The sequence below is a fragment of the Arthrobacter sp. Marseille-P9274 genome (assembly GCF_946892675.1).
GTDB lineage: Bacteria > Actinomycetota > Actinomycetes > Actinomycetales > Micrococcaceae > Crystallibacter.
In genome coordinates, this window is record NZ_CAMPOV010000003.1 from 285,186 (window position 1) to 400,528 (window position 115,343).

102 protein-coding genes and 3 pseudogenes (2 of these 105 cut by a window edge) are annotated in these 115,343 nt (G+C 64.5%); 57 read left to right on the top strand and 48 right to left on the bottom strand.

The annotated features are described in order from the left end of the window. The 7 genes in view from OC550_RS18660 to OC550_RS18690 are tightly spaced (at most 46 nt apart) and all read left to right on the top strand, a layout consistent with a single transcriptional unit that may run on beyond the window. A protein-coding gene (locus OC550_RS18660) for a sugar ABC transporter substrate-binding protein (protein WP_262107438.1) crosses the window boundary here: on the top strand, positions 1-99 show its end. 912 nt of this gene lie to the left of the window's left edge; only the last 99 of its 1,011 coding nucleotides appear in the window; the start codon falls outside the window, past its left edge; the stop codon is at positions 97-99. 13 nt (positions 100-112) lie between these two features. Continuing rightward, complete coding sequence (locus tag OC550_RS18665; protein WP_262107439.1) at positions 113-934, top strand: SDR family NAD(P)-dependent oxidoreductase; 822 nt, start codon at positions 113-115, stop codon at positions 932-934. 29 nt (positions 935-963) lie between these two features. Beyond that, a complete protein-coding gene (locus OC550_RS18670; RefSeq protein ID WP_262107440.1) occupies positions 964-1,764 on the top strand; it encodes an SDR family NAD(P)-dependent oxidoreductase in 801 nt (266 codons plus the stop codon). A 38-nt stretch (positions 1,765-1,802) separates the two neighbouring features. Then, positions 1,803-3,293, top strand: coding sequence for an iron-containing alcohol dehydrogenase (locus OC550_RS18675; RefSeq protein WP_262107441.1), 1,491 nt, complete (start codon positions 1,803-1,805; stop codon positions 3,291-3,293). A 46-nt stretch (positions 3,294-3,339) separates the two neighbouring features. Continuing rightward, entirely contained in the window at positions 3,340-4,413 is a 1,074-nt protein-coding gene (locus tag OC550_RS18680; protein ID WP_262107442.1) for a zinc-binding dehydrogenase, read from the top strand. A 27-nt stretch (positions 4,414-4,440) separates the two neighbouring features. Next, a complete protein-coding gene (locus tag OC550_RS18685) occupies positions 4,441-5,379 on the top strand; it encodes a sugar phosphate isomerase/epimerase (protein ID WP_262107443.1) in 939 nt (312 codons plus the stop codon). 8 nt (positions 5,380-5,387) lie between these two features. Then, entirely contained in the window at positions 5,388-6,320 is a 933-nt protein-coding gene (locus tag OC550_RS18690; RefSeq protein WP_262107444.1) for a dioxygenase, read from the top strand. Between the two features lie 269 nt (positions 6,321-6,589). Here OC550_RS18690 and OC550_RS18695 read toward each other — a convergent pair whose 3' ends face one another. Then, entirely contained in the window at positions 6,590-6,802 is a 213-nt protein-coding gene (locus OC550_RS18695; RefSeq protein WP_262107445.1) for a recombinase family protein, read from the bottom strand. Next, on the bottom strand, positions 6,799-7,020 hold the full coding sequence (locus OC550_RS18700; RefSeq protein ID WP_262107446.1) for a hypothetical protein: 222 nt from the start codon (positions 7,018-7,020) through the stop codon (positions 6,799-6,801). Before OC550_RS18700 ends, OC550_RS18695 begins: the two co-directional genes overlap by 4 nt. A gap of 209 nt (positions 7,021-7,229) precedes the next feature. On the opposite strand from OC550_RS18700, the gene OC550_RS18705 reads away from it, so the two are divergent. Genes OC550_RS18705 through OC550_RS18730 form a run of 6 tightly spaced genes read left to right on the top strand, consistent with a single transcriptional unit; the run spans position 7,230 to position 12,445 of the window. Next, positions 7,230-8,720 carry a GntP family permease gene (locus OC550_RS18705; RefSeq protein ID WP_262107447.1) on the top strand — a complete coding sequence of 497 codons (1,491 nt, stop codon included), beginning with the start codon at positions 7,230-7,232 and terminating at the stop codon, positions 8,718-8,720. Between the two features lie 17 nt (positions 8,721-8,737). After that, on the top strand, positions 8,738-9,136 hold the full coding sequence (locus OC550_RS18710) for a universal stress protein (protein ID WP_262107448.1): 399 nt from the start codon (positions 8,738-8,740) through the stop codon (positions 9,134-9,136). Between the two features lie 32 nt (positions 9,137-9,168). Continuing rightward, positions 9,169-9,693 (top strand): ribonuclease E activity regulator RraA, encoded by a 525-nt coding sequence (gene rraA, locus OC550_RS18715; RefSeq protein WP_262107449.1) that lies wholly within the window; start codon positions 9,169-9,171, stop codon positions 9,691-9,693. Between the two features lie 33 nt (positions 9,694-9,726). After that, entirely contained in the window at positions 9,727-10,410 is a 684-nt protein-coding gene (locus OC550_RS18720; RefSeq protein WP_262107450.1) for a GntR family transcriptional regulator, read from the top strand. Between the two features lie 60 nt (positions 10,411-10,470). Beyond that, complete coding sequence (locus OC550_RS18725; RefSeq protein ID WP_262107451.1) at positions 10,471-11,622, top strand: 2-methylaconitate cis-trans isomerase PrpF family protein; 1,152 nt, start codon at positions 10,471-10,473, stop codon at positions 11,620-11,622. 55 nt (positions 11,623-11,677) lie between these two features. Further along, a complete protein-coding gene (locus OC550_RS18730) occupies positions 11,678-12,445 on the top strand; it encodes an amidohydrolase (RefSeq protein WP_262107452.1) in 768 nt (255 codons plus the stop codon). A gap of 151 nt (positions 12,446-12,596) precedes the next feature. On the opposite strand, the gene OC550_RS18735 is transcribed toward OC550_RS18730, so the two are convergent. The 3 genes from OC550_RS18735 to OC550_RS18745 form a co-directional block, all read right to left on the bottom strand. Beyond that, positions 12,597-12,710 carry a helix-turn-helix domain-containing protein gene (locus OC550_RS18735; protein ID WP_262107453.1) on the bottom strand — a complete coding sequence of 38 codons (114 nt, stop codon included), beginning with the start codon at positions 12,708-12,710 and terminating at the stop codon, positions 12,597-12,599. A gap of 787 nt (positions 12,711-13,497) precedes the next feature. Then, positions 13,498-14,730, bottom strand: coding sequence for a trans-acting enoyl reductase family protein (locus OC550_RS18740; RefSeq protein ID WP_262107454.1), 1,233 nt, complete (start codon positions 14,728-14,730; stop codon positions 13,498-13,500). A gap of 387 nt (positions 14,731-15,117) precedes the next feature. Next, complete coding sequence (locus tag OC550_RS18745; RefSeq protein WP_262107455.1) at positions 15,118-16,164, bottom strand: carbon-nitrogen hydrolase family protein; 1,047 nt, start codon at positions 16,162-16,164, stop codon at positions 15,118-15,120. A gap of 163 nt (positions 16,165-16,327) precedes the next feature. Here OC550_RS18745 and OC550_RS18750 point away from each other — a divergent pair, with 163 nt between their 5' ends. From OC550_RS18750 to OC550_RS18760, 3 genes are all read left to right on the top strand, one after another. Continuing rightward, the gene (locus OC550_RS18750; RefSeq protein WP_262107456.1) at positions 16,328-17,257 is read left to right on the top strand and encodes an AraC family transcriptional regulator; all 930 of its coding nucleotides are present in this window, start codon (positions 16,328-16,330) and stop codon (positions 17,255-17,257) included. Positions 17,258-17,724: 467 nt separating this feature from the next. After that, positions 17,725-18,513, top strand: a complete 789-nt coding sequence (locus tag OC550_RS18755; RefSeq protein WP_262107457.1) for an MBL fold metallo-hydrolase — start codon at positions 17,725-17,727, stop codon at positions 18,511-18,513. A gap of 131 nt (positions 18,514-18,644) precedes the next feature. Next, positions 18,645-18,944, top strand: coding sequence for an ester cyclase (locus OC550_RS18760; protein WP_262107458.1), 300 nt, complete (start codon positions 18,645-18,647; stop codon positions 18,942-18,944). A gap of 422 nt (positions 18,945-19,366) precedes the next feature. On the opposite strand, the gene OC550_RS18765 is transcribed toward OC550_RS18760, so the two are convergent. The 4 genes from OC550_RS18765 to OC550_RS18780 form a co-directional block, all read right to left on the bottom strand. Beyond that, positions 19,367-19,489, bottom strand: coding sequence for a hypothetical protein (locus OC550_RS18765; RefSeq protein ID WP_262107459.1), 123 nt, complete (start codon positions 19,487-19,489; stop codon positions 19,367-19,369). Positions 19,490-19,618: 129 nt separating this feature from the next. Next, positions 19,619-21,076, bottom strand: a complete 1,458-nt coding sequence (locus OC550_RS18770; RefSeq protein WP_262107460.1) for a benzaldehyde dehydrogenase — start codon at positions 21,074-21,076, stop codon at positions 19,619-19,621. 246 nt (positions 21,077-21,322) lie between these two features. Continuing rightward, entirely contained in the window at positions 21,323-22,801 is a 1,479-nt protein-coding gene (locus tag OC550_RS18775) for an APC family permease (RefSeq protein WP_262107461.1), read from the bottom strand. A gap of 25 nt (positions 22,802-22,826) precedes the next feature. Beyond that, on the bottom strand, positions 22,827-24,182 hold the full coding sequence (locus OC550_RS18780; protein ID WP_262107462.1) for an aspartate aminotransferase family protein: 1,356 nt from the start codon (positions 24,180-24,182) through the stop codon (positions 22,827-22,829). A 142-nt stretch (positions 24,183-24,324) separates the two neighbouring features. On the opposite strand from OC550_RS18780, the gene OC550_RS18785 reads away from it, so the two are divergent. Then, entirely contained in the window at positions 24,325-25,272 is a 948-nt protein-coding gene (locus tag OC550_RS18785) for a LysR substrate-binding domain-containing protein (RefSeq protein WP_262107463.1), read from the top strand. Between the two features lie 62 nt (positions 25,273-25,334). Here the strand turns inward: OC550_RS18785 and OC550_RS18790 are convergent, their stop codons facing one another. From OC550_RS18790 to OC550_RS18800, 3 genes are all read right to left on the bottom strand, one after another. Next, positions 25,335-26,678: an aspartate aminotransferase family protein gene (locus tag OC550_RS18790; protein ID WP_262107464.1), complete on the bottom strand. Its 1,344-nt coding sequence runs from the start codon at positions 26,676-26,678 to the stop codon at positions 25,335-25,337. Positions 26,679-27,054: 376 nt separating this feature from the next. Further along, positions 27,055-28,122 (bottom strand): LLM class flavin-dependent oxidoreductase, encoded by a 1,068-nt coding sequence (locus OC550_RS18795; protein ID WP_262107465.1) that lies wholly within the window; start codon positions 28,120-28,122, stop codon positions 27,055-27,057. Between the two features lie 244 nt (positions 28,123-28,366). Next, entirely contained in the window at positions 28,367-29,008 is a 642-nt protein-coding gene (locus tag OC550_RS18800; RefSeq protein WP_262107466.1) for an isochorismatase family protein, read from the bottom strand. Positions 29,009-29,140: 132 nt separating this feature from the next. Here OC550_RS18800 and OC550_RS18805 point away from each other — a divergent pair, with 132 nt between their 5' ends. After that, on the top strand, positions 29,141-30,097 hold the full coding sequence (locus OC550_RS18805; RefSeq protein WP_262107467.1) for a GlxA family transcriptional regulator: 957 nt from the start codon (positions 29,141-29,143) through the stop codon (positions 30,095-30,097). Positions 30,098-30,278: 181 nt separating this feature from the next. On the opposite strand, the gene OC550_RS18810 is transcribed toward OC550_RS18805, so the two are convergent. Beyond that, a complete protein-coding gene (locus tag OC550_RS18810; RefSeq protein ID WP_262107468.1) occupies positions 30,279-30,776 on the bottom strand; it encodes an Lrp/AsnC family transcriptional regulator in 498 nt (165 codons plus the stop codon). A gap of 165 nt (positions 30,777-30,941) precedes the next feature. On the opposite strand from OC550_RS18810, the gene OC550_RS18815 reads away from it, so the two are divergent. Next, positions 30,942-32,204, top strand: a complete 1,263-nt coding sequence (locus OC550_RS18815; protein WP_262107469.1) for an MFS transporter — start codon at positions 30,942-30,944, stop codon at positions 32,202-32,204. Positions 32,205-32,290: 86 nt separating this feature from the next. Here the strand turns inward: OC550_RS18815 and OC550_RS18820 are convergent, their stop codons facing one another. Next, positions 32,291-33,814, bottom strand: a complete 1,524-nt coding sequence (locus tag OC550_RS18820) for an IclR family transcriptional regulator (RefSeq protein ID WP_262107470.1) — start codon at positions 33,812-33,814, stop codon at positions 32,291-32,293. 179 nt (positions 33,815-33,993) lie between these two features. On the opposite strand from OC550_RS18820, the gene OC550_RS18825 reads away from it, so the two are divergent. The 4 genes from OC550_RS18825 to OC550_RS18840 all read left to right on the top strand — a co-directional run bounded on the left by OC550_RS18825 (position 33,994) and on the right by OC550_RS18840 (position 37,341). After that, positions 33,994-35,316, top strand: a complete 1,323-nt coding sequence (locus OC550_RS18825) for an MFS transporter (RefSeq protein ID WP_262107471.1) — start codon at positions 33,994-33,996, stop codon at positions 35,314-35,316. An 8-nt stretch (positions 35,317-35,324) separates the two neighbouring features. Further along, positions 35,325-36,311, top strand: a complete 987-nt coding sequence (locus OC550_RS18830) for a hydroxyacid dehydrogenase (protein WP_262107472.1) — start codon at positions 35,325-35,327, stop codon at positions 36,309-36,311. A 19-nt stretch (positions 36,312-36,330) separates the two neighbouring features. Continuing rightward, complete coding sequence (locus OC550_RS18835) at positions 36,331-36,966, top strand: RraA family protein (RefSeq protein WP_262107473.1); 636 nt, start codon at positions 36,331-36,333, stop codon at positions 36,964-36,966. An 84-nt stretch (positions 36,967-37,050) separates the two neighbouring features. Next, a complete protein-coding gene (locus OC550_RS18840) occupies positions 37,051-37,341 on the top strand; it encodes a hypothetical protein (RefSeq protein ID WP_262107474.1) in 291 nt (96 codons plus the stop codon). A 105-nt stretch (positions 37,342-37,446) separates the two neighbouring features. Here the strand turns inward: OC550_RS18840 and OC550_RS18845 are convergent, their stop codons facing one another. The 8 genes from OC550_RS18845 to OC550_RS18875 form a co-directional block, all read right to left on the bottom strand. After that, the gene (locus OC550_RS18845; RefSeq protein WP_262107475.1) at positions 37,447-37,584 is read right to left on the bottom strand and encodes a hypothetical protein; all 138 of its coding nucleotides are present in this window, start codon (positions 37,582-37,584) and stop codon (positions 37,447-37,449) included. A 456-nt stretch (positions 37,585-38,040) separates the two neighbouring features. Beyond that, positions 38,041-39,477, bottom strand: coding sequence for an amino acid permease (locus OC550_RS18850; RefSeq protein ID WP_262107476.1), 1,437 nt, complete (start codon positions 39,475-39,477; stop codon positions 38,041-38,043). Between the two features lie 531 nt (positions 39,478-40,008). Continuing rightward, on the bottom strand, positions 40,009-40,749 hold the full coding sequence (locus OC550_RS18855) for a polysaccharide deacetylase family protein (protein ID WP_262107477.1): 741 nt from the start codon (positions 40,747-40,749) through the stop codon (positions 40,009-40,011). Between the two features lie 734 nt (positions 40,750-41,483). Continuing rightward, positions 41,484-42,068: an MBL fold metallo-hydrolase gene (locus OC550_RS18860; RefSeq protein WP_262107478.1), complete on the bottom strand. Its 585-nt coding sequence runs from the start codon at positions 42,066-42,068 to the stop codon at positions 41,484-41,486. Further along, positions 42,023-42,643, bottom strand: coding sequence for an MBL fold metallo-hydrolase (locus OC550_RS22405; RefSeq protein ID WP_368736948.1), 621 nt, complete (start codon positions 42,641-42,643; stop codon positions 42,023-42,025). Before OC550_RS22405 ends, OC550_RS18860 begins: the two co-directional genes overlap by 46 nt. A 152-nt stretch (positions 42,644-42,795) precedes the next feature. Continuing rightward, positions 42,796-43,221 (bottom strand): nuclear transport factor 2 family protein, encoded by a 426-nt coding sequence (locus OC550_RS18865; RefSeq protein WP_262107479.1) that lies wholly within the window; start codon positions 43,219-43,221, stop codon positions 42,796-42,798. A gap of 343 nt (positions 43,222-43,564) precedes the next feature. Next, on the bottom strand, positions 43,565-44,779 hold the full coding sequence (locus OC550_RS18870; RefSeq protein WP_262107480.1) for an MFS transporter: 1,215 nt from the start codon (positions 44,777-44,779) through the stop codon (positions 43,565-43,567). A 975-nt stretch (positions 44,780-45,754) separates the two neighbouring features. Then, positions 45,755-46,360 (bottom strand): TetR/AcrR family transcriptional regulator, encoded by a 606-nt coding sequence (locus tag OC550_RS18875; protein WP_262107481.1) that lies wholly within the window; start codon positions 46,358-46,360, stop codon positions 45,755-45,757. 97 nt (positions 46,361-46,457) lie between these two features. Between OC550_RS18875 and OC550_RS18880 the strand changes: the two genes are divergently transcribed. The 5 genes from OC550_RS18880 (at position 46,458) to OC550_RS18900 (ending at position 52,279) form a co-directional block, all read left to right on the top strand. Then, positions 46,458-47,399 (top strand): molybdenum cofactor biosynthesis F family protein, encoded by a 942-nt coding sequence (locus tag OC550_RS18880; RefSeq protein ID WP_262107482.1) that lies wholly within the window; start codon positions 46,458-46,460, stop codon positions 47,397-47,399. A gap of 99 nt (positions 47,400-47,498) precedes the next feature. Next, complete coding sequence (locus tag OC550_RS18885) at positions 47,499-48,929, top strand: aldehyde dehydrogenase family protein (RefSeq protein WP_262107483.1); 1,431 nt, start codon at positions 47,499-47,501, stop codon at positions 48,927-48,929. A 103-nt stretch (positions 48,930-49,032) separates the two neighbouring features. Then, positions 49,033-49,797, top strand: coding sequence for an SDR family NAD(P)-dependent oxidoreductase (locus OC550_RS18890; RefSeq protein ID WP_262107484.1), 765 nt, complete (start codon positions 49,033-49,035; stop codon positions 49,795-49,797). Positions 49,798-49,854: 57 nt separating this feature from the next. Then, the gene (locus OC550_RS18895; RefSeq protein WP_262107485.1) at positions 49,855-50,691 is read left to right on the top strand and encodes an SDR family NAD(P)-dependent oxidoreductase; all 837 of its coding nucleotides are present in this window, start codon (positions 49,855-49,857) and stop codon (positions 50,689-50,691) included. A gap of 127 nt (positions 50,692-50,818) precedes the next feature. Further along, positions 50,819-52,279: an APC family permease gene (locus OC550_RS18900; protein ID WP_262107486.1), complete on the top strand. Its 1,461-nt coding sequence runs from the start codon at positions 50,819-50,821 to the stop codon at positions 52,277-52,279. Positions 52,280-52,427: 148 nt separating this feature from the next. Here OC550_RS18900 and OC550_RS18905 read toward each other — a convergent pair whose 3' ends face one another. After that, positions 52,428-53,993 (bottom strand): amidohydrolase, encoded by a 1,566-nt coding sequence (locus OC550_RS18905; protein WP_262107487.1) that lies wholly within the window; start codon positions 53,991-53,993, stop codon positions 52,428-52,430. A gap of 63 nt (positions 53,994-54,056) precedes the next feature. Continuing rightward, a complete protein-coding gene (locus OC550_RS18910) occupies positions 54,057-54,857 on the bottom strand; it encodes an SDR family NAD(P)-dependent oxidoreductase (protein WP_262107488.1) in 801 nt (266 codons plus the stop codon). A gap of 268 nt (positions 54,858-55,125) precedes the next feature. Between OC550_RS18910 and OC550_RS18915 the strand changes: the two genes are divergently transcribed. Next, positions 55,126-55,725 (top strand): TetR/AcrR family transcriptional regulator, encoded by a 600-nt coding sequence (locus OC550_RS18915; protein ID WP_262107489.1) that lies wholly within the window; start codon positions 55,126-55,128, stop codon positions 55,723-55,725. On the opposite strand, the pseudogene OC550_RS18920 reads toward OC550_RS18915, so the two are convergent. The 4 genes and pseudogenes from OC550_RS18920 to OC550_RS18935 all read right to left on the bottom strand — a co-directional run. Then, positions 55,724-56,031 (bottom strand): annotated as a pseudogene (locus OC550_RS18920) (aldehyde dehydrogenase family protein); the annotation flags it as partial. The gene OC550_RS18915 and the pseudogene OC550_RS18920 overlap by 2 nt on opposite strands. Before the next feature lie 25 nt (positions 56,032-56,056). Then, entirely contained in the window at positions 56,057-57,397 is a 1,341-nt protein-coding gene (locus tag OC550_RS18925; protein WP_262107490.1) for an NAD(P)/FAD-dependent oxidoreductase, read from the bottom strand. A 14-nt stretch (positions 57,398-57,411) separates the two neighbouring features. Next, the gene (locus OC550_RS18930; RefSeq protein WP_262107491.1) at positions 57,412-57,744 is read right to left on the bottom strand and encodes a cupin domain-containing protein; all 333 of its coding nucleotides are present in this window, start codon (positions 57,742-57,744) and stop codon (positions 57,412-57,414) included. A gap of 69 nt (positions 57,745-57,813) precedes the next feature. Continuing rightward, the gene (locus OC550_RS18935) at positions 57,814-59,298 is read right to left on the bottom strand and encodes an APC family permease (RefSeq protein ID WP_262107492.1); all 1,485 of its coding nucleotides are present in this window, start codon (positions 59,296-59,298) and stop codon (positions 57,814-57,816) included. 141 nt (positions 59,299-59,439) lie between these two features. Here OC550_RS18935 and OC550_RS18940 point away from each other — a divergent pair, with 141 nt between their 5' ends. After that, positions 59,440-60,018 carry a TetR/AcrR family transcriptional regulator gene (locus tag OC550_RS18940; protein ID WP_262107493.1) on the top strand — a complete coding sequence of 193 codons (579 nt, stop codon included), beginning with the start codon at positions 59,440-59,442 and terminating at the stop codon, positions 60,016-60,018. Positions 60,019-60,547: 529 nt separating this feature from the next. Here the strand turns inward: OC550_RS18940 and OC550_RS18945 are convergent. The 4 genes from OC550_RS18945 to OC550_RS18960 form a co-directional block, all read right to left on the bottom strand. Further along, positions 60,548-60,844, bottom strand: a complete 297-nt coding sequence (locus tag OC550_RS18945) for an HNH endonuclease (RefSeq protein WP_262107494.1) — start codon at positions 60,842-60,844, stop codon at positions 60,548-60,550. After that, complete coding sequence (locus tag OC550_RS18950) at positions 60,841-61,551, bottom strand: hypothetical protein (protein WP_262107495.1); 711 nt, start codon at positions 61,549-61,551, stop codon at positions 60,841-60,843. The genes OC550_RS18945 and OC550_RS18950 overlap by 4 nt, the downstream gene beginning before the upstream one ends. Before the next feature lie 86 nt (positions 61,552-61,637). Next, entirely contained in the window at positions 61,638-62,255 is a 618-nt protein-coding gene (locus tag OC550_RS18955; RefSeq protein ID WP_262107496.1) for an HNH endonuclease family protein, read from the bottom strand. 221 nt (positions 62,256-62,476) lie between these two features. After that, positions 62,477-63,070 carry an excalibur calcium-binding domain-containing protein gene (locus OC550_RS18960; RefSeq protein ID WP_262107497.1) on the bottom strand — a complete coding sequence of 198 codons (594 nt, stop codon included), beginning with the start codon at positions 63,068-63,070 and terminating at the stop codon, positions 62,477-62,479. 33 nt (positions 63,071-63,103) lie between these two features. Here OC550_RS18960 and OC550_RS22410 point away from each other — a divergent pair, with 33 nt between their 5' ends. The 3 genes and pseudogenes from OC550_RS22410 to OC550_RS18970 form a co-directional block, all read left to right on the top strand. Further along, on the top strand, positions 63,104-63,295 hold the full coding sequence (locus OC550_RS22410) for a hypothetical protein (protein WP_368736949.1): 192 nt from the start codon (positions 63,104-63,106) through the stop codon (positions 63,293-63,295). A gap of 1,249 nt (positions 63,296-64,544) precedes the next feature. Next, positions 64,545-65,891, top strand: coding sequence for a Na+/H+ antiporter NhaA (gene nhaA / locus OC550_RS18965; protein WP_262107498.1), 1,347 nt, complete (start codon positions 64,545-64,547; stop codon positions 65,889-65,891). 60 nt (positions 65,892-65,951) lie between these two features. After that, positions 65,952-66,628: pseudogene (locus OC550_RS18970) on the top strand (fructose-bisphosphatase class II); the annotation flags it as partial. 218 nt (positions 66,629-66,846) lie between these two features. Here the strand turns inward: OC550_RS18970 and OC550_RS18975 are convergent. Then, positions 66,847-68,151: a sodium:proton antiporter gene (locus OC550_RS18975; protein ID WP_262107499.1), complete on the bottom strand. Its 1,305-nt coding sequence runs from the start codon at positions 68,149-68,151 to the stop codon at positions 66,847-66,849. A 988-nt stretch (positions 68,152-69,139) separates the two neighbouring features. On the opposite strand from OC550_RS18975, the gene OC550_RS18980 reads away from it, so the two are divergent. Then, entirely contained in the window at positions 69,140-70,150 is a 1,011-nt protein-coding gene (locus OC550_RS18980; protein WP_262107500.1) for a fatty acid desaturase, read from the top strand. Between the two features lie 135 nt (positions 70,151-70,285). Here OC550_RS18980 and OC550_RS18985 read toward each other — a convergent pair whose 3' ends face one another. The 5 genes from OC550_RS18985 to OC550_RS19005 all read right to left on the bottom strand — a co-directional run bounded on the left by OC550_RS18985 (position 70,286) and on the right by OC550_RS19005 (position 76,235). Continuing rightward, entirely contained in the window at positions 70,286-70,465 is a 180-nt protein-coding gene (locus OC550_RS18985; protein ID WP_262107501.1) for a hypothetical protein, read from the bottom strand. A gap of 549 nt (positions 70,466-71,014) precedes the next feature. Further along, positions 71,015-72,355 (bottom strand): nucleoside permease, encoded by a 1,341-nt coding sequence (locus OC550_RS18990; RefSeq protein WP_262107502.1) that lies wholly within the window; start codon positions 72,353-72,355, stop codon positions 71,015-71,017. Continuing rightward, positions 72,352-73,281 (bottom strand): sugar phosphate isomerase/epimerase, encoded by a 930-nt coding sequence (locus OC550_RS18995; protein WP_262107503.1) that lies wholly within the window; start codon positions 73,279-73,281, stop codon positions 72,352-72,354. Before OC550_RS18995 ends, OC550_RS18990 begins: the two co-directional genes overlap by 4 nt. Continuing rightward, complete coding sequence (locus tag OC550_RS19000) at positions 73,278-74,423, bottom strand: Gfo/Idh/MocA family protein (RefSeq protein ID WP_262107504.1); 1,146 nt, start codon at positions 74,421-74,423, stop codon at positions 73,278-73,280. The genes OC550_RS18995 and OC550_RS19000 overlap by 4 nt, the downstream gene beginning before the upstream one ends. 294 nt (positions 74,424-74,717) lie before the next feature. Further along, positions 74,718-76,235 (bottom strand): APC family permease, encoded by a 1,518-nt coding sequence (locus OC550_RS19005; protein ID WP_262107505.1) that lies wholly within the window; start codon positions 76,233-76,235, stop codon positions 74,718-74,720. 511 nt (positions 76,236-76,746) lie between these two features. Between OC550_RS19005 and OC550_RS19010 the strand changes: the two genes are divergently transcribed. Beyond that, complete coding sequence (locus tag OC550_RS19010) at positions 76,747-78,087, top strand: aldehyde dehydrogenase family protein (protein ID WP_262107506.1); 1,341 nt, start codon at positions 76,747-76,749, stop codon at positions 78,085-78,087. Positions 78,088-78,374: 287 nt separating this feature from the next. Here OC550_RS19010 and OC550_RS19015 read toward each other — a convergent pair whose 3' ends face one another. Then, positions 78,375-80,294 carry a primary-amine oxidase gene (locus OC550_RS19015; RefSeq protein WP_262107507.1) on the bottom strand — a complete coding sequence of 640 codons (1,920 nt, stop codon included), beginning with the start codon at positions 80,292-80,294 and terminating at the stop codon, positions 78,375-78,377. Positions 80,295-81,119: 825 nt separating this feature from the next. Further along, positions 81,120-83,276: a glycogen debranching N-terminal domain-containing protein gene (locus OC550_RS19020; protein WP_262107508.1), complete on the bottom strand. Its 2,157-nt coding sequence runs from the start codon at positions 83,274-83,276 to the stop codon at positions 81,120-81,122. A 369-nt stretch (positions 83,277-83,645) separates the two neighbouring features. Here OC550_RS19020 and OC550_RS19025 point away from each other — a divergent pair, with 369 nt between their 5' ends. The 3 genes from OC550_RS19025 (at position 83,646) to OC550_RS19035 (ending at position 87,368) form a co-directional block, all read left to right on the top strand. Further along, positions 83,646-83,930: a hypothetical protein gene (locus OC550_RS19025; protein WP_262107509.1), complete on the top strand. Its 285-nt coding sequence runs from the start codon at positions 83,646-83,648 to the stop codon at positions 83,928-83,930. Positions 83,931-84,276: 346 nt separating this feature from the next. Continuing rightward, complete coding sequence (locus OC550_RS19030; protein WP_262107510.1) at positions 84,277-84,675, top strand: hypothetical protein; 399 nt, start codon at positions 84,277-84,279, stop codon at positions 84,673-84,675. Between the two features lie 290 nt (positions 84,676-84,965). Then, positions 84,966-87,368 (top strand): multicopper oxidase domain-containing protein, encoded by a 2,403-nt coding sequence (locus OC550_RS19035; RefSeq protein ID WP_262107511.1) that lies wholly within the window; start codon positions 84,966-84,968, stop codon positions 87,366-87,368. A 488-nt stretch (positions 87,369-87,856) separates the two neighbouring features. Here the strand turns inward: OC550_RS19035 and OC550_RS19040 are convergent, their stop codons facing one another. Further along, positions 87,857-88,594, bottom strand: a complete 738-nt coding sequence (locus OC550_RS19040; RefSeq protein WP_262107512.1) for a DUF4352 domain-containing protein — start codon at positions 88,592-88,594, stop codon at positions 87,857-87,859. 703 nt (positions 88,595-89,297) lie between these two features. On the opposite strand from OC550_RS19040, the gene OC550_RS19045 reads away from it, so the two are divergent. From OC550_RS19045 to OC550_RS19080, 8 genes are all read left to right on the top strand, one after another. Beyond that, a complete protein-coding gene (locus OC550_RS19045) occupies positions 89,298-89,708 on the top strand; it encodes an MmcQ/YjbR family DNA-binding protein (protein WP_262107513.1) in 411 nt (136 codons plus the stop codon). Between the two features lie 380 nt (positions 89,709-90,088). Continuing rightward, positions 90,089-90,391 carry a hypothetical protein gene (locus OC550_RS19050; RefSeq protein ID WP_262107514.1) on the top strand — a complete coding sequence of 101 codons (303 nt, stop codon included), beginning with the start codon at positions 90,089-90,091 and terminating at the stop codon, positions 90,389-90,391. 314 nt (positions 90,392-90,705) lie between these two features. Continuing rightward, a complete protein-coding gene (locus tag OC550_RS19055) occupies positions 90,706-91,815 on the top strand; it encodes a fatty acid desaturase (protein WP_262107515.1) in 1,110 nt (369 codons plus the stop codon). A 172-nt stretch (positions 91,816-91,987) separates the two neighbouring features. Continuing rightward, positions 91,988-92,800, top strand: a complete 813-nt coding sequence (locus tag OC550_RS19060; protein WP_262107516.1) for a hypothetical protein — start codon at positions 91,988-91,990, stop codon at positions 92,798-92,800. A gap of 57 nt (positions 92,801-92,857) precedes the next feature. Beyond that, positions 92,858-93,307 carry a hypothetical protein gene (locus OC550_RS19065; protein ID WP_262107517.1) on the top strand — a complete coding sequence of 150 codons (450 nt, stop codon included), beginning with the start codon at positions 92,858-92,860 and terminating at the stop codon, positions 93,305-93,307. Between the two features lie 464 nt (positions 93,308-93,771). Continuing rightward, entirely contained in the window at positions 93,772-94,077 is a 306-nt protein-coding gene (locus OC550_RS19070) for a hypothetical protein (protein WP_262107518.1), read from the top strand. Positions 94,078-95,011: 934 nt separating this feature from the next. Then, the gene (locus tag OC550_RS19075; RefSeq protein WP_262107519.1) at positions 95,012-97,165 is read left to right on the top strand and encodes a glycogen debranching N-terminal domain-containing protein; all 2,154 of its coding nucleotides are present in this window, start codon (positions 95,012-95,014) and stop codon (positions 97,163-97,165) included. Positions 97,166-97,422: 257 nt separating this feature from the next. Further along, positions 97,423-98,274 (top strand): hypothetical protein, encoded by an 852-nt coding sequence (locus OC550_RS19080; RefSeq protein WP_262107520.1) that lies wholly within the window; start codon positions 97,423-97,425, stop codon positions 98,272-98,274. A 61-nt stretch (positions 98,275-98,335) separates the two neighbouring features. Here OC550_RS19080 and OC550_RS19085 read toward each other — a convergent pair whose 3' ends face one another. Then, positions 98,336-98,611, bottom strand: a complete 276-nt coding sequence (locus OC550_RS19085) for a DUF1540 domain-containing protein (protein WP_262107521.1) — start codon at positions 98,609-98,611, stop codon at positions 98,336-98,338. Positions 98,612-98,814: 203 nt separating this feature from the next. On the opposite strand from OC550_RS19085, the pseudogene OC550_RS19090 reads away from it, so the two are divergent. From OC550_RS19090 to OC550_RS19140, 11 genes and pseudogenes are all read left to right on the top strand, one after another. Continuing rightward, positions 98,815-98,992 (top strand): annotated as a pseudogene (locus OC550_RS19090) (Dyp-type peroxidase domain-containing protein); the annotation flags it as partial. 263 nt (positions 98,993-99,255) lie between these two features. Beyond that, positions 99,256-100,104 (top strand): iron uptake transporter permease EfeU, encoded by an 849-nt coding sequence (gene efeU, locus OC550_RS19095; RefSeq protein ID WP_262107522.1) that lies wholly within the window; start codon positions 99,256-99,258, stop codon positions 100,102-100,104. Further along, positions 100,101-101,285 (top strand): iron uptake system protein EfeO, encoded by a 1,185-nt coding sequence (gene efeO / locus OC550_RS19100; protein ID WP_262107523.1) that lies wholly within the window; start codon positions 100,101-100,103, stop codon positions 101,283-101,285. The genes efeU and efeO overlap by 4 nt, the downstream gene beginning before the upstream one ends. A gap of 2 nt (positions 101,286-101,287) precedes the next feature. Next, a complete protein-coding gene (gene efeB / locus OC550_RS19105) occupies positions 101,288-102,571 on the top strand; it encodes an iron uptake transporter deferrochelatase/peroxidase subunit (protein WP_262107524.1) in 1,284 nt (427 codons plus the stop codon). A gap of 348 nt (positions 102,572-102,919) precedes the next feature. Further along, entirely contained in the window at positions 102,920-103,705 is a 786-nt protein-coding gene (locus OC550_RS19110) for an IclR family transcriptional regulator (protein WP_262107525.1), read from the top strand. 101 nt (positions 103,706-103,806) lie between these two features. Beyond that, entirely contained in the window at positions 103,807-104,568 is a 762-nt protein-coding gene (locus OC550_RS19115) for an SDR family NAD(P)-dependent oxidoreductase (protein ID WP_262107526.1), read from the top strand. Positions 104,569-104,650: 82 nt separating this feature from the next. Next, positions 104,651-106,336: an FAD-dependent oxidoreductase gene (locus tag OC550_RS19120; RefSeq protein WP_262107527.1), complete on the top strand. Its 1,686-nt coding sequence runs from the start codon at positions 104,651-104,653 to the stop codon at positions 106,334-106,336. After that, positions 106,333-106,662 (top strand): Dabb family protein, encoded by a 330-nt coding sequence (locus tag OC550_RS19125; RefSeq protein ID WP_262107528.1) that lies wholly within the window; start codon positions 106,333-106,335, stop codon positions 106,660-106,662. Before OC550_RS19120 ends, OC550_RS19125 begins: the two co-directional genes overlap by 4 nt. Before the next feature lie 10 nt (positions 106,663-106,672). Continuing rightward, the gene (locus OC550_RS19130) at positions 106,673-108,031 is read left to right on the top strand and encodes an MFS transporter (RefSeq protein ID WP_262107529.1); all 1,359 of its coding nucleotides are present in this window, start codon (positions 106,673-106,675) and stop codon (positions 108,029-108,031) included. 91 nt (positions 108,032-108,122) lie between these two features. Beyond that, positions 108,123-109,871 carry an FAD-dependent oxidoreductase gene (locus OC550_RS19135; protein WP_262107530.1) on the top strand — a complete coding sequence of 583 codons (1,749 nt, stop codon included), beginning with the start codon at positions 108,123-108,125 and terminating at the stop codon, positions 109,869-109,871. Positions 109,872-109,977: 106 nt separating this feature from the next. Next, complete coding sequence (locus tag OC550_RS19140) at positions 109,978-110,721, top strand: SDR family NAD(P)-dependent oxidoreductase (protein WP_262107531.1); 744 nt, start codon at positions 109,978-109,980, stop codon at positions 110,719-110,721. Positions 110,722-110,825: 104 nt separating this feature from the next. Here OC550_RS19140 and OC550_RS19145 read toward each other — a convergent pair whose 3' ends face one another. The 6 genes from OC550_RS19145 to OC550_RS19170 form a co-directional block, all read right to left on the bottom strand. Then, positions 110,826-111,152 (bottom strand): 2Fe-2S iron-sulfur cluster-binding protein, encoded by a 327-nt coding sequence (locus tag OC550_RS19145; protein ID WP_262107532.1) that lies wholly within the window; start codon positions 111,150-111,152, stop codon positions 110,826-110,828. Positions 111,153-111,183: 31 nt separating this feature from the next. Next, positions 111,184-112,461 carry an NAD(P)/FAD-dependent oxidoreductase gene (locus OC550_RS19150; RefSeq protein ID WP_262107534.1) on the bottom strand — a complete coding sequence of 426 codons (1,278 nt, stop codon included), beginning with the start codon at positions 112,459-112,461 and terminating at the stop codon, positions 111,184-111,186. Beyond that, positions 112,454-113,722, bottom strand: coding sequence for a cytochrome P450 (locus tag OC550_RS19155; protein WP_262107535.1), 1,269 nt, complete (start codon positions 113,720-113,722; stop codon positions 112,454-112,456). The genes OC550_RS19150 and OC550_RS19155 overlap by 8 nt, the downstream gene beginning before the upstream one ends. Before the next feature lie 220 nt (positions 113,723-113,942). Further along, positions 113,943-114,695: an IclR family transcriptional regulator gene (locus OC550_RS19160; protein WP_262107536.1), complete on the bottom strand. Its 753-nt coding sequence runs from the start codon at positions 114,693-114,695 to the stop codon at positions 113,943-113,945. Positions 114,696-114,925: 230 nt separating this feature from the next. Further along, on the bottom strand, positions 114,926-115,234 hold the full coding sequence (locus tag OC550_RS19165) for a hypothetical protein (protein ID WP_262107537.1): 309 nt from the start codon (positions 115,232-115,234) through the stop codon (positions 114,926-114,928). Positions 115,235-115,280: 46 nt separating this feature from the next. Continuing rightward, positions 115,281-115,343, bottom strand: the 3' portion of a protein-coding gene (locus OC550_RS19170; protein ID WP_262107538.1) for an NADH:flavin oxidoreductase. The gene runs 1,041 nt beyond the window's last position; 63 of the gene's 1,104 nt are visible here — the last part of the coding sequence; the start codon falls outside the window, past its right edge; it ends in the stop codon at positions 115,281-115,283.

Sequence of the window (115,343 nt, forward strand, 5' to 3'; positions counted from 1 at the left end):
ATTCTGGAAGACAAGCCGGTGGAGAAGGACAACTTCCTGGTTCCCCGCAGCATCAACAAGACCAACCTTTCCGAGTGCGACGCCGCGGTCGGAAAGTAATAGGGAGGAATCCATGAGCACCTGGACCATTGATCTGCCCGACTGCGTGGTCGTGACCGGCACCGCCAGCGGACTCGGCCTGGAATGTGCCAAGTCCCTGCTGGCTGCCGGCAGCCGCGTGATCGGCGTCGATCTCGCCGCACCCGAAGCCGACCTGGCGGGACATCCGCTCTACCTGCACCTCGCGGGAAGCGTGACCGACCAGGCCCTCTGGGACCGTGTCGCCGAATCCGCATCCGTTTACGGAGGCGAATCCCTGGGTTACATCGGCTCGGCGGCCGTCCTGTCGGTGGACCTGCTGGAGAACGAGAGCATGGACTCCTGGCGCCGCACCTGGGAAATCAACGTGCTGGGAAACGTGCTCGGCCTCAAGACGCTGCTCCCGCAGCTCAAGGCCGCGCGGCATGCAAGCGTCGTGGTGGTGAGCAGCATCGACGCGGACTTCGGCGAGCAGCAGCTGGCGTCCTACGCGTCCTCCAAGGCAGCGCTGTCCGGCGCGGTCCGTGCCATCGCACTGGACTACGCCCGCCACACCATTAACATCAACCTGCTCGCACCGGGCCCGATGAGGGCCGGGCTGTTCAACCGCCACCTCGCCTCGGCGGAAGACCCACAGAAATTCCTCGCCACCCGGGAAGCCCGCCAGCCCAAGGGACGCATCACCGGAGCCGACGAAGTCGCCAACGCCGCCCTGTTCCTGCTGAGCAGCCGGGCATCTGCAGTCTTCGGCACTACGCTGGTCGCCGACGGGGGCCTCACCGCCGGATTCGACTTCCGCACCGGTGAGGAAGGCTCCACAGCCGCACCCGTGCCGGCTGCGCTCCCGGCCCCCTGACACATCCACTCCCCTCGGAAGGACACACCATGGAACTTTCCCTCAGCGGCAAGAAGGCTCTTATCACCGGTGCCGGCAGCGGCATCGGACGCGCCACCGCGCTCGAACTCGTCGCAGAAGGCTGCACCGTCGCCGCGCTGGACATCGACGAGGGTTTGCTCAAGCAGCTCAGCGCCGACGCGGCCGGAGGCCCGGGCACCGTGCTGACCCTGGCCGCCGACTTCAGCCGTGCCGACGACACCACTGCCAAGGTCCAGGCGGCCCTCGACGAGCTGGGCGGCCTCGACCTGCTCATCAACAACGTCGGGGCCGGTTCCGTGCGTGAATTCGCGGACCTGACCGACGAGGACTGGCAGAAGACGCTGGACCTGAACTTCATGAGCTACGTCCGCTCCATCCGCGCAGCGCTTCCCGCGCTGCGCCAGTCAAGCGCCCCGGTGATCATCAACAACGCATCGGACCTGGCCCGGCAACCCGAAGCCATGCCGGTGGACTACTCGGCCAGCAAAGCAGCCGTACTGGCACTGACCAAGTCCCTGGCCCGCGCCGAAGGACCCCGCATCCGGGTCAATGCCGTGGCTCCCGGCCCCATCTGGACGCCGTTCTGGACCAAGCCCGGAGGCTTCGCCGAAACCATGGCAGCGGCCTACAACATGGAACCGGAGGCCGCCGTTGCCCACGAAATGAAGCAACGGCAACTGCCGCTCGAACGGCTGGGGCAGCCGGAAGAGGTTGCCAAGGTCATCGTCTTCCTGTGCAGCCCGGCCGCCGGCTTCGTCACCGGATCCGTGTGGGGAGTCGACGGCGGCAGCATCCGCAGCATCATCTGAGTCCCGCAGCATTAACCCCGAACAAGGAGACCCTCCTCATGGCAGATCAAGACATCGCGCGAATCCTCGAGCTGGAAGACGAACGCTTCGACGCAGTGCTTGCCAAGGACTTCGACGCGTTCGCCCGGCTCTGCCACCCACGGCTGAGCTACACGCATTCAAACGGCCTGCGCGACACCCTGGAAAGCTACGTCGAACAATGCCGGGCCGGTGTCTATGACTACCAGAGGATCGACCACCCGGTTGAAGAGGTCATCCTCGTCGGAGACACCGCCCTGGTGGTCGGCCGCATGGAGGCCGACCTGCAGGTCAACGGCCGGTCCACCCGGCTGGACAACGGCTCCCTTGCGGTGTGGACGCGCGAGGGCGGCACGTGGAAGTTCCTCGCCTACCAGCCCAGCCCGCGGCCGAGCGGCATTCAGTCCAGCCGGCAGCCGACGGACAAGGAAAACGAAGAAAGCATGGTCAAAAAGGTGAACGAATTCCGCTACGAAGCCCTCCCGATGCGCGTAACCTTCGGCGCCGGAACCCTGGCCTCTCTCCCGGAGGAGGTGCGATCGCTTGGCCTCAAACGCGTCCTGGTTCTGGCCACCCCCTTCCAAAAGGATCTCGCCGAGCAGGTTTCCGAACAGTTGGGCGAGCTCAGCGCCGGCGTACACGCCGAGGCCGAGATGCACGTGCCGATCGAATCGGCGCACAAGGCCCGTGAACGTGCCGAATCCGCGCAAGCCGACGGATACGTGGCGGTCGGCGGGGGTTCGAGCACCGGGCTCGGAAAGGCCATTGCCCTCGAATTCGGGATGCCGATCATCGCAGTGCCCACCACATATGCCGGCTCGGAAATGACGCCTGTCTGGGGACTGACCGCGAACGGCGAAAAGAAAACAGGCCGGGACCCCAAGGTCCTGCCGACCAGCGTGATCTACGATCCCGAGCTGACCCTGACCCTGCCCGTGGGAATGTCCGTCACCAGCGGCTTCAACGCGATCGCCCATGCCGTCGAGGGCCTCTACGCGCCGGACGGATCCCCCATCATCTCATTGATGGCCGAAGAGGGCGTTCGCGCGCTCGTCCGTGCTCTGCCCAGCATCGTCGAGAACCCCGCCGACAAGGACGCCCGCTCCGACGCGCTTTACGGGGCATGGCTCTGTGGCGCGACGCTGGGTGCCACCACCATGTCGCTGCACCACAAGCTCTGCCACACCCTGGGCGGGACCTTCAACCTGCCCCACGCCGAAACACATACCGTCGTCCTGCCGTATGCGCTGGCCTATAACCAGGACCACGCGCCCCAGGCCATGCCTGCGTTGCGCCGTGCCACGGGAGCAGAAAACCCCGCTGCCTACCTGCGGGAGCTCAGTCTGAAGCTCGGGGCGCCGGGTTCCCTGCGTCAACTGGGCCTGGAAGAGGCAGACATCGAAAAAGCCGTCGCGATCGCGACCAAGAACCCCTACTCGAACCCGCGGGAAGTGACCGAAAAGGGCATCCGCGACCTGCTCACCAAGGCGCTCAACGGCGCAGACCTGTAGGGCGCCGGCCCCGGCCCTCCCTGTTGATCCTCCCGAAAGGCCCATCATGACCCATCCTGCACTCGACGAAACGACCGCACCGCCCAGCATCGGCGTACGCGCGGTCATTGTCGACCGCGGCCCGGACTCCTCCATCAGCGCCCGGGTCGGTACGGCCAAACTGGGACCGCTACCGCCGTTCGCGCTGCTCGTCCGCCCCGCTTACATCGGGATCTGCGGCACCGACCTGGAAATTCTGCACGGGCGGATGCCGGAGACCTTCCTGATTAACTATCCGCACATCATGGGCCACGAGTGGTCCGGCGTGGTGGAACAGGTCGGCGAATCCGTGACGGGGTTCAACGTCGGCGACAGGGTCCTGGGCCACGGCCATCTCGGCGGCAACGACTGGTTCGGCGTCACCCACGACGGTGCCGCAGCCGAGCTGTTCCACGTGCCGGCAGCCATGTGTTTCCCTGTCCCGGACAGCGTGGACATGCTCACCGCCGCGATGATCGAACCCTTCGCCTGCGTTCTTACCGGGGTGAAGAAAATCGGTGGAATCAGCGCAGCGGACACCGTTCACATCCACGGCCTGGGCGCTATCGGCCTGGCCGCCCTCGTCCAGGCCGTCACAGCCGGGGCGAAGACAGTGGTCTTCGATCCCAGTACACGCCGTCGTCAGGCCGCGCTGGAAATCGGCGCCGCAGCCGCGTTCAATCCGCTGGAGACCGCGGACATCAACACCGCGGCCGCCGACGCCATCGGGCACGGCTTCGCCGACGTCGTCATCGAAGCCTCCGGCAACCCGGCCGCCCAGGCCGCCGCGCTGGAAAGCGCCGATCACAACGGACGCGTACTCCTGATGGGCGTCTCCAAACCCAAATCAGCCCCCGCCCGGCTCGGGCTGCTCCAAGAGCGCAACCTCACGATTACCAGTTCCACCGGAGCACCTGTAGACGTATGGCCCGCGGCCATCCGCTACGTCGAACGCGCCAAGATCGATCTCGGTGCCATCGTTTCCTCGATCCATCCGTTCGCCGACGCAGAGGAAGCCATCCGCTGCGCCGAAGACTCCGAGGCCGAGATCAAAGTCATGCTCTCCCCGACACCGGTCTCCGGCGTCGGCGCCGCCAAATAAACCAAACACACTTCGAAGGGACTCCTGATGAGCGAGAACAACATCATCGAAAACCGCGACCTGCTGGCCTCCTGCTGGACCTGGGCCGGAGACGCCGCCCCGCTGCGTGGCGACGAAACCAGCCCGATCGACATCCGCACCCGTGTCGAGACCGTGGCGCGGGCCGGTTGGAAGGGCGTCGGGCTGATCCACGCCGACCTGCCCCGAATTGAAGCAACCATCGGCATCAAGGGACTCAAGCAACTGCTGGATGACAACGGCATCGTGCACGTGGAAATGGAATTCCTGGCCGACTGGTGGAAAACGGGCACTCTGCGCGCCGAGTCCGACCGCTGGCGCGGGATACTTCTGGACACCGCCGGCATCCTGGGCGTAGAAACCATCAAGATCGGTGCCGAACTCGCCGTTACCGGGGAACCCGCCCCTGTCGATGCCACGGCCTTCCACGAGGAATTCGACGCACTGGCAACGCAGGCAGGCAATGCGGGCACCCGGGTCGCGCTGGAGCCCATGCCGATGAACAACCTCAAAACCATCGAACTCGGAGCCAAGTTCGTCACGGAAGTCAACAACCCCTTCGGCGGACTGACCGTGGACACCTGGCACACCTACCGCGGCGGAACCAGCTACGCGGACCTGGCCAACATCCTTCCCATGGACAAAGTCTTCGTCGTCGAGATTGACGATGCCCGAGCCGAAGTTGTCGGCAGCCTCTGGGAAGACACCATCAACGAACGCCTCTACCCCGGCGAAGGAGAAATGGACACCGCAGGCTTTATCAAGGCCATGCATGAAGCAGGCTGGCGAGGCCACTGGGGCGTAGAAATCCTGGCAGAATCCCACCGTCGACTGCCGCTGGAAACCGCGGTCACCCGGGCCTACGCCGCAGCCGCTGCAAGCCTCGACGCCGCCGAACGGCTCATCGCCGAGGAACAAACAGTCTCCGGCACAGCAACCCAGCGCTAGGAAAGACCATGACCGAGCAGACCCCTACCATCGAAACCGGCATCCTCCCGGGGACACCCACCACCTCCGGCGAACAGCAAGCCGTCGAGGAACAACTGATCCGGAACGTGCTCCACTCATTCGATAACTGCCAGGATCCACGGCTGAAGCAGATCATGCAGTCACTGACCCGGCACATTCACTCCTTCATCCGCGATGTCCGCCTGACCGAGGCGGAATGGAACGCAGCTATCGAATTCCTCACCGCCGTCGGCCACATCACCGACGACAAGCGACAGGAATTCATCCTGCTTTCCGACGTCTTCGGCGCCTCCATGCAAACCATCGCCGTGAACAACGAGAAGATCGCCGATGCGACCGAGGCCACCGTTTTCGGGCCGTTCTTCGTCGAAGACGCCCCGCTGATCGAGAACGGCGGCGACATAGCCGGAGCAGCGCCCGGCCAGCCCTGCTGGGTCGAGGGCAGCGTCAAAGACACGAACGGCAACCCCCTCCCCGGTGCACGCATCGAGGTCTGGGAAGCCGATGAGGACGGGTTCTACGACGTGCAGTACACCGACCAACGCGTCTCAGGCCGCGCACACCTATTCGCCGACGCGGACGGAAACTACAGGTTCTGGGGGCTGACCCCCACACCGTACCCGATTCCCCACGACGGACCAGTCGGACAAATGCTGGAAGCAGTCGGACGCTCCCCCATGCGCGCCTCGCACCTGCATTTCATGGTCAGCGCCCCGCACATGCGCACCCTCGTGACCCACATATTCGTCCGTGGCGACGAGTTGCTGAAGTACGACACCGTCTTCGGGGTCAAGGAATCCCTCGTGAAAGACTTCGAGCAGCAACCCCCGGGAACCCCGACACCCGACGGACGCGACCTGGGCGACCGGTCATGGGCCCGAACCCGGTTCGACATCGTACTGGCTTCAACAAGCACGTAGATCAGGTTAAGCACCGGACGGCCTTCGTCGAGGAGGTCGTCCGGCCCGCGACAGATTGCCATCGATAGGTACTGCAAGAAGGCGAGTGCCGCAGTCACTTTGGCAAAACCTCGGTTCCAGCGCGGCAGACTAAATAAACCCCGGATTTCAGCCTCCTCAGTTAGTCTGCGTCCATGCCCAAATACCGGTAGACAGTGGCGCGACTTGCCCGACGATCTTGCTAATCTCCGACGGCCTGAGGCCCCTGGCCTTCAACTCAGGGGCGCGCTTCACCCTTGGGTCCTCGGCGGTACGCCGTCCCGCTCGCGCCCGTTGGCCGCAGCTGCAGCCATTCCGGCCTTGGTCCGCTCGACCAGCTGGTCACGTTCGAGCTGGGCGAACACGGACATGACCGCGAGCATGGCTTTGCCCATGGCACCGGTGGTGGTGATTCCGCCGGCCAGGGAAGTGTGTGGAAATTTTTTCCTTACAGCAATGTTCATCTCCAGGTGAAGGAACCATTGCGCCGCGGTTTGCGCGGGGCGGGTCTGAGCTTTAGGTCTTCGGCGGGTATCAGAATCCGCTGGAGATTATCGAGGTCCCATGCCCAGAGGACGCCGAGGTGAGGTGCCGCCGCTTCAACGACACAGCGGATGGTGCGTCCGTTCGGGTCGGTGGCTTCCACGGTTTCGCCTCGGCGAAGATTCGCGAGATCAGTCAAGGTTTTCATCCTTTCGGGGTTTAGTAGTGATGTCTTGGAGCGGGAACCGTCCCATCCATAGAGCTCGATCCGTCCGTGTAACAGCACCCCATCCAACAGTGGAGCAGTTGTCGTATACTTGTATACAAGTATTCAATATGGTTTCATGGTGTGGTCAGTCACAGTCGTATACGCGATCTGCGTAGCCTCTAACCACTAACGGAGATTCAATGGACGTCGAGTTCGAGCATCTATCGACAGGCCCCCTGCTCTTGATCTGCGCGGGCGCGATCGCAGTACTGCTGTTCTTGATCCTGAAGGTCAAGATGCACGCAGTGATCGCTCTGCTGATCGTGAGCGTTGGCACGGCCTTCGCTACTCGTATCCCTACCGGCTCGATCATGGATTTGCTGCTGGGCGGTCTGGGCGAAACCCTTGGGGACATCGCCTTCCTGATCGCCTTCGGCGTGATGTTCGCCAGGCTCATTGAGTTCAGCGGCGGCACAAAGGTTCTTGTTGACGCGTTGATCGACAAGCTTGGTGAGAAGCGCGCGCCGCTGGCACTTGGCATTGCTTCGCTGGTGTTCGGCATCCCGATCTTCTTCGATGCGGCCTTCCTGGTCATGCTTCCGCTGTATCTGGCCGTCGCCCGTCGCGTGGGTGGCAGCATCCTGCTTTATGTGCTCGGTCCGGCTGCTGCCCTGTCGATAATGCACATGCTGATGCCCCCGCACCCGGGAGTTACGACTGCCACCGTGCTGTTGGGCGCAGACATCGGCCTGGTGATGCTGTTCGGGCTGATCATTGCAGTACCGTCCTGGTACCTGGGCGGGCATCTGCTCGGGGCCCGGATGGGCCGTCGATTCATGATTCCGGTCCCCGAGGCCTTCTCCGGCGGCCCCCAGGTCGACTCGCCCTACACCTCACCCGGCCGCGCGGCGCCCGACAGCAAGGGTGGTGCCGACTCGCCAATGCCCGCGACATCCCGCACGACCACCGCCGTTCGCACCGACGCGGAGACGGCGGCCGCCCCGCCGAGCGTCCCGAAGCTCCTGTCTCTCATCTGCCTTCCGCTCGTGTTGATCCTGCTCAACACCGGGACGAGCATGCTGGCCAAACTCACACAAAATGAGGACGCACAGTGGGTACAGTTTCTCGAACTCATCGGGTCAGTCCCCATCGCCCTGCTCATCACGGTCGTCATCGCCAGCTACGTGCTGGGGACCCGCCGCGGCGTGGGCCAGGTGTTTCTCGAAGACATGCTGGACAACGCGCTCAAGCCCATCTGCTCTGTCCTCCTGGTCGTCGGTGCCGGTGGCATGTTCGCTGCCATTCTGGAAGCAAGTGGAATCGGTGATGCCATCGCCGGCGCCCTGGACGCCAGCGGACTCCCGCTCCCCGTGGCACTGTTCCTCATCTGCGGCATCATGAGTGCGGCAGTGGGCAGCACGACTGTCTCAATCACGACGGCTGCCGGCCTTATGGGCGCAACCATCGCCGCAGCCGACCTGAACCCGCTCCAACTCACGGCACTGGTTCTCGTGATGGCCGGCGGGTCCGGGATCCTGCCGCACGTCAACGACGCCGGCTTCTGGCTCATGAGCCGGCTCCTCGGTATGACCGTCTCGGAGACGCTCAAGACCTGGACCATCGTGAAGACGATGATCGGCGTCTTCGCAGCCCTGTTCGCAACCGTTCTCTACCTCATCGCCGGTCTGTAAACCGGAAGGAGCCCTCCATGCCAATCGTCATGATCCACCGTTCCTCGCGGGATGATGCACCCGCACTCACCGCTGCGCAGGAACTCAGCCGCGAGCGGGGCGAGGACCTCATCGTCATGGCCGCAGGATCGGGAAGCCGCGCCGACGGCGCAGCCGAACTCGAATACCAGGCCTTCCTCGACCAAGTGCGGCACCACCTCGACAGCCAGACCCAATGGCGCGCCGAACTGATCGCCCCCGGGGACGACCCCACGGAAGCGCTCGTCGAACACGTCGAAACCATCCGGCCCTCCGTGGTGGTCATCGGCACGCATCATCGATCGGCGGTCGGCAAACTGATCTTCGGCCACGACCTCCAACGCCTGCTCATGGACATAGAAGTCCCGATCCTGCTCATTAAGCCCCCGCGCAAATGACCCCCTCCACTGCCACCGCTCCGTTCACCCCAATGAAAGCGACACCGATGTTCACCCACAAGAAATTCCTTGCCGGATCCCACACCACCTCCGACCTTGCCGATCTGATCGGCGACGATGTCCGCTCATGCGATGATCAGATGAGGAACTACGGAGGCCGGACACGTTTCGCCGGGACCATCCGCACCCTGCGGAGCCCCGATGACAACGTGCTGCTCAAAGACGTGCTGTCCGAACCCGGCGAAAACCAGGTTCTGGTCGTCGACGGCGAAGGATCTACCCACACCGCGCTGATCGGAGACGTCATCGCAGCCATCGGCGCGCGCAACGGGTGGGCCGGCGTGATCATCAACGGCTCGGTCAGAGACCAGCATCTGCTCGGCCAGGTCACGATAGGAGTAAAAGCGATCGGCTCAAACCCCCGCCGCAGCGGCAAAGCCGGCTCCGGTGAAGCGGACGTCCCGGTCACCTTCGGTGGCGTGACCTTCACCCCCGGCGAGACCGTGTACAGCGACGAAGACGGCATTATTGTGGTGCCCTCACCCATCGAGGGCTGACATTTTGGAACAACAAGGACTCAGGGGGCCCGTGTGGCTACGTCGATCAGCAATGCAAGCACTCGTGTTTCAGCTGGAACCATCGTCTACCGACAGCTGAGGGACCAGATCGCTGGCCTCGAGCTGCAACCAGGGACGCGCCTGAACGAGAGCGAGCTGTCCGCTACCCTGCAGGTCAGCAGGACCCCGCTGCGCGAAGCCATCCGGATGCTCCTGACCGAAGGTCTCGTTGTCCAGCTGCCCACCGGGGGCGTCGTCGTCAGCGAGCTCAGCGAGCGTCACCTTCACGAGGTCTACTCGGCGCGCGCCGCGATCGAAGAGGTGATCGCGCGGCAGGCCTGCCGGAACGCAACTGCCGACGACGTCCGCCGGCTCCGCACACTGCTGGAGCGGCTCGAACGAAGCCTTGAGGACGCCGGCACGACCATGGAACTCGGCGGCGACTTTCATCGCGTCCTGGCGGACATCGCGGACCACTCGGTGTGCAACCGGCTGCTCGACCAGCTCAGCCCGCACACCCACAGGTATCGCACCCTCTCCAACGACACCCGGGAACGCCGCGAACAAGCCCTCGCTGAACACCGGGAAATCGTTCAGGCACTCGAGACCGGAGACAGCGACCTCGTCGGCCAACTGATGAGACGACACATCGAGACGGCCGCCGGCGCCGCGGCCGAATCCGACATTCTCGCACCCGCTGCATCGGCCATGACCTAAACATTTGATTTAAGGCGCCTCACCCGAATGACCTTCACGCACCACACCAGGAGACCGCTAATGCAATGGATTGATACCACCTTCATGCGGGGCGGGACCAGCAAGGGACTGTTCTTCCGAGACCAGGACCTACCGGCCCCGGGCCCCGATCGCGACCAGGTTTTCCTTCTCGCTCTCGGCTCACCCGATCCTTTCGGACGCCAGCTCGACGGCATGGGCGGCGGACTGTCCTCCCTATCGAAAGTCGTAAGCGTCGCGGTATCAAACCGTCCCGACACCGATCTCGAGTACACCTTCGGTCAGGTCGCAGTGGACGCCCCCCTGGTCGACTACTCCGGCAACTGCGGCAACCTCTCGTCCGCCGTCGTACCCTACGCGTTGGAGAGCGGCCTGCTCAGGCTGGCTGACGGACCCCAAACGGTCAGCGTCTTCAACACCAACACCGCCAAACAGATCCGCGTTCACCTGCAGGTACGCCAAGGGGTCGCTGCCGTGGCCGGCGACCTTATCGTGCCAGGCGTCGCAGCCACGGGCGCGCCCATCGAACTTGAGTACCTCCAACCAGGAGGCGCACGCACCGGCACCCTGCTGCCCACCGCCACCGTGCGGGAGACCCTCATCTGGGAAGGGCAAGGCTATGAAACATCCCTGATCGACGCAGCTAACCCGACGGTCTTCGTCCGGGCCAAGGACCTTGGCATCCTCGGCGACGAACTGCCCGACCAGCTTGACGCCGATGCCGCACTCCAGGCGCGCCTGGAAGGTATCCGCCGCGCCGGAGCAGTCGCCATGGGCATGGCCCACAACCCAGAGTCGGCACCCCAGGCCGTGCCTAAGATCGCCCTGGTCGCCGAACCCCGCATTAGCAAGCTGCTCGACGGGACGACCATCGACTCGGCCTCGTGCGATCTCACCATGCGCGTGATCTCCATGGGCCAAACCCACCGCGCCACCCCGGGCACCACGGCCCTCTGCGCCGCGGTCGCCGCGCAGATCCCCGACTCCATCGTCCACACCGTCCTGCCCGACGACATCAACCCTCAAGCCCTGCGAATCGCCACACCGTCCGGCGTAGTCACCGCGGGCGCCAACGTGAACCGATCCGCCGGGGGGCAGCCGACCGCCGAAAGTGCCTCCCTCTACCGAACCGCCCGACCGCTCATGCGCGGTCAAGTGGCCCTTCCAATGGAGATCAGCACCACCGCGGCATGATGAGTCACCGACACGGCAACCTCCTATCGCTGGCTAGACACGAACCCGGTTCAAAATGACACGGCCAATTTTCGACAGCCACTTCCACATCATCGATTCCCGCTTCCCGCTTGTGCCCAACAACGGGTACCTGCCGCCCGAATTCACGCCGGCGGATTACCTCCGCCGCGTCTCAGACCTGGGAGTAGCGGGCGGCACAGTAGTTTCGGGTTCATTCCAGGCCTTCGACCACAGCTACCTGACCGAGGCACTGGCCACACTTGGCCCCACATTCGTCGGTGTTGCCAACATTGCCGAGGACACAAGCGACGAAGAACTCAACCGCCTCGCTGTAGCCGGAGTCCGTGGTGTTCGGTTCAATCTCTACCGGGGCGGATCGGCAGAAACCGAAGACGTTTTGTCCCTAGGACTACGCGTCTGGGACGTTGCCGGCATGCATGCTGAGTTTTACCTGGACGCGAACGACCTGGCCGAACTGGAACCGATCATCACCAAACTTCCCAAGGCCAGCATCGACCACCTGGGCATGACCTCCAGCCACCGGGACATTCTGCTCCGGCTAGCCTCCCGCGGAGTACGCGTAAAGGCCTCAGGATTCGGCCGCGTCCAACTCGACGTCGCCTCCACCATCCAGGACATACACAACGAGAACCCCGAAGCCTTGATGTTCGGAACGGATCTGCCCAGCACAAGGGCGCGTGTGCCATTCCAGCAAGAAGATCTGGAACTCGTAGCCGACCTTCTGGCCGACGAGGCGAACCTCGCCCTACACGACAACGGAGCCCGGTTTTACGGCCTGAATAAACTACTCCCCGCCTCCTGAGCACGCGGTGCGGCAGCCATCTGCTATTTCAATACTCCACGGCTACCAGTCTTGGACCTGGCTCTGACGGGTGGAATCGCTGTCTTGGTTTGCCCGCCGCCTCTGCCTTGCAGGGACACCGAGCAAATGCAGGTACTAGCGGCAAACCTCGTCACTCGGCTTCCAAGCCGAGATAGCGGTAGACAGTCGCACGGCTGGCACCGATGATCTTGCCGATGTCCGACGGTTTGAGGCCCTGGACCTTTAGCTCCCGTGCGCGCTTCACCTTCCAATCCCCCGAGGTGACTTGCCGCCGCTCGGCCCGGCGCCCATTGGCGGCAGCGGCAGCCATGCCCGCCCTGGTTCGCTCGACTAGTTGGTCATGTTCAGCTGGGCGAATGCGGACATGACGGTGAGCATGGCCTTGCCCATGGCGCCCGTGGTGGTGATGCCCTCGGTCAGTCAACCGAAGTGGACACCGCGCCCCTCGAAGTCCCCAGTTTCGGCATGTCCAGTCCCATGAACCGTGTCCACGATCTATGGACCGGAAGCAGCGTTTGCGTTACATCGCTATGGGGCTTCAACTACTACTGCTCCCCCGGCACGCATCCCTACAAGCCTGAGTTGTTTCGAAAGCTGTACTCACCCGCACATGCGGAACAACTCTCGAGCAGAGAAAACTCGTCGCATAAGCCGGTCCCCCACCGCTCCACCAAGACTTGAGACTTTATGCATGCGGGTGGATGGCAGGCGCTCCTCCTACTGAGTGAGCATTGCGTTTACCCTGCTGCCCACGCATCAAGTTGTCATACTCCCGGTTATCGGCCCTGAAAAACGGGCAGAGGGAGTGGCTGCTCACGGGCTCCGCGACCTGGAGCAGAGTGCTGCTCTGGACTCAGGGCGTGAAGGTGCGCGCCGGGGCGGCCCAGGGTTAAAAGCCGATTTGGAAGCATCGCTGGTCGCGATCATTAGATGACCCTGGCATACTCCCTCGGCGAAATCCCATCAGGCCGCTAGTCGGACTGGTCCAGTCAATGATTGCCCCGTTATCAGGGGACCTGCAGGATCTGGGTTCAGGCGAGTTTGGTTACCTGGTAAGTGTGGCTGGCCGCACGGAGTCGCTGCATGAGCACGTTGCCGAGTGCAGTGGCCGGTGTTAGCGACCCTTTCGCAGTCGGCAGCCGGTCACCGTCGAGGGCAAGAGCGAGTGCACTCTCCCCTGCCATCACGGCGGTGGCGGCATAGCCGGGATCGCCGGGGCCAGCAGCAATCGCCTGGTATCGGTGCCCGTTCTCGGTGCGGGCGGTTACCTGGGAGTGGAACCAGCCCGCGCGCTGCGTGCTGGTGCTCGGACCCGAACCTGGTGACGGAAGACAGCGGTCGAGCCCTCCCCGGGTCGGCGGGAACGCCATCGCGCCCGTGAATGCCCGGAGCCCGAGTGCCAATGCCCTGGCGATGACTGCTCCTGCCGGGCCGCGGGCTACCCCCATCACCTCGCCGTACTGAAGGGAGCGGCCGTAGGCCCAACCCTGCAATGCGTTGCTGCGGCGCACTATCCGAGTGTTGACCGCGGCCATGATGAAAGGCGCGGTCCAGGTGCCGTCATCGGAACGGCGCACAGGACCGGCGTCGGGAGGCTGTTGTGTCGTCGGCTCCCGTGTGCGGTCGGGGCTCAGAGCGTAGGGGTCCGCGGCTAATGACCGCAGGGCGGTGCTCGATCGCATCGCGTCGAGCTGCCCACGCATCGACTCGAGCGTGCCTCCGCTGATGCCACCCTTGGCCGTAGCAACGAGTTGGACCTCGACCAAACCGCCAGCGCCATCGGCTTCTGCTGCCTGATGAAGCAGCAATACAGCGAGGTCGGACGGCACGGAGTCGTAGCCGCAGGAGTGCACGATCCGGGCCCCGCTCGTCCTGGCCAGAGCGTCGTAGCGATCGATCGCCTCCCGGACGAAGGACACCTCACCCGCGAGGTCGGCGTAGTGGGTACCGGCCCGTGCGCAGGCGTCGACGACAGGTAATCCGTGTTTCGTGTATGGACCGACGGTTGTGAGGAGCACGCGCGTGCCCGCGGCCAGGGCAGCGATCGAGTCCGCGTCCTCCGAGTCGGCTTCGATGAGGGCCCATCCGTGTGCCGCGACCGGCAACTGCGACCGAACCGCCTCGAGTCTGGACCTCGACCGGCCCGCGAGTCCGACTCGCATGCCGACCGGTGCGTGCTCCGCGACGTAGCCGGCGATCAGTCGGCCAACGAAACCCGTCGCTCCGTAGAGAACGAGGTCATGTTCCCGGGATGAGTTGTCCATAACTGCAGCCTTTCACAGCGGCAACTCCAAGCTGACACACGGCTCCTTGCTTTGGTCCTCGGGTACCGTGAGTGGTCCTGCTTGGGAGACTGGCTCGCGTTCCGTGTGTTTGCCAGTTAGGGTACACCCCTGCCTGACGTCAGATGAGTGGCCGGAATCCCGTCAGAATAGAGCCCATTTCCCATTTCTGACATCATGCGACTCGCGTTTTAGAGTTCACTCTGACAAGACGCAGCGCCCCTTGGCATGTTTCCTCTGGCGGCTTCGGTCTCAGCAGTGAGCCCCACAGCATCCTGGACATATTCACGATTAGCGGTGAGATAAGGATCTGCGACCCCACCCAGCGGTGCCCCGCCCGGAGTGCCGGAGCACCGTTGGGTTGCCGACTTAGGAGATCTTCTGCGTGCGGTCCGGGGCGTAGGACTGCGCATCCTCGTCCGCGCCGTCGGTATCGGGCAGCGGGACGAACAGTTCCCCGCCTAGTTCGCCGGGGCGGACCACGGGGGTGCGGGCACGGTCGTCGAGGAGGAGCCGGGTCACGTCCGGGCGGGAATAGTGCCCGGTCGGGTCCAGGATGTTCTTGGCCAGGTCGATCTGCGCCAGGTCCAGGTCCGCGTAGACGATGCCTTCGGTGGTGGGGTCCAGCGGCTCGGTGAGCAGGGCGGAGTCCGGCCCGTAGACGCGGGCGTATCCGCCGCCGCCGGTATAGACCGGGGTGGGGCCGCCGTCTGCGGTGGGGAACTTGCGGGCACCCTCCTCGGACATGACCTGGGTGGCGGCGATGACGAAGGCGCTGCCTTCGAAGGCATAGGTCCGCGAGGCGGCCATGATGGATTCCGGGCTCAGCGCCGGCACGTTGCCCAGCATGCCCAGGCAAGGCCAGCCGGCCACGTGGATCTGCTCGTTCTGCGCGTACATCGCGTACTTGCTCAGCGGCTGCAGGTGCTCGAAGCAGTTCAGCGCCCCGACCCGGCCCAGCGGTGTCTCTACCACCTTGAGCCCGGAACCGTCGCTTTCGCCGAACAGGGTCCGCTCCGCGTGAGTGGGCTTGAGCTTTCGCCGGTGCAGCAGGATGTTCCCGTCCGGGCCGATGATCGCCTGGGCCATGTACAGAGAGCCGCCGTCCTTTTCGCTGAAGCCGAGCACCACGGTGACCGCGTTGTCCCGGGCGGCCTCGCGGATCCGCCTCAGGTGCTCTCCGCCGATCGTGGGCGAGTTGGCATGGTAGCGGGCAACGAATTCCATCTGCTGGTAGACCGGATAGGACCATAGGAAGATCGGGTAGCCCGGGATCCACGTCTCCGGGAACGCCACCAGGTTAGCTCCGCCGGCGGCGGCTTCCCGAATCAGGTCCACGGTCTTGGCCGTGGTGCCCTCGATGTCCAGCCATGCGGGCTCGGCCTGTATGGCGGCCACGCGCACTGTCTGTGCCATTGGTACTCCTTTTTATCCGTGGGAATGGATTGCCTCCAAGATATGTTTCAGGTCACAGGCATGTCCTTGACTTTTTCTGCACACCGCAGGACGTTTCCTGCAGGCGTTGCTAAGATTCCGGCAACCGGCAGCCCGCGGGGCTGCCGTACCAAGGAGGCACACCGTGGCAGTTCTCTCCGCTGCCGACATCGGCACCTGGCAGGAGATTTCCGGCCGGCACTTCGTGCCGTTGCACTGCACCACGCCCGACCCGGCTTTCACAGCCACCATTTCACCTGTCCGGCTCGCGCCGGACGTCTCTGTCTGCCGGATCGGTTCCGGACCGGTACGCGTAGAGCGCACGGAACGCTTGGCGCACCGCAACGACGGCGACGACCTGCTGCTGACGCTGCAGCTGGGATCTTCCTGCATGGTCAGCCAGCACGGGCGGACTGCCCGGCTCACCCCTGGTGCCGCCGCTCTCTACGAAACCAACCGGCCCTACGTTTTGGACCATCCGCTGCCCGGGCAGGACTTGGTGGTCCTGCGTGTCGGGCGGGAGCGCCTAGATGTGAGGGACCGGCTGATTGCCGAGGCCTGCGGCCGGACCCTGGACCGTCTGGTGCCCGGGATGGGTGCTTTCACCGGCTATCTGCGCGGCATGCTGGCCGAAGATGCCGAGCTCGGAGACGGGACCCGGCAGGAGCTGGGCGGGACAGCAGCGGAGCTGCTGGCGATGGTGCTCCGCTCGTTCGCTGGTCTCGGGCACGCAGGCTGGGACAGCGACCAAGCACTGCTGACGGCGGTGAAGTCCCATATCCGGGAGCATCTGGCCGACCCCGGACTGTCCGTGGACGAACTGGCCCGCGCCCACCACGTGTCGGTGCGCAAAATCCATGCCCTCTTCTCGGCCACTGGGCAGACTCCGGCCGCCTTTGTCAGGACCCGGCGCTTGCAACTGGCCGCCGCCCTGCTGCCGGCCCGGGCGGCCACCGGCCAGACCATTGCTGCGGTCGGTGCCGCCTGCGGCTTCCCCGAACCTGCCACCTTCAACCGGGCCTTCACCCGTCAGTTCGGCTGCCCGCCGTCGACATGGGAGCCCGAGCCCAGGTAACAGACGCGTTCAGCCCATCGTTCGCGCCGGGGATTCCGTCTGGACCGGTGGCCTCCCGGAGGGCCTTTGTCTTGCTGACGGACCGGGCCCATGAGATGGGCGCCGCCCTGGTGCTCAAGTCGTACGATCCGTGCTGGAAGCTGGCCCCGCGATGTGCAGGCCTCCGGCGGCAGAGCTATACTGCCGGCCTCAAAGAGCCGTATGTGCGGGAGTTGCCTAATGTCCATCTGAGCCTCCTGGCAGGGAGACTCATCGTATTTTGCGAATAGCTGATCTCGGATTGCTTGTTGTGGGCAGGCAAGATCCCACGCATCCTGATTTGGACGCTCACCGGCCTGACGAGAAGGAACGCCGCGTGCTTGAGTTAGTGGAATACTGTCCTGCTAGCAAAGAGCCAGGTGCCGACCTTTGCACGCGGTCCGATGGGCGTAGTGAAACCAAAACGCTCACCGAAGGTTGTTAGAGGCATGACAGTTAACTTCACACTGGTAGGTGGACCGACGGCGGTCCTCGAACTCGACGGTGTCCGCATCATTCTGGACCCCACGTTCGATGCATCCCAAACCTACACGGGGGCCGGCACCGAAGGAACGAACGGCATTACTAAGACGACCGGGCCTGCGATCGCCGCAGACTCCATCGGTCGTCTTGACGTCGCACTGGTTTCGCACGACCACCACGTTGACAACCTGGACGTGTCCGGCCGCGAAGTCCTGCGAGGTGTTCCTACTGTATTCACCACGAAGGAGGGCGCAGAGCGCCTCGGTCAAGGGGCAATCGGCCTTGCGGACTACGAGGCCGGGACCGTCCGGCTCCCTGGGGGACGGGAAATTACAGTTACGGGCGTCCCGGCGCACCACGGGCCCGAAGGGGTGCACCAGATGGCGGGTCCGGTCGTGGGCTTCATCGTCTCGGGACAGAATCTGCCGACGGTTTATGTGAGCGGCGACAACTCGTCGCTCGATGTAGTGAGGGACATCAAGGCGCACTTCCCCGCCATTGACCTGGCTGTGCTATTCACTGGCGGTGCTAAGTTCGATGAGATCGCAGGCGGCGCCTTGCTCACGTTGTCCAACGAGGACGCCGTGGAGGCCACTAGGATCCTCGATCCGCGGCTTGTAGTTCCGGTTCATGCCGAGGGATGGGCACACTTCAGCCAAGACGCTCATCAGCTACGTGCGGCATTTGAGAAAGCCCGTCTAAACGCCCGCATCGTGGTCGTGGAACCCGGCCAGACCTGCGCGCTGGATGTTTAAGGACGGAGGCGTTCACATGTCGCTTAAAAACAATAAGGACCTCGTTCATCGCTTCTACGACCTGCTCGCACAGGGGGCATACGAACAGCTAACGGACGTGATTCACGACGACTTCACGTTCTATAGCCAGGTTGACACCCCCCCGGAAAGGAGCAGAGGGGTTCATCACCGCCGAAAGACAACACTTGGATGCCTTTGCAAACATCCGGTTAGTGACGGAAACAGTGGCCGAAGGAGACCGGGTCGTCGCCTATGTCGTTTTCGAAGGTGACCAGGTGAAGGAACTCTTCGGCATCTCCCCTGCCGGTGCCCATCTTCGAATGTCGATGTGCAACATTTTCCGCATCACTGATGGAAAAATTATTGAAAAGCGTGCGCACTACGACCGGCTCGATCATATGGAACAACTCAGGTCCAAGGCTAAGGGATGAATAGCACCACTTGAATGCCAAGCTGAAGCGGGGTCCGTTGTACTTGCCGCCGCTTGAATTAGGACGGACCCCGCGATGGTTATTGCGACGTACATTTGATCAGGACCGCGCACCCTACTGAGGGAACGCCTCACCGATGCGGTCTACCGCGCTGGACCAGCAGAGCGCGGTGGTACCGATATAAATGCGGCCGGGATCGTGCTGCCTAGACCCGCCGGACAGTTGCTGGCCCTGCGCCGGCAGCGCGACGAGATCGCCGCCCAGGTCGAGACCCCCCGTGGAGGCCCATTCTCAACACACCTAAGTCCTGAGCCCGGTGCCCAGCACCGGCGTCAGGACGTGCGCCAGGATCCTCACCGAAATCGTCGGCACGGACTTCAAGGACGCCGGCCGGGTTGAGAACACTGCAATGCTGCTGTGGGTTAGAGGCACTTATCCCAGATGGCGTGGGTGGTGATGAATGCGGCGAAGGCCCAGTCGCCGTTGTACCAGCTCAGCCCGGTGTTGCCTTCCCTGCGGAAGGCGACTCGGGCCTCGTTCTGCACTGGCGTCTCCTTTGAGATGCGCCATGCCGGCCTTATGCCCAGAATGACTCGTGGGCAGCTGCGCTCCATGCCGTGCTGGGCCTGGCAGGACCAAGACCACCAGGCCCAACACGCGCGTCGTGTTATTGGCTAGAAGGGGTAGGGGGCGATCTCGGGCCGCATGGTCAGCCACTGTATCTCGGTGAAGGACTCCAGGTTCGCCGCCGGGCCGCCAACGCGGGTGCCATTGCCGGAGTTCTTGGTGCCGCCGAACGGGGCATTGGCCTCATCCGAGACGGTCTGTTCGTTGATGTGGACCTTGCCCGAGTCGATCCGGTCGGCGATCTTCATGGCTTCTCCGACATCGCCCAGGATGCCCACGGAGAGGCCGTATTCGTTGTCGTTGGCCAGGGCGACGGCCTCGTCGATGGTGGAGAACTTGGCCACCGGGGCGACGGGGCCGAAGATCTCGTCTTTCCAGGCCGGGTTCTCCGGGGCCAGGTCTGTGAGCACGGTGGGCTGGTAGAACAGGCCCTCGCCGGTGCCGCCGGCGGCCAGCCGGGCACCGGCGGCGACCGCATCCTGCACGATGGCGTCTACCCGCTTGAACTGGCGTTCGTCGATGATCGGCCCGAGCGCCACCTGACCGGACGCCGGGTCGCCCACCGGCAGGTGCCTGGCCTTTTCGGCCAAGGCCGCCACGTATTCAACGTAGAGGGACTCGTGCACGATGTGCCGGCCGGTGGCCATGCAGATCTGGCCCTGGTGCAGGAACGAGCCGAAGGCCGCGGCACTTACGGCCTTGGCCACGTCCGCTCCGGGCAGCACGATCAGGGCGTTGTTCCCGCCTAGCTCCAGATGCGCCTTCTTCAGGTGCGCCGCGCACAACTCCCCGACCTTGCGCCCGGCCGCCGTGGACCCGGTGAAGGCCACCACGGACACCTCGGGGGCGGTGACGGTGGCCTCACCGGTTTCGGCGCCGCCGGGGAGCATATGCAGCAGCCCGGCTGGCAGGCCGGCTTCCTCGAAGATGCGGGCAAGTACGACGCCGCCGCAGACCGCGGTGCGCGGGTCCGGCTTGAGCAGGACCGCGTTGCCCAGGGCCAGGGCCGGGGCCACGGAGCGGATGGAGAGGATCAGCGGGAAGTTGAACGGGGCGATCACCGTGACCACCCCGACCGGCCGGCGGCGGGCAAAGGACCAGCGGTCCTCATTGGTGGAGAGCACCTCCCCCTGCGGCAGCGAGGGCAGCGCGGCGGCCTCGAAGCATTCGTTGGCCGCCACATGGATCTCCAGGCCCGCCTTGGCCGGGATGCCCCCGGACTCGCGAGCGATCCAGGACCCGATTTCCTCGGCATGGGCTTCGAACAGCTGTCCGGCCCGGCGCAGCACCGCGGCCCGTTCCTCCGGCTTGCGCGCCGCCCACTCCGCCTGGGCCACGGCGGCCGCCCGGGCGGCTTCAGCCACGTCGCCGGGAGTAGCGACACCGACACGGCCCAACACCGCACCGGTTGCCGGCTCGATGACCTCCTGCACTCCGCCGGCCCCCTCGGTCCAGCCGTCAGTGAAGATCTTTCCATCCCACATGTCTTTGGGGAGAAGCTCCATGATTTGTCCTTCCATCTGTCAATTCACAAACGTGCCAGGTTCTGGTGACCTGCGTTTATTGGCTCGGTATGCCTTGGATACTTGCTTCTTGGGACCTCGGCCGGAGAGCCGGCTCTGGCCTCGACGGGCATCTGGTGCCCGTGGACGCGCTGCCCGCGGCTGTGACCGGGACACGGAACTCGTGGTCATTCACTTCTTGGTACGGAAATGATGATTGCCTTTCAAAAGCGAGCAGGAACGGGGTGGTCATTCGTGCCTTTCCGGGGCGACAGCCCCGGAAATAACTGCTTGGGCCGCCGGGTGCTCGCCGGAGGCGATGGCCGGGGAGATGGTCTTTCCCTTGCTGGTGGCGGCCCAGACCACGCCTGCGATGACCGCCAGGACGACGAGCCAGGGCAGCAGGGTGGGGATTCCAGACGTGGCGCCGGTGAGCAGGTTCCAGTTCACGACGGCCAGATACGCCGCGCCCGCCAGTCCGATGCCGCCGAGGACCGGCGCGATCGCGCTGCTCCAGATTCGAAACTCACGGCGCTTTTTCCTGAGGAAGAAGGCCAGGACGGCGATGGAGGTAGCCCCCTGCATGACCAGGACGCCAAGGGTACCGAGTCCGATGAGCCAGGCATAAAGGTGCGCATAAGGGTCGGCGCCGGCGAGCATGAATGAACCGACCACGACGAGCGTGACGATGGTGACCACGATGCTTGCCCTGTGCGGGGACTGCCACCGGGCGTGGCTCCGGCCGATCGGGCGCGGCAGGACGCCGGAGCGGCCGAGTGCGTAGAGGTACCGGGAGAGGGTGTTGTGGAAGGCTACAAGCACCGCGAAGGAACTGGTGACGAGCAGGACGTTCATTGCCACGGTCGACCACTGTCCGACGTACTGGGTGTTCACTGCGAAGACGAAGTTACCAGGATCCGACGCGGCCGCTTCCTGGACGTTGCCGCTGCCGTGTGCCAGCCCGATTGACCAGGTTGACAGCGCGTAGAAGACCGCGATCAGGAGCACGGCTACGTACGTGGCCCGCGGGACCGTGCGCGCCGGGTCCTTGGCTTCCTCGCCATAGATGGCCGTTGCTTCGAATCCGACGAAGCAGCTGGCGGCGAAGAGCAGCGCCACGCCCAGTCCGTCCGTGAAGACGTTGCTCGGCTGGAAGGCATCGAGGTTCAGGCCGGTAGCTCCCCCCTGGCCGAGAACGGCGACGTCGAAGATCAGGAGGATGGCGACCTCACCGATCATCAACACGCCGAGCACCTTGGCGCTGAGGTTGATTTCCAGATAGCCGAGCACCGCAACCCCGGCCCAGGCGATCAGTGCCCAGACCTTCCAGTCGAGCTGCAGCCCGGTCAGGTCGGCGACGATGGCGCTCGTGAAGAAACCAAGAACTCCGTAGAGGGCCATGAGCATGCAGGTGTACGACAGCAGTGCCAGGGCCGCGCCGGCGAACCCGGCGACCCGGCCGAAACCCATCTCGAGGTAGGCGGCAAAACCCGCCGAGCTGGTGACGTGCCGGCTCATGGCCCCGTACCCGACGGCGAAGAGGATCAGGACGGCGCCGGCGATGACGTAGGCGGCCGGCGCTCCGGTACCCAGCGCCGTGAACGCTACCGGGGAGGCGCCCAGCGCCGCAGCCAGGGGCGCAGCCGCCGCAACGACGAAGAAGACGATACCGGCTACGCCAACGGCGTTGCGCTTCAGGTCGCCCGGGGCCGAGGAAGGATTGGACATGGGGAGTATGCCTTTCAGGAAAGGATCAGGCGACGGAGCCGTCGGGGCGGACGCGGCGCAGGACCGACGCGACGGCCGAGACCGCGGTCACGGCCTCATCCTCGGTCATAACGAGCGGAGGCGAGAGCACCAGGTTGGTGGGGCTGCTGACGCGGGCGATCACGCCGGTCTCGTCGCGGATGACGTCGGCGACCGACCGGCCGGGCTGAGGCAGGGGAGTCCGCGTTTCCTTGTCGGCCACCAGCTCGAGAGCCAGGCCCATGCCGGCGTGACGGACCTCGCCGACGATGTCGAGCTCGGCGGCGAGCGGGGCGGCCAGTTCGGAAAGCAGCGTCCCGGTTCGGCGGGAGGCGGTGAGCAGGTTCTCAGTCTCGATGATCTCCAGGTTCTTCAGCGCGACCGCGCACGCGACGGGGTGGCCGGAGTAGGTGTAGCCCACTGGGTAGCCGTGCCCACTGGTGACGACCTGCCCGATCTCTTCGGTCATGAGCACGGCGCCCAGCGGGATGTAGCCGCTGCTGATGCCCTTGGCAGTGACGATGATGTCCGGCCGCATGCCCAGGTCGGGTGAGGCGAACCAGGAGCCGGTGCGCCCGAACGCGGTCACGACTTCGTCCGAGATGAGAAGGATGTCGTGCCGGCGCAGCACCTCCTGCATGCGGGGCCAGTAGTCGGCGGGAGGGATGATGAACCCGGCCACACCCATGATCGGTTCGCCGATCATCGCGGCGATGTTCTCGGGGCCGATCTGCCGGATGCGCTGCTCGAGTTCCCGCACGCAGAAGTCCGTGACGTCCTCGCCATTGAACAGGTGGGAGCGGTAGGCGTGCGGCGGGGTCAGGTGGGTGACATTGGGCAGGTGGGGACCCTGGCCTTCGGCCATGTCCGCAAAACCGGTCGCGGTGCCGCCGCCGTAGGCCAGGCCGTGGTAGGCCATCTGGCGGGAGAGGATCCAGTTCTTCTGGGGACGGCCCTTGAGGTAGTGGTAGTAACGGGCGGTCTTGATGGCCGCGTCGTCGCCCTCGGATCCGCCGGAGGTGAAGAAGACCTTGGACATGTTCTCCGGTGCAAGCGAGATGAGCCGCTCGGACAATTCGATGGCCTGATCATTGCTGAAGTCCCAGAATGCGGTGAAGTATTCCAGCTTGCGCATCTGGGCGGCAGCGGCCTCAGCCATTTCGCTGCGGCCGTGGCCGATCTGGGCCAGCCACAGGCCGCCGGTGGCGTCGAGGTATTCCCGGCCCGAGGTGTCAATGAGGCGGCAGCCGTGGCCTTCGGTCATGATCACGCGCTGGGTCACCGATGACGGCAGGTGGGGATGGACGACGTGCTTGATGTCCGTTCGGACGAGATCAGTGGCCTCGCGGGACTGGATGGTCATCGTGTACGGGCCTTTCCGCTTGCGCTTATCCTTGGAAGAGGGGGTTAGAAAAAGCATGGCGCCCGTCACAACCAACGGACAATGAACAATCGGCGATCGCCCGATCTGCAAATACGATCAGGGGGTCCAGAAGGAGGTTTGCGTGGACATTCGGCAGTTTCAGTACGCAATCACGCTGGCCGAGACGTTGCATTTTGGGCGCGCCGCCGAGTCCTTGCATATCGCCCAGTCGGCGTTCAGCACCCAGATCGCGCGCCTTGAGCGCCAGATCGGTGCCCAGCTGTTCGACCGGTCGGCCAACCGCGTGACGATCACCGCCGCGGGCGAGGCCTTCGTCCGCCGAGCCCAGGAAATCCTCGCCCAGGTGGCCGACGCCAGCCAGGAGGCCCGCATCCTGCACACGGCAAGCCAGAGCCAGCTGAGAATCGGGCTCTTCTATGAGTCCGCCGGCGAACTTACGCCGCTCATCGTTGCCGCCTTCCGAAAGGCGATGCCGGATGTCGAACTGTCATTCCGGGAACTGACGATGGTCGACCAGATCGAGGCCATCGCCAACGAAGACATCGACGTGGCCTTCCTCCGATCACCGATCGCCGACCGGCGCGTGAAGCTCCTCGAGCTTTTCGCCGAACCGCGGTACGTCGGACTGCCGGCAGGACATGCCTTGGCCGGCCAGGACACGATTAAGACCTATGACCTGGTGGACGAGGCCTTTGTCGTTGCCTCCCCGATGGCTCCGCCGCAATGGCGGGGCTACTGGTCCTTTGATGATCTGCGCGGCGGGCCGGGCCGCATCGCAGCATCGGTAACAAGTGTCCCGGAGAGCCTAAACGCCATCGCGTACCAGGGGGCCGTCGACACATTTCCCGCCTCCGCCACACGCCTGCACCGTGCTCCCGGCATGGTCTACCGCCGGATTTCAGACGGGAGCTACTCCCCCAGCGCTTTGGCAACCCGTACAGGCGAACACCGCAAACACATACAGGCCTTCCGCAACGTTGCCCAGCAACTATCCATTACGTCTCTGAATGTCGTGCCTGACGCCGTGTCCGTCGATGACGCGCCGAACGGGACACCGCGCGCAGCCTGAGACCCGGCTGCCCGCGATCACTCCGATCAGCCTGCTGTGGAGTCATAGTCCGGCTGACGCGGCTAGTCTTCGAGGTCCTGGACAATTTCCTGGAGCGTTCCGATGAAGGACGAGACATCGTCGTCGGTCATCGGCAATGACAACGAGAACTCGCCGCGGTGTACGGGGAAGAACCCGCGGTTCGCCAGTTCCAGTGAGCAAATCTGCGTCTTTTCGCCGTCGACGTTGCGCCAGTAGTCCCGGTGGGTCCGGACTTTGAGTTCGGGAGAATTCATGTACGCGTATGCCATGTGGGAGAACCCCTTCCCGTACACCTTGAACGGGCTGTTCCGCGCCTCGCTCCATTCGTTCATCTCGGACATGATCCGCATGGACTGGGCATTAAGCTTGTCGAAAGCACCCCGGTCCATGGTCCGCATGCATGCGGCGCCCGCGATCAGGGCTAGCTTGTGCCCGTGATGGGTGCCCGAGATCGTCACCTGTCCTGTCTCCAGCACGTTCATGACCTCTGCAGATCCGCCGAGGGCACCGAGGGGTAGGCCGCCGCCAATGATCTTGCCCATCACCGTGAGGTCAGGCGTTACGCCGTAGAGGCCTTGGAGTCCGTGGTAGCCCGCACGCAGAGTGATCGTCTCATCGAAAATCAGGACGATACCAAGTTCCTTAGTGAGGGACCGTAGCTCCTCGACGAACTCCTGGTCCAGAGTGACAAGACCGCCGGCTCCGCTCTCCACTTCAAGGATGAGACAGGCGATGGAGCCAGCGTTGGCTCGAAGAATCCGCTCACAGCCGGCCCGGTCGTTCTGGGACAGCATGACGACATTCTCCACATCATCCCTCGGGATGCCTCCACTGTCAGCCACGGCTATCGGGTCGGCGTCCGTACCGGAGTCCCCCGGTTGAGGATGTGATGAGATGTGGAGGAGATCGCTGAAGCCGTGGTATCCGCCTTCGAACTTCGCGATCTTCGTCTTTCCGGTGTATGCACGCGCAACCCGGATCGCGCTCATGCAGGATTCGGTGGCAGAGCAGGAAAATTGGATCTTCTCGACGGAGGGGATGCGGTCGATGAGGATCTGCGCCAGCTCGGCTTCTGCAGTACTCGGGTTGCCGAATGAAATGCCAGAAGGGATGGCTTCCAGCAACGCTGACGTGATAGCCGGGTGGTTGTGCCCCAGGACGTTGACCGTGAAGTTGTTGTTGAGATCGAGCATCCGGTGGCCGTCGACCGTTTCAAGGTATGCGCCCTCCCCTTTATCCACGAACACGGCATGGGGCCCGAAGTTGAACGAGTTCCTGCTATATCCGCCGGGAATCAGCTCCCGGCCCTTCCGGGTCATCGCCGCGGACTGGGCGAACTTCATCGTGAACGCCTCGACGCTCTTTTGCATACTCATCTTGGCCATTGCTACTCCATTTCGTGACTGCCGACCCTTGCTGCTCCTGCAAAGCGCATCGGCGCTGATAACCCCGCTCGCTCGCTTCGGCCGGTCCTTTTATCGTCAAGCCACGCGGTGCAGCCTTCAATGGCCAAACCGCGATGACCCGATCGTGTTCTGCGATTGGACGCATCGCGGTGTCTGCCGGGTGCCTTTGACCACGGAGTGAAGGTCAAGTACAAGAACCCAACAAGCGATAACGGCGCATATGACCGGTCTGTACCGATGGCCAAGCTCGCTGGCAGTCGACACATTTTGAACGCTGCCCATGCCTTCGGCGCCTCTCGTACTTACTGAGCAAAACGACGCCGGATTGGGGACTCCCGCAATGAGGGCAGGGAGGTCAGGGGTTGGGCAGGCTGTAGTGGTCGGCGACGAGCTCGATCGTGCGTGCGTGGATGGGGCGGGAGTGCCCTCCGGTAACGAGCATTACCTCATCGACCCCGGTTTGATCGTGGAGTTCTTCAAGTCCCTCGGCCACTTCTCGGACGGTTCCGTGGAGGCTGCGGTCGGTCCATTCATCGAGGAACTGCTTCTCCGGGTACGTGGCAGGGTAGTCTTCGACGTCGTTTGGGTGGAGGATGGCGAAGCCCTGCTGCTTGAACATGCGCATCATGCCCATTGCCGTGGTTGCTGCCTGGCGTCGTGCCTCTACCGGATCGTCATTGGCGATCGCTCCTACGCTGACCAGACTGTAGGGCTCGTTCAGGAACGTGGACGGGCGGAAGTTCTCGCGGTAGATCCGCATGGCATTCAGGACGTCGGCGCTGCCGAACTGCAATGCGAAGGCGTAGGGCCGGCCGAGCCGCGCTGCCAAATGCGCGGAGTAGATTGAGGAGCCCAGTATCCAGACATCGGGACTGGTCGCAGCCTGCAGGAGCCGGTTCTGCTCCGCCTGCCAGGGTCCCGGCACGGCGTGCACGTTCCGGTAGGGGTGGTCCTGCGGGAAGTCGTTGCCCATGAACCCGAGCAGTTCCCCGATCTGCTCGGGGAACTCGTCGTTCGCCGTGTGATGCCGGCGCAGAGCCGCCGCGGTCGCACCGTCGGTGCCGGGTGCGCGCCCCAGTCCGAGATCGATCCGCCCCGGGGCCAGCGCGTCGAGCATGCCGAACTGTTCGGCGATCATCAGGGGCACGTGATTGGGCAGCATGATCCCGCCCGCACCGAGCCTGATGCGCTCAGTCTCGCCGATCAGCCGGGCCACCATGAGCTGAGGTGATGATGTCGATGCACCGGGCATGGCGTGGTGCTCTGACATCCAGAAGCGGTGGAATCCCAGCCGGTCGGCCAGCTGCGCCAGCGCGATGACGTCCTGGAATACTTCCTGGGCCGAATGGCCGACGCCGGTGATCGCGTTGTCGAGCACGGACAGGACGAACGGGGCGGTGCCTGACGGCTGGGGGCGGATCATGTGCTAACTCATTTCTCACGGGGTCGCCGGCGAAGGAGGATGCGCAGTGTTGGACCCATCCTGCTCAAATGGATCACGGCCGCAATCTCCGGTTCCCTGCGGGGTCGCGTCTTGAAACAGCGACGCCCGCAGGGCAGCCAACTTCTTATTTGCCTGGTTGCCGGAAGGGATAGAAGCCCAAGAAGCCAGGACGGGAACACCACGTGCAGGTCCTGGCTCGGGTGCAGTTGGCGGGTAGTTCAGATCAACGGCTGCTCAATGAGGCCGGGGCTCCGTCGGCCGCGGACTCGACCAGGTTGCTCTTGGCCAGCGGTTGGGCGGTCTCTAGGGCGCGGGCCCAGTCGCCGGTGGACGCAACGGCCGCGAAATTCGAGTTCAGCAGAGCCAGCAGGGTGGTGTGCACGGTCTTCGCGTCGACCGTGCCGGCGCTGTTGGAGATGTTGATGGCACCGGTCGCGTCCGCGAGGACCTCGGTGCTGAACGCGTGGATCTCAGCGTCGGCTGCGGAGGCGATGATGCAGTTGTTGGTCATGTATCCGACGAGCGTGATCGTGTCGATCCCGTTCTCCCGCAGCCACTCCACCAGGCCGGTGCCGGGGAAGATGGAACTGTACTGCTTGACCACTGACTTCCACGCATCCGACCTGCGCTCTTCCAGCGAGGGATGAAGCTGAAACTCGGTCATCGTCGGGTTGAACACGGGTGCGTCCTCGCCGGCCGAGTGCTGGACAATGACTACCGGAATGTTCGCCTTCTCCGCGGCATCGACTGCTGCGGCGATCCGCTGGATCGATTCCTCCCGCGGCGGGTACTGGATGGGCAGGAGCCCGGTGAAGTATTCCTGCTGGGCATCGATAACAATCAGGGCGCGACGGGGAGCCGTCATGTCTACCTCCTGGGTGGGGTTGGCGGGCGCTGTTTTCGCGCTCTTCCCCAGTCTCTTCGACTCGTATTCGTGCGACAATTGGCACAAGTGCCCATAAACGATGAAAACAGGCCAACCGGGGAGGTGGTGCGTGTGCGGATCGCTGTCTACTCCTTCGAAGGGGTCACGATGTTCCACCTCGCCGTACCGCAGATGGTGTTCGGAGAGGTGACCCGCCAGGGGCTGGCCGACTGGGAAACGATCCTGTTCACCGACGGCGGGAACACCATCCGCACCGCGGAGGGGTACCAGATCGGCGGGCTGGCAGGCCTCGACGCTGCGACCGCTGCCGACGTTGTGATCGTTCCCTCATGGGACGACGACGGAAAGCACCCGTCGGCGCAGCTGGCCGGCGCGCTGCAGGCAGCGCATAAACAGGGTGCCATGGTCGTTGGGCTCTGTCTCGGGGCATTCGCCGTCGCCGACAGCGGACTGCTCGCCGCACGCCCTGCCGTCACCCATTGGCACGCACTGGACGCGTTCGGGGAACGCCACCCCGACATCCCGGTCGACCGAACGGTCCTCTACATCGATCACGGAGACGTGCTGACCTCTGCCGGCACCGCCGCGGGGATCGACGCCTGCCTGCACATCGTCCGTTCCCGCCTCGGAGCGGAAGCGGCGAACCACGTCGCCCGCAGTCTCGTCGTCGCCCCGCACCGCAGCGGAGGACAAGCGCAGTACATTGAGCGCCCCATTCTGCAGCCGGGCGGGGCGAACCCCATCGCTGAATCGCTCGACTGGGCGATTGAGCATCTCGGCGACCAGATTAGTGTTGACGATCTTGCAAGGGCGTCGCATATGAGCCGCCGCAGCTTCATCCGAGCCTTCCGTGCGGCAACGGGCACGACACCGGCAACCTGGCTTCGCACCCGGCGCCTGGACGAGGTTCGCAGGCTCCTGGAGGTCACCGACCTTCCGATCGATCACATCGCAGCCCAATGCGGCTTCGCGAGCCCCATCACCATGCGGCAGAACTTCATGTCCGAGTTCGCGACGACGCCGTCGGAGTACCGGCGGCGATTCAGCGCCCGGACACCGGCAACCTAACGCGAGGGAAGCCCGCCGCCCCCGGCGGGCGGGAGATACGGGCAGTAGCGGGACGCTTACGGATGCGATCTCAACCGCACAGACTGGTGCGCGCACTCTTGTTCTCGCCGCCATCCGGCGGCTCGTTGGCCGACCGTCCCGGTCCTTCTCCTTGGGCGGCTCGACCACTTGAATTTCGCCTTCAACCCGCGGTTGTTCGGTCCTCTGGTGCGGCTTTGGCCAGTGTCCGGAGCAGCGGTTGGACCCGGTAGGGGATGTGCTCGCTCAGTGCCAGTGATGTTTCGGTCCGGATGACACCGCGGATGCGGAGGATCTGGCGCAGCACACGGTGAAGATCATGTGTTTCGCGTGCTGCGATTCTGCACCAGACATCACCTCGGCCGGAGATTTCGTGCACTTCGAGGACCTGTTCGAGGCTGCGCAGGGCTGAGACGACAGCGTCGAGTTCCCGGTGGGAGACCTCCAGTGTGATGAATGCCAGCACGTTGAAGCCCAGGACTCCGAGATCGACGTCCCGTCCGCTGGAGCGCACTACTTCATGTCGTTCCAGCCGGCGCATACGCGAAACGACCGTATTGCGGGCTATTCCGAGGGAAGCGGCGATGTCGCCGATTTGTGCCCGGGGGTTTTCGAGCAGGTGCAGCAGAAGCGCGGCGTCGACGGCATCGAGAATGGGCACGGCAGTTCCTTTCGGGGCTTCCAGCGGGCTGATGTTGATCATTATGCTCAATATGGGTGCTCAATGGGAATCAAGGGATTCAACTTGGAGCGACAATACACGCATGGCGTACCGGTGATCCTGGTGCGTGCGACGCCCTAAGTCGTTCCTACCGGAAGGCCTGCGATGACCGTTTTGAGTGAGCTGATGATGCGTCCGGCCGACGTTCGTGCTGAGCGGGGCTGGGACGCGGGACAGCGGACCAGGCTGGCCCTGACCATTTCAACGATGGCGTTGCTGCTTGTGGGAGCGAATCTGGCCACGCCGCTGTATCCGCTGCTGCAGGAGCGTCTGACACTCGGGCCCTTCGCGGTGACCCTCACCTTCTCCTCTTACGTGCTCGCGCTGGTCGTGGGGCTGCTGCTGTACGGACACTGGTCGGACCATATCGGCCGGCGTGCGGCACTAGTGCTCTCGGTGGTCATCGGCCTGCTTGGCGGGATGGTGTTCGCCACGGCTGGTGGGCTGGGTGGCCTTGTGGCAGGCAGGATCCTGCAAGGTGCCGCAGTAGCCATGGCCACCGGCGCCACCAGCGCCGCGCTTCGGGAGCTACTGCCGAACCGGCCGGAGTGGGCCAGCCGTTTCACTCTTCTGGCTTCGACCGGCGGGGTAGCCGCAGGTCCCGTGCTGGGCGGTCTTCTCAGTCAGCTCCCACACCCGACGTTGATGCCGTTCGTTGCACACTCAGCCTGCCTGGCGGTGGCGCTGATCCCGCTCTGGGTGCTGAGGGCCAGGCCGGCGATTGCTGCCTTGCATGGACCCGGCGCACTCGGCTCTCTGCGTCCCCGACGGCTGGTGTTGGCCTCCGGCGCCCGGACCGAGTTCCGCAACGCTGCCGCCGTCGGCTTCCTCAGTTTCGCACTCTTCGGCTTCTGCCTGTCTTTGGCCCCGCGTTACTTCGCTGAAGCAGCCGGGATCAGATCGCCGCTCTGGGCCGGCGTACTGGCCGCCCTTGTGCTGATCGCGTCGGCGGCGGTCCAACTGCTGGGGCGTCCGGATACGAGACACCTTCCCGCGGCACTTGCGGCAATGGCGGCCGGCACGTTATTGGTCGCAGTCGCCGGTACTTTGTCGAACCTGCCCCTGTTGGGCGCGGCCACCCTGTTCGCGGGCATGTCACAGGGCACAGCGCTCCGTGCAGCTTTCAACGCACTGTCGGTGGCTGTTCCTCCGGCGGACAATGCGCGCGTGGTCAGTGCGGTCTATGTCGTGACCTATCTGGGCAGCGCGATACCGGTTCTCGGGCTCGGAAGCCTGGCCGCAGCCATCGGCGTCCCTGCCTCCGTGATGTGGTTCTTCGCCGTGCTGGCTGCCTGCTGCCTGCTCCTGTCGGGACTGATCCGGTTGCAGCACCACCGCAACCGGCATCGCACAGCCGGGCAGGGCTGATCCGGCTCTCCGCTAGCGCCGTCTTCCTGCACCGTGCGCCGTGAAAACAGTCGGTTGCAACGGAGCGGGCGTTGCGCTGGCTGGAGCTAGGTAAGGGTCAGCAGGCGGGTCAGCCTCTGCGCTGCCTGCCGGACATCGTCGGCCAGCGCCTGCACATCGAGGTCCGGGAGACGGATACGTGCGACTGTCGCGGTAATGGAGCCGGCCACCGTGTCTGCGATGAAGTACGGGGCGCTGACGCCGTAAGCGTCGGGGATGCGCTCCCCCTCGCCGGTCGCCCATCCCCGGGCGCGGACGCCCTCGAGGTCGGCCAGGAGCGCGGCACGGTCCGTGGGGGTACGTTCGGTAAATCGGCGAAGTACGAGGTCGTTGATCCGTTCGGGCGGACAGTGGGCCAGGATCGCCTTGCCGGCCGCGCCCGCGTGGAGTGGGATCGGGACCCCAGCGGCCAGGCCGTAATGCAAAGGATTCATCCCTTGGATCACCGAGGTCATTTCCGCTTCCCGTTCACCGGCGTGGAATTGCGTCAGCCCAATGGTCTCCCCCGTACGCTCTGCCAGGTCTTGCAGTATGCCGCGGGCAGCGGATGGAATGTCCAGGGCCGCGCCGAGGCAGGCCGCCCAGTGGAGCAGGCGCGGGCCCGGCACCAGGGTGTCCTCCTGCGCGACCGCGACTCCTGCGGTGGTGGCACTGCTGACCAGCCTGTTGGCGGTGGCAATGTTCGCTCCGATCTGACCGACCAGGGGGCGACCTGTCACGATCCCGGCGGGCTGGAAAATCAGGGCAGTGATCAGGCGGATGATCCGTTCCAGGGCCGTCGCCCCTGCCGGATACGTGATGGGATGCCCGTCTGGTGGCGCGGCCGTCTTGCCGCACACGGCCTCGATCTCCCCGGCGGCCTGGCGAGCCATGAGACCGAAACGCGGAAGGTCTTCGTCACTGGTCAGATAGCGGGGCCGGGTGATGGAGACCGATCCGGTCAGCCCCAGGCAACGAAATGAAGCTGCGGCTCCGGCGGCCAGGGCGAACTGCTGACCGACGCTGATCGTGTAGCCGGCACTGCGGTCCTGGGCCAGGAGCTTTTCAATCTCCTGCCGGTCGGTCACGGTGTCGGGAGTCCGGGACTCCAGCGGCTCCTCTCCGAGGGCTTCCAGGCCGATCCTTCCGAGAATCGCCCGGCCGGTGGCACCGGCGTGCAGGGGAACAATGGTTCCCGGTTCGAGAAGGTACTGCACGGGCCCGGGATGGCGCCGGGAAACGAGAACGACGACCTGCGGACGCGGCGCGTCGTGCAGTGCGGCCAACGCCGTTGCGTCCGATGTTTCGGACAGCTCCCCGACGATTCTGCCTGCGGACCGGAGCAGTGGGTGCCGCTCGTGCAGAGCCGCGGCGAGAACGCGGAACCGCGGTCCGGCCTCGTAGTTCCCCTGCGGCGTGGCCGACGCGAGTCCATGCTCCATTAGGCCCAGCAGGACCCGGCTGACCGTGCTGCGGCTCGCCCCGAGCGCAGCAGCCAGTTCCCGAACGCCCGTCGGCTTCGCCGACGTCGCAAGTGCGTGCAGCACGGCCAGGATCCGGTCGTTGCCTGCTACGGCCTCGTTCACGTCCACCTCACGAATCGTCGGTCATTCACGGCGCCCTGAAGTCGCCGGCACCACCACGGTACCGCCTTGCCCCTGTCCCACCCGGGCCACGCTCAGCCCACGCAGTCTTGACAACCACTGGTGGCCGGCATCACACTGAATTCAGTCTTTAGGACAGTGTCCCATTTTTTATCGCAGGAGTAAAGATGTCCCACACCACTCAAACCGGGGCCGGAGTCGTGGCCGCGGAGCGTCAGCGGAAGGCGAAGAAGGCCACCGCCGTTGCCGCGTTCGGCACGTTCATCGAGTACTACGACTTCAGCGTCTTCGGCTACGTCGCCGCGACAATCGCCGTGGTGTTCTTCCCCGAAGGTGACCCGGTGGCGGGCCTGCTCAACACCTTCCTGGTGTTCGGTACCGCCTTCCTGGTCCGCCCGCTGGGCGCGATTTTCTTCGGGCGCATCGGGGACCGGTTCGGCCGGCGTGCCAGCCTGGTCGGCTCCGTGATCCTGATGAGCGCCGCGGCCGGCCTGACCGCGGTACTGCCGACCTACGCGCAGATCGGCATCTGGGCCCCGATCCTGCTGGGCCTGCTCAGGATGCTGCAGGGCCTCTCCGCCGGCGGCGAGATCGGCGGCGCCGCCACCTATATCCGCGAGTGGGCACCCGCGGAGCGCCGCAACCTCTACATCTCCTTCATCCCCAGTGTCGGCGTGCTGGGCAAGGCCGGCGCCGCGGGCCTTGCCGCCCTCGCGGCCACCCTTGTTCCCGCCGCACAGATGGAATCGTGGGGATGGCGGATCCCGTTCCTGCTCGCGATCCCGCTGGGCATCCTCTGCCTGATCATGCGGCTGAAGATCGAGGACAGCCCTGAATTCACCTCCAGTGCTAACAAGGGCGAGACAACCCGCGCCCCCATCGTGGAGCTGTTCCGCAACCACCGCTCCCGCCTCAGCAAGGTCTTCCTCATCGCACTCGTGCAGAACATCGGCACCTACATCGGCACCGTCTACGTCGCGGTCTACTTCAGCACCGTCCTGGACTTCTCCAAAGCCGAAGCCTCCACCATCGTCCTGATCGCCGTCGCCTCCGCGGCGCTGCTGATCCCCCTGGCCGGACAGCTCGGCAGCCGCATCGGCAGCAAGCGCCTGCTGACCTACTCCTACATCGCCTACATCGTGATCACGTTCCCCTCGTTCATGCTCATGAACGCCGGCTCGCTGTCGCTGGCGATCTTCGGCCTGCTGCTGGGCATGCTGCCCTACGCCCTCTGCCAGGCGGGCACCTACGCCTCGATGCCTGAATTCTTCCCCGTGGAGGTCCGCCACTCCGGCGTCGCCTTCGGCCACAGCGTCGGAGCCGTCATCGGCGGCGCCGGAGCCCCGTACGTGGCGACCTGGCTCATCGACTCCACCGGCAACACCATGATCCCGGCCTACATGCTCGTGATCTTCGGCCTCCTCGGGCTCGTAACCGTGCTCGGCCTGGTCCGCACCAACACCAATTCCACCTCCCACCTCTACCGCTGAGGAAAAAGATGCACACCTTCTACGTCTCCGATCCGATCCACCCCGACGTGCTGGATGAACTGAACACGCTTGGGCAGGTGCACCTGGGCTACGGCGAAAACGCCGTCCCCTACGCACTCATCAGCGACCAGGTCGACGCCGTCCTGCTCCGGGCCGAACGCTTCGACCGGGAGAAAATCCAGGCCTCCCCCCGGCTGCGCATCATCGCCCGGCACGGAGTCGGGTCCGACAATGTGGACATCAGCGCCGCAACGGAGGCCGGGGTTTTTGTCACCGTCACCCCGGGCAGCAATAGCCGGGCCGTAGCAGAACATGTCTTCGCCCTCCTCCTCGCCCTGGCCCGCAAAGTCCCCTACGGGGCCTGGGAAACCGCCGCAGGCCGCTGGGATGAGGCCAAGGCAAACATGAACGGTTTCGAATTGCATGGCAAAACACTGGGCCTGCTCGGCTTCGGGAACATTGCCCGGATGGTGCTTTCCATCGCCCAGGGGTTCGGTATGAAGGCCCTGGTCCACGACCCCTTCGTGGAGCCCTCCGTCATCGGCGCCGCAGGTGCGCTGCCCGCCAGCCGCGACGAGGTCCTCGCCGAATCCGATGTTGTGAGCCTGCACTTGCCACTCACGGAAGAGACCACGCAGCTCATCAACGCGGACACTCTCGCCGCCATGCGCCCAGGCTCCGTGCTGATCAACACCTCCCGCGGCGGTCTCATCGACGAACCCGCCCTCGTCGCCGCACTCACCGGTGGCCACTTGGCAGCAGCGGCACTTGATGTCGTGCAGGGCGAATCCGTGGACATGAAGAACCCGCTGCCGCACTCGGGTCTGCCCATCGGCGGTTTGCCCAACCTCATCGTCACTCCGCACGTGGGCGGCCAAAGCTCCGAAGCGTTCCTCGCCGCCGGAACCGGTGCGCTGGCCGCCATCCGACAGGTGCTGGCCGGCGAACACCCGGCCCACGCGCTGAATACCGTCCCCGCACCCGCTTACAAGTAGCACCGGAAGAAACCAATCCATGATTATCACCGCCTCCACCGACTCCCTCCAGCTCACCCCCGAATGGAACCGGCCCGACCCGCGCCTGATCCAGGAACTGGGTAGCTTCCCCACAGCCCTCATCGGTGATGCCCAAGCGCGTATAGGGCTTATGCACTCGGCCATTCGCTCCGTTACGCCGGGGCTGAAAATGGCCGGAACGGTTCTGCCCATCCACACGAGAGAGGGCGACAACCTTGCTATCCACCGCGCCCTTGACGACGCTCAGAGGGGAGACGTTCTGGTCATCAACGCCAACAGCGAAACTAACCGGGCCTGTTTCGGAGGTATCCTCGGCGAGCTCTGTATCGCCCGGGGCATTGCCGGCGTCGTGATCGACGGCGCCACCCGGGACGTAGATGAACTTCTCGCCCTCGACCTGCCCACCTTCGCCCGCGGCATCAGCCCCGCCGGCCCCTTCAAGTACGGACCCGGAGCCATCGGCACCCCCGTCGCCTGCGGCAACGTCGTCTGCAACCCCGGTGACGCGATCATGGGCGACGGCGACGGCATCGTTGTCGTCCCGCAGCACCTGATAACCACGGCCATTGAAAACACCCGTAAGCAACAGGCCACCGAAGAAGGAATCCGCGCCCGGATCCCGGTCCTGACCTAACCGACACATGTGCCCTGCCCCCGCTGCCGCTCACCAGTTGCCCGGGGCAGGGCATCCCTCTCACACCGCACTGGAAACCACCTGATGAACTACTTGAAATTCGATGACTGGGCCAGACTGCTCGGCGCCCACGTGGAAGCATGGCAAAACGGCACCCTGCTGGAGACCGGCATCGTGGACAGCGTCACACCCGATGCTGCCATTGCCTGGTTAATCTCCGATCCAACCGGCGAACGGTTCCTTCTAGAGAAGGCCAACCGGGTCGAGTTGCGGATCGACAGAGACCAATTCATCCGACGGTTGGAACCAGCAAACACACCGCCAGGCGCTAGGCTGGGGCGCGTTCTCAGGCGCGTGAACAACCAACAGCCGTGATCAAGTCCGAGATTTCAATTGTCAGGTTGCGGCACGCTCGGACCTGAACGCCGATTGGACCGTCGCTTAAGCCGGTCCCTCACCCCGACATGGATGAGCGAGAGCTTATGCAAGGAAGTAGGCGGACAGCTTCACCGGCTCCCAGCGCTCCGGATCCATCCTGCTTCGGTCGCTGTCTTCAGGGGTCAGGCTCAGCGTGAGGAAGTATTCCTCGTCGACCTGCTCGACCCGCGGGAAGATCACGTTGCCCTGCGTCCACCATGTCGGTGTGCAGGATGCGGGGAGACCCGGGGTAGTGGTTGCCGGCCAGCGTCAGCCCGTCGAACTCCTTCGCGATCTCCTTGCCCTCCGGGGTGCGCTTGGCCGGAACAGCACGATTGTTTGATCCGTCGCGACGCCACCCGGCCGGCAGTTCCTCATGGCGTGAGTCCATGGTGAACCCGAGGACAGTGAAGCCGCCGTAATGGTCTGGCAGAACGCCCAGCGGCCCGCGGTTGCCGCCGAGGGGTAGGCGTGATGGAACTGCACACCGAACTTGAAGCCCACATCGACCGGTGGCGGCTGTGCGGATACTTGGACAGTTCTTCCCGGTGCAGCTTCCCGGTCAGCAAGCCCACGGCGACATCGCTGGCGGTGGTGGCGGCCAGGAGGTGGTTGGCGGCCGCCGAGCCTGATCAGGGCCGGCGGCCGCCGGCCCGCTCAGGCACCGTGGCCATGGGCTTCGGCTTCTTCCTCCAGGGCCTCCGCAAGGTCTTCGGCCTCGGTATGCTCGTGCGGACCGACCGGGCTGAGCTGGCGACGGTAGCGGATCAGGCCAATCGCCACGACCATGACAGCGAGCCCGATGGAGAGGAGCAGCGACTCGCGCGTGCTGTCGAGGAAGAGCATTCCCACGATCATGGCCGTGATGACGATGATCGAGATCCAAGTCAGATACGGAAACAGCCACATCCGGAGCGTGAGCTTGGTGCCGGCGGCGTCGGCGTGGCGGCGCAGAATGAGCTGCGAGCAGGCGATGACGAGCCACACGAACAGGGCGATCGCACCCGAAGTGTTCACCAGGAACAGGAAGACGGTGTCCGGCCAGAGATAGTTCAACCCGACTGTAATAAAGCCCACGACCGTCGACGCGAGGACTGCACTGACCGGCACGCCGCGCCTTGAGACATGGCTCCAGGAGCCCGGAGCGTCGCCCCGGGTCGAAAGGGAGAAGATCATGCGGCTCGCAGTGTAGAGGCCCGAGTTCAGGCAGGACAGTACCGAAGTAAGCACCACGACATCCATGATCGTCCCGGCGGCGGGGATGCCGAAGCTCTCGATCACCGCGACGTAGGGACTCTTGGCCACAGACGCGTCGTCCCACGGCAGCAGGGTCACTACGACCGCGATGGAGCCGATATAGAAGATCAGGATCCGCCACACCGTGGAATTAACGGCCTTGCGGACGGCGGTGACAGGGTCGGAGGACTCGCCGGCGGCGATGGTGGCGATCTCCGCACCGAAGAAGGAGAACACAACGACGAGGATGCCGGCCAGGACAGCGCTGGCGCCGTTGGGCATGAATCCGCCGTGGCCCACGAGATTCGTCAGGCCCGGGGCCGGGACGCCCGGCATGAGGCCCAGGATCGCGATGACCCCGGCAATGAGGAAGAGGACAATGGCAGTGACCTTGATGGAGGCAAACCAGAACTCGAACTCGCCGTAGGACTTCACGCTCCACACGTTCGTGAGGGTGAGCAGGACCATCAGTACCAGGGCCCAGATCCACTGGTCGACGCCCGGGACCCAGCGGTGCATGATCGCCGCACCGGCGGTGGCCTCGATGCCCAGCACAATGATCCAGAACCAGGCGTAGAGCCAGCCGATGCTGAAGCCGGCCCAGCGGCCAAGGGCCTTGTCCGCATAGGCGGAGAACGAACCTGTCTCCGGGTTGGCAGTGGCCATCTCGCCTAGCATGCGCATGACGAGGACGACGACGATGCCCGCGGCTATGTAGGCGAGCAGGATGCCGGGGCCGGCCTGCTGGATCGCCGCGCCGGAGCCAACGAACAGACCCGCCCCGATGACGCCGGCGATGGCGATCATCGATAGATGCCGGGGCTTGAGGGTCTTCTTGAGTTCGCGGTGGGAAGCCATGAGGCTCACTTCCTTGGATGAACAAAGTCGGATCCGATAGTGAGTGCACTGGCCTCTGCGAAATCGGCATTCGCCTCGGAGACCCTGCAAAGGATGGGCTAACTACTGGCCATCGGGCACGGCACCGCCCATTTATAGGCTCAACATTGAGCGGAGAACGGCATGGAGTCAAGCAATTTTGAGTCCGCGCCGGCATCTTGGATTCCGTTCCCACGGAGCCTGGATGCCGGCGTCGTTTTCTCCCTGCCGCGTTGCACAACGCGTCCGCGGCCCGTGTGGCATAAGGTACTGATGGACCGGACTGCGCAGCCCCGGGACGCCAACGCGAAGGGGTAGGTGCGGTAGCCGCAGAGCTCCGGGGCCGCCGATCTTCTCGCGGAACGCGGCGGCGGCGATCCGATAGGCATCCTCCCTAGACTTGCGTTTCGCCAGGTGCGCGGCGATGGTCTCCGGCTGGCGGGACTTGAAACAGCAGCTGGTGCGGTCCGTGACCGTGAGGCCGGCGAGCGGGAACTCGCGGCGCGCAACGGTTCAGCAGGGCAGGCTCGCGGGCAGCTGCATGGTGGTGGGGATGATCGGGCCCTTGTTGTCGGCGCCCCGGTAGGCCCGGCATAGTAGGCCGCGGCCGGCGAGCCGGGCTTTGATCTGCCCGATCGCGGTCGGGATGAAACCGTTCCAGGCCATGTGCATGAGGACGGTGTCTCCGGCCCCGGCGGCCGATGCCGCCGCTACCACCTGCGCTCGGGTCTTGCCGGTCCAGTCCATGGTGTCCGTGCCCCAGAGCCAGATCTTCATCCCCGCGCGGGCGTAGCCGCAGCGGACGTTGGCGTTCACCGCACCGTAGGGCGGGCGTCCGTAGTTGCTGCCCGCCCCCGGGGCCCGGGAGATTTCGCGGGCGACGGCGGCGCACTTGAGCTTGCGCAGGTCCGGGTGGGTGATGCTGTGGTTGATCACGTACTGTCCGCGGTCGCGGGCGTACTGGGCGATGTTGATGCCGGCGCCGTCCAGGTACCCGCGGATGCAGTTGCCGGTCGGGGCGATGACCAGGCCGATGTTCTTCTTTTTCGCGTAGTTGACCACGCTCGTGAAGGCACCCAGGGTGAGTGGGCAGTCGTCGTAGGTGAGTATGACGCGTTTGCTGTAGTTCGGGCCACGGTAGACGTTGTAGGCCACGGCTGCCGCGGCCGGCGCGGCAGGGACCAGCAGGCCCAGGACCAGGGCGGCCGCGGACAGAATGGACAGGATAAACCGGATCGTGGTGCGAGTGCGCATGATGTCCCCTGTTTCCCCAGCCTGCGTCCCCGGGGCGCAGGCTCCTCACAGGGTACGTCCGGGCCCGGCCTGACCCGTGGCAGCTCCGCGGCGTGTCCCGACACGTCCACCGGACGCTGGCAGGCCTGCACAATCCTCAGATGTCAGATCCAGATGTTGTCGCATAAGCCGGTCCTTCACCGTGACGCTAGAACTTGAGAATTTATGCATTGGCCTGAATGGTGAGCGGGCGGCTTTGCGCCAGCGCTGCTGGCCTTCGAACCGTTCCCACGGGTATGGTGCAGCGGGACGCTCGCCCTGAACATAGTCACGGTTATCGGCGAAGTGAAGACGGCCAGTTCTCACAATGCTTTCCCCGCGTTTCGACAAACTGCTCGGCGGCCATGGCGTCTTCTTCGGCTCGGTAGTAAAAACTGGGTCATCTTCCGTATCGAGGGGCCACCGAGCCGGCAATAAATCCTTGGCCGAACTTCGGTTACTGGCTGTCCAATCGAGTTCGCTCGAGACGCCATTGACTTACGAGGCAGGACTGGACTTACTATCGGGTCCTGCCTCGAGGTTTTATCAGCTCCAAGGCAGTTGGTTCTTGCCCAGACCATCCATGCATCTCGATCGGTTGTCTGCTCGCTGGCAAGTTGGCGGACGAACGACGACGGCGATATTCGGTCCTGCTGTTGGTGGAGGCTCAAGCGGCAACGCCTGTAGCGCTACTAACGGGTCGTTACTAGCGCTACTTAGCCGATGAAGATTTGCATGAGGTCCTCGCCGACGATCAGTTGACCGGAGTATCCTTTCCGGGCCGTTTTTTTCCATTTCGCTTTGGGCCAGGTTTGCGGCACGAAATGGTTGAGTACGAGTGTTTTGGCGCCTGCTCGTTCGGCTATCGATCCGACGATCCCGGCTTCTGTGTGGGCTTTTAGCAGGTGTTGGACGAGTGCTTCCTGGGCGGGGGTGCGGGGATGGGGGTAGTATTCGTCCACCCATTCGCCAGAGATCACCTCATGTACCAAGACATCGGTGTCTTGGGCGAGCGTCACCAGATTTTCGCATGGTCCTGTGTCTCCGGAGAACACGATGGAGCCGTCGTCCGTTTCGAATCTGTAGGAGAGGGCGGGGAATACGGGGGCGTGCTGGACCAAGGTTGTGGTCACTTTCACGCGGTCATCTTCGTAGACATCTACAGGGTCCATGTCCGGGGACGGGTTGTTGTTCGGGTCAGCTGTAGCCCAGGCTGGAAGTTCGACGTCCCTGGCTTCCACTACCTGTGCCGGTATCAGGAAGCGGTTATCGCGGGCACGGTCATTGAAGTCAGTCGCCATGGCCTGAACGAGGAGGTTCCACATCTCCCGCGTGCCGGGTGTGGGATTTTGGGGGGGGCGACAACGGGAGGCGCAGCACCTTCGCCGAAGAGTGGCGGGAGTACGCCGCGGTTACCGGGTCCGATGAGTTTGACCGGTAGGTCGGCTTTTTGTAGTCCGTTGAAGAGGCCTGCGTTAAGCAAGGCAGACAGGTCGGTGATGTGATCGGAATGCAGGTGGGTCAGGAAGACTGCTCTCAGCTGGTCCAAGGGCCCGTTCAAGGGGTGTTGCCATGTTCCCAGACGTGCATTCCGAGCCTGTCGAAGGACTCCGTCCCCTGCGTCGATTATGTAGTAGCGGTCCCCGACTACAACGGCCGAAGATATTCCTTCGCTCTTGGCGCCTGGCATGTAGGTGGGGCCACCAGCCGTTCCCAGCAACACGACGCGGGTACGGCTGGTCGTATTTCCGTGTTGAACCGGTTTCCGATCGGAGGCCGCCGCCGGTCGCGTAGATGCCAACAGGCCTGCTGTTGCCAGGCCGCCGCCGATGATGCTTCGTCGGGTGAGGCCATTGCTCGTGGGGTTCAAGTTCATCCTTTCAATGCATGCGAGGGACTATGGCCCGATCAAGACAGCGGAGTGAGCTGCTGCGGAGCTGAAACGTGAGTGCCACAAGGGTCGGTTACTGCTGGTTTCAGTTCTTCGGATACGCCATGGCGGCATAGTGTGTAGGGCCCCCTTTGGTATCAGAGGCCGAGTTGAGCGGCTGCGCCGGCCAGGTCCCAGTAGCGGTGCGTTTCCGTGATCCTGTTGCTCCGGATTGTATGGATGTCGCAGAAGGCCAGAGACGTGGACCGAAAGGTCGGCGCAATCTTCCCCTCGGGCGTGATCAGAGGCCCCTCGTGGACTCCGACGCCGTTGAACTCCGCGACCATGACGTCGTTTCCGCCACGGATGCTCAGTTCCTGGCAGACACCCTGAGGGAAGGGGATGCTCCAAGCCTCGTAGTTGGCGCGTTGACCTGGAAGTCCTTTATGTGTTTCGCCGGTGGGGACGTTGTACCAATATGCGTCCTCGGCGAAGTGTGAGAGCCATCCGTCGAGATCCTTTGCGTTGTAGGACTGGTAGAGGCTGTTGATAAGTTCGACGTTAGAATCACTGACGACCTTCATGGTCAACCTTTCATTGAACGGTGGATGCGGGCAGCTGAATTGGACTGCAACGCGGGCTTATTCAGAAAACTGCGGGCTTCGTCACACTTGGGAAGTTTTTGGGTCCGCCCAGTCAGTGGGCGTCTCTACAGTTGCGTGCAGGTTATGAGTCCTTCGCGCTACACATGAGGCAGGCGGTGATCAGCCAGCTGCCGTAGCAAGGACGGCCAGAAGGGTATTTCCTTGGCTTAGATCGTGTCTGCGCTTCCTCTTGGACGCGAGCTCCGCCCCTCTAGCCCCGCGATCTGGCACCACCCCGGGCCTGCGGGCTAGATGCCGACTACGTGTCCGTGAGGGTTTTGTCCTAAGCCCCGGCCTTCACTGGTTCTGCCGGGATCGGGGTGTCCGCAAGCCTCTTGGAGGGTTGTGCGAAAAGGATGAGTACAAGGGAGGCTAGGAGCGCGAGGACGCTCATCAGCGTCAGCGCAGTGTAGCCTCCGGTGCCCTCGACCAGGCGACCGGCGATGAAGGGGCCGATGGCGAACCCGCCGCCGATGAACAGATTGGAAAGATTGCTCGCTCTGCCGACGCGGTCCAAGTCCGCGAGGGTCGACAACAGGAATGGCAGCGTCCATGGCCAGGCGAACTTGAAGATGATGGCTGCCGTAGCGAGTTGCAGTGCGGAGGGAAAGCCGAATAGAAGTGCAACGGCAAGGAGCATCCCCGCATGCCCGCCCACCAGCAGAATTCTGCGGTTCACTTTTCCGCCAATCAGCGTTGCAGCGACTGAGCCTACAACTCCGACCATTGTGGCGACGGAAAGGATAATTCCTAAAGTCTGGGGATCAATTTTAGCGCTTCCTGCGATGCCGCCCAGGAACGTCCAGATCGAGCTGAGGCCGATGGAGAACACGAGACAGGCGATCAGACCCAGGACTGTTTTGCGCAGATTGGGCTTGATGGTTCCGCCATGGATTGCCTTCGCCGGCGGCATGGAATGCGAAGGGAGGAACCGCAGTAAGGGAAGCACCAGGATCATGAGAACAGCCAGTGTCCAATAGACAACCGAGATTCCGAAGCCATCGAAGAACCGAGGGAATATTGCCAAGCCGATGGCGCCGAAAGCGATCTGGCCAGCCGTCCAGAGACCGTAAACCCGCTCTCGGTTGGCGGTGCGTGCAGCCAGAGACATGGCCAGCACCATGAGGGAACCGCCGGCCAGAGAAGTCGCTCCGCGCACCGTCACCAGGAGTTCGTAGGTGTTCGCGTAGCTGGAAACGATGTTTCCTGTGACGAATATCAGCGCGAAAACCAGGGACGCCATCCGCAGGTTAAGCCTTTTGATCCAGAACAGGGCGGGTAGTGAAGCTATGCTCATAGCTCCCAGTTCGACGGCGAAGAGGTCGCCGGTTTGTGTGGGGCTCAGTCCCATCTGTGCCTGCAACTGTCCCGCTACCGCGGGAGCCATGAGCAATAGGGTCGAGACCACCGAGGAGAACAAAACGATGAAAGCGATTCGGCCTCTTGAATCCGGGTTATCGCTTGTCGACTGAGACGTAGACAGATCGGTTTTGGGCATGGAAATTCCTTCTTTCGAGGTCGCGCCTCGCGGGTGCTAACAGACGAAATTGACTATGGGCTGCACCTGCTGCCCTGGGGAACGCAATGTTGCCGCCCCCTGTGGAGAGTGTGTTTGACCGTTATCGCCCGGCCGGAGCCTAGGGTACTTAGCTGCCCGCCCTACATCGACTGTCGGCATTGGCAGTGAGACCGGACGGAATGTCCCCACACCCCTGGCTCCTTGCAGAATCCTGAACGGTGATCCGGGCCACAACCAAGACTATACATTTGTTTAGTTTGGGGTGTCAACGGTTTTCTTGGCCCATCGCTGAGGCTCTTGCATGCGGCCTACAGCAGCGTTTGCAGGCTGTTTAGAGGTTCGCCCCAATCATCACGAGGGCAGCTGTTCCGGTGGTCGTTACCGCGATCGCCGGCATCGGCGACGGTTTCGAAGAGGTGCGGCGTCGCAGAACAATATCTGGATGGCCGGGGAAGGTTCGCCCTGACGTTCAATCAAAACGAACCACCTATTTTTGCCCCTCGTGGACGTACACCGCCGGCCGCAGTTCGTGAACGGCCGCGCCTGCCTATCGACCAAACTCATCTCAAAGGCAGCCAAAGCTGCGTCGGCAAGGTCCAAATTTCGTTGCTGCAGAAGCTGGCAGCTATCACCCCGCCTACGACAGCCACCCCCAAACGAACGCCGCTGCGATATGCATTTACACCGCGACTATTGACGGGACAGAGGCGAATCCCGCTGAACAACGTACGGTGCGTTAGGAGTTCCGCGGTAACTTCAGATCGATTGCCTGGCCGTTCCGGGCTCCAGGCGCCGGACGGGTTTTTTTGCTTCCCGGCAGCGCCGACAGAGGCCGCGCCCCGATTGCAGGAACACTACGCTCTCGGTCGAGCAGCCGGGGCTATCGAGGCTTGCGGCCCTGCCGCACTCTCACATCGCTCATCTGGTGCAAGGAGGACAAATGTCGATCTTCTTTCACCCGGTTCTTGGCACGGAAGAGACTTCTCGAAATTCAAGATCAGCGGCAGAAGCCACCAACTTTCCCACCCGCACGACTGCAGCCCTGATGCGCGCAGGATCGCCGATGGTAAGGAATTGGAGCATGAGTCCGTCGAGAGCAGCAAAGACTGCGTTACACAGGTCATCGTCCGCCGCCACGCCTCGGCGGCGAAGCCCGTCGTGGACCGACGCGACATAGTTTTCGTAAAGCCGGCGCGATGATTCGCGCAGCTCGGGATGACGTCGAGCCTCCAAGAGCATTTCAAACTGGAACAAGTGCACTTCAGGTTCTGCGGAGACCGAGGCAATCAAGGCATCGGCGTAACGCTCGTCAAGGTCGGCAAACAGCACAAGCTCGGTGTTTGCAATGGCCCGTTCGACGGCCAGTTCCATCGTGGCATTCAGCAGCGATTCCATCGAACCGAAGTGGTGCGAGATCAGATTGTGGTTGACACCAGCCTCTCGTGCAACCGCTCGATAAGTCACCCCCCGCAGGCCCTTAGCGGCCACAATCTGCATCACTGCGGACATCAGCGCCTCACGTCCCTCTCCATAGGACGGGCGCTGGACTTCATTGCTCATATCAAGAGTTTACGGGTCATCCGCGCCCACCATCCGACGCCAAAAAACGTGATCGCCATGACTTGACGAAGAAACTAGACAAGCGTACAGTTTTGGAGTGATCCACCGCACAGTCGGGCATCTGCTGGAGGTTCGTTCGTGCGTAGATCGCTGGCGTGCCAGCCAGGGCGGCATAGCGGCCCGACTTCCCACCAACGACAACAACGAACGGATGAACACCATGTCGAGCAGCACCAGCGCGACCGCAAGCACCGAAGCTCAGGGCTATGTTCCCCAGGACGAGTGGCCTGCGGTCACGGCCATGCTTGAAGGCTTCGGCGACCCGGCCCTTCCCGCGAGCGATAAGTTGGAGGGGACTTCACTCGAGATCGCCTTCGACAACGGGTGGACGATCAACCATTCCTTTGACGGCGGCCAGGTGACCTGGAGCATCACCGCAGGCGCGGACACGGGCGCCACCGGCACGCACCCGTACCGGGCCGTGGAAGTACGCGACGAGATTTTCTACGTCGACTTCCTCAAGGGTGAAGGCACCAATACCCGCGACGTCACCATGATCATCAACCGTGCCGACGGACGCGTCACGGTCGCGGATTCATCCTTTGTAAACCGCAACGGCAACGTCCGCATGCACACGGATTTCCTCTCCGGCCGGGTCGTTGGCACAGGTGAAATCGAGCCCCGCTCTGAAAGCAGCGAGCTCGTGGGCAAACGCATCTTCTACCGCTACAGCCCCACCGAACGCTACGAGCACATCTACCTCAACTCCGGCACCTTTGTCTGGCACTGCATCCAAGGCGCGGAACAGGGCCTCGGCGACGTCGACCCCATCCGGGTCTTCGAACTCGCAGACGGCGTCGTCCTCCTGTACTGGAGCGAAACCGTCATGCCGGTCGAATCATTCGTGGTCATCGACCTGACAAATGAGCGGTCCATCGGGCGCATGTTCTGCTGGGACGGACCCACCCTGGCCCCGATGCATCTGCCCTTCGACAGCAAGTTCACGGTCCTGAACGAAACGCACTACCCCGCCGAATAACCGTCCCGGCCGGCCATGGCGCTGGGCCAGCCTGTTTGCACCCCCCACACCCGATCGCCCGGCAGCTTGAGCTGCGGGTTACTCCACCGAGGAGATGACATGACCACTGAATCTGACACTCAACCCATCACCTACGAGGAACTGCTCGCGGCGGTCCAGCCCTCGGCCGGCGGCCGGGAGATTCTGGATCCGGCGACCGGGGAGCTGGTTGGGCGGGCCCCGCAGCACATCCTTGAGGACCTCGAGTCGACGGTTGCCGCGGCCCGCGCGGCGCAGCCGGGATGGGCCGCCCTCGGACATGAGCAGCGCAGTGCTTACATGAATCGTGCCGCGGACGCCTTCGAGGCGAACGCCGAGGCATTGGCCGTATTGCTCTCCCGCGAGCAGGGCAAGCCGCTGAACGGACCCAATGCCCGTTTCGAGGTCAGTGCCTGCGCAGCCTGGCTGCGCGCCACCGCCGGGTTCGAGCTCGAGCCCGAGGTACTGGTGGATGACGAAGGCGGCCGTGCCGAACTCCACTACCGCCCCCTGGGTGTGGTCGGTGCAATCGGGCCGTGGAACTGGCCCATGATGATCGGCGTCTGGCAGCTCGCCCCGGCGCTGCGCATGGGCAACACCGTGGTCATGAAGCCCTCCAGCTCCACCCCGCTGTCGGTCCTTGCACTGGTTCACGTGCTCAACACCGCGCTGCCCGAAGGCGTACTGCACGCCGTCTCGGGCGACCGCACCGTGGGCAACCGGCTGGTCGAACACCCCGACGTCGCCAAGATCATGTTCACCGGGTCCACCGATGCCGGCAAGGCCATCATCCGCAACTCCGCGGACACCGTGAAGCGCCTGACCATGGAACTCGGCGGCAACGACGCCGGCATCGTACTCCCGGACGCCGACCCGCAAGCGATCGCCCAGGACCTGTTCTGGGGTGCCTTCATCAACACCGGCCAGACCTGCGCCGCGCTCAAGCGCCTCTACGTGCACGAGGACATCTACGAAGACGTCGTCACCGCCCTGACCGAAACCGCGAAGGCCATGCCCATGGGTATCGGCCTGGACGAGAACAACGTCCTCGGCCCGCTGCAGAACAAGGCACAGTACGACGTCGTTGCGAACCTGGTCCAGGCGGCCAAAGACTCCGGCGCCCGCATCGTCCTCGGCGGCAACCCCGAGCAGGACCAGCCCGGCTACTTCTACCCGACCACCCTCGTCGCCGACATCGACAACAACAACCCGCTGGTCGCCGAGGAGCAGTTCGGTCCCGCCCTGCCCATCGTCAGGTACTCCAGTGTGGACGAAGCCATCGGAATGGCCAACGGGCTCGAGGTCGGCCTCGGCGCCTCCGTCTGGTCCTCAGACAAGGACAAAGCCCGCGAAGTAGCCGCCCGCATCGTCGCCGGCACCGTGTGGATCAACAAGCACGGCGCTGTGGACCCGCGCGTACCGTTCGGCGGCGCCAAGCAGTCCGGCTACGGCCTCGAGTTCGGCGTCGAAGGCCTCAAACACCTCGGACAACCCCAGGTGATCACCTACTGACCAGGCAGCGGGCTCGGCCCGGGGGCCGCCCGCATCTCGAATGCCGGGTGGATGTCCGACGAACCCGGACATCCACCCGCCGCTGCGGTAAATGGAGAGACCGATGGATATGCAATTGCGTGACCGCGTCGTCCTGGTGACAGGGGGCGCGTCCGGCATTGGCCGTGGCTGTGTCGAAGTTCTGGCCGAAGAAGGTGCCAGCATCCTGATCGTTGATCGGAACCCCGAAGGCGGAGCCCTGGCAAGACAGCTCCGGGGAGCAGGCCATCGGGTCGTATTTGTGCGGGCCGACCTCTCGGATGAACTCGAGGTGCAGTCGGCCGTCCAAACCGCGGATGACCAGTTTGGCCGGCTGGATTCGGTCATCGCGTGTGCCGGAATTTCCGGACCGGTAGGACGGGCCGCGGCAGAGGTTTCAGTGGCCGATTGGGACCGTGTGATGGCAGTGAACGTGCGGGGCAACTTTCTGGTTGCCAAACACAGCGTAGCCCTCCTGAGCAAAAGCAAGACGTCATCGGTGGTCTTTCTGGGATCGGATTCGGCGCTGGTCGCGTTCGAGGGAATGAGCCCGTACTGCACCTCGAAGGGCGCGGTTCTTATGCTCACCAAATCACTGACCGTCGACTACCCGCAGGTCCGCTTCAACTGCCTGTGCCCGGGCATTGTGGACACTCCAATGTCCAGGGCAGATCTAGGCCGGGACGAAGGTTTTGCCGGGGCCGGCCTTCCCGTGATGGAACCGCGCCAGGTTGCACGCCATGCCGTGTTTCTTGCCTCTCCGATCAGTGCCCCCATCAACGGGACCGCACTCGTTGCGGATTTCGGCTTCATGGCCCGTTCCGCGCTCCCGGCACTGAACTTCAGCTGACAACACTCCCCTACCGCTGGCCGCATCGCAGATCCGCCCGCACCTCAAGGAGGCAGAATGACCAAGAACCCCGTAGCCATCGTTACCGGTGGAGGAACAGGTATCGGCGCCGCGACGGCCGCCGTCCTCCGGGCGCAGGAATGGGAAGTAGTTGTTTGTGGACGGCGGCCGGAAACCCTTGAACACGTTGCCCGCACCACCGGCGCTACCCCCTTGGTCGTTGACGCGGCCTCCGAGAAAGACGTGGACCGGTTGGTCGAAACGACTATGGCGGGCTTCGGATCAATTAACGGCCTGGTGCTGAACGCGGGCATTGTCAGGCCCGGAACAGTTTCCGAACTGGCTACCGACGACTGGAACGCCATGGTCAGCACCAACCTGACCGGCCCCTTCCTCCTGGCCAAGGCAGCCCTGCCGAACCTGATAAGTGCTGGCGGATCGATTGTAGGTGTCGCTTCAGCCGCCGCGCTCAGAGCCAGCGCCGGCATCCCCGGATACAACGCGACCAAGGCCGGGCTCACGATGCTGATGCAGTCGATTGCCGTGGACTACGGACACCGCGGAATCCGTGCCAACGCCGTCTGCCCGGGATGGACCCGGACCGAAATGGCCGACATGGAGATGGATGAATACGGTGAAGAGCTGGGGCTGGAGCGGGAGGAGGCCTACTCAGTGGCCACCTCGTTCGTGCCAAGCCGACGGCCGGCAAAAGCGTCGGAAGTCGGCAGCCTCATTGCATGGCTGCTCTCGGGGCAGGCCTCGTATGTCAATGGGGCCGTCATCCCGGTCGATGGCGGGATGACGGCCGTCGATCCCGGTTCGCTCGCGTTGGATCCCCGGGTCACGATTTCCGGCTCCCGGCCTGCCCCTGTTCCCGTCAATCAGAGCCCGTGAACAGGGGCTAACCATTAGCCTTCCCTGTCTCTCCAGGGCCTGACGCATAGTCCCTACTCGCGGGGTCCGTTCCCGCACAGCGTACCTGCTGACACATACACAAACCTTTTTGTTGAAAGGGCCTCTCATGGCTGGTTCCATCGATCACGCGGACGCCGCTCCCGCTTTGCATCGCACGCTGCGTTGGCAGGATGCCTTTGCTCTCGCCATGGCCGTCTCGGGCGGTCTTTTCGTTTCCTTCGGTCCGACGATGGCCGCGATCGGCGCCCTGTCGGCCATGTTCGTCTGGGCGCTGGCAGCGGCCATCGGCTGGGCGCAGAACCACCTGTTCGCGGAGATGGCCTCGATGTTCCCCGATAAGCCGGGAGGGGTTCCGGTCTACGCGCACGAGGCGTGGAAGGGTCGGTTCGCGCCGGCCGGCGCCCTGGCCACGTTCGGTTACTGGTTCGGCTGGTCCGCGGTCATCTCGATCGTCAGCCTTACCGCCGGGGCGATCATCCAGGCACGCTGGCTTCCCGAGGCGACGTGGGCGCTGGATCTGGGCTTTTTGCAGGTGGGCGTGGCGCAGCTGATCGGCATCGGGTTCATCCTCGCCCTCATGGTGCCGAATCTGTTTGGTGCGCAGCCTGCGGCCTGGGTCAACAAGATCTTCGGGGCCCTGCTGCTGATCCCGCTGCTGACCTTCGTGGTGGCCCCGCTGGTCAGCGGGCAGTGGGAGGCATCCAACCTCACCTGGGGCCTCGGGCAGCCGGGCGCCGATCACTGGGGCGGCTGGCAGGACGCCGCCGTCTGGCTCTACCTCGTCGGCTGGACCGCCTACGGCACCGAAATGTGTGCCGCGTTCACCCCCGAGTACCGCAGCAACAAGGACGCCCGCCGGGCCCTGTCCACCTCCGGTGGCTACACCTTCATGATGTTCGCCCTCGTCCCGATCGGCATCGGCGGGCTCATCTCCCAGGCCGACGCCGCCGCCGACCCGACCGCCGTCTTCGTCAACGGCTTCGCCTCGGTGCTGCCGGCGGGCTTCGCCGGAGACGCCGCGCTCGTCATCACCATCGGCGCGCTGCTGATGGGCGTCAACGCCAGCATGGCCGACGGCTCCCGCGCCCTTTACGGCGCCGCCATTGACGGCCTGGTCCCGCGCCAGCTGGAAACCCTCAACCGCCACCAGGTTCCGGCCCGGGCGATCATCGCCGCCGTGATCATGAACATCCTTCTCGTGCTCTTCGTCTCCAACCCGATCGGCATCCTCGTCGCGGCCAATATCGGCTATCTCCTCGCCATCCTGCTCGCCGTCTCCGGCTTCCTGCTCCTGCGCAGAGACCGGCCGAACGCGCCGCGTACGTTCAAGCTCGGTGCCTGGGCCGTCCCCCTCGCCGTGGTGCTCACCGTCTACGGAGCCGCCGTCCTCGTCGTCGGCGCCTTCTCCTCCGAACTCTCCGGCTACGGCGGCCCGGTCGAACTGGGAATCGGCGTCGGCATCCTCCTGCTCTCCCTGATCCTCTTCGTCATTCGCCGTAGATTCCAGGACCGCCTGCCCCTACTCCGCGAACCCTGGACTCCGGCACCCTCTGCCGACGAAACGTAGGACGAAGGGACCGACCCCGGCATTTCACCCCGGGAACTTCCCCGGAGGGGGCCGCATCGAAAGCGGTCCCCTCCCTTCAGCTTGTCGCACCCCTTCCCCTGGTCTGACCAGCATCGTCGCAGGCATCGGCTGAGTGGGGGCGTGAGGCTCAGTTCGGCTGGTACACCGTCCGTCCCTCAAAGACGGTACGGAGGACCTCGGTGCCCCCGATCTCCTGAACGGGGACCTCGAAGAGGTTGCGGTCGAGGACGATGAAGTCGGCTGTCTTCCCCGCCTCAAGACTGCCCTGGTGTCCGGCCCGGTTGACGGCCTTGGCCCCGGCCAGCGTGACTGCATGGATGGCGCGCGGGAGGTCGATGGACTCAACGCCGTGCTCCAGCATGCCCTGCAGCCCGGGAAAAAGGTTGGGGTTTTCAGTGATGATCCAGTCCGACCCGACCGTCATCGTGGCACCGTGTCTTAAGACGGAGTTGAACTTGAAGCCGGATTGCAGACCGTATTCGGGGATATGCCATAGCGCGGGAGACATCTCGGCCGTCACGTTCAGCTCGGGCAGCCGGTCATAGTCCTGATCGCTGATGAATCCGGCGTGCGCCACTTCGTGCGCTGGACCGTCCGACCCGTTCCGGCTGCGCACTTCGGCAATCGCATCGAGGGCGGTGCGCACTGCCCCCTCACCCGCGCAGTGAATCTTGACCGTGAGACCCTGAGCATCGAAGTCGGTCACAGCACGAACAAGCTCGTCGCGCGGCACCAGAATCTTCGACGCGTCCACGGTGTTCTGTTCGGTGAGATTTGCCTGCGTCATGTGGGGAGGCAGCGGGGCTCCGTCGAGCCAGATCTTGATAAATCCGGGATCGACATGGGGAGTGCGCCACACGTCCCGGTCCTCGATGAGCCGGTCGAGTTGTTCGCGGCTGGCGCCGCCGAAGCCCTCTTCCCGCCAAACGAGGTGTGCCGCCACGCGAAGCGCCATGGAGCCGTCCTCGTCCAACGTCCGCAGTGCCCTGAGTGTCTGAGGGTTCGCCGATGCTTCCTGGACGGAAGTGATCCCGTATTTGTGGCACATGGAGACAGCCCATGCCACGGCGTCTACGGCGCTTCGTTCAGGGTAGTCCGGAATTGCGCGCAGGACGGGCCAGCGGCCCTGCTCGACCATTTCGCCTGTGAGGCGTCCCGTGGCATCACGGACGAGCCGGCCGCCCGCCGAGTCTTCGATCGACTCGTCGACGCCCGCCAACTGCAGTGCGCGGGAGTTGGCCAGGCCGTGGTGAATTGAGTAGTCGTACAGGAAAACAGGCTGGTCGGGGAACGCCTCATCGAGGAAGTCCCTGCTGGGAGGTTCCTTGCCGAATGAGTCCGGAAAATATTCACCACCGATGAGCCACTCGTTACCCTCACTGTCGATGGGGCCCTGGCAGTGGCAGGACCGGAGCTCCTCGATAATCCGATGGGCGTCGGCAGCGGAGGTGAGGCGGGCCTCGAACTTAAATTTGAGCCCGCTGAAGAGCAGGTGCAGGTGGGCGTCATGGATCCCCGGCATGGCCATTCGCCCTTCCAGGTCCACAAATTCGGTGTCCCGGGGGGCGATTGAGCGCACCTCGTCCTCGCTGCCGACGGCCCTGATCCGTCCCTCCTCCACCAGCAGGGCCTCGGCCCACGGCTGGTCAGGGTTGACGGTGTAGAACTTTCCATTGATGAACGCTGTTGTCACCGATGTTCCTTCCATATCAGTCGCTGCGGCCGGGACGTGGTTCGACCGCAACGGGCTGCATTGCTAGTTGTCCTCATAGACCAGAGCCGCCACGTCGACCGCGGAAGCCCCACCGTCAATAGGAATGATGGCCCCCGTGAGATACGACGCTCCCTCGGAGAGGAGGAAGGCGATTACGGAAGCGATCTCGGCGGCGGCGCCCGCTCGCCGCAAAGGGACATGCCGAGTGGCGAGGTCGTACGCGGCCTCAAGTGGGACATCGTCCCGGTCTGCCACAGTCATCAGAGCAGAGGCGGACATCTCAGTCTTGACCAGCCCGGGGCAGACGAGGTTCGCGCGGACGCCTACCTTGCCGTACTCCACCGCGACGGACTGCAACATCAGGCCCAGCCCTGCCTTCGACGCGGCGTAGCCGCTCAAGAACGAACTGGCCCTCAGTGCGGCCAGCGACGCCACGCCGACGATGGAACCCCCGCCGTCCGGGAAGTGCGGGATGACTGTCCGGGCCAGCCGTGCCGCCGCGACGAGGTTCGTCTCCAGCATGTCCCGCCACAGCGCGTCAGTGGTATCGGAGAAGCGCCGGGCATGCGCAATCGCAGCGTTAAGCACAACGCCATCGATCCGGCCGAACCGCTCGAGGACAGCGCCGACGACCTCATCAGCACTTGATTCCCTGCTCATATCAACCGCAATCGGATGCGCTCCGATGTCCGCGGCAACCCTTTCCAAGACCGACGCCCGGCGGCCGCAGATAGCCACCTCCCATCCGCTGTCGGACAAGAGGCCGGCGGTCGCCGCGCCGATGCCCGTGCCGCCACCGGTCACAATCGCAACCGGCCAGCCGCTGTTTTCCTCATTGCTCACGTTTTCGACCTTCCGATGCTGCTGGGGCGCAGCGCGCCGCAGCATGAATGTGTGAGAGGTGTAGTCCCGAAGCGCGGATCCAGATCTCCCTCAACCTGGACGTACCCGGTAGGTGAGGTGGGCTGACGATGCGCGCGTGGCAACACAGTGCGGGTCCGGAACTGGCAGCGAAACTTTGTGGGCTCCGCCACACCCGTGACTATACATTTGTTTAGTTTGGCGTGTCAACGGCGTTTCTGTCCTTGGTAGAGCCGGTTATGCTCGGACCATGAGCCACCCCGGGACCCAAGCCAGCAAGCCCTCGAGCCCCGCACACGGGGAGGGACGCGCAGCTCTTCTCGCGGCCGTTGTTTCGGTCGTGGCACGAAAGGGGATGAGGGGATTCACATTCCGTGCGGTAGCCGCGGAAGCCGGGGTAAATCACACGCTCATCAACCACCACTTCGGGTCAATGCAGGCATTGCTTGTGGCCACGACGGAATGGGTCGTGGAGCGGTCCATTGAGGAAACGGGGCTCGCCTTGTTCGCAGACTCGAGTGAGGAGTTCGCCGAAACTCTTATCTCGTCCGCCGCCAGGAACCCGGAACTTCAGATGTTCCAACTTGAAATCATTATCGAATCCCGGCGGCAGCCCGAACTGCGGGTAGCCGTCAGCCGGCTCTATCAGGCATACGTAGATTCGGTTCGCGACGCCTTGCAGAGGAGGGGTTTGTCCGGCGATATGGAGGAGGCGAGGGTTATATTCGCGGCCCTGAACGGGCTGGTGCTACAGCTCCTCACCGTCGTGGATCCCGAAACCATCCGCTCTGCACTCGTGCACGTCGGAAGCATTCTCGGCACGACCGATGCCGTTCAGGACGGAACCTAAGCGGCTTGCCCTGCTCGCGGGAGAGCAACACTGCCAATGCCTCGGCGTTCGCCTCGACCGCGTCCGCGGCACGATACATGTAAGCGCTGCACTACTCATGTCCGAGGGCGGCCCATCCCGGCTGGGCCACCCTCGGGCCGCGGTTACGGCAGATTCGAGATCCGCTACCGTGTATTCGGGTGCGCGGCCCACGAGTTCACCCGTGGCCGGGTCCAGGATGTCGCGGCCGCCGTCGACCGGCTGGATCGCGGCAAGCAGGTCAGCCGCGGTGGCGTGGCCAGTTTCTAATGTGGTTTCGGTGCTCATGTTCTTCTCTTATGTTCTTGGCGTTTTATGCGGTGGGTGCCGGAACGGTTTGGGGCGCGCTGGTCACCGCGACGGAGTGGGCGAGCTGGTCTCCGACGGCCCGTGCGGCGTCGAGTCCGCTTTCGATGGCTCCGTCGATGAAGCCGCCCCAGCCGTTGGCAAAGTCTGATCCGGCGAGATGGATGCGACCTTCGGGGCGTTGGAGCTCGGCCAGGGAGTGGGTGAGGTAGCCGGTGTAGTGCATGGGCCAGGTAGAGAGCGAGTATTCGTCGTCCACCCAGTTGTGGCCTGCGACCTCGAGGACTTCCAGGCCGGGCACGAGTGTGTCAAGGATTGCCTGGGCGGCTTCGGGGTCGTCGACGTCGATGGCGGAGGCGTCGGGGCCGAAGCAAACGAGTGTGGTGGCGTCCTCGTCGATGTATTCGGCCTGCACGAAGTTCAGCGGGGCGTTCTCGGGTCCGAGGGCCACGAACCGTTCCTGCCGTCCCTTGACCTTGATCCACAGTTTCGCGCCGCGCCCGGCCTGCCCCCTGGCTGCCGCCTCACGCTTGGCGGGCGAGAGTGCCGGCTGGATGTCGATGTCGTTAAGCACGCTCAGCGGCAGGGCGAGGATCAGTTCCCGGGCGGCATACTGCTCGCCGGAGGAAGTCAGCACGGTGACGCCGGCGTCGTCCTGGCTGATGGAGACGACGGTCTGGTTCAGCCGCACGTCGGCGGTGGAATCGGCAAGGATGGCTTCGGCGAGGCGGCGGGTGCCGCCGTCGATTTTGAAGCTGGCGCAGGCCTCGAACATGGTTTGCCATGACCCGGTGGCGACGGCGCACCAGCGCAGGGCCTGGGTGTAGGCAGCCTGGTCCAGCTTGCCGTTGAAATTGAGCGTCCAGAAGGAGCGCAGGAGCTGGCGCTGGTCTTCGGGCAGGTCCAGCCGGTCGATGGCGTTGGAGAGGGTGATGCCGTCGATCTTCGCGACCTCGGGGTTTGCCAGCGGAGACCACGGCAGCGGGAAGTACCGGCGCGCGTCGGCCAGCAGGGCCTGGTTGGGGGCGTCCAGCAGTTCCAGCAGCGTGTCGGCGTGGCCTTCGTGCCGTTGGCCGTCCGCGACCCAGTAGGCCTTGGTGAACTCGGGGCCGGGGACGGGGTCGATGGCGTAGCGTCCCATTTCTGCCCACACGTAGGGCTGTGTCCAGTGCACCCATGTGCCGCCAAGCTCGAGGTTACGGCCCATTCGCTCGTCGAGGTGCGTGCGGCCGGCGATCCGGTCCCTTGCCTCGAGGAGGGTGGTTTTGTGGCCGCGGCGGGAAAGCTCGCGGGCAGCGGTCAGGCCGGCGAAGCCTGCGCCGACGATGATGACGTGAGTATTTTTCATAGTGTTGGTCCCGGTTAGCTGTAGACGAAGAATTCGATGGTGGGTTCGACGACGGTCCACCGGGTCATGGCGCCCGCAGAGAAGGAGGCCATGGAGCCGGCGGTCAGGTCGAAGGCGTCGCCGTCCTTGACCTCGATGCGCAGATGCCCGGAGACGATGTAGATGGTCTCGTCTTCGTCGATGGGCAGGTCGAAGGGTTCCGGGGCCTCCTCGGGGGTCACTTTCCAGATGCCGGAGGACAGTTTTTCGTTGCCGTTGTCGCCGGGGCGGCGCAGCCACTGCACGGTGCCGAGCTCGAACGGTTCAAAGGCGGTGTCGTCGTGCCGGGCATGGAAGACCTGGGACATGGTGTTGCTCCTTGGGTTAAGTGTCGTGGGCAGGTTCTTGAACAGGTGGGTGCAGAAGGTGCGGTGGAACTAGGCGGGTCCGGCAGTCGAGGGCCCCGCCGTCGAGTCCGCCTCCGGAGTGCGGGGTTCGCGGAGTAGGGGCAGGCGGTCCTGGAATCTACGGCGAATGACGAAGAGGATCAGGGAGAGCAGGAGGATGCCGACGCCGATTCCCAGTTCGACCGGGCCGCCGTAGCCGGAGAGTTCGGAGGAGAAGGCGCCGACGACGAGGACGGCGGCTCCGTAGACGGTGAGCACCACGGCGAGGGGGACGGCCCAGGCACCGAGCTTGAACGTACGCGGCGCGTTCGGCCGGTCTCTGCGCAGGAGCAGGAAGCCGGAGACGGCGAGCAGGATGGCGAGGAGATAGCCGATATTGGCCGCGACGAGGATGCCGATCGGGTTGGAGACGAAGAGCACGAGAAGGATGTTCATGATCACGGCGGCGATGATCGCCCGGGCCGGAACCTGGTGGCGGTTGAGGGTTTCCAGCTGGCGCGGGACCAGGCCGTCAATGGCGGCGCCGTAAAGGGCGCGGGAGCCGTCGGCCATGCTGGCGTTGACGCCCATCAGCAGCGCGCCGATGGTGATGACGAGCGCGGCGTCTCCGGCGAAGCCCGCCGGCAGCACCGAGGCGAAGCCGTTGACGAAGACGGCGGTCGGGTCGGCGGCGGCGTCGGCCTGGGAGATGAGCCCGCCGATGCCGATCGGGACGAGGGCGAACATCATGAAGGTGTAGCCACCGGAGGTGGACAGGGCCCGGCGGGCGTCCTTGTTGCTGCGGTACTCGGGGGTGAACGCGGCACACATTTCGGTGCCGTAGGCGGTCCAGCCGACGAGGTAGAGCCAGACGGCGGCGTCCTGCCAGCCGCCCCAGTGATCGGCGCCCGGCTGCCCGAGGCCCCAGGTGAGGTTGGATGCCTCCCACTGCCCGCTGACCAGCGGGGCCACCACGAAGGTCAGCAGCGGGATCAGCAGCAGGGCCCCGAAGATCTTGTTGACCCAGGCCGCAGGCTGCGCACCAAACAGATTCGGCACCATGAGGGCGAGGATGAACCCGATGCCGATCAGCTGCGCCACGCCCACCTGCAAAAAGCCCAGATCCAGCGCCCACGTCGCCTCGGGAAGCCAGCGTGCCTGGATGATCGCCCCGGCGGTAAGGCTGACGATCGAGATGACCGCGGACCAGCCGAACCAGTAACCGAACGTGGCCAGGGCGCCGGCCGGCGCGAACCGACCCTTCCACGCCTCGTGCGCGTAGACCGGAACCCCTCCCGGCTTATCGGGGAACATCGAGGCCATCTCCGCGAACAGGTGGTTCTGCGCCCAGCCGATGGCCGCTGCCAGCGCCCAGACGAACATGGCCGACAGGGCGCCGATCGCGGCCATCGTCGGACCGAAGGAAACGAAAAGACCGCCCGAGACGGCCATGGCGAGAGCAAAGGCATCCTGCCAACGCAGCGTGCGATGCAAAGCGGGAACGGTGTCTGTGTGCTCGAGTGAACCAGCCATCATGCGGCCTTTCAGCAGGATTGGGACTAAGCGGGGGTGAATGGAGCCCCACAACGGGAGCGACGTGCGCCGCGTCACAAACAACAACTATGCATTTGCTTAGTTTTACTGTCAAGGGGCGTTTTTCCGGTCTAGACTCGGGTTGTGGCATCTCTGCGGAATAACAAGTACGGCGAGGGGCGGGAGGCCCTGCTTGCAGCCACCGTGGCCGTGGTGGCCGAACGTGGGCTGCACGGGCTGACCCTGCGCGCCGTCGCCGAGGTTGCCGGAGTGAATAACACCCTGATCAGCCATCACTTCGGCAGCAAGGACGCACTGCTGCACGAGGCCGTTGCCTGGGCGACCGCGCGCGCCATCCGGTTGAGCGACCTGTCAGCCACCGAGCTCATCGACGGAGGTTTCGCGCGCGCTCTGGTGGAGTTGGTGGCCAACGAACCCCAGCTGCAGGCATTCCAGTACGAATTCGTCCTGGAAGCCCGTCGACGCCCTGATCTGCATAACGAAGCGGTGGCCCTCTACGAGGGATACATTGGAGCACTCGAGCTGGCCCTGGTCCGCCAAGGCTACGTAAACACCAAGCCGCTGGCCCGTGCCGTCTTCGCCGCGTTGGACGGGCTGGTCCTCCAGCAGCTCACTGTGGCCGACGCGGATGTCGTACGTGAAGCCATCGAATGCGTTGGCCGCCTTCTCGAGACCCACCTGATGGCGAGTCAGCCGGCATAAAGGCATTTTCAGCTCTCTGGTTCTGCGGGCCAGATGCTACTTCGGAAGTCGGGACCCATTTCGGAGTAGAGGAACGTATTCCCGAGGTTCCGCTCTACGTGGGGAAGTCCGAAGACGACCTCGTACGGCGGGATCTGAAGACCCACTTCGCCATTGAACGAGGAGACCGATCCACGACCGGTTCATTAACGCTACGCCGATCTTTTGCAGCCGGATTCCTCCGCGCGACGCCTCCTTGTCCCGTCAAAGGCACAAGCCTCTATTGATGGGAATGAGAGGGGTGAGATGCATTGTTGAGACAGTGCAGCCCAAATTAGCCGGCAGTGTGTGGCACTGCCGGTGTGCCATTCACGCAGTCCTAATAATCGGTCGTTAGATGCGACGGAGTTCTGCAGCAAAACCGATATTGCTCAGCTGGACCAGAACGGGTCTCATCGTCGGTTGCCTGTGAGGGTTGCCATTACCGCCCGCGCCGCCCCAAGAGGAAGAATGACCGCGTGGCCTGACGGAGGCGGTCACGCCGCCCCAATCAAACGGGCAAGACTTTATCGGATTTGGCGCGGTTGCACTTCCAGCACAGTGTCTGCAGGTTCTCGGGCGTCGATAGTCCGCCCTTTGAGACCGGCATGATGTGATCCACTTCCAGAAGAAGATGCGGTTCGGCAGCAATCGATATCGCACAGTAGCGGCAGGTGTGGTTGTCACGCTCCTTGATGAGCTGACGGAGCTTAGCTGTCATCAGGGCACGCTGGCCTGCAACGCTCTTGCTAAAGCGGATCTTCTCCGAAAGCGTCTCAACGAGTGCGTCGATCGTCTTGGTGTTCAACTTGATGGTTGTCCGCTGCGAGCTGTTCCCACCAGCACTGACGTACTCGAAGGCATAGACAGGGTACGCACGCGGATCGGGGAGAGTTCGACTCCGACATGCTCCATGAACTCATTCTTGTAGTGCTGCAGGATGAACGCGGGGGGCTCGATTGAAGTCGTGATGCTCGCCTCGCGTTGCCGGAGGTTGTCGATCGCATTCTCGAGTCGAGCAATGTCCTCGCCAAGGCCTTCTACTTCGGTGAGGTGTGTTTCGTCGGCCTTGATGTTGAAGTACTTCATTAGGTACTTGAGGGGATCGGCTTTGGCGCTGCGGACGACCTGCAGAGAGCAATTATGTACGTTTGAGGCCTTGTAGTCCGCTTCGTGGCGGTCGCGCCGATAGTTGTGGTGGCTCGTGTTCTCGAACTTCGCCAGGTGCGAGTGGGCACCGGTCGATGAGACGCCGAGCTGGAAGGATCCTTGATTACGAATCTCGGAGGTGTACTCGGCGATCGCATTGTGTTCGGCCACGAACGAAGCGATCTCGGCTTTCTTGCGTTGGAATTCTTCGCTGGCGAAGTATCGCTCCTTGCGGATATGCCGGATCACACCAGGCAGTATCAGGCACACAGCAAGAAGCAACGCAATTGGCAGAACGACGTACCAGTACTCCACCATGAGCGACAGCAGGACGGCAACAACCCCGAGTGCGATGAGGTACGGCAATGATTTCTCCTTATTCAGCGGGGTTCGATTTGAAGATAGATGCCCGGACATCGATGGTCTTCGACGCGAGATAAAGGCTCAGGCTGTCAGCCGGCGGGCATCCCTTGGGTGGGGCACTGCGTGGCGACGACTCGTTCGATGGAGTCGTGCTCCGCCTGGCTCATCCAGAGCCCGTACTTCGCCTTGACCGCGATTTGCCGGGCGACATAGTCGCAGCGGAAGGACAGATTGGGCGGGAGCCACGTCGCCGCGTCACCATCGCCCTTGGACACGTTGGTCGGCCCGTCGACCGCGAGCAGGTTCAACGGGTCGTTGGCGAACTCCACGCGTTCATCGGCGCCCATTAGTTGGGCGCCCTTCTGCCACGCGTCGGAGAGAGCCACGACGTGGTCGATCTGCACCTTGGTGCTGGTCTCCTGCCCGCGGACGAAGTTGATCGTCGTCCCGGTAAAGGGGTCCTCTAAGACGCCCGAGAGAATGACGCAGCTCTGGGTTCCCGGCTTGGCCGTGGTGGCGGTTAGGTCGCGGGCGAGGATGTCGTTGCGGGCATCGCACCCGTTACGATCAGGATCTTTCCACCCGCTGCCGAACAGGTCCCGGTCATAACCCGTCTTCGGGGCCCGTCCCTTGATGGGGATCGTGGCGATCTGTGCCAGCACCGTCCCGGACCCGACCCGCCGCCCCTCCGATTCAGGGGTGGCCACGGGAGACGTGATCCGTTCGATCCCCGCGCTCCCGCGGGGGCTGGGTTCCTTTGTTGGGGCCTCAGACCAGATGATGATCGGTGGGGCGATAGGTGCTTCGGACCCGATAGTGATCGGATCGGCCGGCGGGGCTGCGACGCTTGGGGCGCCGCAGCCCGTCACCGATAGCATCAGGACGGCGCCGAGAACTCCATGCCCCCGGCGCCGAAGGCTGCGGTTGGTCATTCGCAGGCGACGCCGTCCCCGTCGCGATCCAGCTTCCTGCTGTATCCGGGGTCTCCCGCATAGATCGGAGCCGCGCCAGCGGCCCGGACGGCGGTGCAGTTGGCGTAGAACGTCGACGACGCTCCGGGGTTCGGGACATTCGCCTTTTCCTGCGCGGCGAGCCGTTCTGCCTCGGCCGCAGCGGCCTTCCGCTCTGCCTCCGCCTCCGCCTTGGCCGCGGCTTGCTGTGCGGCCTTTTCCTCGGCGGCCTTCTTCGCTGCTGCTTCCTTCTTCGCCTTTTCCTCGGCCGCCTTCTTCGCCGCATCACCGGCGAACACCCCAAACCCGTCACTGACGAGGTCCTTGACACGGTCGACGCGATCATCGTCCTGGGCACCGAAGCCAGGCTCGAACCCCGTCAAGGAATCCGCTTCGAGGTCTGGGAAACCGATGAACCCTCCGAACGCGGCATCGAAGGCATGGAACGCATGCGCCTCGTCCGGGACGACATCAAGGCCCGCGTCCAGCGGCTTTACGCGGAGCTCACCGGGAACTAGGAATCCCGGCCCCGGCACGCCCACGTACCCCCGCGGGGGCCTCACCGCGCACATGCAGGGAAACTGCGCGGCATCCTCACCCCCTATATCGAGGTCGCGAGGAAATCGAAGAATCCCGGCCCTAAACTAGGAGGCTCTAAACGCAAGTCAGGCCGACAGGATTTTTCAGACGTTCGCAGGCGGGCGAAGGAACGGCGCCTTATGCGAAGCGGCACTGGCCCGATCCCCCGCACCATTAAGGAGCAGTACATCGCTGCCCATACCAAACTCCCCCTCTAAGTTGCCACTCCCTGCGGCCGGAGCTGCCGGTTCGCCTCGGCGCCATCCGTCCTGGCACTTGCTCCCTATCCTTCGCCTAAATGCGATTGCGCCCTCGCGGAGCGACGTCCTCCGTACTCGCATCCTAAGAACCGATAACGGCGCTTAGGTCAGGTCAACCAATAGAAGGTAGTGGACCGCGCCAAAGCCTAGTGGGTGCATAAGGAAACCCCAAAGTAGGGGATTGACTTTTCCCCGAACTGGGGGACTGACATTTTCACAAGATTGATCGGCCATCCTCTTGGTGTGGTCGAAGGTGGTTGCTGGCACTCCAAAATGGATGCATGGCCACGCGCTGGGCCCGGTTTCGTCTTCCGCCCCCGCTGGCGATACCGGGTCCAGTTATCCTGCTGCACCACATTCCTGTTCAAGTACCCAGCGGTACGGGCATCACGTTGCCGATAACGGCGCTTTTATCTTCCTGGCAGCCATAAACGCCGGGAGTACACTCGCCCCGGCTACGATGGCACCGTAACGGAATCCGGCCCGCAACTGCGCTCAAAGCTACCGTGGCTCCAGGAGGAATCATGCCGATACAAGAACCAGTTATCGAACCCGGGTCCGAGGCAGACCTCGCTATCAAGCGGGCGTTAGAAGCGGCGAACCTGCGAGCAGAAGATCGTCAAAGCACCTCTACCAACCCTGTCGTGCAGGATTGGCAGCCTTCCGCCGCTGAAGCGGGCGATTTAGCGGGAGCAGACGACGGCGACTAGCAACACAAGTCGCAGGGCAAGAACCAATTCCGCTCCTGGGCCTTCGAGAGAGATAGCACGACCGCGCAGATCGCCGATAACGGCGCACATGTTGCTCTGTGCAAGTGGGGTACGTGGCTCGGTTCGTGGGGCCGATAGGGCGGCCGGTAGGATGGGAATGTGCCCGAACATGCCGAGTCGATCCGCTTCTCGCGGGCACGCCTGTCTTCTGTGGTGACGTTCCCTAATTCCCGGCTGATCACCAAGCGTGCCAGCGGGACGAACGGGTGGATGAGTTCCTGGGGGACGAACGCCCACGGTGAGATTGCCGGCTGCCCGCCGCCACGGCCGCGGCGCTAACCTTCCCTTGCTCCGGGCGAGCCTCCACGATTACGCCTGCGGCATCTGCCGTTCCCCTTGATGCGTACCCGTCCGGATGCCTGCAGGGAAGGTTCCCGTTTATAGCCGTTTCCGGCTTCTGTCATTCCCTTTCCCTGTACTGATTGCTGAGGATCATGATGAGCGGATCATCCCCTTCTCCTTCCCCCAAACCCACGTTTCCGGCGCGCCGGAGCTATCCCGAGGTGCTGCGCATCGGGGAGCTGCTGCGCAAGGAAACCGTCGGCGGCATCCTCCTCGTGACGGCCGCCGCCATCGCCCTAATCTGGGCGAACTCCCCCGCCGCGGCCGGCTACTTCGCGCTGCGGGACTTCACCATCGGCTACGAGCCCTGGCACCTGAACCTCAGCCTGGGGGCCTGGGCAGCGGACGGACTGCTCGCCGTCTTCTTCTTCCTGGTCGGACTCGAGCTGAAAAAGGAGTTCGTCGCAGGTGACCTGCGTAAGTTCGACCGCGCGGTGGTGCCCGTGGCGGCCGCGGTCGGCGGCGTCGCGGTCCCTGCCCTGATCTACGCCGCGGTCAACCTTGCCAGCCCCGAGACGCTGCGCGGCTGGGCCATTCCCACGGCGACCGATATCGCGTTCGCAGTCGCGGTCCTGGCCATCGTCGGCTCGCACCTGCCCGCCGCGCTGCGCCTGTTCCTGCTCACCCTGGCCGTGGTCGATGACCTGATCGCCATCACCATCATCGCCCTGTTCTACTCCGAGGACATCCACTTCACACCGCTGCTGCTGGCCCTCATCCCGCTGGCACTGTACACGCTCCTGGCGCAGAAATTCCCCCGCTTCTTCGGCCTGAATCCGTCCGCGGCCTGGTTCATCCTGCTGCCCCTGGGCGCCGTCGTCTGGGCACTGTTCCACGCCTCGGGCATCCACGCCACCGTGGCCGGTGTCCTGCTCGGCTTCGCGATACCGGTCATCCGCAGCCGGGCCAGCGGCGGCCCCGATGCCGGGCCCGGCCTCTCGGAAGTCTTCGAACACCGCTTCCGCCCGCTTTCGGCCGGCATCGCCGTTCCCGTGTTCGCCTTCTTTTCCGCCGGCGTCGCGGTAGGCGGCCGGGACGGCCTGGTCTCCGCCCTGACCGATACGGTCACCCTTGGCATCGTGCTCGGCCTGGTCGCCGGCAAACCCCTGGGCATCGTCGGCACCACCTGGCTGCTGACCAAGACCACCAGGGTCCGCCTCGACCCAACACTGCGGTGGATCGATATCACCGGCATCTCGCTGCTGGCCGGCATCGGCTTCACCGTCTCCCTACTCGTGGCCGAACTGAGCTTCGGCGCCGGCAGCGCCGCGAACGACCACGCCAAGGTCGCGATCCTCACCGCTTCCCTACTCGCCGCCCTGCTCTCGGCGGTGATCCTACTGGCCCGCAACCGGCAATACCGCCGGATCGAAGAAACCGAGAAGGCCGACGCCAACCGGGACGGCATCCCCGACGTCTACCAGGAACCCGAGCCCAACTAGCCGCCCAACCCCGCCCCCGCGCTCCCCTGGACCGAGAATGAGGACAAGAAATCATGAGCTTTGACCAGCAGACCGGCGGATACGCCCGGCTCTCCCCACCCGGCCGTAGCCGACCATGAACCGGACCGGAACCTGGCCCTGGAACTGGTCCGGTCACCAGGCGCCGCCATCGCCGGCGGCAGCTGGGCCGGCTTCGGCGACAAGAACCGGCCGACGGCGCCGCCGTCGACGCGATGCGCAAGGTGCTCTCCACCGTGCGCTTCAACGGTGTCGTCGTCATCGGCGAAGGAGAAAAAGACGAAGCCCCAATGCTCTACAACGGCGAGCAGGTAGGAGACGGCACCGGACCGGCATGCGACGTCGCGGTCGACCCGATCGACGGGACCCGGCTGACCGCGGGCGGCTACGACAACGCCCTGGCCGTCCTCGCCGTCGCCGAACGCGGCAGCATGTTCGATGCCTCCAGCGTGTTCTACATGGAAAAACTCGTCACCGGCCCCGAAGCCGCCGACCTCGTCGACCTGCGCCTGCCGGTAAAAGAGAACCTGCACCTGATCGCCAAGGCCAAGGGCCTGAAAGTGCACCAGCTCAGCATCAGTGTTCTCGACCGGGAACGCCACCACCGGCTGGTCGAAGAGATCCGCGAGGCCGGCGCCCGTACCCGCTTCATCATGGACGGAGACGTCGCCAGCTCAATCGCCGCCGTGCGTGAGGGAACCGGCACCGACGCGGTCATGGCAGCCTGCTCGCTGCCTCTAGCAAACCGCCGATAACGGCGCCTATGTCTTAGCGGGAGTACTGCCTTTCCGCTGTTACCGGGAATTCGGCTGAATTTCACTCGAGGTCGATGAACACTCCAGTTGACCCTCTGCGGCGCCGGCATGGACCGGATGGGGCTTTAGGCCTACTGGGGCCGGTCGGTGGACGTACCGCCCTAGACGTTGGGAGAACGGGTTCAGATGGCGGTGCGGGGCGCTTCCCCTGTGCTTCCGGTGCGCCGGATGGCTTTGCGTTTGCGGGCCTGGTCCAGCGCGTTCATCACCGGGCCGGCGGTAATCCCGTGGACGAGGATCGAGGCGACGATCACCACGCCCACGATGCGCCACAGGGCGGGGGCGTCCTGCATGAACCGGTCTTCGGACAGGGCGTAGGACAGATAGTAGAGCGATCCGATGCCGCGCACCCCGAAGAAGGAAATGACGATGCGTTCCCAGGGTCCGGTGCCGCCCCGGGCGAGGGAAACCCAGGCAGACAGCGGGCGGACGAGCATCACGAAGGCCAGTGCCACCGCCACTTCCGTCCAGGTGGTCCCGGCCAGCAGTCCGCGGGCGACGGCACCGCCAAGCAGGACGAGCAGGACCACGGTCAGCAGCCGTTCGAGCTGCTCGATGTAGCTGTGCAGGATCCGGTGGTAACCGTGCGTGTGCTCATGGGCGCGGATCGTGACCGCACAGACGAACACGGCGATGAACCCGTACCCTTCGACCGCCTCGGCGGCACCGTACGCCAGGAAGGTCGCCGCCAGGGCCACGAATCCCTCGGAATGTTCGGCCAGCCGGATGCTTTTCCGGGGGGCGCGGAAGAACGCGGCACCGAGCAGCCGGCCGACCCCGTACCCGATCAGGCAGCCCGCGGTGAGCCGCCAGAGCAGGTCCACTCCCAAAAACTGCGGCAGCCAGGCCGCCGGCGCGGTGCCCGCAACGCTCAGCGCGATCGCCAGATACACGAAGGGAAAGGCCAGTCCGTCATTGAGCCCGGCCTCCGAGGTCAACGCGAACCGGACCTCGTCCTCCCCTTCCAGTTCGTCCTCCGCTTCGGCCGGCTCACCGACCTGGACCTCGGAGGCCAGCACGGGGTCCGTGGGCGCCAGGGCCGCGGCCACCAGGACCGCCGCGGCAGCGCCCAGGCCCAGCGCCCACCAGCCCAGCACGGCCAGCCCCGCCACGCACAAGGGCATGGCCACCGCCAGCAGCCGCCAGGTTGTAGCCCAGGAGCGCAGACCAAACGCCCGGTCCAACGACAGCCCAGCGCCCATCAGCGAAACAATCACACACACTTCGCTCAGACGCAGAGCGACGTCCGGATGCGCCAGCGGATCCGGATCAGGCAGCTCGCCCAGCACCGCGAAAGCAAAAACACCCGCACCGAGAAACACCATCGGCATCGACACCGGGGCCCGCATCAGCACCCGGGGAAGCAGGGCCGCTGCGAACACCGCCAGACCCGCGGCCGCGTAAACCAGACTCGGAACCTCAAACATTTCTGCCTTCCCTCCCTACCCCCGTCCCGCTGCAGCTCCGTCGCCTTGCAAGACGACGGAACTTCTCTTGCCCTAAGACAGCAGCCCCTGTGTAGGCCACGCCGGTTCCGGCGCATATGCAGCTCTGTTGAGCTCATTTGTACAGGTCGGAGGGTCAGGTTTGAAGGTATGGCAAGTACCCGGGCATGGTACTGACAGTGTCACAAGGCCGAGCCGGGTGAAAACACCAGCACGATACCGGCACGCCCCCTGATCGAGGACCCCTCGTCCGGCTCCTGATACCAGCCCCGGCGAGCCCCGGGGGTGCCGTTATCGGGCCTTTGATTGCGTCAATCGCCAACCATCAGGGGCGAGGAATATATACGGCTCCGAATGACGGACTGCGCCAAGCGCGAGACCCGAATTGGACCCCGCAACTGTTCAGGCTCCTGGGCGACAGGCACGGGAGCAGAAACTTTCACAAGACCACTGCCGACGGTGACGCGCTGTCGTTGCCCTTCACGGTGTCGAGCCCCGGACACTTTTTGAAAAGGAGCCCGGTTGCCGTACGCGCCCTTCTCGCTGAATCCCACAGACGTAGCCCGGCAGAACCTGGCATCCACGTGGTTCCGGCGCTGAGCACCTCCTGAGTGCGCGCACCCGGATTGCCATCCTGGACGAGGCACTCGAGGTCGCGGACCAGCGCACCGTAAGTTAGCCGGCCGTCCGGCTGTATCCTGCACGCCGGGACGATTCGAACGCCCCCCGTCAGCCAGGTGCAGTCTTGCAGTGCGCCCCCAAACGTGGGGTAATTGCTGGTCTTCGCCCGGGACATCCCCGTACCCTTAAGGCAGGTTCCGGGGTTCAAGCAATGGACCCCTCCCGGGCCCCTCGTAGTACTGAGGTGACCATGGACGCTCACCATACCGCGCCCCGTCCGGCGGCCCGCGCCGCCCCGCCTGTCCGAGCTTCAAAAGAGCCCAACGGCATAGCCACCGGATACCTTGCGTTGGCTGCCCAGGTCCGCGAAGCGGGTCTGCTGCGCCGCCGGCGCGGCTACTACATCACGCTGTTCACCCTGCTCATGCTTGCCCTGGCCGGAGCCTGGACCGGCTTCGCGCTGCTGGGCGCCAGCTGGTTCCAGCTTCTTATCGCGGCGGTGCTGGGCATCCTGTTCACCCAGTTCAGTTTCCTGGCCCATGAAGCAGCCCACCGGCAGGTCTTCGCCTCCAAACGCGTCAACGAGTGGGCGGCCCGGCTGATCGGCACCGGCCTGGTCGGCATCAGCTACGCGATGTGGGTGCGCAAGCACACCCGCCACCACGGCTTCCCCAACCAGGTGGACAAGGACCCCGACATCCACACCGGCGCCGTCGCCTTCCATCCCGACGCCGCCGCCGCCAGGCGCGGCCTCATGATGCCCGTGACCCGGTGCCAGGGCTGGCTGCTCTTCCCGCTGCTGCTGTTCCTCGGATTCAGCCTGCATGTCGACTCGGTCAAATACCTGCTCCGGCCTGCCGCAGTCGACCACCGGTGGTTCGAGATCCCGCTCCTGGCCGCCCGCTTCGCCCTGCTGGTAGGCGTCGTCTTCTTCTTCCTGCCCGCCGGTATGGCCCTCGCCTTCATCGGTGTCCAGGTCGCAGTGTTCGGGTTTTACATGGGGGCCTCGTTCTCCCCGAATCACAAGGGCATGCCCATCTACCCCAAGTCCGCCCGGCCGGACTTCGTCACCCGCCAGGTCACCGCGTCCCGCAACATCCGCGGCGGCATCATCATGGACCTGCTCATGGGCGGGCTGAACCGCCAGACCGAACATCACCTCTTCCCCGACATGCCCCGGCCCAGCCTGCGCAAAGCCGCTTCGATGGTCCGCCGGTACTGCCAGGCACACGACATCCCCTACACCGAAACAGGGCTGATCTCCTCCTACGCCCTCATCGTGCGCTACCTCAACGGCGTGGGCATCGCCGCCACCGACCCCTTCCACTGCCCCGTCGCCGACATCTACCGCCCCGACTAGCCCGGGGCCGCCCATCGCACGGCTTCCAACTCCGCACGGATACACAAGCACCGATAACGGCGCATACGCCGGTCTGCTTAGGAAATGTGGGGCTAAGGCAAGTCATAGGAGGTTCCCTCGGGGACGTCGAGCTTTCTACTCGGTCATGAATATCGGGATGGCATAGAAAAGGACGCACGCTCCTCCAATTATGGAGAGAGCAAGGTAAAGCTTCCGCTCCGATGAAAAAGCCTCGTCCTTGGCCCTTGGATGCCGGACCGCATACGTGGCCGAAACCGTGATAAGCACCAGTCCGAGAAGCATGACGAGGAACATGCCGTCATGGTAAGCCAAAGCCAGGGACCATCGGAGTCCGGTCTTCAGTGGCGAGCACCTGGGACCGGCACCGTCCCGATGATCCCGATAGCGGAAGCAGTTCTAACCGGGCCCCGTGAAGTAGGCATCCTCGGATAGAGACAGAGCATGGCGGCAATCTGCTGGAGGCCATGCAGTCAGGGCTGCTGGAAGGATATTTCGTGTCGCCGCCGAATTCGCTGACTTGGTGCAGGCTACGGTTTCGCTTCAAAGATTGCCGCTGCACTCAGCGCGAAGTAGTTTCAAGGAGGTGCATACGCCTGTTATGGGCTGCAGCTCCTGTCAACGGGCATCCACGTCAGCCCGAGGGCCCCGAAACGCCTGTAACGGCGCATATGACAGTCGAGGCTCGAGCGCTGCAATTTAGCAAGTGCTCTGGGGGTTCAGGAACAGTCCTTTAGCTCGATTCTGGGCCGGGTTCGTAAAGGGCAAGCTGGCCGAACGACCCGCCGAATCAGCAGGTGATCATCTAGTCGCGTGACACGCCGATCCACAGGTCTTGACTCTTTGCTATTCCTCTCGCGGGTCTTGGCGCTGCGGGTTGTTCTGCCGGGTATCAGGAGTGGGAAGTGATGCTCCCGGAGCCTCGAGCGTTGTCGACGTCGTCTCCAGCCCCAGCCCGGTGTCTGTGCGCGTGTCCCGGTCCTTGAAGAGCAGCAGGAAGGCCAGCAGGACAACGGCTGCGATAACGGCGGGGACGAGCCAGATTTGGCGCCACTGGTGGTTGTCTGGGATGGCGAAGTTGTCAACGATGGGTCCAGCCAGCAGTGAGCCGATGAGAATGCCGATGCCGTAGGTGGCAAGGGTGATGAGGCCTTGGGCGGAGCTGCGGAAGCGGTCGCCGGCGAACTTGTTCGTGTAGATCTGACCCGCGACGAAGAAGAAGTCGTAGCAGACTCCGTGCAGGAGGATGCCCAGCAGGAGCATCCAGTACAGGCTGCCGGTGTCGCCGAAGGCGAAGAAGACGTAGCGCAGCGCCCACGCCGCCATCCCGATGGCGAGGGTCCATTTCACGCCCAGGCGCTTGAGCAGGAACGGCAGCAGTAGCAGGAACACCACTTCGGAGGCTTGGCCCAGGGACTGGACGGCGGCCGCAGCATCCACGCCGGCCTCGTTGAGGAAAAGGTTGGTGAAGTTGTAGTAGAAGGCCAGCGGGATGCAGATGGCGATCGATGAGACGAAGAAGGTCAGGTAGGAGCGGGATTTGAGCAGGCCGAGAGCTTCGAGCCCGAGCATCTCGCCAATGCTCGACTTTCCGCCCTTTCGGGACGGCGGGGTCGCGGGAAGGGTAAAGCTGAACAGTCCGAGAACCAGCGACGCGACGGCTGCCATTTTGAAGGTCAGCGACAGTTGACCACCCTGTTCCCAGCCGAGCCACCCGATGATGACGCCGGCCACGATCCAGCCGATGGTGCCCAGCACGCGCACCGCGGGGAACTGCTTATCCGGATCCTGCATCTGTCGGAACGAAACCGAGTTAACCAGTGCAAGGGTCGGCATGTACAGGATCATGTAGACTAGGATGACCGGGAAGAACGCGCCGAAGTCAGCCATCGTCGAGGCGAACCACAATAAGGCGGCTCCAGCGATGTGCAGAACCCCCAGGATCTTCTGCGCCGCAAAGAACTGGTCGGCGATGAGCCCGATGATGAGCGGCGCCGCAATGGCTCCCAGTGACTGGGTCAAGTAGGCCAAGCTGATCTGACTGCCGGAGGCAGCAAGGCCCTGCCCCAGGAATGTCCCCATGGTGACGAACCAGGCACCCCAGATGAAGAACTGCAGGAACATCATCAGGGAGAGCCGCAGCCGGATCCCGCCGGCCAAGCTGGTGCTGCGTTGGTCTTGTGTCATGACATCTCCTCAGCAAACGATGAGCGGGCGCAGGGTTCGGTGGGCGACGCGCAGACCTGCCTCGATCCGGTCCTCGGTGCCACCCCAGAGCGGGTCTTCTTGTCCGACGGACACGAATTCGAACCCTCCCTCGTAGAGGGCGTCGATAACCCGGGTCCAATGACCTGGCCCAGTCCGGGGAGGCGGTACCGCCACCAGCCCACGTCCCACGGGTCGGGCCGCTTGACGGAGATGCCGGGCCGGCCATAGCGGTTGCGCTTGTCCGGGAGCAGCTCGATGTCCTTGGCCTGGGCGTGGGCGACTCTATCGACGTATGGTCGGAGGGCGGCGACCGGATCGATGCCCATCCACATCAGGTGCGACGGGTCGTAGTTCAGGTAAAGGCCGAGGGAGAACATCCACTCCCACAGCTCCGGCGAGTAGGCTAGGTTGCCGGGGTAGCCGTCGGGGTACCACCCCTCCATCACGCAGTTCTCGATAACGATCTTGACGTCCCGTTCGCCGGCACGTTCTACCAACGGGGAAAAAATCTGCGCCGCCCCGGTGAGGTCGTCCGCGACCGGCTTCGACGGATCCCGGCCGATAAAGGTGCCAACCGTGGGACAGCCCAGCAACGCTGCCGCCTCGATGCACTTCTCCACATGCTCGTTGATTTGCGCCCGCTGCTCCGGGTCCGGATGCAGGTTGTTGTCGTAGAACGATAGCGACGACAACGTCAGGCCGCGCCGATCGAAGACCTCCAGAACCTGATCTGCCTTGCCCTGGTCAAAGTCGCTGACGTCGATGTGGCTCGCGGTGAACGGTCGGTTTCCCAACACCGGCCAAGCAGCCACTTCCAACGCCTCGTAGCCATTCTCACCGGCCCAGGCTGAGATCTGCGCGAGACTCCGTTGCGTCAGGCATGCCGTCAGGAAGCCGAGTTTCATACCGCCACCTCCACCCATGCCCGCTGGCGTGCGGAATCGACGACGGCTTGACTCAGGACGGCGGCACGCAACCCGTCGGCGAAGCCGGGCAAACCATCCGGGGGGCGTCCGGCGATCGCCGCGAACGTGTCAGCTACAAACGCGTTGAACGAGTCCTGGTAGCCCTGGGGATGTCCGGCCGGCAGCTGCGCGTACCGAGCCCCGGCCGCCGAGAGAGTGTCCGGCCCGCGCGCAATAATGCGGCTCTCGGTCTGCCCGCCGACCCACAGCGAGTCCGGGGACTCCTGGTCGAACACGTAGGACGCGCGTGAACCATCGAAAGAGAACCACAGCCGGTTCTTCCGCCCCGGCGATACCTGGCTGACCACCAGCGAGCCCCGCGCTCCGAGGTCAGTGGTAAAAAGCACCGCCGCGCCGTCTTCAGTGCCGACCGTGTCCGGACTGCCGTCATCGCCGCGACGTTCAGAAAACGCCTGACCTGTCACCGCGGTCAGCGAGACGATGCGGTGGCCGGTGACGAACTCCATCAGGTCGCACCAGTGGACTCCGATGTCTGCAAAAGCCCGCGAAATCCCACCTAGGGCCGGGTCCATCCGCCAGTTGGTGGCGTCGCTGGCCGCCAGCCAGTCCTGCAGGTACGACCCGTGCAGGAGCCAGAGGCTGCCCGCCTCCTCGGCAGCGATTCTGGCCCGCACTTCACGCACCGTGGCGTAGAACCGATACACGAATGGCACCGTGGCCACGACGCCTGCCTCGTCCGCAGCCGCCACCAACCTCCGTGCCTCATCAACGGTCGTAGCCAGTGGCTTCTCACAGATCACCGGCTTACCAGCCCGCAACGCCAGGTCCGCAAGCGCCGCGTGCGCGTGGTTCGGGGTGCAGATGTGCACAACGTCGACTTCGTGCGACTCCACCAGCGCCTCTGCCGACGGGGCGCCCCATGCCGCGCCGAACCGTTCCGCTGCAGCGGCGGCGCGCTCCGGCGATGAGCCGGCGACGGCGGCCACCACGCCCCCCGCCGCCCGGACCGCGCGAGCGTGTACCTCACCGATGAACCCGGGCCCAATGATTCCCGACCGCAGGCCATCCACGCCGGCCGTCCTGACCGGTTGGGCCGATGGGGACGCTGCCCGAGCATCCATGAAGGCAACTTATGTATGACGCCAGTCAATGTCAACGGTTTCTCAGGGTCATCCTCCTGACGCGAAGAGGCTGGCGGTCAAACATGGCAGGGCATCCAGTTCCGGACGGTTCGACGCCGTAGATATTGCTCAGCCCAAGGCAGCAGCAATCATCAGGCGAGAAAGCGGCCGATAACGGCGCATACGTCAGGGGGGTGTGTCGGTGATGGGGAAGGGTAGGGAACCGGTGCGAGGGCCGCAGGAGAGGCCTGTCTGGGTTAGCGGTCCAGCGACGCTAACCCCTTCGGATGGCATTTACGTCAATTCGTCGCGTATAAATTCCTCGTTCTCCCGTCCGGCAACCCGCGAGAACAGGTAGCCGGCCAGCAGCACGGTGAACGGCAGCGCGATCAGGACCCAGCCCAGCGGGCTCAGTCCCCAAGGCGTCACCGAGGGGTCCACGCCTTCGGCAGTTGTCCCGGCCAACAGGCCGAAGCGCGACATTAGGAGATATTCGCCTATCAAGAGACCGATGAATGCCGCTACCGGCGCAATGACGGTCGTGAAGACGCCCTCCTCGCCTTTGTTCTTGCGGAAGTAGGCGATGACGGCGACGCAGACCAGCGCCTCGATCAGCACAATGGCCACCACTGCCAAGCCGCTGAACCAGTAGAACATGTTCAAGATGGGCTCCAGCTGGAAAAGCGTGAAGAGCAGGATCACTACAACAGTGATGGCGGACGTCGTCAGTGAAGCGTTTTGGGGGGCACCTTTGGCGTTGACCCTGCCTAACCGGCCGGGCAGCACGCCGCCGCGCCCTAAGGCAAAGACATAGCGGCCGGCTGCGTTCTGGAATGCCAGGATTCCGGCGAACAGGCTCGAGAGCACCAGAATGCTCATGGCCGTGGCCATCCATCCGCCAACGTATTCGGTGGCTAGGGTGAAAAGGACGGCGGCCGGATCGGCAAGCGGAACTCCGTCTACGGATGAGTACTCCGCCGTGGTCTCTATGGCCTGGGAAGCTCCCATACCGGTTACCAGCGCGAATGCGGTTATAGCGAACAGAGCCGTAATCAATGCAACGGCCAGGTAAGTGGCCTGCGGAACGATTCGCTTCGGGTTTTTGGATTCCTCGCCATAGATGGCCGTAGCTTCAAACCCGATAAAGGAGGCAAACGCGAAGGCAAAGGCGATACCGGCCGAACCGGCCAGACCGCCGACCATGATGGCCTGTGGCGAGAAGGAAGCGGCGAAGTCATAGCCCTCGGGGCCACCGTCAATGAGGATTGCAACAGCGGTGATCATCAGGGAGAGCACTTCGAGCAGCATCAGTGCCCCGAGTACTTTCGCTCCGACGTCCACGCTGGCCAGTGACAGGACGGTGACGACTGCCCAGGCAATCAGCGCCCACAGCCACCAGGGCAGCTCAAGGCCAAGAGCGCCTATTTGTCCGGCCATCAGTCCGCCGAAAAAGCCGAAAATAGCCAGCTGGATGGCCACGTAGGCGATCAGCGACACGAAGGCGGAGCCGAGGCCGAGGTGTTTGCCCAAGCCCCGGCCGATATAGGCGAAGAAGGCGCCGGCGTTGGTGACGCGCTGGCTCATCGCGGCGTAGCCGACGCTGAACAGCAGCAGTGTCAGGCCGACGACAAAGTAGGCTCCGGGCGCGGCCGCGCCGTTTCCCAGCACGATGGCGACCGGCACGGCGCCGGTCATGCCGACCAGCGGCGCCGCGGCGGCGACGACGAAAAATACAACGCCGATGACGCCGAGTCTGCCCCCGCGCAGCGTGGTCCGTGATCCACCTGAGGAGACCGTATCGGTACTGTCCATGGTATTCCTCCCTCATGGAGCTGTTCCGCCCAAGGACGGACATTTCCTGCTTGTTGAACAGCACCAACGCCCCGGTGCCCTTCCTTGACTCTAAACCTGTAATCTGCGCCACATGTATTTTCTACAACTGAGGAATCTAGGCGCGTGCGACTGGCCTGGCAAGAGAGATTCCCTCCTCGTTGTTGCCGTCCTGTCGCTGCATGACTGCTGCCGTATACAAGGGAGGCCGTCGGCACAGGAAGAAACGGCGAGGCGGTTTGGCTGCGGCGCTGCACCTACCGGCGCACATCAGGTGTTTGTCCGCCTTGTTTGCCCGGACGGATGGACCATGCCCAGGCCCGCACGTGTCCAGGTACCGCCTGGCGCGGGGCGGCAGCTATTCGCGTTCAGACAATTTTCCCGCTTCGACAGGCAAAAACCGTGCGATATCTCCTGCGAAGGTTGAGGATGAAGATATCAGTCATACTGCCGAATTGATCCGCGTGTCTTATTTACTCGAAGGGCAGCACCGATGGCAACTGAATCTCTTCATGGCCCGAACAACCCGGAGTCCGGCAGGACCCGGACCATCTTTGACCCGGCCACAGGCGAGGCGGTGGGGGAGGCCCCGGTCCACGGAGTCGAGGACCTGGACCGTGCGGTTGAGGCGGCCGCAGCCGCACAGCCGGGGTGGGCCGCACTTGGCCATGATGCCCGCAGCGCTGCCCTGGCACAGGCTGCCGATGCCGTCGACCGCTCCGCCGAGGAGCTGTCCCGGCTGCTTTCCCGTGAGCAGGGCAAGCCGCTCAACGGCCTCAACGCCCGTTTCGAAGTCGGCGCCTGCTCGGCTTGGCTGCTCCACTACCGCCCGATTGGCGTCGTCGGCGCGATAGGCCCGTGGAACTGGCCAATGATGATCGCTGTCTGGCAGATCGCCCCCTCCCTGCGCATGGGCAACGCCGTAGTCGTGAAGCCCTCCGAGTACACTCCGCTCAGCGTCATTGCCCTGGTCGACGTGCTGAACCAGGAACTCCCCGAAGGCGTCCTCACCGCAGTCTCCGGCGGCCCCGAAGTCGGGGCCCGAATGGCCGAGCATCCGGCCATCGGCAAAATCATGTTCACCGGCTCCACTGCCACGGGCAAGGCGATCATTAAATCTTCTGCCGGCACCGTCAAGCGGCTCACCCTCGAGCTCGGGGGCAACGACGCCGGCATCGTCCTCCCGGACGCGGACCCCAAGGCAATCGCAGAAGACCTCTTTTGGGGCGCCTTCATTAACAGCGGGCAGACCTGCGCCGCCCTCAAACGGCTCTACGTGCACGATGACATCTACGAGGACCTCTGTGAGGCCCTTACATCCGTCGCCGCCGCCGCACGGATGGGAGTGGGGCTCGACGAGGAAAGCGTCCTCGGACCGCTGCAGAACAAGCAGCAGTTCGACATCGTCTCCCGCCTGGTAGAGGCTGCCAGGGACGCCGGCGCCCGCGTCCTCCTGGGCGGGAACCCGGACCCGGACCAGCCGGGCTACTTCTACCCGACCACGCTCGTGGCGGATATCGACAACGACAACCCGCTCGTCGCGGAGGAGCAGTTCGGTCCTGTCCTGCCCATCATCCGTTACCGCACCGTCGAGGAAGCCGTGAAGATGGCCAACGCCCTCGAGGTCGGCCTCGGCGCATCAGTCTGGTCAGCCAACCCCGAACAAGCCCGCAAAGTCGCAGCAAATATTCAGGCCGGGACAGTCTGGATCAACTCACACGGCGCGGTCCATCCCATGGTCCCCTTCGGCGGAATGAAGCAGTCCGGCTACGGACTGGAGTTCGGCGTCGAAGGCCTCAAGGCTCTGGGAGTGCCACAAGTCATCAACGGCTGATGAGGGCTGCATAGGGGACGAGGTCTATGGAGGCACTCCCCTATGCGAACGCGCTTGCCCTCACCTGACGCCGCCACGGAACGATCGTGTGGGTCACAACCATGATGAGCCCGGCGAACACTACGATTCCGGCAGCATCTGCCCGCCGCGACCGGAAAGCACATGGAAGGAAAACATCAGCAGTTGCCGGCATAAGCACCGTGCCACCAGTTGCCGTGGTGGGTTCAGGCTATCCACAGGAACCGTGCATTTGAAGGAAGACATCAGGGAGAAGTTCGCGGCAGGCCCTAACTGTGGCAGTGCCCTCCTTCTTCGCTGGACCGGTCCGCCGGCACGTCGAGAACGGGGCTGCGGTCGAAGAAGCCATCCGGACGAAGCTTGAATCCCACGGTGTCCACCGGCATGATCGGCCAGTCCTCCGGGCGCGGGTAATGGGTCAGGCCGAAGGAGTGCCAGAGGACGATGTCCTCGCCGTCCAGCCCGCGGTCCTGGGCCACATAGGCCGGCAGTCCGGCGCCGCCGGCATGCTGGTTGACGAAGTCGCCGGTCGGGTAGCGCTCCTCCTCGGCGTAGCGGGTCACCCACAGGTCCTTAGTGGTGAACGCGGCCCTGCGGGCAATGGAGGAATCGGGATCAGCAAGCAGCAACGGCTGCCCTTCGGGGTGGAGCTTATACGCGACCGGTTCCCCCAGCCGGTTTTTCGAATTGGGGTTCGAGACCACCCACGTGCGCCCCTTGGAGTTGTCGGCTTCCCGCACGGCCTCCGACTCGGCCTTCAGCACCGTGCGCCTGCGGGTGAAGGCATTGCCGCGCTCATTGCCCTCGCCCATCGGGACGCGGACCGTATCCTCCTCCTCGACCCGGTTGGTGAAGCCGTCCAGGGCCATGTCCAGACGGGCACCAAAGAGGTGCTGGTGGTAGGGGGCGCCCAGGCCGGGGGCCAATTCGGAGGCGTACGGGTACCCCTTGCCCGGGTAGGCGCTGGTGAACACGACGCCGGTGGCCTTGGCTTCGAACTCGATGGTGCCGTCCAGGTAGAGGTACCAGTAGAAGCCGTAGTCGTAGTTGCCGATGGTGGTGAAGAAGGAGACGACCATCCGGCGGTTGCGTCGGGTGTAGTTGATGCCGGTCCACAGGTCCGAGTGCTTGGCCAGGATGGAACAGTCTTCTTCATGCATGCAGACGCCGTTGCGGATCTCGCGCGGGTTGCCGAAGCCGTCGGCGATGACCGGGGACAGGTAGGTGATCTCACCCAGGCAGTCGCAGCCCAGTTCGAGTGAGTTGGCATACTGGCCCACCAGGTACTCGCCGGTGTCGAAGTAGTTCTGCCAGGATCGCACCGGGTTCGGGTCCCCGTAGGGGACCACCATTTCGGCGATTGAGGCCCGCTTGATGATTGAGCGCTTCCGGTCCCCGTCCTGGAACGCGATGTTGTGCAGCACCACGCCCTCCCGCACGTCGAAGCCGACGTCAAAGCTCCACTTCTCCCACTCAACATGGTTGCCGCCGCTGACGCCGAAGCTCGGGCCCTCGGGCTGCGTGATGCTGATCGGCTTCTGGGTTTCGCGCAGCGGGCCGGTCAGCTCCGGATCGGTGTAGTTGCCGTGCTCGGCCGGCACAGGGACGGCACCGAAATCCAGGACGTGGTCGACGGTCTTGTTCACGACGTCGACGTAGGCCACCAAGCCGTCGATGGGATGGGCCCAGGCACTGTCCTCGGGGAAGTCCTGGTAGAAGGCCAGACCACGCAGGATGCGCCGGCCCTTCTCCTCCGGGTACTCGAACGCACCGGCCGAAAGGGGTGCCACCCTGACCTTGTTGAGGTCGAGGTTTCGGTCGCGCAGCGCTTCGCGCCACCGTTCATCGGTAGCGAGAATCTGTTCGACTACCTCAAACTCTTCCTCGAGCACCGGAAGTTCGCCTGTCGCGGAGGTATCGAGATCAACGGCGGAAACGACGCATCCGTTGGTCACCGACACCGTTACATCCTTTGGTGCGGCACCGGAGACGTCGTGCAGGAACACCCGGAAGCGTCGGTCCGCCTTGTTTTCTTCCCTGCCTCTCGGCGGATCCAGCAAACCGAGGTAGGCAAAGCGTGTTTCCTCGCTTAACAATCCCTCGGCATCAAGGATCTGACGGACGGCCGTCACCTCCTCAGCAGAGGTGAGTGCATAGGCTGAAGCAGCAGCCGATGACGCATGATTCATGTGGTTGGCCTTTCCCATCTGGCTCTCCGGTATCGGCACCAAGGGGTGCAATTTTTTCTATGTCTGTACAGGCATAGCGCTCAGTAAGAGGCCCCACAAGAGGGCAGCTAAAGTTTCCGAAAGGCCGTTCACGCCGCAAATCACCCACCTGCGGCAACATCGTCTACGACCCCTGCGACGCCGTCAGCGCAGACAGCGATGACAGCGGAGAAAGGCCTCCCATGACCGCCCCCTCCACCGGCTTCTGGCTCACCGATTCGACTTCGTCGTCCTCGGCGTCGAGCACGGCATGTTCGACCTCTCCATCCTCAAACGCTCCCCGTCATCAAGGGCATGGACCTGGACGTCTATGCCAAAGTCCTTCGGGCCCGCACGCGAACCGATCCAGCAGACCCGCGACTTCGACTGCGACGGCGTGATCATCCCCAAATCGAGGATGCAGCCCACGCCGCGATCGTCACCGTTCGCCGAACAGGACGCACGACCCACTGCTTCCCGCTCATCGAGAAAGGCACCGCCGTCGACGAGATCGAACAGAGCTGCCCTGCCTACGTCATGCTCGCGCCCTCATTCAGGCCTAGGAAAGCTTCGACGTCCTCGAACTCCAACAGCGGCAGACAACCCAGACCTAGCCCAGCGACTCCGGACGCCGGAACGCGGGCAGAACCCCAGTCTGGTGGATCCGGCAGCCACCGCGCCGATAACGGCGCATATGCCAACGAGTAGGTGCCAGCGGTGGATGAACGTCTACCGCTGACCCCCTCGGTCCGTCTACCTGTTCAAATGCGGTCCTTCGGCGTGGTCGCCAGGACGCAGCGGGCCCATCTAAGTCTTTCGACGCAATTTGGCCTGCGCGACCAGGTCAGTTGCCCATGGGCGGGTCCCGAGTCGGAATTCCATGCCTTCGGGCAGCCCTTGGACGGTTGCGGCCGAGCCGGAAATATCAATGGTGATCCGGCCGCCTGCCATGGGGGCATTGGTGATGTGCAGGTCGCCGTAGGACTTGGGCAGCACGGGGTCCATCCAAAGACCGCCGAGGGCAACGTCCGGATAATAACCCATTAGGCTTTTCACCAGTAGGATCGGGGTGGTCGCAGCCCACGCTTGAGGCGAGCACGCCGTCGGGTAGGGCACGGGTTCGTCGAAGTGCTCACGGCTGAACCCGCAAAACAGTTCGGGTAGCCGCCCCTCGGTGTACTCGGCGGCCTCCAGCAGGGCGGTGGAGATCCGCTGCGCCTGCTCCACGAAACCGTAACGCAGCAGGCCCGCCGCAATGATGGCGTTGTCGTGCGGCCAGACCGACCCGTTGTGGTAGCTGGCCGGGTTGTAGGCGCCCATGTCGCTGGCCAAGGTCCGCACACCCCATCCGCTGAACATTTCTGGAGACATTAGCCGTTCGGCCACCTGCGGGGCCTTTTCCTCATCGATGAGGCCGAACAACAGGCATTGGCCCATATTGGAAGCGCACGCGTCCACCGGCTGCTTCCTGCCGTCGAGGGCGACCGCGTAATAACCGCGGTCGGGCAGCCAGAACTCTTCGTTAAACCGCTGCTTCAGCCGCGCCGCGCGGTCCCGGCACTCTGCAGCCAATGCCACATCGCCGGCGTCATAGGCCATCCAGGAACGGGCCATGTACGCGCTGAACACGTACGCCTGCACCTCGCACAGGGCGATCGGCGGTTTGGCCAGGGTGCCGTCGGCGAAGTTGATGCCGTCCCAGGAGTCCTTCCAGCCCTGGTTGATGAGCCCCCGGTCGTTCAGGCGCTGATACTCGACGAAACCGTCACCGTCGCGGTCTCCGTAGTCGCGAATCCAGTCCAGGGCGCGGTCAGCATGGGGCAGCAGTGCGGCCATGGTGTCGGGGGCGAAGCCCCAGCGGCTGACCTCTCCGAGTAGCGCGACGAACAGCGGTGTGGCGTCGACGCTGCCGTAGTAGGCGGACTTTCCGCCCAGGGCGAGCCCACTGGAGACACCGAGCCTGACCTCGTGCAGGATCTTGCCCGGCTCCTCCTCGCTCATCGGGTCCACTACTGCGCCCTGGCGGTCGGCAAGGGTCTGTATTGTGCCCAGAGCCAGGGAGGGGTCCACCGGCAGTGCCATCAGGGACGCCCACAGCGAGTCTCGGCCGAACAGTGTCATGAACCATGGTGCGCCGGCAGCCACCATTACCCGGTCCTGGTGGGCCGGGTCCTCGATCCGGAGGGCACCCAAATCGTCGTAGCTGCGGCGCAGGGTCTGTTCGATGGAGCGATTGCCCATTTGCAGCACCGGAATTTTGGCAACCCATTCCTGCCGGCGCCGGTCGCGCGGGGACAGTTCATCCTCGTGCGGATGAACAAACGGCGTGGCGGGGCCGGTGCTGTTTACGGTGGGCAGCACGCTCAGGACGGTGTTCCATTGTCCGTGCGGCGGGACAACGACACGATATGTCGGGCCCTCATGCGCCACGTCGGCGCCGCCGGCGCTAACGACGACGCCCTTCCGGATGTCCTGCCAGCTGGCCCGGATGCTCAGCGAATCACCGTCCAGCTGGCGGGTTTCGTCCCACCTCCGCTGGGCCCGGGCTTCCTTCACCTCGAAGAGGTCCGCGAAATCCGATTCAACCCTGAGGGCAATCAGGCATTCGGCAGCAGACGGTGAATAGTTCCAGACAGTGATCTGCTCAAGGATTCCGGTTCCCACTTCGCGCAGCCGCTCCACGATCAGCGGGCTGTCGGCATACCCGCCCGGGCGGGGTACGCGGCCGACGAACAGCGCCCGGTACGGTTCCTTGGTCTTCGCCGCCAACGGCTCCAGCGGCTGGCCGTTGACGGTGAGGTTCCAACGGGACAGGATGCGGGTGTCCTCGTGGAAAACCCCGTGCGGATATTCAGGGAAGATATCCCCGTTCGCGGAGGAAATACAAAAAGAGGACCCCTCTACCAGGGTGATGGTCCCGGCACCCAGCGGTCCGGCAGCTGTGTCCGCATTCCATCCAGCCATCCCCGGCTCCTCCACCGATCGGCATCGGCGAGGCGACGCGCGGATCCGCCGGTCCGGCTGCCTGTCGCCGCCTTCCTCGATGGTATCGACGCTACGCTTGTCTCTTCACTGGCGCCAAGGCCCCACTGCCTCATTGCAGCGTCCCCCAGGGCGCGGCCCACGCTGTACTAGCGATCAGGGCGCTGCCCGACAAACCGGGCGCGCTATGCCTTGTGCCCGTACTCTCCCCGGGTCCTTACTAGTGACAGGAGCCGCAACCGCCAGGCTCGCCGGGCGACATACTTGCCCAGTGAAGAGTGAGGTCCAGCGCCACGAGCGGGCAGGTGGTTCGTGATCTCCACGCACACGAACCATTCCAAAGGAGGAGCGATGTTTGCTCGGGTCAGCACGTACAGAACCAGCGCCGACGCGACGGGTGAGCCCACCGAGGAAACCGTGAGGCGGGTGCTTGAATTGCCCGGCTGTCTGGGTCTCTATTACCTCAAGGGGAGGGACAACAAGTCCCTGTCTATATCGCTGTGGGATACAGAGGAAGATCTTGGCGCAAGCCAGCAGCCGGCGGACAAGATCCGTTCCGAGACCAGTAAGGAACAACACATGGAGATCCTTGACGTGGAGGAATTCGAAGTGCTGACCAGCCGGCTCAAAGACTAGGTGGTTCATGCCGTTTCCCGGTCACTCGGACCCGGGTTTACAGCTCGGTGGCGGTCCCATACAGCTCCCGGTTTCATCAGCCTGTGAATTCCAGTCCCGCGACCAGCTCAGGAAGGTAAGGATCAGCACGCTCACGGCCAGCACCGCGACGCTTTCCCAGAGTCGGGCTGACCGCCACGGTGCAAATGATGTCGGCCGCCACCGGCAGTTCCAGCCCCAATGGTCCAGGCGGCGTTGAGGTCCAGGCGCAGCGGCAGGTTCGGGAATTCCTCGCGGAGGGCCTTCCACTGTCCCGCGGCGGGTTAGTCAAGGGTTGACCAAGGCTGTTGCAGGGGCGGAAGGTGTGATGATGGAACCATCAAGGCTGGCCCGTGCGCACGGGGCGTTCAATGTGGTTTTCGGTCTCTGGCCGTTGCTTCATTACCGCAGCTTCGAAGCGGTTTCGGGCCCGAAGATCGACCACTGGCTTGTGAAAACAGTGGGAGGGTTGATGACCGCTGCCGGTTACGCCCAGTTCCGGGCCCCCGCTTCCCCAGACGGGCGTGCGATGGCCCGCCGTATCGGCCTGGGCACCGCCGTCACCTTCATGATCGTCGACCTGCGCTACGTTTCACGCGGGCGCATCAGCCGCATTTACCTGCTCGATGCGGTCTTGGAAATGTACTGGCTGATCGCCTGGGCCGCAGACCTGGCCATGGCGCGGAAGCTCTGCAGTGCCAAATCCGTTGACAGCCCAAAGCCCTGACCATCGCAACGGCACGGGAAGCAGCCTAACTACCCCATGGCCACAGGTCGAACACACCCTGCACGCGGAAGACGAAGGTCAGCGGTTTCGCCCACGCCCGGATTGAAGCCGATAACGGCGCATATGTCTCACACCCGCACATCATTCATCTGCGGGGGGCCGGTATCCCGCCGCTCGTGAACGGGCTGTGGAACGGGGCATGCCAAGGGTTTCCCAAGTTCTGGATGACGTACTGGGATGGTCTCTCGCCGGCTCCGGCCGCGAACGTACATGCATGGAAGGGCTTAGTGATGGGGAACAGAGCCTCCGATTTCGCCGGCCTGCACCAGGGCGCAGCAACGCTAACAAATCCGCGCACTGGCGTGACCGGTTCCGCGGGCGTGCTGGACCTGTACATCAACGAGGGCTTCGTGCCGATGGTGGACGGAGCGCTCGTCTACCACAGGGGTTTCGGAGACCGCCCGAGCGGGCTCAGTGATCCGAAGCCTAGTCTGCGGATTTCGCCGCACATCTTCACGCAATCAGGTGAAGTCATCGCCAGCCGAACCTACCCCCTCGGCCAGCCGGCGCCGCACGCGGGGCGGCCCCTGCCGGAAGGCCCCGACCCGGAGGAAAGGCTCTACTACCTGCCCCGGCGGCAGCACTGGGCCAGCTACTTTCCGGACCGGACCATCATCGCGGAAACGGGCAGCACCATCAGGCTGCGGATCCACAACCGGCTGGCCCAGACCCATGAACTGGCGATCCACGGCGCCGGCCCCAACCGGGGCGACGTCACCACCGGCGCCATCGCACCCGGCACTACCGCCACGCTGGTTCTGGCCGCGCCGGCTCCAGGCACCTACCTCTATTCCGATCCGACCAACGCTCCGGTAGAGCGCACGCTCGGACTTTTCGGCGGGTTGGCGGTGATCGATCCGGACCGGGCGTGGCATCTGGGCCCGAACGGGCCGGAGTTCGAGCGCCAATGGCTCTGGATCTGTCATGACGTGGTGCCGGAGTGGGCGAAGGCGGCGTCCCAGGGCGGCACGGTCAACGGCACATCGACGGACATTGCGCCGCGCTATTTCACACTGAACGATAAGGCAGGTTTCCAGTCCCTGGCCGTATCCGACGACGAGGAACTGAACGAGCGGAGGGAGGAAGACACCCTGCCCTCCGGTTTTCCGCGCCGGACCGACGTGCGGAACTTCAGCCGGTCGACGGAGCCCGGCACCGTCCTGACCGGCCAGCTGATCCGGATGATGAATGCCGGCATTGTGGGACACCAGCTGCACTTCCACGGCAACCACGTCTGGACGGTGCGTGCCAACGGCCGGGATCTTCCCCGCGAAAACGGCTCGATCATGGCCGACGGGCACGTCGCGCTGCAGCAGTGGGAGGACACTGTCTCGCTGATGCCATTGGAGCGCAAGGAAGCGATTCTGCCGATGTTCCGGCCACCGGACGTCGTCGATGCCGTGTGGGAGGCGCGCCGGGAAGACTGGACCTACCCGATGCATTGCCACGCTGAACCGTCACAGACCGCTGCGGGCGGGCTGTACCCCGGAGGCCTGGTCGCAGACTGGGTTTTGGCGGCCAACGAGGAACGCGACCAGCACCACCTCTTTGAGAGCCAGGTGGACTTTGCCTCCGACCAGCCGCACGAAGGCAGCCCCGAGACGCTGTTCCGCCAGCGTCCGAACGTCTCGATGGTGCTGGACTTCTTCAGCCGGGAGCTCGACTTCCCCGACAAATCTGAGCACGAGGTCTGGAGCTTCGAGAACGAAACCTCCGACGAGGGGCTGCCGGGACCGTTGGTGCGCGTCAGGGAGGGACAGCTGTTCCACGGAACCATCAAGCCGAGCAAACGCGTGCACACCATCCACTGGCACGGCCTCGAACCGGATCCCCGGAACGACGGCGTGGGACACACGTCCTTCGAGGTCACCGGCCACTACACCTACCAATGGAGGCCGGATCCAGGCGAAGCGGGCAATCCCAACCGCGGCGGAGCCGGTACGTACTTCTACCACTGCCATGTCAACACTCCGCTGCACGTCCAGATGGGCATGTTCGGCCCGATCATCATCGACCCCGCGATTGACGCTGTCGACCCGCCGATGCCGGGCACGCGGCGTGCCTTCGTCGACGGGCCGGAGTACGACATTGCCACCGAAACCTTCGTGGGACCGTACTCGCTGGACCCCCGCTGGCACGAGCTGAACCATGCAGCCGGACTCTCCGGAGAGGACGCCGGCCTGAACCGGTTCCGGGCGAGGCACTTCTATCTCCTCGGCGGCAACGTTCCCACCAGGCCCCGCGGCCGCCGGGTGTGGTCCGTCTCGAGCATGAAAGCCAACACCCCGCAGAGCGGCCGGGCACCGACGTTGGTGCGGATGGTCAACGTGGACTACTTCCCAACCCTGACGGAGTTCACGGACATGCAGGGCAGGCCCGTGCCGTTGGCGGACGTCATTTCCCATGATGGCCGGCCATTCCGGGAAACTCCTGATCCGAACGGGGAGGCGCCGCCCGTCTGGTCAAGCGGCTCACCGCTCAGGACCAGCCGCATCGCCTCGGGAGCAGCGGAAAAGTACGACTTCCTGCTGCGGCCGCCCGGCCCGGGCCAGTACCGGATGACGGTCAAGTTCCTCTCCTGGGTACCGGGCGAGGTGCGCGCCACCAGGACCATCACGATCACCGCAGCCTGAAGCAACCACGGCGGACGCGGCACAACAATTTCCCATAGAAGCACAAGCATCTGGGCGTAGTCCGGGTGCGGTTCGGGACCGCCACTTGGCCCGGTTTCTTCCGGGCAGGCTCGGCCCTGTCAGGGAAGTGGATCCGGTCGGCCCAAGGACGCCCAGGCAAGGGCAATGACAGCGGTACAGGAACAGCGGGCGGCGCGGACGCTGAACGATCCGCTGGAAGTCCGCTTCACTCCGCAGGAGCTGCCCGCTGGCGGTGCAGTGGGACGATGGCCGTGGCCCGCGGTTACCGGCCGCTGCATTGGACCAGCGGTCGGATCCGGCAGAAAAGCCCCAGCGGAAGGGGGCTCCGGCACGGGAGCGTGGTCGAAATCGAGTCCTGGCGTCTCTAGTTGCAGGCGGCTTCCACGTCTCCCCTGCGCACCCTGGACGCAGTCCGCAGTGATCCAGCTCAAGGCAAGCCCCCGGCTTCGTCTTGGATCGCCTGCCGTTCAGGCCCGTTCCAGGACCGTCCTGAGCCGGGGGACCCGCAGGACCGAAGGCTCCTGCTGCAGCGGGTCGGTGTATTCGACTGAGAACGCCGCTGCTCCGGCCGGCGCCAGATAGCTGATCCAGAATTTTTCCGACGTCCGTGCGGCGACGGTATCCGGCCGCCGGCCCGAGCCCTGCATGGTGATGGTGGTCCCGCTGGTCTGATCCTTCAGCCGCAGCTGCCCCGGCGAGAACAGTCTCGGCTGGTCGGACGTGTTGCTGACTTCCACATCCAGCAGGACTACATCCCCCCAAGTCAGGTTCAACGGCATCGGCCACTCGCTGCCCGGCAGGAAACCTCCCGAGTGGCCGTGGCCGTCAACGGCCGAGGCCAGCTGGATGCCGTCCCGCGGGGCTGGCGCAGCCGCCAGCGTCTTTCCCGTACCCTCGAGCCTGCCCGGCGCCAACTTGCCCACGAGAGGTGAAGGCCGGCCATCGGCCGACAGCCGGCCCAGTCTCGCCGCGCGCAGCAAACGCACGGAGCCGAAGGATACTGCAGCGGTGGTCCTTGACCGTTCCGCCGACTTGGCAACGACACCGAAACTCGCGCCGCCGATAATGACGGCCACGCCGCCGCCGAACAACAGGCCCAGCTGTCGTCGGCTCAGGACGGCACCTCCCCAGGTTGCGGCAGCCGCAGAGTCGTCCTGCGGCTCCGTCAAGATATGGTCTTCCTGGTCTCCAAGGACTCGTGTCATCGCCGGGACCGCCTTTCCCCCGATCGGCTGTGTCCCCCGATGCTCCCCGCTACATCTTGAAAAAGCCTTGTTCACCGGCTCTTCACACTGGCCTGCTGGCAATTGAGGGCCCGAAAGCACGACGAGGAAACGCACGGCTAAGAGCTAAATCAGTAAGGAGGGGGAATCGCCAGTCGTAGCCGACCGTTTTGGCCATCTGCCACTTCCTTGAAGCCCTTCGCCTGCCACGCTTTTCGTGGAGATATGAAGTCGGTGTACTTAGGCTTCAGCCAGAACAGCGCCAGCAGGGCGCGGATGGCTTCTATTTCTGTTCGGCTGGGAGCATCATGGGCCCAAACCCTCCGACGACCCCTGCAGGCTTCGCTCCGGCCAGCGACTCCTGGCGCCAGGGTGACGACAGCAAGCCCGGCATCCTGCAACGCAGCTGACACTGCGCCCCCACAGCTCCTCGATAGTTCGGCGAAATTGTAAACACGTGACGTCCCGGACAGCTCTTCGAGAGCCCGCGTGAGGAACCGCCCGAACGCCGATAACGGCGCATACGTCAGCTCGCTATTCATCCCTCTCGCCGGCTATTACGGTTTCAGTCCTTGGTCCAGATCGTTCGACCTGCCTCTGCGGACGTCGTTCCTCCGGCTCATCGAGTAGGTATGGATACGCTTACTCAATCTAGACTCGGCAGGCAGGCTGGCAAGGAGGTTCGATGGACGGCGAGACGATTCAGAAGCACGCCGCGGCCCGAACAGAAGAGCTTCCGGGAGCGTATCTCGATCACCCATTCGGTCCGGACTGGGAAGTGTTCAAGGTGCGCGGCAAGGTGTTCATGCTCCAGACCCGCATCACCGGCGAACCCCTCGTGGTCCTCAAGGCCAGACCTGCCGATGGCGCGGCGCTCCGCGAGGCCTACCCGGACATCACGCCTGGCTACCACATGAACAAGCGGCATTGGATCACGCTCAATCCTGGCGGGAAGTTCGACAAGCAGCTCGTAGAGGACCTGGTGACCGAGTCCTATCTGCTGGTGGTCGAGCAGAACCTGCCGAGACGCGAGCAGCCGGTCGATCCCAATACTTTCGGGCAGGCACCCCATGAGCCGGAAACCGGTCGAACCTAGCTCCCAAGCAGCGAATCCTTAACTGGGTCGGCACCGCCGGAGACTCGGAGACGGGGATTCTCCTGACCATGGCCAATGCCGCACCACTCTTCAGCCGGGCAACAAATTGCCGTCGAAGCCGAGAACGGCGCATATGACGTGGGATGGTGTTGTTCCGACCGCCGCATCTCGCTCCATTAGGGGTTTGGACCGCAGCAGAAGAGATTATGAGAGGCGCTGGGACAAGCTAGCGGCTACAGCCATTCATTGCCGCGGCAGCGCCGGTGCGGCCGTTCGTTGATGCGCTTCTTCTCCGGTCATGTGGCAACTTCAAGGGTGGCTAGTTCAATTGCCCTTCACGGCCTAGGGTGAGCGTGTAAGGACCATCGGAAGGGAACTCCATGTTTACCCTGCGTATAGAACATGCCGTTAGAGACTTCCGGATGTGGAGACAGGCGTTCGACAGCGATGTGCTGGACCGTGGAGCTTCGGGGGTCAGGTCCTACAAGATCTCCCGGCGTCCGAATGAGAACAACCACGTGCTCCTGGACCTCGATTTCGATACACAGGAGGCCGCCGCAGAATTTCTGTCCCGACTGCAAACAGACCTCTGGAAGGGCAACCTCATATCCCAGGCTTTGACCGGGACGCCCACAACCCAAATCATCGAGACCGTCGCCATCGGGACACCCGCTGTCCCCTAATCCCGAAGCCGAGCCGTTCTGCTCAACGGACCCCGGCGACATGAACCGGCCAGCCGCTGCGCAAACAGCAGCCGGCCCGCTTATCCTGGCGCTCCTGAAGTAAGGCCAACATGATCAGCTGTGGGTGGACGGCCGGTTGGGGCGACAGCGGCCCTGGTCTCCAAGTACGACCGGAACGTCGGCTGGTACGAACAGCCCGCGCCGCCAGGACGCCGGACCCTTCCGGGTGTGCATGACCTGAGCGTATCCTCAAGGCAGGGCCGGCGGTTCGAGCAAAGGACCGCACCCGGGCCCCTTGCAGTTCCGAGGTACCCATGGACGCTCGACGTATCGATCCCAGTCCGGAGGTCCCCCTCGTGCGGTCTGTCCCGGCGCCCAAAGAGCCGAACGGGATAGCGGCCGGGTACCTGGCCTTGGCCGCCGAAGTCCGTGAGGCGGGTCTGCTGCGCCGCCGGCGCGGCTACTACATCACGCTGTTCACCCTGCTCATGCTTGCCCTGGCCGGAGCCTGGACCGGCTTCGCGCTGCTGGGCGCCAGCTGGTTCCAGCTTCTTATCGCGGCGGTGCTGGGCATCCTGTTCACCCAGTTCAGTTTCCTGGCCCATGAAGCAGCCCACCGGCAGGTCTTCGCCTCCAAACGCGTCAACGAGTGGGCGGCCCGGCTGATCGGCACCGGCCTGGTCGGCATCAGCTACGCGATGTGGGTGCGCAAGCACACCCGCCACCACGGCTTCCCCAACCAGGTGGACAAGGACCCCGACATCCACACCGGCGCCGTCGCCTTCCATCCCGACGCCGCCGCCGCCAGGCGCGGCCTCATGATGCCCGTGACCCGGTGCCAGGGCTGGCTGCTCTTCCCGCTGCTGCTGTTCCTCGGATTCAGCCTGCATGTCGACTCGGTCAAATACCTGCTCCGGCCTGCCGGAGTCGACCACCGGTGGTTCGAGATCCCGCTCCTGGCCGCCCGCTTCGCCCTGCTGGTAGGCGTCCTCTTCTTCTTCCTGCCCGCCGGCATGGCCTTCGCCTTCATCGGTGTCCAGGTCGCCGTGTTCGGGTTTTACATGGGCGCCTCGTTCTCCCCGAACCACAAGGGCATGCCCATCTACCCCAAGTCCGCCCGGCCGGACTTCGTCACCCGACAGGTCACCGCGTCCCGCAACATCCGCGGCGGCATCATCATGGACCTGCTCATGGGCGGGCTGAACCGCCAGACCGAACACCACCTCTTCCCCGACATGCCCCGGCCCAGCCTGCGCAAAGCCGCCGCCATGGTCCGCCGGTACTGCCGGACCCACAACATCCCCTACACCGAAACCGGGCTGATCTCCTCCTACGCCATCATCGTGCGCTACCTCAACGGGGTCGGTATCGCCGCCACCGACCCCTTCCACTGCCCCGTCGCCGACATCTACCGCCCCGACTAGACCACCCCGCAGCGGAAAGCACCGGCGCCCCGTCCAAAGGATTGTTCCCCGGCCCGGACGCCCCGGTCCTGACGGCCTCGCTGACGCAAGTACCTCGGATAGCAGGCTCGCGCTGCACTTCCCCCGGTTTCCGGCCTGCCGCAAGTTCCGCAGGCTTGCTACGTTTAGAGCTGTGAGCCCGTCCCACCCGGCCATCCTCATGGCCATCCGCAGCGGCGACTTCCACGCGACGATGCGGCTGATCGCCGCGGACCCCGCCGGGGTGACCGCGCAGTGCACCGGCATCGCGGCCCTGTACCGCAGCATCGGTGCCACCCCGCACGGCTCCCGGTCCCCGGAAGGGCTCTGGCACGGACGGCTGGCCGGACATTACGAATGCGTTCTGGCGGCGCATGCGGTCTGCATCGGCGCCGAACAGGCCGCGAAACTTACTGCCGTGCCGCGCCCGTTCGCCTCCCGGGAGCTGCCGCGGCTGTTTCCCGCAGAGCTGCCGGTCTTCGTGGAGACCTGGGCGAAGCTGTACCAGCGCTCACCCCGGTACTGGGACCGGGTCAGTCATTACCCGGCCATGTTCGACTGGGTCAAACGCGGCCTCATCGAACCGCCGACGGCGGACGGAGCGGTGAACCTGCTGCTGTCCCAGCTGCCCTGGGTCGGGAACACCGTGGCCTACCTGCGCCAGGCCGCCGGCCTCATGCAGATCACCCTGCCGCGGCTCTTCGACGCCGAGGTGCGGCCCTCAACCGGGGCCGCAGCAGTGGATTCCAACCTCGGGCCGGATGATCCGCGGCGCATCGACCGCACCGTGGCAGCACTGGTCACCGAAGGGCTCTGGGAGCCCGAGATGGTAGAAGCAGGCATCGCCCGCGCCTGGGAAACCCGCACCAGCCCGTTCCAGCGCCGCTGGCTGACCGGCCTAGGCGAGCTCCTGCAGCACGGCCAGCAGCCAGAGCCGGGGACCGCGCCGGCCGGCGGACCGCCTTGACCGGATTCCTTCCGCCTCTCCGGGGACAATCGCAGGCACCGATGGAAAAATAACTGTATGAGCATCAACGTCTCATCCCACGAACCGGCCCGGGACAACTCGCCGGAGTCAATGCTGCGGCTGACATCAGTGGTGGCGGTTTCGCGGGAACTCTACGCGGTTGATCCGCCGGCCAGATACACGGTCTCGGCCGCCTTTTCCCGGCGGGTCCTACCCGCCGAAACGACGTTGATTCAGGGACCGGCCACACACGAGCGGCTCAGCAAACAGGGCTACGGGCACATCAGCCTCGTCATCAACGAGGCACGGCTGGATATCGTGAACACCAGCCTGGAAGAGCTGAAAGCCGGCCTGGCCTCCCTAGTCGGCTCCCTCATCCGGGAAATCAGCGAACAGACACGCCATGAGCGCGAACAACGGGACGAAGCCGCCCTGTCAAAGCGCCGGGCGGACGCAGCCCGCAAGCAGGAAATCGAAACCCTGGCCCACGACATTTCCTTCGACTAAGCCACCAGGCGATGTCCCGCCGGCGCTAATCCACGACCCTCTTTAGCCGGCGACAGACCAACATCTCCCGGCACAGCACACCGGCAGCGCACCACCCCTAACGCCGGTAACGGTGCAGATGCTCGGCCTAAGTCCGCGGGCACGATAATCTCGTCGCCCAGGAGTTAGAGCGCGGCACACGCCCATCAAGGAAATCCAGCAAACTTCCACTGGGCCGGATTCGCAGAAACTCTTCCAGACGGGCGGCCGCGTCTCGCCATCTAACCTGTTCCTCCGCCCGGCCGCGGCTGCACCGGCAAGGATCTTCCCTTTTAATCTTTGGGCTCATGGGAACCGGTAGGTGCGTATGCTGGAACTGATGCACCTTTTGCGTGCCGCACGGGGCAGGAATCCTCCTGCGGCAGTTCGGTGCCACCCTCGTCGCCGGGGGCGCCGGCGAACGGAAAATTAGCCGGCGGTGTGAGATGGCTTTTGACCCATATGAACCGGAACAGCGGGCCATGCTCCGGACAGCGGTAGAGGCCGTCGGCATCCGCGCTGAAGACCTGTGGCTGCATTACTTCAGTCTGGGCGGCGCCGTCGGGGAATACGAAGTGGAAGCCTACCTCCAGGGCCTGCTCTCCCTGCCCCCTCTTCAGCGGGACATGATCGCCATGGCCGCGAACGAGCTCATCGAAGAAATACCCCGGCCCCGGGCTTCGTACTCCGACGAACTCACCGGTGGAACGACAGAAAGCCAAGAAAGTAAGCACCACATTCCAAAGCGCTGACATTGGGCCCACTGCACTCCCGGGCTTTTTAGACGTGCTGATCTTCCCGACGATGCCCAGAACACTGTCGATGGGGAGCCCGGCCACAATGCTTCGGGCCTGTTCATGGCCGAGGACCGCTCCGCAGACCAAGTTGATGCCTTCACGGTACTTCACGTTCAGCCTCTGCCCCAAGCGGCGCTAAGCCGATAACGGCGCATATGACAGGACCGGGTGTGGAAGTCTCTCTCCATTGGTTGGATGGCAGCACATTGCGCGATAACGAGCACGCCAAGTTGGAGCAGGACGGGCTGGAGTGACCACGACAACAGCTACAACACATTCCCAGCCAGAGGAGCGCTTCGACGGCACTGCTTCCGGGCGGAGGAACGCCACGACGTCCGCACGCATGGGCGGCATAGGCATCGCGCAGGCTAGGCGTAGAAACCCGAGGCCCGCCTGCTCGTGACAACACGTGGTTCGGTCGCCACAGCCCTGGCAGCTCGTTAAGGTCGAGCAAGAAGACGGGCGCCCCTGCGTGACTTGATAGGGTCCCCCACGCACCAGATCCGTTCCATGCGCGTCGCCTGATTTAGGAAGCACATACGAGTGGGGCCTACCGCTCCGATGAGAGCCAGGACAAGCGGCAGACAGTTGGTCCGAGGAAAACTTGCCCGACCGGCACCCGCGTACTCAATATCCAACTTCTTCGTCACTGCTGCACTCACTTATCGAAAGCTCCATTCGTAAGGCGCATCCCAAGCTGCCCTGACGGAGGTTCTCAAATGAAGCAACGTATCCGGATATGCGGAGTTATTAGAGAGTCAACGCGGGCACTGGCTTCAGGGAATAGACCGGCGTAGCGTCGGTTGAATCCACGAAGGCGCGGCGGGCGGTTAGACCGGACGGATCCTGCCGCGGCTTGCAGACGCGCATCCTTGGGAAGGAGCGGGGAATGGCTGGATGGAATGCTGACACGGCCGCCGGGCCCCTCGGATCCGGTACTGTCACCTTGGTGGAGGGCGCGTCCTTCTGCATATCCTCGGCGAACGGGGACATGTATCCGGAATACCCGCACGGGGTTTTCTTCCAGGACACGCGTATCCTCTCCCGCTGGAGTATGACAGTCAACGGTCAGCCGGTGGAGCCGCTTGCGGCGACGATGAAGGAGCCCTATCGGGCGCTGTTCGCGGGCCGCGTGCCCCGCTCGGATGGCTACGCGGACACCCCGCTCATCGTGGAGCGGCTGCGCGAAGTCGGGGCTGGAATCCTGGAGGAGATCACCGTCCGGAACTATTCGGCGGACCCCGCCGAATGCATGATCGCTCTGGCCGTTGAATCGGATTTCGCGGACCTGTTCGAAGTGAAGGAGGCGCGAATCCAGCGACGCTGGGACGAGACCCGCGAGCCCGGGGACGGTTCCTTGGTCATTCGCGCCAGCTGGCAGGACGTTATCAAGGGCATCGTCGTCAAGGCTGGCGGCGCCGACGTGGCACGGGAGGGTCTGATGTACCGGGTTGTCATCCCGCCGCACGGGTACTGGCATACCCGACTGAGCGTGGTGCCCACCGTGGACGCATCCGGTCCCGCGGGGCCGTTTGCGCATCCGGTCTCGGGCGAGATGTCCCCGCGCGACAAGCGCCGGCAGGAGTGGGTGGCCAGGATCCCAGTGCTGCGCATGAGCAACCGCGCCATTCAACGGACCCTGCAGCGCAGCTACGACGACCTGGGTGCCCTGCGCATCGAGGACCCGGACCATCCGGACCGGATCGTAGTGGCCGCCGGCGCGCCCTGGTTCATGACCCTTTTCGGCCGCGACTCGCTGTGGGCCTCGCACATGGCGCTGCCGGTGGACCCATCCTTGGCTCTGGGGACACTGCAGACCCTGGCCGACCGCCAGGGCACCCAAGTGGACCCGATGAGCGAGGAAGAACCGGGCAAGATCCTGCACGAAGTCAGACTCGGAGTCGGCACGGGTCAGGTGCTGGGCGGCAAGTCCGCCTACTACGGCAGCGTTGACGCCACCCCGCTGTTCGTGATGCTGCTCGGAGAGGCTAGCCGCTGGGGCTTCGCTAAGGAGACCATCGCCGCGCTGCTGCCGCACGCTGACCGGGCCCTGGACTGGATTTACAACTACGGCGACAAAGACGGCGACGGATTCGTCGAGTACGAGCGCCTCAACGAGCAGGGGCTGCTCAACCAGGGCTGGAAGGACTCCTGGGACGGGATCAACTTCGCCGACGGCACCCTGGCCGAGCCGCCGATCGCCCTATGCGAGGTGCAGGCCTACGTCCATAGTGCCTACACGGCGCGCGCGTGGATGGCATACGACGCCGGCGACCTGGCTTTGGCGGCCGAGCTGCAGGACCGCGCCGCACGCCTGAAAAAGCGCTTCAACGAGCAGTTCTGGCTGCCGGACAAGGGCTACTATGCCATTGCACTAGACAAGGATAAGCGGCCGGTGGACGCGTGCACGTCCAATATGGGTCACTGCCTCTGGTTCGGTCTTGTGGACGAGGACAAGGCGCCGCTGATGGTCGAACGACTCATGTCACCGGAGATGTTCACCGGCTGGGGCGTCCGTACCCTGGCCTCCGATATGCACGCCTACAACCCGGTCAGCTACCATAACGGCTCGGTCTGGCCCCACGACAATGCGATCATAGCGGCCGGTCTGCTGCGCTACGGCTTCGTCGAGGAGGCGCAGCGGATCGCCACGGCCCTGCTGGAGGCGGCCGAATACTCAGAGGGCAGGCTGCCGGAGCTGTTCTGCGGCTTTGGCCGGGAGCAGTTCTCCGAGCCTGTGCCCTACCCGACGGCGTGCTCGCCACAGGCCTGGGCGGCGACCACGCCGATTCTGCTCGTAACGAGCCTAATGCGGTACGACGCGCACGTTTCCCTCGGCGGCCTGTGGCTGGATCCGGTCCTCCCGGCGTCCTACGGAGACCTGCACATCGCCAATGCTCCGATGGCTGCCGGGCGGATCACCATCGAAATTTCCGGTTCCACCGCAACCGTCCAAGGGCTCCCCGAGGGCATGGTCCTCCACCGCGGGCACCGACCGTGGATGACAGAACTCGTGGAGCAGGCCAAACTGCATGAAAAATAGGGGGAACGGTCGGTGCTGACGATTGAACCACTCAGCCGCTCATCCTGAAACGACAACCTACCTACACTCTTCATCGGCTACTACCGCCAGAATCGGCACGGCCGGCGAATGCCGATAACGGCGCATATGTAGCCCGAAGCCCCGGGCTACGGAGTGCATCGACCGCGCTACAGGGACCGTAATAAGCGTACATATCCGTTGCTTAAACCGAGTTAGGTGTGCCTTACTAGACGTCGACCGTCCCGGAAGGATCACCCATGAGTTCGACCCCGCACACTGCCCCGGCACCCGCCTCGTTCGCCGCCGATCTGCGAGCCGCCCACGCCCGGTCGGTAACACGCCGCATCCTGGCGGGCGAGGGCGCCATCGAACTCACGGCGTACCGGGCCGGCGAAACGCTCTCCTCCGCGGTTCACGGCGTCTCCCGCTCCGGGCAGCTGGTGGTCGCGGATATCCCCAACCTCTTCCATTCGCTCGGCGGGTTCCACACGGCCGATGACATCGAGGTGCGCGCGGATATCGTCAAGGACTCCGCCGACCACAGTCTCGCCCTCCGTCTGGCGTCACTGCACCTGTTGGGCACGCTGCGCTGGTGCCGGGATACGGAGGAGGTGGGCGCGCTGGGCCTGCAGGGGCAGCTGGCGGATCTCGTCCACGACGTCGGACCGCGCGTGCGAGTGGGCGTGGTCTCCACCGAACGGATCCTGCTGCACGACTGCTCCGGCGTCACCCCCTACGGCGCTGCCATCCTGGCCGAAGAAGCCGCCGCCGCGGCCCCGTCGACCGACGCCCTGCATGACGCCGTCATGTCCACCGCCGCCGAGACCCTGGCGGACGTTGCCGATGCCGTGCTTGACGACGCACTCCCCGGCTGGACGGAGCGGCTCGACGTGCCGGAGGACACAGGCCTCGTCGCCGATCCGGCGCACTGTGTAGACGTGGACCGGCACTGCGTCACTTTGGCACGCTTCACCGGAGACCAGGGCTGGGTGGTGCAAGTGCCGCTGCCGTCGCCGCCCCATGCCCCGTCAGCGCAAGACGGCGTCACCGCCTGGCACCGTCTCCTCGACTCTCTGCCCACGCGGCGCATCACTGCTCCACAGCCCTGAGCACGGGCCCACAGCAGGCAGCGGGCTGCGCCGATTCAGGCGCGCCTTGTTTACGGCCGGGTCAGGCGACCGTGTAGGTGGCGCAGGTGGCGGTGTCAGTGACCTCGATGCCTTCGGCGGTGCACAGCAGGTCGCTGTTGTAGGAGCATTCAAGACGGTGACACGCGCCCACGCGGCCGGCATCAGCAGTAACAGGCCGGCGGGCATCCAACTGCACGAAGGTGCCACAGGTGGCCTGGGACTCGGCACCGGCGATCGTGATGGCCAGCGCGTTGCAGTCGTGGTTGTTGTTGAAGGAGCAGGAGGTGGTGGCGCAGGAGCGCACGGGTGTGATCATGGTGCTCATCCTTCGATCCAGGCCCAAGCCCTCGTGCCCGGGCGATGAATCAAGAATATGCTCTCCTGCGGCACACGCAAGCAAGGGTCACCCCCCATGGCTTTCAGAAAGGTGTCGATGCGTGTGCAACGGAAACGGCTTTGCCGCCCCATCGAGGCCCCGCGTGAGCTCCCAAACTTGAAGCCGCGCCCGGGCCGCGGGCGCTGCAGGAACTGCCGGTCTTCCCCGGCGACCTGCTCAATAACGCCCTCAGCGGCCAACCACTGCATGCGGGCCTGCGCTGAGGATCCGCAGCTCGCCGTCCACGCCGTCCGCAACCTGTCCCGGATTGCCTTCGGCCGGGCCGCGCTGCGCTGGTCCCAACTGGGATTCGGCCCGACATGATTGACCAGCACTGCACAGTCGACGGAACGGACCCTGCTCGGTTTCAAGGAGCACGGTGCACGGCCGAAAGGTCCTCTAGTACAGGCGCCGGGCGCAAGGTAAAGTCTTCACCGAGGGGAAGAGTTAGGTTAGGATAACCTCAGCCAGCCAGTCCGGAAGGAACGTCCGTGACAGCAATAATTCCCCGTGTGCGGCAGAGCGGCACGTCGCCGTCGCATCCCGGCGAAAACCGCTTTGCCGGCGAACATTGAGCCGTCCTCATGCTTGCCAACTACCTGATCGGACTGCGTGAAGGACTTGAGGCCGCCCTGATTGTGGTCATCCTGATCACCTGCCTGGTCAAGGCCGGCCGGAAGGACCTGCTGAACCGCATCTGGGCCGGCGTCGGTGCGGCCGTGCTACTGTCGCTCGGCCTCGGAGCGGTCCTCACCTTCGGCGCATACGGGCTTACCTTTGAAGCCCAGGAAGCCATCGGCGGCGCGCTGTCCATTGTCGCGGTCGGCCTGGTGACGTGGATGGTTTTCTGGATGGCGCGCGCGGCGCGGGGACTGAAGGCGCACCTGCAGAACCAGGTCGAGGTGAACATCATCGGGCACCGGGGCTGGGGCGTGGCGGTCGTCGCCTTCCTGGCCACCGGGCGCGAAGGGCTGGAAACCGCGCTGTTCATCTGGTCGGCGGTGCGGGCTACGGGGCAGACGACACTGCCCGCACTGGGGGCAGCGCTGGGGCTGGGCACCGCCGTCGTCCTGGGCTGGCTGATCTACCGCGGTCTGCTGCGCATCAATCTGCACCTTTTCTTCACCTGGACCGGCGCTCTGCTGATCATTGTCGCCGCCGGTGTCCTGGCCTACGGGGTGCATGACCTGCAGGAGGCCGGGATCCTGCCCGGGCTGCACAACCTGCTGTTCGACGTTTCGCCCGTGGTTCCCCCGGACAGCTGGTACGGGGTCCTGTTGAAGGGCACCTTCAACTTCTCCCCGGCCACCACGTGGCTGGAAGCGGCCGTCTGGTTCCTGTACGTCGCAGTGACCATGCCCCTCTTCCTCCGACGCACCCTGCGTCCTGCTCCCCGCGCCGCAGCGCCGGCCCCAAGGCAAGGACAGGCATGAACCCGAACCCGTCGCCCAAGCCCCTGGCAGCCGCCGCCCTAGCCATGCTGGCCCTTACCGCCTGCACCCCCAACAATCCGTCGGGACAAACAGCCGACGCGCTGACGGTCAGCAGCACCGAAACCGAGTGCACGGTATCCTCCGCCCGCGCCCCGAGCGGGCCGCTGACCTTCCGCGTCACCAATGCCGGCGACAGGGTCACCGAGTTTTACCTGCTGGCTGACGACGGTCTGCGGATCGTCTCCGAAGTGGAGAACGTCGGCCCCGGCATCACCCGGGACCTGGTACTCAACGCCCGGCCCGGCTCCTACTTCACCGTGTGCAAACCGGGAATGGTGGGCGACGGCGTCGGACGCTCCGCCTTCACGGTCACCGATTCCGGGACACCTGTCTCGGCGTCCGGCGACGAGCAGGAGCAAATCGACCAGTCCATCGTGAACTACAAGGCCTACGTCAAAGACCAAGTGGACCAGCTCCTGACCGGGACCCGGGAGTTCGCCAACGCCTACGCGGCCGGCCGGCACGATGACGCCCGCCGGCTCTACCCCGTCGTGCGCATGCACTTCGAACGGGTGGAGCCGGTCGCAGAATCCTTCGGCGACCTCGACCCAAAGCTGGACGCCCGGGAGGCCGACCTCGCCGAAGGGGACACCTGGACCGGCTGGCACAAGGCCGAGAAGGACCTCTGGCCGCCGTCGGGCCATGATGCCCTGACCCCGAAGGAGCGGCAGGACCTCGCCGACCAACTGGTCGCCGACACAACCACGCTGCATGAAAGCATCCCGCCGCTGGAACTAACGCTGGACCAGCTCACCAACGGCGCGATCACACTGATGGACGAGGTGGCCAGCGGCAAGGTGACCGGAGAAGAGGAATTCTGGTCCCACACGGATCTGTGGGACTTCCGCGCCAACGTCGACGGCGCCAAGGTGCTGTACGACGGTGTCCGCGACCTGCTCGAGTCCCGGGACCCGGCCCTCGTCGCCACTCTCGACGAGAAGTTCGATGACCTGCTGACCGAACTCGATCAGTACCGCACCAGCGGCGATGACGCCCCGCAGCGCGGCATCGAGTACAAGTACTATGACGAGCTCACGCCGGAGCAGATCCGCGCGCTCTCCGACAAAGTGAACGCGCTGGGCGAACCGCTCTCCCGCATCACCTCCACCCTGCTGGCCTAGCCATGGAAAACCCCGAAGCCCCGGGCGCCCGGTCACCCGTTACCCGCCGCCGCCTGCTGTCCATGGCCGGCGCCGCCGCCGCGGGCGCCGGCATCGGCATCGCCGCCGACCGTGCGATCGCCGGAACCGGGAGACAGCCGGCCGCCGTCCAACAACCGGGTGTCCATCCCTTCTACGGCGAGCATCAGGCCGGAATCACGACGCCGGCCCAGGACCGGCTGCATTTCGCGGCCTTCGATGTCGCCGACATCTCCCGCCCGGAACTGGTCTCGCTCCTTCAGGACTGGACGACGGCAGCGGCGCAAATGTCCCAAGGCCGCAGCGCCGGCGACTACCCGCCCGACGGCGGGCCTTACGAAGCTCCTCCCGAGGACACCGGGGAAGCGATGGACCTCCCGGCCGCCTCGCTGACCATCACCTTCGGCTTCGGCGCGACGCTCTTCAAAAAAGACGGAACCGACCGGTTCGGCCTCGCCTCCCGGCGGCCCCGCGCACTGGAAGAACTGCCATCCTTCCCCGGCGACATGCTCGATCCCTCCCTCTGCGGCGGTGACCTCTGTATCCAGGCCTGTGCCGACGACCCTCAGGTCGCCGTCCACGCCGTGCGGAACCTGTCCCGGATCGCCTTCGGTCGGGCCGTCCTGCGCTGGTCCCAGCTGGGCTTCGGTCGAACCTCTTCCACGAGCACCGCCCAGGCGACACCACGGAACCTCCTCGGCTTCAAAGACGGAACAGCCAATATCAAGGCCGAAGACGACGCCGCGGTCCGGGAACACGTTTGGGTCCCGCCTGGCAGCGACCAGGAATGGATGACCGGCGGAACCTACCTCGTTACCCGCAAGATCAGGATGACCATCGAGACCTGGGACCGGACCCGGCTCTCCGAACAGGAACGCGTCATCGGCCGGACCAAGGGCACCGGCTCACCGCTGTCCGGCGGCACCGAATTCAGCACACCCGACTTCCGCGTGGAAGGCCACCCGAACGAGCCGCTCATCCCCGCCAACGCCCACATCAGGCTGGCCCACCCCAGCCACAACAGCGGAAGCAAGATGCTGCGCCGAGGCTACAACTTCGTCGACGGCAACGATACCCTCGGCCGCCTCAATGCCGGCCTGTTCTTCATCTGCTGCCAGCAACACCCGGACACCTTCACCAGCGTCCAGTCATCGTTGGCCAAGAGCGACCTCCTCAACGAATACATCCGCCACGTCGGCTCCGCACTCTTCGCCATCCCGCCCGGCACCCTCCAAGGACAACACATAGGGGAACCACTCTTCACCTGACGTACCCAGCGCACCTTGTGCTTGCGGGCACGCCACGGGGCTAACATCGATGAACGCCGCTAGCACGGATCCAGACTGCTCGTTGCAGAAGAGGCTATGAACTTGGCGGGGTCAAGCAGTCGGGTTCAGCCCGACCTCTTGCAATGGCAAGCCATGACCCGCGAACTGTGAACACCGATAACGGCGCATATGACGAACTCGGCGAGTACCTCCGATCAGAATTCGACGGATTCTGTCGGGCCGCACATATCCGCCCGGCCACCGGATAGAAACTGTCCCCTGGTAGAGACAATGTCCCCGCGCCCCCAGAAGCGGATTACCATTGGGCGGTAATTCTTAGGAGGAACAGTGGCCAATTCCGGATCGGGCGAATCGATCATCGCGCGCTTTGTGAAAATCGTGAGCGCCTTCGATGACCGCCACTCCTCTATGAGCGTGGCGGAACTTGGACGTAGGACCGGGTTGCCGGTGACCACCACCTACCGGCTGGTTAACGAGTTGCTGCTCGAGCGCCTGCTCGATAGGGAACCCGGCGGTGACGTTCGCATCGGCACGCGGATGTGGGAGCTGGCGTCCCGGGGTTCCAAGATGGTCAGTCTGCGGGAGGCTGCCCTGCCGTTTATGGAGGACGTCCAGGCCGTGGTCCAGCATGCGACCACTCTGGGCATCCTGGATTCCGATGAGGTCCTCTACATCGAGCGGATCGGTTCGCGTTCCACCGTCGTGGATATCTCGAAAATCGCTGGCCGCCTCCCGTTGCACGCGACGTCATCCGGGCTGGTGCTGCTGGCCCATTCACCGTCCTGGTACCAGGAGAGTATTATGGGCCGCTCCCTGACCAGGTTTACCGAGCACACCCTCACTGATCCGGCGATGCTGCGCCGCCATCTGGCAGAGATCAGGCAGCGCGGCTTCGCCGCCGTACCCGGGGTCATCGTGCCGGAAACAACAGGTATCGCCGTACCAATCTTCGGCCCGGACAACACTGCCGTCGCGGCTTTGAGCGTGATAGTGCCTCTGAACGAGGAGAATACCGGCGCCCGCGTCCCGCTCCTGATGACTGCGTCCCGCGGCATCTCCCGGGCACTGGGCTGGAGCGGCGAACTCAAGGGAACCCTCCGACAGAGCAACTGACGTTCAGATTCCCGTTGAACGGCAATCGTGTGGTTCCACTCACAGGACCGCTGTCACTCTGACTACTGCAGCAAAGTCTGCAGAAGCATGAGGAGCACCACATGAACCCCACACAGAGCCGCGTGTCAGGGAAGACCGCGATCGTTACCGGCGGCCGCGGCGACCTGGGCAGCGCCACCGCCGCGTTGCTCGCCCGGCATGGCGCTAGAGTCGCGAGCCTGGATGTTGCAGGCATTCCTTCCACGGCCACGGATGAAAATATCAGCGAGTTCGACGTCGATGTCACCAGCGAGGACAGCGTCTCCGAAGCCGTCCGCCGGGTCCGCGACGAACTGGGTTCACCGGACATCCTGGTGAACGCCGCCGGAATCATCGGTCCTGCCGGGGCCTCCCACACCGCGTCAGTCGCTGACTTCGACACCATCTTCAACGTCAACGTCAAAGGCGTCTGGCTGATGACCAAGCACGTGGTCCCCGGCATGATCGAGAAGGGCTCCGGCAGCATCGTAAACTTCTCGTCCATCCACGGCATCACCGGCGGCAGGAACGTGCCGCTTTACCACGCGACGAAGGGCGCGGTCCGGCTGCTGAGCAAGTCCGACGCGGCCGCGTACGGCAGCTACGGCATCCGGGTCAACTCGATCCACCCCGGATCCATGGACACCCGGATGAGCCGCCGCTCGGCCGAGCAATCGGAGATCGGCGCCGAGGCCTACTACAAGCAGCTGGTTGGTTCCAACCCGCTGCCCCGGCAGGGCAAACCGGATGAGATCGCCTACGGCGTGCTCTACCTGGCCTCGGACGAGTCCCGTTTCACCACCGGCTCCGAACTTGTCATCGACGGCGGCTACACCGCCGTCTGATCCAGGCTGATCCCCGCCCGCACAGGCGGCACCGCTGCAGGCGCGCCCGCGGGCAGGTCGAACAATCCTTGAAGGGCAACACATGAAATTCGTCAATGGAACAGCGTCCGAGAGCTACGACGTCATCGTCGTCGGGTCCGGCGCCGGCGCGCTCACCACGGCGGCGACCGCCGCGCGCGCCGGCAAGTCCGTCATCGTCCTGGAAAAGAGCGGGCTGCTGGGCGGGACATCGGCGGTCTCCGGCGGCATGCTCTGGGTGGCCGACAACCACCACGCCCGTGAGGCCGGCATCACCGATTCCAAGGAAGCAGCTTCCGAATACGTCCGGGCGGTGGCACGTGGACGCGGACGTCAGGAGCTCCTGGACGCCGCCCTGAATTTCGGGGACCAGATGCTCCGCTTCGTGGAGGAGGAGTGCGGGCTGCGCTTCATCTTCCTTACCAACTTCCCGGACTACCGCCAGGATCTGCCGGGCGCCATGCCGGGCGGACGCACCGTCGAACCGGAGCTGTTCAACAGCAGGGCAGCTCTTGGGGCCCTCACGGAGCATGTCCGCACCGACGGCCGGGCCCCGTTCACCATGCAGGAATACGAAACCTGGGGCGCCTTCACCAAGTTCCCCTGGGACGAACTGAACGAGCGCCAGGCTGAAGGGCTGGTGGCCAAGGGCCAGGCCCTCGTCTCGATGCTGCTGGCCAGCCTGGTCCGCGACGGCGCCACCCTCGTCACCGGTGCCCGCGGCCACCGCCTCCTGACCGACGACGGCCGGGTCACCGGCGTCGAACTGGAAACCGGCGAGATCATCCGGGCGAACGACGCCGTCGTCCTGGCCACCGGCGGCTTCGAATGGGACAAGGCGCTGGCCGACTCGATGCTGGCGTCGCGGCTGTACACCATGTGCTCCCCGCCGTCGAACACCGGGGACGGGCTGCGGATGTCCCAGCGCATCGGCGGCCAGACCCGCGGCACCCGCGAAGCCTGGTGGGCCCCGATGTCCATCACCGGCGACCTGCGTGACGGGGCCCCGGCGGGCACGCTGCTGCGCTTCGAACGCCAGGGACCGGGATCCATCATGGTGAACCGGCACGGCCGCCGCTTCGCCAACGAATCGCAGAACTACAACGACCTGGCCCGCTCCCTGCAGTCCTGGGACTCCGCGGGGAACCAGACCCTGAACACACCGGCCCACGTGATCTTCGACCACACCTACCTGGAGCGGTACGGCATCCTGGCACACCGCGCCGGAGACCCCACGCCCGCCTACCTGATCGAGGCGCCCACGATCGCGGAACTGGCCGCCAAACTCAACGTCGCCCCTGCAGAGCTTGAGGCCACCGTGGCCCGGTTCAACGAGTTCGCGCTCAAGGGCGAGGACCCCGACTTCGGCCGCGGCGAAAGCGCCTACGACAAGTACTGGGGCGATGACCAAAACCCGTTCCCGAACCCCTCCCTGGGCCCGCTGCAGACCGGCCCGTTCTACGCCATGGAGGTAGTCAACGGCGCGTTCGGAACCAACGGAGGAGTGGCCACTGACGGGTTCGCCCGCGTGCTCGACGTGGACAACCAGCCGATCGAGGGCCTGTACGCTGCCGGCAACACCACCGAAAATGCCTATGCGGCGGGCTACCCGGGAGCCGGGGCCACCCTGGGACCCATCATGACCATGGGCTACCTCGCCGGACGCACCATCGCCGGGCAGAGCCCGGAGTACCGGTCCCCGGAAAACCGCGGATCGCAGGACGCGGCTTTGGTGGGGAGCGTGCGATGATCCGCCACACCGTACTCTTCAAGTTCAAACCGGACTTCCCGCGCGCCGACAAGCAGGCCTGGATCGCCGGGCTCAACAGGATGGCCGGAAACATCCCCGGCATGCTCAGCCTGACCCACGGCCCGGACGTGCTCAGCACCGAGCGCTCCTTCGACTACGCCATCGTGGCGGACTTCGAAAAGGTTGAGGACATCGCGGTGTACAACACGCACCCGCTGCACGAGCCGCTCAAGGCCTATTCCTTCCCCAACAGCCAGCAGATCCTCTCGGTGGACTTCCATCTCGAGGCCCCCGAGCCGGCCCTCACCCAGACAACGCTGTCTTAAGGAGATACCCATGGACACTGCGACCGAGGCAAGTACGGTCCCCCGCAAGACCCCTGGAAAGGCCGCCCTGGCCTCCTACCTGGGCAGCACCCTGGAATACTACGATTTCTTCATCTACGGGACCGCGGCCGCCCTCGTCTTCCCGCACCTGTTCTTCCCCTCCGATGACCCTGCCATCGGCCTGATCGGCGCCCTGGCCACCTTTGGCGTCGCATACGTGGCGCGTCCCATCGGCGGACTGGTCATGGGCCACTTCGGTGACAAACTGGGCCGAAAGAAGATCCTGCTGCTCACGCTGGGCATCATGGGCCTGGCCTCGCTCGGCATCGGTTTCCTCCCCACCTACGAGCAGGTCGGCGTCTGGGCCCCGATCCTGCTGGTGGCCGGCCGCCTGGCCCAGGGGTTCTCCGCCGGAGCCGAGTCCGCAGGCGCCTCCACGCTCACCCTGGAGCATTCACCGGAAGGAAAGCGCGCCTTCTTCACCAGCTTCGTCATGATGGGCTACGCCTCCGGAATGGTCCTGGCGACCCTTGTCTTCGTCCCCATCTCTGCCCTGCCGGAGGAAGCCATGATGACCTGGGGCTGGCGCGTCCCGTTCTGGCTCTCCATCGTCGTCCTCGCCGTCGCCTACTGGGTGCGAACACACTTGGACGAAACACCGGTCTTCGAAGAAGCGCAGGACAACGACCAGGTCACCCCGATGCCGGTCAAGGAAGTCCTCAAGTTCCAGGCACCGGACGTACTCCGCGTCGCAGGGATGTCCATCCAGGTCGTCATGCAGACCATCTTCACCGTCTTCGGCCTGGCCTACGCCACCTCCACCGCAGGATTCGACCGGGGCTCCATCCTGACCGTCAACGCCGTCGCGATCGGCCTGTCGATGCTCGTCATACCGTTCACCGCGAAGCTCGCGGACCGGATCGGACGCCGCCCCCTGCTGCTGACCGCCGCAATCGGAACTGCCGCCACAATCTTCGTGTACTTCCTGGCACTGTCATCGGGCAACATCGTGCTGGTCTTCCTGGCCGCGTTCCTGAACATGACCTTGCTGTACTCCTGCTACAACGGCGTCTGGTGCGCCTTCGTCGCCGAGCAGTTCGCCACGCCCGTGCGCTACACCGGCATGGCCATGGGCAACCAGCTCGGACTGGTCCTGGCAGGTTTCGCGCCGATGATCGCCAGCATGCTGATGACCCCGGGCTTCACCGGCTGGGTTCCCGTCGCCGTCTTCGCAACGGTCTGCATGCTGATCGCAGCGGCCTGCGTGTTCTACTCCCGCGAGACCTACAGGACACCGATAGCGGAACTCGGAGCACCCTATCTCAAAGGAACCGCCCTGCGCCGGGAAAACGCGTCAGCAAGAAGCTGACCACCGTCCAGCGTGACCGGCCGCACCACAAGAGATCACCCAGGACCACAGCAACTGCGGAGCGCTACCGCTTCGCCCTACAGGAGTACACATGAGCACCAAGCCGACGGAATGCGACGTCCTCGTCGTGGGATCGGGTGCGGCGGGCATGACCGCGGCACTGAAGGCAGCCAGCCAGGGTCTGAACGTCATCGTCGCTGAGAAGGACAAGCACCTTGGCGGGACAACGGCGATCTCCGCCGGCTGGGCCTGGGTGCCGGGCAACAAGCAGGGTGTGGCCGAAGGCGACACCCGTGCAGAGGTGGAGACCTACCTGCAGGCGATCGCACCGGAGACCTACAAGGCAACACGGGTGAAGACCTTCCTGGACAACGTGCCCGAGGCCATCTCCTTCCTCGAGGAGGACACCGCGGTGGAGTTCACCTACCCGCCGGCGGCACCGGACTACCAGATGGACCTGCCCGGGGCGAAGCTCTCGGGCAGGGCGATCATCCCCAAGGACACCGACGCGCGGATCCTCGGCGAGGACCGGCTGCGCATGCAGCCCTACATGTCCTCCTACACCGTCTACGGATACATGCCGCAGGTCGGGGAGGACATGTACCATGTCACGCACGCCAACCAGTCACTGAAGTCCTTTGCCTACCTCGCGGGCAAGGTCGCGCGCACCTGGATCGACACGCTGATCTACCGCCGCGGAGTGCTGCGCACCAACGGCAACGCCCTGATGACCCTGATGGTGGCCTCCGCCAAGAACTTCGGGGTCCGGCTGTGGACGCAGGCACCCGTCCAGGCTTTGACCCGAAACGCCGAAGGCGCCGTCGACGGGGCCGTGCTCGGGGGCAAGCACCCGGTGACCGTGCATGCAAAGGTCGGGGTCATCCTCGCCTCCGGCGGGTTCACCGGGCACACCGAACTGCGGAAGAAGTACTTCCCGCACGACCCCGACGGCACTAACCACGTCACGCCGACCATCGGTCACGACGGCTCCGCATGGGAGCTGACCAAGGACCTCGGCGGGCACATCGACGATTCCCCGCACAGCCCCGGCTCCTGGGCCCCGATCACGGTCTTCAAGTTCCTGCGCAGCGGCAGGCAGCGGCTTTTCCCGCACCTGCGGGCCATCGGCCTGCCGGGGCTGATCGCGGTGGACCGGCACGGGAAGCGCTTCGGCAACGAGGCCCTGTCCTACCACGACTTCGGCCGCCAGATGCTCGAGCACAACCGCGGGGAGAAGGACACCTACGCGTGGCTGATCGGCGACGCGAAGACGATGCACAAGTACGGCATCGGCTACGCCAAGCCCTGGCCCGTCCCGCGGGCCTACAACTACTGGATCGACTACCTGATCAAGGGTCAGACGCTCGAGGACCTCGCCGGGAAGCTCGGCGTCCCCGCCGACAACCTCCGCGCCACCCTCGAGGAGTTCAACGCCGACGCCGCCCGGGGCGAGGACACGCGGTTCGGGCGGGGCTCGACCGAGTACAACCACTTCCGCGGCGACAAGGACCACAAACCCAATCCGAACCTCGCACCGCTGGACAAGGCGCCGTATTACGCCGCCAAGATGCGCATGGGCGACCTGGGCTCCTTCGCCGGGCTCGACGTGGACGACGACTCCCGGGTCCTCGACACAGACGGGAACCCCATTCCGGGCGTGCTGGCGGTCGGGGCCGCGGCTGCCTCCGTCTTCGGCGGCGGCTACCCCGGCTACGGCTCCCACATCGGCCCCGCCATCGTCTTCGGCTACCGCGCCGGCCGCGACATCGCCGCCCTCGGCGGGCAACGTAACGTGCCGGAAGCGGCCGAGGCGGCATCTCAGAACCGCATTCCCGCCTGACAGGGATCCACCCTGCTGTACAGCAGCGGTCCGGGCTGGCCGAGGGCCACCCCGGACCGCTGCATAGCCATGAAGACGACAAGAGTACGCAGAGCGGAGACACCCGATGGAACTAGAAGGAAAAGTCGCTGTCGTCACGGGGGCAGCCTCGGGGATAGGACGGGCCATTGCCGAGGTGTTCGCCGCGGAGGGCGCCGCCGTGGTCATCGGTGATCTTGCCCCGGGAGCCGAGGACGTCGTTGCCGGCATCGAGCGGGCGGGTGGCCGCGCATTGTTCGTGCGCACCGATGTGACGGACGAAGAGTCGGTCGCAGCCCTGATGGCCACCGCGGTCGCCGGGTTCGGTGGCCTGGATGTGCTCGTCGCCAACGCCGGGATCGCCGAAAAGAAGACCCCGGTGCACGAGATGGCCATGGTCGACTGGCAGAGGGTTATTGACATCAACCTCACCGGTGTGGCCCTGTCCAACAAGCATGCGATCGCGCACATGGTCGGCCAGGGGGGCGGCGCGATCGTGAACATGGGCTCGATCCTGGCCCACGTGGGTCAGGCCAACTCCACGGCCTACTCGGCATCGAAGGCCGGCGTCGTGAACTTCACCCGGTCCGCGGCCGTGACGTACGCGCGGCAGGGCATCCGGGTCAACGCGATCTCGCCCGGTTATGTCCGCACACCACTGGTCGAGGGGCTGCCCGGAAACGTGCAGGCGGGCATGGTCGACAAGCAGCCGATCGGCCGCCTGGCCGAACCCGGGGAGATCGCGCAGGTGGCACTCTTCCTGGCCTCCGAGCGCTCCTCTTTCGTGACCGGCACGTGCCTGCACGCCGACGGCGGCTACACCGCCCTCTGAAAACCTTCCCCCGGGATCCGGGCCCAAGGCATTCCAAACGAGACCACAGGACAGCGCCCCGTCGCCGCAAAGGCGACGGGGCGCTGTCCTGTGCGGTGCGGGGTTCAGTCCTCTTCGGGGGCGAGGGTGACCGTAATGCCATCGAGGCGTTCTTCGAACCCGACCTGGCAGGAAAGGCGCGAGCAGTCCTCCCGGAACCCTTCCGCGTCGACGAGCAGTTCGGCCTCGTCCTCGCTGCGTTCACCCAGGCTCGCCACGATGTCCCCGTCAAGGAAGACATGGCAGGTGGCGCAGGAGGCCGTGCCTCCGCAGGACGCCAGCACGGGCAGGTCGTTATCCCGCAGAGCCTCCATCAGGCTCTGCTCCGGCTCCCACTCGACGGTCTGCTGCCGGCCGTCACGGTCGATCACATTCAGGGTGTTGTTGCTCATCAGGAACTCTCTTCTTCAGGACTTGGGTGAACTAGACCAGCGCCGCGCCGGCCTCGTGGATGGAGTGACGGGAATCCGCACCGAGCACGGCGTCCTCGAGCTTCACGTCCGGGTCCGCGACCAGGGCCGGGTCCAGCAGCAAGCCGCTGGGGATCAGTTTCTTAGCGGGGCGGAAGTCGGTCAGTCCACCGATGGTGTCAACAGCGGCCAGGCGGCCATCACGCAGGTAGACGACGGCGAACTTCCCCGTCTTGGGGTCACCGCGCACGATGGCCTCGTCCTCCGGGTGCATAACGCCGGCGGTCTGGAGCCGGACATCGTGCTGGACGGTCCAGAACCAGGGAACCTCCGCCGGCTTGCCCTGGTGGTCGAGGATGTCATTGACCACGGCCTCGGTCTGCGCGTTGGCGTTCTGGATGGATTCCAGCCGCTGGCTGGTGCCGCTGAACGGGCTGGTGTACCGGGTTACGTCCCCGGCGGCGTAGATGTGGGGGTCGGTCGTTCGGCACTGCTCGTTGACCAGGACCCCGTCCCGGCAGTCGAGGCCGGCGGCCTCGGCCAGCTCCTGGTTAGGCAGCACCCCGATGCCGGCCACGACGACGTCGGCCTCGAAGGTGCGTCCGTCCGAAGTGAGGACGCGTTCGACGCGGCCGTCGCCCTGGATTTCGTTCACTGCCGCCCCGAACTCCAGACGCACGCCCTGGGAGCGGTGAAGGTGTTCGAAATAAGCAGACACCGGCTCTGAGGTCACCCGTTTCATGACCCGGTCCTGGAACTCCAGCACCGTCACGGTGCAGCCGTTCTTGACCGCTGCGGCGGCCACCTCCATCCCGATGAAGCCGGCGCCGATGACCACCACTCTCACCCCCGGGACCAGGGACTGCTTGATGGCCAGCCCGTCGCGGTAGGTCCGCAGGGCGTGCACGCCGTCGAGGTCCGCCCCCGGGACGGGCAGCTCGCGGGCCCGTGAGCCGGTGGCCAGCACCAGCCGGTAGTAGGGGCGCCGGCTGCCGTCCGTGAGGACGACGGCGCGGCCAGCGCGTTCGATCGACGCAGCGGCCTGCCCGGTCACGCGCTCAATGCCCTTGGCCTCGTAGTAGCCCTCTTTGCGCAGCGGCGCAGTTCGATCCCCGGCGCCGGGCGCCAGGAGGTCCTTCGACAGGGGCGGCCTCTCGTAAGGTGCGTCGTGCTGCGCGTCGACGAGAACGATTCCTCCGGCCCAGCCGCGGGTACGCAACCCAGCGGCGACGGCGACCCCGGCGTGCCCTGCTCCGATAATGACGATGGGATCCGTGATGTGCTCAGTCATGGCGCTCCTCCAGGAAGACATGCATGCGGTGCGGGCCTGCGTTGGTGAGGTTGTTGCCGCGGACGTACTCGATCTCGTGTGCCGGGTCCAGGGTGACCGAAGCCAACCGATGGGCGAGCACTTCGGCGGTGACCGTGGTCTCCAGCCGGGCCAGCGGCTGGCCCAGGCAGCTGTGCACCCCGTGACCGAACCCGAGCGACTTGCTGTTGTCGTGGTCGATGTCAAAGACGTCGCCGTCCTCGAAGAGGTCCCGGCTGGCGGAGGCGTTGAGCAGGCGCACGATGCTGCCTGCGGGGATGATCGTTCGGGCCACCTCGACCTCCTCGGTGGTGATGCGGCTGGCGCGGTGGACGGCGCCGCTATGGCGGGCCAGCTCGTCCGCGAACCTGCCCGGATTCTCCGGGTTCTCGCGAACGCGCCGGAGCAGGTCGGGCCGCTCGGCAAAGATGCGGAAGGCGTTCGCCAGCAGGATCGTCGTGGTGTCGTGCCCGGCAATGAAAACAAACGAGCAAAGCTCCTTGGCCTCCTGCTCGGTGAGGAGACCCTCGTCCTTCCACATCCGGGCGATGTGCCCGCCCATGGACGGGCTCTGCTCGGCGTAGAGGCGTTCCAGCGTGTCCTTGAGGTAGGCCCAGAACTCGTGCGCGCTGTCCTCATCGGTGCCCGTGCCCGGGGCGTTGCGCGCGAGGCGGCCGAAGTACGAGAACGTCTCGTCGGACCAGAACTTCATCTTCTCGTAATCCTCGGCCGGGACGTCCAGGAGCGCGGAAATCGTCGCCATGCTCAATTTGATGGCATAGTCCTCCACGACTTCTCCCCCGCCCTGGGCGATGAGGTCGTCGAGGAGCCCGTTGGCGGTCTCCCGCACCCGGTCCTCGAACAGTTTGATCGCCTTCGGGGTGAACGCGGTGGCCACAATCTTGCGAAGACGGGTATGGTTCGGGGCGTCGAACAAGGTCAGGAACGTCATCGGTGGCGGGGAGACCACCTCCGAAGAGAAGATCTTCGGTGCGCGGAAGGCCCTGCGGACGTCTTCGTAGCGGGAAATGAAGTAGACATCGGAGACCGGCGACCAGCACCGCAGGACCGGCGCGTTCGCGCGCATCCAGGTGTAGTGCGCATACGGGTTCTCTTGGGAGCCGTCGTCGACGACCTTGAAGGGCTCCATCCCCTCAGGCCAGTCCAGTTCGTGGGAGTAGGGAAGGGAGCCTTCCTCACTGCGCGGAAGCGGCGTCTCGAGCGTCGTTGCTTGGGACATCATGGTCCTCTCGTCGGCTGAGGGCTCCCTGAATTCCCGCGGCATGCCGCGGTAATTCAGGTAACCGGGAAACAGATGAGGCAGGACGGACCGGAACAAACCCTAGTGACGCGGCAGAACACGTCTTCCGCCCGTTCCCGCCGAACCGTGCCTCATTTCCTACAGTGAGGGCCATCACGTCAGCATGGGAGCTTGCTTTCATTCAACGGAAGATCAGAGGCGGTCAGCCTTCTTGTGAGTCGGTGGGCCGGCGTGCAGGAGCAAGCGTCCGGGAAATTCCATGGGAGGCCGTGAGCAAGGCGGGGACGATCAGCCGCACCTCGGCCTGATCCCGGGGCACGATGGCACTCAGCGCCGCGGCCACTGTGCGCCGCGCTTCGAAGACGGGGACCGCAACACCCAGCCATTCAGAACGGCCGATCCCCGGCAAGGCAACGAACCCCCTCTGCCTGATCTCGGCCAGCTGCCGGCGGATGAACCCCGGATGGGTCGGGGTTTCGTCCGTGACCTTAGTCAACGGCCCTGACAAGAAACTCTCCTGGAACTCCGGAGAGGAATGGGCCAACAGCACCAGGCCGGAAGAACAAGCATTGAGCGGCAGGCGATCTGTGATCCGTGCGGCGTCCAGTACGGAATCAGGGGACGACATCCGCTCCACGTACAGGGCGGACTTCCCATCCAACACGGCGAGGGTGGTGTGCTGATGGACGGCCGAAAGGACATCGTCCATGAACGGCAGCGCGGCCTCCCGCACATCCATTGCCGCCAAGGACCGGGCGGAGATCTCCCACATGCGCAATCCAATCCGCAGCTCGCCGGAGTCGGTGCGGCGAATCAGCCCGTAATGCATGAGCTCCTCGACCAGACGGTGCGCCGTGGACAAGGGCAGGCCGGCCTGAGCAGCCAGGCTCGACAACGTCATGCTCGGCCGGTCGCGGTCGAAGGAGTCCAGAAGGCGGACCACCCGGCTGATCATTGAATCCCCGCTGGGAGAATTCGCCATGCCGTTCCTCCCTTCCCCATCGAACTAGACGCAGTCCCAGCTATCCGCCCGCTACAGCCTCACACCGCCCATCAGGAGGCATTGCCTCCGGTTGTCGAGCATGGCCGCATGCGTGCGGCAACTGCTAAACGCCCTTTCCCAGATCCCTTGTCGACCAAATCGACCCTTGGGCAGCAGACTCAGGTGAAGGAACACACCCGATTTTACGCACCGAGTGGAACTCGTTTGGCGCGTGAGACCAACAAGGGTTGGAGCGGGACACAGCTCCCCTCATAGATGGACACGACCTCCATGTCGGTCAGGTGGCGGGCGACGCGGTTCTCGAGCAGCAGGCCGTTCACGGACTCGATCCAGGCGCTGCTGGTGGGCCGCGACATCACCGGCATCTCCGCTTTCCATTGACTGCCGTAAAAGGCCTCTGCCCAATCTGCGGCAGAGCGGCTTGAAGCGCCGATATCGGCGCATATGACGGGAGCCGACACTAATGGCATTGCCTTCTTGGCTTTTGACATGCCCGGACTCGATCCGCCTGTTCCGAACTCGAAGAACCACCGCCTCTCAGGAGAGCAACTCGAGCTCCCAGTCCTTAACGTCGGCCACCGGCGCGAACAGGCGCGCATC

Bases quoted from the DNA above. Each gene is read 5' to 3' on its own strand.
- OC550_RS18665 (WP_262107439.1), top strand. From the start codon at position 113: ATGAGCACCTGGACCATTGATCTGCCCGACTGCGTGGTCGTGACCGGC.
- OC550_RS18670 (WP_262107440.1), top strand. From the start codon at position 964: ATGGAACTTTCCCTCAGCGGCAAGAAGGCTCTTATCACCGGTGCCGGC.
- OC550_RS18675 (WP_262107441.1), top strand. From the start codon at position 1,803: ATGGCAGATCAAGACATCGCGCGAATCCTCGAGCTGGAAGACGAACGC.
- OC550_RS18680 (WP_262107442.1), top strand. From the start codon at position 3,340: ATGACCCATCCTGCACTCGACGAAACGACCGCACCGCCCAGCATCGGC.
- OC550_RS18685 (WP_262107443.1), top strand. From the start codon at position 4,441: ATGAGCGAGAACAACATCATCGAAAACCGCGACCTGCTGGCCTCCTGC.
- OC550_RS18690 (WP_262107444.1), top strand. From the start codon at position 5,388: ATGACCGAGCAGACCCCTACCATCGAAACCGGCATCCTCCCGGGGACA.
- OC550_RS18695 (WP_262107445.1), bottom strand. From the start codon at position 6,802: ATGAACATTGCTGTAAGGAAAAAATTTCCACACACTTCCCTGGCCGGC.
- OC550_RS18705 (WP_262107447.1), top strand. From the start codon at position 7,230: ATGGACGTCGAGTTCGAGCATCTATCGACAGGCCCCCTGCTCTTGATC.
- OC550_RS18710 (WP_262107448.1), top strand. From the start codon at position 8,738: ATGCCAATCGTCATGATCCACCGTTCCTCGCGGGATGATGCACCCGCA.
- rraA (WP_262107449.1), top strand. From the start codon at position 9,169: ATGAAAGCGACACCGATGTTCACCCACAAGAAATTCCTTGCCGGATCC.
- OC550_RS18725 (WP_262107451.1), top strand. From the start codon at position 10,471: ATGCAATGGATTGATACCACCTTCATGCGGGGCGGGACCAGCAAGGGA.
- OC550_RS18730 (WP_262107452.1), top strand. From the start codon at position 11,678: ATGACACGGCCAATTTTCGACAGCCACTTCCACATCATCGATTCCCGC.
- OC550_RS18740 (WP_262107454.1), bottom strand. From the start codon at position 14,730: ATGGACAACTCATCCCGGGAACATGACCTCGTTCTCTACGGAGCGACG.
- OC550_RS18745 (WP_262107455.1), bottom strand. From the start codon at position 16,164: ATGGCACAGACAGTGCGCGTGGCCGCCATACAGGCCGAGCCCGCATGG.
- OC550_RS18755 (WP_262107457.1), top strand. From the start codon at position 17,725: ATGACAGTTAACTTCACACTGGTAGGTGGACCGACGGCGGTCCTCGAA.
- OC550_RS18770 (WP_262107460.1), bottom strand. From the start codon at position 21,076: ATGGAGCTTCTCCCCAAAGACATGTGGGATGGAAAGATCTTCACTGAC.
- OC550_RS18775 (WP_262107461.1), bottom strand. From the start codon at position 22,801: ATGTCCAATCCTTCCTCGGCCCCGGGCGACCTGAAGCGCAACGCCGTT.
- OC550_RS18780 (WP_262107462.1), bottom strand. From the start codon at position 24,182: ATGACCATCCAGTCCCGCGAGGCCACTGATCTCGTCCGAACGGACATC.
- OC550_RS18790 (WP_262107464.1), bottom strand. From the start codon at position 26,678: ATGGCCAAGATGAGTATGCAAAAGAGCGTCGAGGCGTTCACGATGAAG.
- OC550_RS18795 (WP_262107465.1), bottom strand. From the start codon at position 28,122: ATGATCCGCCCCCAGCCGTCAGGCACCGCCCCGTTCGTCCTGTCCGTG.
- OC550_RS18800 (WP_262107466.1), bottom strand. From the start codon at position 29,008: ATGACGGCTCCCCGTCGCGCCCTGATTGTTATCGATGCCCAGCAGGAA.
- OC550_RS18815 (WP_262107469.1), top strand. From the start codon at position 30,942: ATGACCGTTTTGAGTGAGCTGATGATGCGTCCGGCCGACGTTCGTGCT.
- OC550_RS18825 (WP_262107471.1), top strand. From the start codon at position 33,994: ATGTCCCACACCACTCAAACCGGGGCCGGAGTCGTGGCCGCGGAGCGT.
- OC550_RS18830 (WP_262107472.1), top strand. From the start codon at position 35,325: ATGCACACCTTCTACGTCTCCGATCCGATCCACCCCGACGTGCTGGAT.
- OC550_RS18835 (WP_262107473.1), top strand. From the start codon at position 36,331: ATGATTATCACCGCCTCCACCGACTCCCTCCAGCTCACCCCCGAATGG.
- OC550_RS18840 (WP_262107474.1), top strand. From the start codon at position 37,051: ATGAACTACTTGAAATTCGATGACTGGGCCAGACTGCTCGGCGCCCAC.
- OC550_RS18850 (WP_262107476.1), bottom strand. From the start codon at position 39,477: ATGGCTTCCCACCGCGAACTCAAGAAGACCCTCAAGCCCCGGCATCTA.
- OC550_RS18855 (WP_262107477.1), bottom strand. From the start codon at position 40,749: ATGCGCACTCGCACCACGATCCGGTTTATCCTGTCCATTCTGTCCGCG.
- OC550_RS18860 (WP_262107478.1), bottom strand. From the start codon at position 42,068: ATGGCGACTGACTTCAATGACCGTGCCCGCGATAACCGCTTCCTGATA.
- OC550_RS22405 (WP_368736948.1), bottom strand. From the start codon at position 42,643: ATGAACTTGAACCCCACGAGCAATGGCCTCACCCGACGAAGCATCATC.
- OC550_RS18865 (WP_262107479.1), bottom strand. From the start codon at position 43,221: ATGAAGGTCGTCAGTGATTCTAACGTCGAACTTATCAACAGCCTCTAC.
- OC550_RS18870 (WP_262107480.1), bottom strand. From the start codon at position 44,779: ATGCCCAAAACCGATCTGTCTACGTCTCAGTCGACAAGCGATAACCCG.
- OC550_RS18875 (WP_262107481.1), bottom strand. From the start codon at position 46,360: ATGAGCAATGAAGTCCAGCGCCCGTCCTATGGAGAGGGACGTGAGGCG.
- OC550_RS18885 (WP_262107483.1), top strand. From the start codon at position 47,499: ATGACCACTGAATCTGACACTCAACCCATCACCTACGAGGAACTGCTC.
- OC550_RS18890 (WP_262107484.1), top strand. From the start codon at position 49,033: ATGGATATGCAATTGCGTGACCGCGTCGTCCTGGTGACAGGGGGCGCG.
- OC550_RS18895 (WP_262107485.1), top strand. From the start codon at position 49,855: ATGACCAAGAACCCCGTAGCCATCGTTACCGGTGGAGGAACAGGTATC.
- OC550_RS18900 (WP_262107486.1), top strand. From the start codon at position 50,819: ATGGCTGGTTCCATCGATCACGCGGACGCCGCTCCCGCTTTGCATCGC.
- OC550_RS18915 (WP_262107489.1), top strand. From the start codon at position 55,126: ATGAGCCACCCCGGGACCCAAGCCAGCAAGCCCTCGAGCCCCGCACAC.
- OC550_RS18925 (WP_262107490.1), bottom strand. From the start codon at position 57,397: ATGAAAAATACTCACGTCATCATCGTCGGCGCAGGCTTCGCCGGCCTG.
- OC550_RS18930 (WP_262107491.1), bottom strand. From the start codon at position 57,744: ATGTCCCAGGTCTTCCATGCCCGGCACGACGACACCGCCTTTGAACCG.
- OC550_RS18935 (WP_262107492.1), bottom strand. From the start codon at position 59,298: ATGATGGCTGGTTCACTCGAGCACACAGACACCGTTCCCGCTTTGCAT.
- OC550_RS18960 (WP_262107497.1), bottom strand. From the start codon at position 63,070: ATGTGCGCGGTGAGGCCCCCGCGGGGGTACGTGGGCGTGCCGGGGCCG.
- nhaA (WP_262107498.1), top strand. From the start codon at position 64,545: ATGAGCGGATCATCCCCTTCTCCTTCCCCCAAACCCACGTTTCCGGCG.
- OC550_RS18975 (WP_262107499.1), bottom strand. From the start codon at position 68,151: ATGTTTGAGGTTCCGAGTCTGGTTTACGCGGCCGCGGGTCTGGCGGTG.
- OC550_RS18985 (WP_262107501.1), bottom strand. From the start codon at position 70,465: ATGTTCCTCGTCATGCTTCTCGGACTGGTGCTTATCACGGTTTCGGCC.
- OC550_RS18990 (WP_262107502.1), bottom strand. From the start codon at position 72,355: ATGACACAAGACCAACGCAGCACCAGCTTGGCCGGCGGGATCCGGCTG.
- OC550_RS18995 (WP_262107503.1), bottom strand. From the start codon at position 73,281: ATGAAACTCGGCTTCCTGACGGCATGCCTGACGCAACGGAGTCTCGCG.
- OC550_RS19000 (WP_262107504.1), bottom strand. From the start codon at position 74,423: ATGGATGCTCGGGCAGCGTCCCCATCGGCCCAACCGGTCAGGACGGCC.
- OC550_RS19005 (WP_262107505.1), bottom strand. From the start codon at position 76,235: ATGGACAGTACCGATACGGTCTCCTCAGGTGGATCACGGACCACGCTG.
- OC550_RS19010 (WP_262107506.1), top strand. From the start codon at position 76,747: ATGGCAACTGAATCTCTTCATGGCCCGAACAACCCGGAGTCCGGCAGG.
- OC550_RS19015 (WP_262107507.1), bottom strand. From the start codon at position 80,294: ATGAATCATGCGTCATCGGCTGCTGCTTCAGCCTATGCACTCACCTCT.
- OC550_RS19020 (WP_262107508.1), bottom strand. From the start codon at position 83,276: ATGGCTGGATGGAATGCGGACACAGCTGCCGGACCGCTGGGTGCCGGG.
- OC550_RS19025 (WP_262107509.1), top strand. From the start codon at position 83,646: ATGTTTGCTCGGGTCAGCACGTACAGAACCAGCGCCGACGCGACGGGT.
- OC550_RS19030 (WP_262107510.1), top strand. From the start codon at position 84,277: ATGATGGAACCATCAAGGCTGGCCCGTGCGCACGGGGCGTTCAATGTG.
- OC550_RS19035 (WP_262107511.1), top strand. From the start codon at position 84,966: ATGGGGAACAGAGCCTCCGATTTCGCCGGCCTGCACCAGGGCGCAGCA.
- OC550_RS19040 (WP_262107512.1), bottom strand. From the start codon at position 88,594: ATGACACGAGTCCTTGGAGACCAGGAAGACCATATCTTGACGGAGCCG.
- OC550_RS19045 (WP_262107513.1), top strand. From the start codon at position 89,298: ATGGACGGCGAGACGATTCAGAAGCACGCCGCGGCCCGAACAGAAGAG.
- OC550_RS19050 (WP_262107514.1), top strand. From the start codon at position 90,089: ATGTTTACCCTGCGTATAGAACATGCCGTTAGAGACTTCCGGATGTGG.
- OC550_RS19055 (WP_262107515.1), top strand. From the start codon at position 90,706: ATGGACGCTCGACGTATCGATCCCAGTCCGGAGGTCCCCCTCGTGCGG.
- OC550_RS19065 (WP_262107517.1), top strand. From the start codon at position 92,858: ATGAGCATCAACGTCTCATCCCACGAACCGGCCCGGGACAACTCGCCG.
- OC550_RS19070 (WP_262107518.1), top strand. From the start codon at position 93,772: ATGGCTTTTGACCCATATGAACCGGAACAGCGGGCCATGCTCCGGACA.
- OC550_RS19075 (WP_262107519.1), top strand. From the start codon at position 95,012: ATGGCTGGATGGAATGCTGACACGGCCGCCGGGCCCCTCGGATCCGGT.
- OC550_RS19080 (WP_262107520.1), top strand. From the start codon at position 97,423: ATGAGTTCGACCCCGCACACTGCCCCGGCACCCGCCTCGTTCGCCGCC.
- OC550_RS19085 (WP_262107521.1), bottom strand. From the start codon at position 98,611: ATGATCACACCCGTGCGCTCCTGCGCCACCACCTCCTGCTCCTTCAAC.
- efeU (WP_262107522.1), top strand. From the start codon at position 99,256: ATGCTTGCCAACTACCTGATCGGACTGCGTGAAGGACTTGAGGCCGCC.
- efeO (WP_262107523.1), top strand. From the start codon at position 100,101: ATGAACCCGAACCCGTCGCCCAAGCCCCTGGCAGCCGCCGCCCTAGCC.
- efeB (WP_262107524.1), top strand. From the start codon at position 101,288: ATGGAAAACCCCGAAGCCCCGGGCGCCCGGTCACCCGTTACCCGCCGC.
- OC550_RS19115 (WP_262107526.1), top strand. From the start codon at position 103,807: ATGAACCCCACACAGAGCCGCGTGTCAGGGAAGACCGCGATCGTTACC.
- OC550_RS19120 (WP_262107527.1), top strand. From the start codon at position 104,651: ATGAAATTCGTCAATGGAACAGCGTCCGAGAGCTACGACGTCATCGTC.
- OC550_RS19125 (WP_262107528.1), top strand. From the start codon at position 106,333: ATGATCCGCCACACCGTACTCTTCAAGTTCAAACCGGACTTCCCGCGC.
- OC550_RS19130 (WP_262107529.1), top strand. From the start codon at position 106,673: ATGGACACTGCGACCGAGGCAAGTACGGTCCCCCGCAAGACCCCTGGA.
- OC550_RS19135 (WP_262107530.1), top strand. From the start codon at position 108,123: ATGAGCACCAAGCCGACGGAATGCGACGTCCTCGTCGTGGGATCGGGT.
- OC550_RS19140 (WP_262107531.1), top strand. From the start codon at position 109,978: ATGGAACTAGAAGGAAAAGTCGCTGTCGTCACGGGGGCAGCCTCGGGG.
- OC550_RS19145 (WP_262107532.1), bottom strand. From the start codon at position 111,152: ATGAGCAACAACACCCTGAATGTGATCGACCGTGACGGCCGGCAGCAG.
- OC550_RS19150 (WP_262107534.1), bottom strand. From the start codon at position 112,461: ATGACTGAGCACATCACGGATCCCATCGTCATTATCGGAGCAGGGCAC.
- OC550_RS19155 (WP_262107535.1), bottom strand. From the start codon at position 113,722: ATGATGTCCCAAGCAACGACGCTCGAGACGCCGCTTCCGCGCAGTGAG.
- OC550_RS19160 (WP_262107536.1), bottom strand. From the start codon at position 114,695: ATGATCAGCCGGGTGGTCCGCCTTCTGGACTCCTTCGACCGCGACCGG.
- OC550_RS19165 (WP_262107537.1), bottom strand. From the start codon at position 115,234: ATGTCAAAAGCCAAGAAGGCAATGCCATTAGTGTCGGCTCCCGTCATA.